The organism is Streptomyces sp. NPDC044719, assembly GCF_056433405.1.
This window is the reverse complement of record NZ_JBWKHE010000006.1, coordinates 395,714-509,654: the sequence shown is the minus strand read 5'-3', so window position 1 is coordinate 509,654 and position 113,941 is coordinate 395,714. Positions and strand designations below refer to the sequence as shown.

100 protein-coding genes, 1 tRNA gene and 3 pseudogenes (1 of these 104 only partly in view) are annotated in these 113,941 nt (G+C 71.1%); 52 read left to right on the top strand and 52 right to left on the bottom strand.

Translation table 11 applies throughout. From position 1 onward, the window contains the following. A protein-coding gene (locus AC07DF_RS25875) for a carboxylate--amine ligase (RefSeq protein WP_478975850.1) crosses the window boundary here: on the bottom strand, nt 1-17 show its beginning. 1,252 nt of this gene lie to the left of the window's left edge; 17 of the gene's 1,269 nt are visible here — the first part of the coding sequence; the start codon lies at nt 15-17; its stop codon lies beyond the left edge, outside the window. 169 nt (nt 18-186) lie between these two features. On the opposite strand from AC07DF_RS25875, the gene AC07DF_RS25870 reads away from it, so the two are divergent. After that, nucleotides 187-1,449 carry a glycoside hydrolase family 26 protein gene (locus AC07DF_RS25870; RefSeq protein ID WP_478975847.1) on the top strand — a complete coding sequence of 421 codons (1,263 nt, stop codon included), beginning with the start codon at nt 187-189 and terminating at the stop codon, nt 1,447-1,449. 29 nt (nt 1,450-1,478) lie between these two features. Here the strand turns inward: AC07DF_RS25870 and AC07DF_RS25865 are convergent, their stop codons facing one another. From AC07DF_RS25865 to AC07DF_RS25830, 8 genes are read right to left on the bottom strand one after another with little or no spacing between them, the layout of a single operon-like run. Continuing rightward, on the bottom strand, nt 1,479-2,135 hold the full coding sequence (locus AC07DF_RS25865) for a YveK family protein (protein ID WP_478975844.1): 657 nt from the start codon (nt 2,133-2,135) through the stop codon (nt 1,479-1,481). Next, a complete protein-coding gene (locus AC07DF_RS25860) occupies nt 2,132-3,283 on the bottom strand; it encodes a glycosyltransferase (RefSeq protein WP_478975841.1) in 1,152 nt (383 codons plus the stop codon). Before AC07DF_RS25860 ends, AC07DF_RS25865 begins: the two co-directional genes overlap by 4 nt. A gap of 1 nt (nt 3,284) precedes the next feature. Next, nucleotides 3,285-4,049: a polysaccharide deacetylase family protein gene (locus AC07DF_RS25855; RefSeq protein WP_382494076.1), complete on the bottom strand. Its 765-nt coding sequence runs from the start codon at nt 4,047-4,049 to the stop codon at nt 3,285-3,287. Continuing rightward, on the bottom strand, nt 4,033-5,736 hold the full coding sequence (gene murJ, locus AC07DF_RS25850) for a murein biosynthesis integral membrane protein MurJ (RefSeq protein ID WP_478975837.1): 1,704 nt from the start codon (nt 5,734-5,736) through the stop codon (nt 4,033-4,035). Before murJ ends, AC07DF_RS25855 begins: the two co-directional genes overlap by 17 nt. Then, on the bottom strand, nt 5,733-7,073 hold the full coding sequence (locus tag AC07DF_RS25845) for an O-antigen ligase family protein (protein ID WP_478975834.1): 1,341 nt from the start codon (nt 7,071-7,073) through the stop codon (nt 5,733-5,735). The genes murJ and AC07DF_RS25845 overlap by 4 nt, the downstream gene beginning before the upstream one ends. Nucleotides 7,074-7,076: 3 nt before the next feature. After that, the gene (locus AC07DF_RS25840) at nt 7,077-8,504 is read right to left on the bottom strand and encodes an exopolysaccharide biosynthesis polyprenyl glycosylphosphotransferase (protein ID WP_478975831.1); all 1,428 of its coding nucleotides are present in this window, start codon (nt 8,502-8,504) and stop codon (nt 7,077-7,079) included. Then, entirely contained in the window at nt 8,501-9,751 is a 1,251-nt protein-coding gene (locus AC07DF_RS25835) for a glycosyltransferase (protein ID WP_478975828.1), read from the bottom strand. Before AC07DF_RS25835 ends, AC07DF_RS25840 begins: the two co-directional genes overlap by 4 nt. 50 nt (nt 9,752-9,801) lie before the next feature. Further along, nucleotides 9,802-10,887, bottom strand: a complete 1,086-nt coding sequence (locus AC07DF_RS25830; protein ID WP_478975825.1) for a DUF3344 domain-containing protein — start codon at nt 10,885-10,887, stop codon at nt 9,802-9,804. A 401-nt stretch (nt 10,888-11,288) separates the two neighbouring features. On the opposite strand from AC07DF_RS25830, the gene AC07DF_RS25825 reads away from it, so the two are divergent. The 4 genes from AC07DF_RS25825 to AC07DF_RS25810 all read left to right on the top strand — a co-directional run bounded on the left by AC07DF_RS25825 (nt 11,289) and on the right by AC07DF_RS25810 (nt 14,293). Next, nucleotides 11,289-11,987, top strand: a complete 699-nt coding sequence (locus AC07DF_RS25825) for a hypothetical protein (protein ID WP_478975822.1) — start codon at nt 11,289-11,291, stop codon at nt 11,985-11,987. A gap of 212 nt (nt 11,988-12,199) precedes the next feature. Continuing rightward, entirely contained in the window at nt 12,200-12,793 is a 594-nt protein-coding gene (locus AC07DF_RS25820; protein WP_478976259.1) for a hypothetical protein, read from the top strand. 170 nt (nt 12,794-12,963) lie between these two features. Beyond that, nucleotides 12,964-13,443, top strand: coding sequence for a tyrosinase family oxidase copper chaperone (locus tag AC07DF_RS25815; protein WP_478975819.1), 480 nt, complete (start codon nt 12,964-12,966; stop codon nt 13,441-13,443). Next, nucleotides 13,427-14,293 carry a tyrosinase family protein gene (locus AC07DF_RS25810; RefSeq protein ID WP_478975816.1) on the top strand — a complete coding sequence of 289 codons (867 nt, stop codon included), beginning with the start codon at nt 13,427-13,429 and terminating at the stop codon, nt 14,291-14,293. Before AC07DF_RS25815 ends, AC07DF_RS25810 begins: the two co-directional genes overlap by 17 nt. Before the next feature lie 112 nt (nt 14,294-14,405). On the opposite strand, the gene AC07DF_RS25805 is transcribed toward AC07DF_RS25810, so the two are convergent. Continuing rightward, nucleotides 14,406-14,699 carry a chaplin family protein gene (locus tag AC07DF_RS25805; RefSeq protein ID WP_478975813.1) on the bottom strand — a complete coding sequence of 98 codons (294 nt, stop codon included), beginning with the start codon at nt 14,697-14,699 and terminating at the stop codon, nt 14,406-14,408. 453 nt (nt 14,700-15,152) lie between these two features. On the opposite strand from AC07DF_RS25805, the gene AC07DF_RS25800 reads away from it, so the two are divergent. The 4 genes from AC07DF_RS25800 (at nt 15,153) to AC07DF_RS25785 (ending at nt 16,703) form a co-directional block, all read left to right on the top strand. Then, nucleotides 15,153-15,431: a hypothetical protein gene (locus AC07DF_RS25800; RefSeq protein ID WP_399026996.1), complete on the top strand. Its 279-nt coding sequence runs from the start codon at nt 15,153-15,155 to the stop codon at nt 15,429-15,431. An 83-nt stretch (nt 15,432-15,514) separates the two neighbouring features. Then, nucleotides 15,515-15,793: a hypothetical protein gene (locus tag AC07DF_RS25795; RefSeq protein WP_478975809.1), complete on the top strand. Its 279-nt coding sequence runs from the start codon at nt 15,515-15,517 to the stop codon at nt 15,791-15,793. A gap of 197 nt (nt 15,794-15,990) precedes the next feature. Further along, nucleotides 15,991-16,260 (top strand): hypothetical protein, encoded by a 270-nt coding sequence (locus AC07DF_RS25790; RefSeq protein ID WP_382494047.1) that lies wholly within the window; start codon nt 15,991-15,993, stop codon nt 16,258-16,260. 164 nt (nt 16,261-16,424) lie between these two features. Further along, entirely contained in the window at nt 16,425-16,703 is a 279-nt protein-coding gene (locus AC07DF_RS25785) for a hypothetical protein (protein WP_478975806.1), read from the top strand. A gap of 341 nt (nt 16,704-17,044) precedes the next feature. Here AC07DF_RS25785 and AC07DF_RS25780 read toward each other — a convergent pair whose 3' ends face one another. The 3 genes from AC07DF_RS25780 to AC07DF_RS25770 all read right to left on the bottom strand — a co-directional run bounded on the left by AC07DF_RS25780 (nt 17,045) and on the right by AC07DF_RS25770 (nt 20,551). Further along, nucleotides 17,045-18,004 carry a D-2-hydroxyacid dehydrogenase family protein gene (locus AC07DF_RS25780; RefSeq protein WP_478975803.1) on the bottom strand — a complete coding sequence of 320 codons (960 nt, stop codon included), beginning with the start codon at nt 18,002-18,004 and terminating at the stop codon, nt 17,045-17,047. A 143-nt stretch (nt 18,005-18,147) separates the two neighbouring features. Continuing rightward, nucleotides 18,148-20,091 (bottom strand): FtsX-like permease family protein, encoded by a 1,944-nt coding sequence (locus AC07DF_RS25775; protein ID WP_478975800.1) that lies wholly within the window; start codon nt 20,089-20,091, stop codon nt 18,148-18,150. 31 nt (nt 20,092-20,122) lie between these two features. Then, a complete protein-coding gene (locus AC07DF_RS25770) occupies nt 20,123-20,551 on the bottom strand; it encodes a VOC family protein (RefSeq protein WP_478975797.1) in 429 nt (142 codons plus the stop codon). A gap of 221 nt (nt 20,552-20,772) precedes the next feature. On the opposite strand from AC07DF_RS25770, the gene AC07DF_RS25765 reads away from it, so the two are divergent. From AC07DF_RS25765 to AC07DF_RS25745, 5 genes are all read left to right on the top strand, one after another. Continuing rightward, entirely contained in the window at nt 20,773-21,567 is a 795-nt protein-coding gene (locus AC07DF_RS25765; protein WP_478975794.1) for a bestrophin-like domain, read from the top strand. A 384-nt stretch (nt 21,568-21,951) separates the two neighbouring features. Further along, complete coding sequence (locus AC07DF_RS25760; RefSeq protein ID WP_478975791.1) at nt 21,952-22,101, top strand: hypothetical protein; 150 nt, start codon at nt 21,952-21,954, stop codon at nt 22,099-22,101. A 191-nt stretch (nt 22,102-22,292) separates the two neighbouring features. Next, on the top strand, nt 22,293-22,937 hold the full coding sequence (locus tag AC07DF_RS25755) for a sigma-70 family RNA polymerase sigma factor (protein ID WP_478975788.1): 645 nt from the start codon (nt 22,293-22,295) through the stop codon (nt 22,935-22,937). 869 nt (nt 22,938-23,806) lie between these two features. Continuing rightward, entirely contained in the window at nt 23,807-24,532 is a 726-nt protein-coding gene (locus AC07DF_RS25750; RefSeq protein ID WP_478975785.1) for a class I SAM-dependent methyltransferase, read from the top strand. 113 nt (nt 24,533-24,645) lie between these two features. Next, the gene (locus tag AC07DF_RS25745; protein ID WP_478975782.1) at nt 24,646-24,789 is read left to right on the top strand and encodes a hypothetical protein; all 144 of its coding nucleotides are present in this window, start codon (nt 24,646-24,648) and stop codon (nt 24,787-24,789) included. Nucleotides 24,790-24,916: 127 nt separating this feature from the next. Here the strand turns inward: AC07DF_RS25745 and AC07DF_RS25740 are convergent, their stop codons facing one another. The 4 genes and pseudogenes from AC07DF_RS25740 to AC07DF_RS25725 all read right to left on the bottom strand — a co-directional run. Continuing rightward, nucleotides 24,917-26,035, bottom strand: coding sequence for a GTPase (locus AC07DF_RS25740; protein ID WP_478975779.1), 1,119 nt, complete (start codon nt 26,033-26,035; stop codon nt 24,917-24,919). A gap of 62 nt (nt 26,036-26,097) precedes the next feature. Continuing rightward, nucleotides 26,098-26,469, bottom strand: a complete 372-nt coding sequence (locus tag AC07DF_RS25735) for a hypothetical protein (RefSeq protein ID WP_478975776.1) — start codon at nt 26,467-26,469, stop codon at nt 26,098-26,100. 16 nt (nt 26,470-26,485) lie between these two features. After that, nucleotides 26,486-26,686 (bottom strand): hypothetical protein, encoded by a 201-nt coding sequence (locus tag AC07DF_RS25730; protein WP_478975773.1) that lies wholly within the window; start codon nt 26,684-26,686, stop codon nt 26,486-26,488. 401 nt (nt 26,687-27,087) lie between these two features. After that, a pseudogene (locus tag AC07DF_RS25725) lies at nt 27,088-27,245 on the bottom strand (GntR family transcriptional regulator); the annotation flags it as partial. Nucleotides 27,246-27,308: 63 nt separating this feature from the next. On the opposite strand from AC07DF_RS25725, the pseudogene AC07DF_RS25720 reads away from it, so the two are divergent. The 4 genes and pseudogenes from AC07DF_RS25720 to AC07DF_RS25705 all read left to right on the top strand — a co-directional run. After that, nucleotides 27,309-27,755 (top strand): annotated as a pseudogene (locus tag AC07DF_RS25720) (plasmid transfer protein); the annotation flags it as partial. 258 nt (nt 27,756-28,013) lie between these two features. Next, nucleotides 28,014-29,311, top strand: a pseudogene (gene repSA, locus AC07DF_RS25715) (replication initiator protein RepSA); the annotation flags it as partial. Next, a complete protein-coding gene (locus AC07DF_RS25710; protein WP_189723723.1) occupies nt 29,308-29,505 on the top strand; it encodes a helix-turn-helix transcriptional regulator in 198 nt (65 codons plus the stop codon). The pseudogene repSA and the gene AC07DF_RS25710, both read left to right, overlap by 4 nt. Then, on the top strand, nt 29,505-30,899 hold the full coding sequence (locus tag AC07DF_RS25705; protein ID WP_478975768.1) for a tyrosine-type recombinase/integrase: 1,395 nt from the start codon (nt 29,505-29,507) through the stop codon (nt 30,897-30,899). The genes AC07DF_RS25710 and AC07DF_RS25705 overlap by 1 nt, the downstream gene beginning before the upstream one ends. Nucleotides 30,900-31,080: 181 nt before the next feature. Here AC07DF_RS25705 and AC07DF_RS25700 read toward each other — a convergent pair. After that, a tRNA-Arg gene (locus AC07DF_RS25700) sits at nt 31,081-31,153 on the bottom strand. Between the two features lie 321 nt (nt 31,154-31,474). On the opposite strand from AC07DF_RS25700, the gene AC07DF_RS25695 reads away from it, so the two are divergent. The 13 genes from AC07DF_RS25695 (at nt 31,475) to AC07DF_RS25635 (ending at nt 49,386) form a co-directional block, all read left to right on the top strand. Further along, on the top strand, nt 31,475-33,082 hold the full coding sequence (locus AC07DF_RS25695; protein ID WP_478975765.1) for a dynamin family protein: 1,608 nt from the start codon (nt 31,475-31,477) through the stop codon (nt 33,080-33,082). 3 nt (nt 33,083-33,085) lie between these two features. Further along, nucleotides 33,086-34,960 (top strand): YfjP family GTPase, encoded by a 1,875-nt coding sequence (locus AC07DF_RS25690; protein ID WP_478975762.1) that lies wholly within the window; start codon nt 33,086-33,088, stop codon nt 34,958-34,960. Next, nucleotides 34,947-35,177, top strand: coding sequence for a hypothetical protein (locus AC07DF_RS25685; protein ID WP_478975759.1), 231 nt, complete (start codon nt 34,947-34,949; stop codon nt 35,175-35,177). Before AC07DF_RS25690 ends, AC07DF_RS25685 begins: the two co-directional genes overlap by 14 nt. 281 nt (nt 35,178-35,458) lie before the next feature. Further along, complete coding sequence (locus AC07DF_RS25680) at nt 35,459-35,935, top strand: single-stranded DNA-binding protein (RefSeq protein ID WP_478975756.1); 477 nt, start codon at nt 35,459-35,461, stop codon at nt 35,933-35,935. A 280-nt stretch (nt 35,936-36,215) separates the two neighbouring features. Then, a complete protein-coding gene (locus tag AC07DF_RS25675) occupies nt 36,216-37,625 on the top strand; it encodes a Cys-Gln thioester bond-forming surface protein (protein ID WP_478975753.1) in 1,410 nt (469 codons plus the stop codon). 76 nt (nt 37,626-37,701) lie between these two features. Further along, nucleotides 37,702-38,142 carry an N-acetyltransferase family protein gene (locus AC07DF_RS25670; RefSeq protein ID WP_478975750.1) on the top strand — a complete coding sequence of 147 codons (441 nt, stop codon included), beginning with the start codon at nt 37,702-37,704 and terminating at the stop codon, nt 38,140-38,142. 162 nt (nt 38,143-38,304) lie between these two features. Beyond that, entirely contained in the window at nt 38,305-39,753 is a 1,449-nt protein-coding gene (locus AC07DF_RS25665; protein ID WP_478975747.1) for a hypothetical protein, read from the top strand. Between the two features lie 44 nt (nt 39,754-39,797). Further along, the gene (locus AC07DF_RS25660) at nt 39,798-40,835 is read left to right on the top strand and encodes a glutamate ABC transporter substrate-binding protein (RefSeq protein ID WP_478975745.1); all 1,038 of its coding nucleotides are present in this window, start codon (nt 39,798-39,800) and stop codon (nt 40,833-40,835) included. Nucleotides 40,836-41,018: 183 nt separating this feature from the next. Further along, nucleotides 41,019-42,353, top strand: a complete 1,335-nt coding sequence (locus AC07DF_RS25655) for a hypothetical protein (RefSeq protein WP_478975742.1) — start codon at nt 41,019-41,021, stop codon at nt 42,351-42,353. Between the two features lie 17 nt (nt 42,354-42,370). After that, nucleotides 42,371-44,977 (top strand): serine/threonine-protein kinase, encoded by a 2,607-nt coding sequence (locus AC07DF_RS25650; protein WP_478976244.1) that lies wholly within the window; start codon nt 42,371-42,373, stop codon nt 44,975-44,977. A 3-nt stretch (nt 44,978-44,980) separates the two neighbouring features. Further along, nucleotides 44,981-46,357: a PP2C family protein-serine/threonine phosphatase gene (locus AC07DF_RS25645; protein WP_478975739.1), complete on the top strand. Its 1,377-nt coding sequence runs from the start codon at nt 44,981-44,983 to the stop codon at nt 46,355-46,357. Between the two features lie 99 nt (nt 46,358-46,456). Continuing rightward, nucleotides 46,457-47,803: a vWA domain-containing protein gene (locus AC07DF_RS25640; protein WP_478975736.1), complete on the top strand. Its 1,347-nt coding sequence runs from the start codon at nt 46,457-46,459 to the stop codon at nt 47,801-47,803. Between the two features lie 32 nt (nt 47,804-47,835). Then, nucleotides 47,836-49,386 carry an FHA domain-containing protein gene (locus AC07DF_RS25635; protein ID WP_478975733.1) on the top strand — a complete coding sequence of 517 codons (1,551 nt, stop codon included), beginning with the start codon at nt 47,836-47,838 and terminating at the stop codon, nt 49,384-49,386. A gap of 38 nt (nt 49,387-49,424) precedes the next feature. Here AC07DF_RS25635 and AC07DF_RS25630 read toward each other — a convergent pair whose 3' ends face one another. Continuing rightward, nucleotides 49,425-50,417 (bottom strand): methyltransferase domain-containing protein, encoded by a 993-nt coding sequence (locus tag AC07DF_RS25630; protein WP_478975730.1) that lies wholly within the window; start codon nt 50,415-50,417, stop codon nt 49,425-49,427. Nucleotides 50,418-50,495: 78 nt separating this feature from the next. Here AC07DF_RS25630 and AC07DF_RS25625 point away from each other — a divergent pair, with 78 nt between their 5' ends. Beyond that, a complete protein-coding gene (locus tag AC07DF_RS25625) occupies nt 50,496-50,909 on the top strand; it encodes a globin (RefSeq protein ID WP_215121340.1) in 414 nt (137 codons plus the stop codon). 19 nt (nt 50,910-50,928) lie between these two features. On the opposite strand, the gene AC07DF_RS25620 is transcribed toward AC07DF_RS25625, so the two are convergent. From AC07DF_RS25620 to ettA, 3 genes are read right to left on the bottom strand one after another with little or no spacing between them, the layout of a single operon-like run. After that, entirely contained in the window at nt 50,929-51,597 is a 669-nt protein-coding gene (locus tag AC07DF_RS25620) for a DUF8185 domain-containing protein (RefSeq protein WP_478975725.1), read from the bottom strand. Then, nucleotides 51,594-52,007, bottom strand: coding sequence for an acyl-CoA thioesterase (locus tag AC07DF_RS25615; RefSeq protein WP_328338823.1), 414 nt, complete (start codon nt 52,005-52,007; stop codon nt 51,594-51,596). Before AC07DF_RS25615 ends, AC07DF_RS25620 begins: the two co-directional genes overlap by 4 nt. 6 nt (nt 52,008-52,013) lie before the next feature. Then, the gene (gene ettA, locus AC07DF_RS25610) at nt 52,014-53,678 is read right to left on the bottom strand and encodes an energy-dependent translational throttle protein EttA (RefSeq protein WP_478975721.1); all 1,665 of its coding nucleotides are present in this window, start codon (nt 53,676-53,678) and stop codon (nt 52,014-52,016) included. A gap of 293 nt (nt 53,679-53,971) precedes the next feature. On the opposite strand from ettA, the gene AC07DF_RS25605 reads away from it, so the two are divergent. After that, on the top strand, nt 53,972-54,490 hold the full coding sequence (locus AC07DF_RS25605) for a GNAT family N-acetyltransferase (RefSeq protein ID WP_478975718.1): 519 nt from the start codon (nt 53,972-53,974) through the stop codon (nt 54,488-54,490). Nucleotides 54,491-54,796: 306 nt separating this feature from the next. Here AC07DF_RS25605 and AC07DF_RS25600 read toward each other — a convergent pair whose 3' ends face one another. The 8 genes from AC07DF_RS25600 to AC07DF_RS25565 form a co-directional block, all read right to left on the bottom strand. Continuing rightward, on the bottom strand, nt 54,797-55,018 hold the full coding sequence (locus AC07DF_RS25600; protein ID WP_184592772.1) for a hypothetical protein: 222 nt from the start codon (nt 55,016-55,018) through the stop codon (nt 54,797-54,799). 93 nt (nt 55,019-55,111) lie between these two features. Then, nucleotides 55,112-56,083 (bottom strand): N-acetylglucosamine kinase, encoded by a 972-nt coding sequence (locus AC07DF_RS25595; RefSeq protein WP_478975715.1) that lies wholly within the window; start codon nt 56,081-56,083, stop codon nt 55,112-55,114. Beyond that, nucleotides 56,074-57,339, bottom strand: a complete 1,266-nt coding sequence (locus tag AC07DF_RS25590; protein WP_478975712.1) for a 6-phospho-beta-glucosidase — start codon at nt 57,337-57,339, stop codon at nt 56,074-56,076. Before AC07DF_RS25590 ends, AC07DF_RS25595 begins: the two co-directional genes overlap by 10 nt. A 6-nt stretch (nt 57,340-57,345) precedes the next feature. Then, nucleotides 57,346-58,242: a carbohydrate ABC transporter permease gene (locus tag AC07DF_RS25585; RefSeq protein ID WP_478975708.1), complete on the bottom strand. Its 897-nt coding sequence runs from the start codon at nt 58,240-58,242 to the stop codon at nt 57,346-57,348. Continuing rightward, nucleotides 58,239-59,183: a carbohydrate ABC transporter permease gene (locus AC07DF_RS25580; protein ID WP_478975705.1), complete on the bottom strand. Its 945-nt coding sequence runs from the start codon at nt 59,181-59,183 to the stop codon at nt 58,239-58,241. The genes AC07DF_RS25585 and AC07DF_RS25580 overlap by 4 nt, the downstream gene beginning before the upstream one ends. Nucleotides 59,184-59,195: 12 nt before the next feature. Then, complete coding sequence (locus AC07DF_RS25575) at nt 59,196-60,533, bottom strand: ABC transporter substrate-binding protein (protein WP_478975702.1); 1,338 nt, start codon at nt 60,531-60,533, stop codon at nt 59,196-59,198. Nucleotides 60,534-60,594: 61 nt separating this feature from the next. After that, a complete protein-coding gene (locus tag AC07DF_RS25570; RefSeq protein ID WP_478975699.1) occupies nt 60,595-61,833 on the bottom strand; it encodes an ROK family transcriptional regulator in 1,239 nt (412 codons plus the stop codon). Nucleotides 61,834-62,047: 214 nt separating this feature from the next. Next, on the bottom strand, nt 62,048-63,151 hold the full coding sequence (locus AC07DF_RS25565; RefSeq protein ID WP_478976241.1) for a mechanosensitive ion channel family protein: 1,104 nt from the start codon (nt 63,149-63,151) through the stop codon (nt 62,048-62,050). A 328-nt stretch (nt 63,152-63,479) separates the two neighbouring features. Here AC07DF_RS25565 and AC07DF_RS25560 point away from each other — a divergent pair, with 328 nt between their 5' ends. After that, a complete protein-coding gene (locus AC07DF_RS25560) occupies nt 63,480-64,016 on the top strand; it encodes an HNH endonuclease (RefSeq protein ID WP_399027056.1) in 537 nt (178 codons plus the stop codon). Nucleotides 64,017-64,107: 91 nt separating this feature from the next. Here the strand turns inward: AC07DF_RS25560 and AC07DF_RS25555 are convergent, their stop codons facing one another. The 4 genes from AC07DF_RS25555 to AC07DF_RS25540 form a co-directional block, all read right to left on the bottom strand. Next, entirely contained in the window at nt 64,108-65,490 is a 1,383-nt protein-coding gene (locus AC07DF_RS25555) for an FtsX-like permease family protein (RefSeq protein WP_478975695.1), read from the bottom strand. Then, nucleotides 65,487-66,173 (bottom strand): ABC transporter ATP-binding protein, encoded by a 687-nt coding sequence (locus tag AC07DF_RS25550; RefSeq protein ID WP_478975692.1) that lies wholly within the window; start codon nt 66,171-66,173, stop codon nt 65,487-65,489. The genes AC07DF_RS25555 and AC07DF_RS25550 overlap by 4 nt, the downstream gene beginning before the upstream one ends. Beyond that, a complete protein-coding gene (locus tag AC07DF_RS25545; RefSeq protein WP_478975689.1) occupies nt 66,170-66,703 on the bottom strand; it encodes a PadR family transcriptional regulator in 534 nt (177 codons plus the stop codon). The genes AC07DF_RS25550 and AC07DF_RS25545 overlap by 4 nt, the downstream gene beginning before the upstream one ends. 79 nt (nt 66,704-66,782) lie before the next feature. Further along, a complete protein-coding gene (locus AC07DF_RS25540) occupies nt 66,783-69,629 on the bottom strand; it encodes a beta-N-acetylglucosaminidase domain-containing protein (protein ID WP_478975686.1) in 2,847 nt (948 codons plus the stop codon). 222 nt (nt 69,630-69,851) lie between these two features. Here AC07DF_RS25540 and AC07DF_RS25535 point away from each other — a divergent pair, with 222 nt between their 5' ends. From AC07DF_RS25535 to AC07DF_RS25525, 3 genes are read left to right on the top strand one after another with little or no spacing between them, the layout of a single operon-like run. Continuing rightward, nucleotides 69,852-70,121 (top strand): hypothetical protein, encoded by a 270-nt coding sequence (locus AC07DF_RS25535; RefSeq protein WP_478975683.1) that lies wholly within the window; start codon nt 69,852-69,854, stop codon nt 70,119-70,121. A 9-nt stretch (nt 70,122-70,130) separates the two neighbouring features. After that, nucleotides 70,131-72,227 carry a 4-alpha-glucanotransferase gene (malQ, locus tag AC07DF_RS25530; RefSeq protein WP_478975680.1) on the top strand — a complete coding sequence of 699 codons (2,097 nt, stop codon included), beginning with the start codon at nt 70,131-70,133 and terminating at the stop codon, nt 72,225-72,227. A 60-nt stretch (nt 72,228-72,287) separates the two neighbouring features. Further along, nucleotides 72,288-72,581 (top strand): hypothetical protein, encoded by a 294-nt coding sequence (locus AC07DF_RS25525; protein WP_478975677.1) that lies wholly within the window; start codon nt 72,288-72,290, stop codon nt 72,579-72,581. 23 nt (nt 72,582-72,604) lie between these two features. On the opposite strand, the gene AC07DF_RS25520 is transcribed toward AC07DF_RS25525, so the two are convergent. Next, on the bottom strand, nt 72,605-73,126 hold the full coding sequence (locus AC07DF_RS25520) for a MarR family winged helix-turn-helix transcriptional regulator (protein WP_478975674.1): 522 nt from the start codon (nt 73,124-73,126) through the stop codon (nt 72,605-72,607). Between the two features lie 106 nt (nt 73,127-73,232). On the opposite strand from AC07DF_RS25520, the gene AC07DF_RS25515 reads away from it, so the two are divergent. After that, entirely contained in the window at nt 73,233-74,177 is a 945-nt protein-coding gene (locus AC07DF_RS25515; protein WP_478975671.1) for an EamA family transporter, read from the top strand. Between the two features lie 86 nt (nt 74,178-74,263). On the opposite strand, the gene pepN (AC07DF_RS25510) is transcribed toward AC07DF_RS25515, so the two are convergent. Beyond that, entirely contained in the window at nt 74,264-76,843 is a 2,580-nt protein-coding gene (gene pepN, locus AC07DF_RS25510) for an aminopeptidase N (RefSeq protein WP_478975668.1), read from the bottom strand. Nucleotides 76,844-77,014: 171 nt separating this feature from the next. Here pepN (AC07DF_RS25510) and AC07DF_RS25505 point away from each other — a divergent pair, with 171 nt between their 5' ends. Beyond that, nucleotides 77,015-77,491: a DUF1203 domain-containing protein gene (locus tag AC07DF_RS25505; RefSeq protein WP_478975665.1), complete on the top strand. Its 477-nt coding sequence runs from the start codon at nt 77,015-77,017 to the stop codon at nt 77,489-77,491. On the opposite strand, the gene AC07DF_RS25500 is transcribed toward AC07DF_RS25505, so the two are convergent. Further along, on the bottom strand, nt 77,488-78,504 hold the full coding sequence (locus AC07DF_RS25500; RefSeq protein ID WP_382493856.1) for an aspartate-semialdehyde dehydrogenase: 1,017 nt from the start codon (nt 78,502-78,504) through the stop codon (nt 77,488-77,490). The two genes, AC07DF_RS25505 and AC07DF_RS25500, sit on opposite strands and share 4 nt — an antisense overlap. Nucleotides 78,505-78,852: 348 nt before the next feature. Here AC07DF_RS25500 and AC07DF_RS25495 point away from each other — a divergent pair, with 348 nt between their 5' ends. Further along, the gene (locus AC07DF_RS25495; RefSeq protein WP_478976238.1) at nt 78,853-79,410 is read left to right on the top strand and encodes a sigma-70 family RNA polymerase sigma factor; all 558 of its coding nucleotides are present in this window, start codon (nt 78,853-78,855) and stop codon (nt 79,408-79,410) included. Between the two features lies 1 nt (nt 79,411). Beyond that, nucleotides 79,412-80,350 (top strand): hypothetical protein, encoded by a 939-nt coding sequence (locus tag AC07DF_RS25490; protein WP_478975660.1) that lies wholly within the window; start codon nt 79,412-79,414, stop codon nt 80,348-80,350. Between the two features lie 62 nt (nt 80,351-80,412). Here the strand turns inward: AC07DF_RS25490 and AC07DF_RS25485 are convergent, their stop codons facing one another. Further along, entirely contained in the window at nt 80,413-83,703 is a 3,291-nt protein-coding gene (locus tag AC07DF_RS25485; protein ID WP_478975657.1) for a S8 family serine peptidase, read from the bottom strand. Nucleotides 83,704-83,921: 218 nt separating this feature from the next. On the opposite strand from AC07DF_RS25485, the gene AC07DF_RS25480 reads away from it, so the two are divergent. The 10 genes from AC07DF_RS25480 (at nt 83,922) to AC07DF_RS25435 (ending at nt 97,847) form a co-directional block, all read left to right on the top strand. Beyond that, complete coding sequence (locus AC07DF_RS25480; RefSeq protein WP_478975654.1) at nt 83,922-84,380, top strand: NUDIX hydrolase; 459 nt, start codon at nt 83,922-83,924, stop codon at nt 84,378-84,380. A 231-nt stretch (nt 84,381-84,611) separates the two neighbouring features. Beyond that, complete coding sequence (locus AC07DF_RS25475; protein WP_478975651.1) at nt 84,612-86,369, top strand: TIGR03767 family metallophosphoesterase; 1,758 nt, start codon at nt 84,612-84,614, stop codon at nt 86,367-86,369. A gap of 94 nt (nt 86,370-86,463) precedes the next feature. After that, nucleotides 86,464-87,615, top strand: a complete 1,152-nt coding sequence (locus AC07DF_RS25470) for a serine hydrolase domain-containing protein (protein ID WP_478975648.1) — start codon at nt 86,464-86,466, stop codon at nt 87,613-87,615. 73 nt (nt 87,616-87,688) lie between these two features. Further along, a complete protein-coding gene (locus tag AC07DF_RS25465) occupies nt 87,689-88,837 on the top strand; it encodes a serine hydrolase domain-containing protein (RefSeq protein WP_478975645.1) in 1,149 nt (382 codons plus the stop codon). 136 nt (nt 88,838-88,973) lie between these two features. Next, on the top strand, nt 88,974-91,472 hold the full coding sequence (locus AC07DF_RS25460; protein ID WP_478975642.1) for a Pls/PosA family non-ribosomal peptide synthetase: 2,499 nt from the start codon (nt 88,974-88,976) through the stop codon (nt 91,470-91,472). Beyond that, complete coding sequence (locus AC07DF_RS25455) at nt 91,472-93,934, top strand: non-ribosomal peptide synthetase (RefSeq protein WP_478975639.1); 2,463 nt, start codon at nt 91,472-91,474, stop codon at nt 93,932-93,934. Before AC07DF_RS25460 ends, AC07DF_RS25455 begins: the two co-directional genes overlap by 1 nt. A 29-nt stretch (nt 93,935-93,963) precedes the next feature. Then, the gene (locus AC07DF_RS25450; RefSeq protein WP_478975635.1) at nt 93,964-94,965 is read left to right on the top strand and encodes a TauD/TfdA family dioxygenase; all 1,002 of its coding nucleotides are present in this window, start codon (nt 93,964-93,966) and stop codon (nt 94,963-94,965) included. Continuing rightward, on the top strand, nt 94,962-96,053 hold the full coding sequence (gene sbnB, locus AC07DF_RS25445) for a 2,3-diaminopropionate biosynthesis protein SbnB (protein ID WP_478975632.1): 1,092 nt from the start codon (nt 94,962-94,964) through the stop codon (nt 96,051-96,053). The genes AC07DF_RS25450 and sbnB overlap by 4 nt, the downstream gene beginning before the upstream one ends. A gap of 43 nt (nt 96,054-96,096) precedes the next feature. After that, nucleotides 96,097-97,080: a 2,3-diaminopropionate biosynthesis protein SbnA gene (sbnA, locus tag AC07DF_RS25440; protein WP_478975629.1), complete on the top strand. Its 984-nt coding sequence runs from the start codon at nt 96,097-96,099 to the stop codon at nt 97,078-97,080. Nucleotides 97,081-97,112: 32 nt separating this feature from the next. Further along, nucleotides 97,113-97,847, top strand: a complete 735-nt coding sequence (locus tag AC07DF_RS25435) for a 4'-phosphopantetheinyl transferase family protein (protein WP_478975626.1) — start codon at nt 97,113-97,115, stop codon at nt 97,845-97,847. A gap of 3 nt (nt 97,848-97,850) precedes the next feature. Here the strand turns inward: AC07DF_RS25435 and AC07DF_RS25430 are convergent, their stop codons facing one another. From AC07DF_RS25430 to pepN (AC07DF_RS25415), 4 genes are all read right to left on the bottom strand, one after another. Then, nucleotides 97,851-98,594: an anti-sigma factor gene (locus AC07DF_RS25430; protein ID WP_478975623.1), complete on the bottom strand. Its 744-nt coding sequence runs from the start codon at nt 98,592-98,594 to the stop codon at nt 97,851-97,853. Further along, the gene (gene sigK, locus AC07DF_RS25425) at nt 98,591-99,202 is read right to left on the bottom strand and encodes an ECF RNA polymerase sigma factor SigK (RefSeq protein ID WP_478975620.1); all 612 of its coding nucleotides are present in this window, start codon (nt 99,200-99,202) and stop codon (nt 98,591-98,593) included. The genes AC07DF_RS25430 and sigK overlap by 4 nt, the downstream gene beginning before the upstream one ends. Before the next feature lie 210 nt (nt 99,203-99,412). Then, entirely contained in the window at nt 99,413-100,453 is a 1,041-nt protein-coding gene (locus tag AC07DF_RS25420) for a hypothetical protein (protein WP_478975617.1), read from the bottom strand. A gap of 210 nt (nt 100,454-100,663) precedes the next feature. Then, nucleotides 100,664-103,240 (bottom strand): aminopeptidase N, encoded by a 2,577-nt coding sequence (pepN, locus tag AC07DF_RS25415; protein WP_478975614.1) that lies wholly within the window; start codon nt 103,238-103,240, stop codon nt 100,664-100,666. A 137-nt stretch (nt 103,241-103,377) separates the two neighbouring features. Here pepN (AC07DF_RS25415) and AC07DF_RS25410 point away from each other — a divergent pair, with 137 nt between their 5' ends. Next, nucleotides 103,378-104,016: a mycothiol-dependent nitroreductase Rv2466c family protein gene (locus tag AC07DF_RS25410; RefSeq protein ID WP_478975611.1), complete on the top strand. Its 639-nt coding sequence runs from the start codon at nt 103,378-103,380 to the stop codon at nt 104,014-104,016. A gap of 3 nt (nt 104,017-104,019) precedes the next feature. On the opposite strand, the gene AC07DF_RS25405 is transcribed toward AC07DF_RS25410, so the two are convergent. Genes AC07DF_RS25405 through AC07DF_RS25360 form a run of 10 tightly spaced genes read right to left on the bottom strand, consistent with a single transcriptional unit; the run spans nt 104,020 to nt 113,870 of the window. After that, nucleotides 104,020-104,241: a hypothetical protein gene (locus AC07DF_RS25405; protein ID WP_478975608.1), complete on the bottom strand. Its 222-nt coding sequence runs from the start codon at nt 104,239-104,241 to the stop codon at nt 104,020-104,022. Then, the gene (locus tag AC07DF_RS25400; RefSeq protein WP_478975605.1) at nt 104,241-105,269 is read right to left on the bottom strand and encodes a glycerophosphodiester phosphodiesterase family protein; all 1,029 of its coding nucleotides are present in this window, start codon (nt 105,267-105,269) and stop codon (nt 104,241-104,243) included. The genes AC07DF_RS25405 and AC07DF_RS25400 overlap by 1 nt, the downstream gene beginning before the upstream one ends. 26 nt (nt 105,270-105,295) lie before the next feature. Further along, nucleotides 105,296-106,720, bottom strand: coding sequence for an FGGY family carbohydrate kinase (locus AC07DF_RS25395; RefSeq protein WP_478975603.1), 1,425 nt, complete (start codon nt 106,718-106,720; stop codon nt 105,296-105,298). 19 nt (nt 106,721-106,739) lie between these two features. Further along, nucleotides 106,740-107,771, bottom strand: a complete 1,032-nt coding sequence (locus AC07DF_RS25390) for a 2-hydroxyacid dehydrogenase (protein WP_478975600.1) — start codon at nt 107,769-107,771, stop codon at nt 106,740-106,742. Further along, entirely contained in the window at nt 107,768-108,862 is a 1,095-nt protein-coding gene (locus AC07DF_RS25385) for an ABC transporter ATP-binding protein (protein ID WP_478975597.1), read from the bottom strand. The genes AC07DF_RS25390 and AC07DF_RS25385 overlap by 4 nt, the downstream gene beginning before the upstream one ends. Next, nucleotides 108,834-109,664 carry a DeoR/GlpR family DNA-binding transcription regulator gene (locus AC07DF_RS25380; protein ID WP_478975594.1) on the bottom strand — a complete coding sequence of 277 codons (831 nt, stop codon included), beginning with the start codon at nt 109,662-109,664 and terminating at the stop codon, nt 108,834-108,836. The genes AC07DF_RS25385 and AC07DF_RS25380 overlap by 29 nt, the downstream gene beginning before the upstream one ends. Beyond that, the gene (locus AC07DF_RS25375) at nt 109,661-110,749 is read right to left on the bottom strand and encodes an ABC transporter ATP-binding protein (protein WP_478975591.1); all 1,089 of its coding nucleotides are present in this window, start codon (nt 110,747-110,749) and stop codon (nt 109,661-109,663) included. The genes AC07DF_RS25380 and AC07DF_RS25375 overlap by 4 nt, the downstream gene beginning before the upstream one ends. Further along, nucleotides 110,746-111,570, bottom strand: coding sequence for a carbohydrate ABC transporter permease (locus tag AC07DF_RS25370; protein ID WP_382493786.1), 825 nt, complete (start codon nt 111,568-111,570; stop codon nt 110,746-110,748). The genes AC07DF_RS25375 and AC07DF_RS25370 overlap by 4 nt, the downstream gene beginning before the upstream one ends. Then, nucleotides 111,567-112,445 carry a carbohydrate ABC transporter permease gene (locus AC07DF_RS25365; RefSeq protein WP_478975587.1) on the bottom strand — a complete coding sequence of 293 codons (879 nt, stop codon included), beginning with the start codon at nt 112,443-112,445 and terminating at the stop codon, nt 111,567-111,569. The genes AC07DF_RS25370 and AC07DF_RS25365 overlap by 4 nt, the downstream gene beginning before the upstream one ends. A 3-nt stretch (nt 112,446-112,448) precedes the next feature. Further along, entirely contained in the window at nt 112,449-113,870 is a 1,422-nt protein-coding gene (locus tag AC07DF_RS25360; RefSeq protein ID WP_478975584.1) for an ABC transporter substrate-binding protein, read from the bottom strand. Nucleotides 113,871-113,941: the final 71 nt, after the last annotated feature.

Below are 113,941 nucleotides of genomic sequence, written 5' to 3'. Positions count from 1 at the left end.
GTGTCGAGCAGCGACACGAATTCTCTCTTTCTTTTCCGGTCGGCTCACCCGCTCGGGCGAGCCCGGCACTCGAAAGCCGCAACGGCAGTGGCGCCATTGCCTTTTCTGTGACTGACTTCATATGACTGCCCGTCAATAACAAAAGCCAAGGCAGTAGTCCGGACGAGAGCGAAGAATGGAGCAGGCATGGCCCCACAGCACAAGCGGGCCGGGGTCCGCCGGCTGGCCTTGGGGGCGGCGGCGGTCGCCGCGTCGGCCGCCCTGGCGTCCGGCCCCGTGGCCGGGGCGGGGGTGGCGCGAGCCGCCGAACCCAGGGCTCCGGCGCCGACCCCACCCCCGCCGCCCGTGCCCACGCCCTCGGCCGTCACGCCACCGGCCGTCCCCCAGCCGTCGACACCGGCCCCGGCCGCCACCACCCCGGCGGCGGTCGAGGAGGCCCCGGCCTTCGGTGTCTTCCTCAAGTCCGATGCCCGGGGCGTGGCCCGGATGCCGCTGTTCAGCCACTGGCTGGGCGGTACGGAGCTGCGCGCCGGCCACACCTATCTGCCGGGCCACCGCTGGCGCGACATCGAGGGCGCTCCCGGGTTCCTGGACGTGTGGGCGCACTGGCGCAACAAGAAGGCCGACCGGATGCTCGTCCTCAACGTCCCCATGCAGGAGCGCAACGAGGAGGGCGTCTCCGACAGCGAGGTCCGGCGGCTGCTGCAACGGGGCGCGGCCGGGGAGTTCGATCACCACTTCCGTGTCCTCGCCGAGCGGCTGGTGGAGTTGAAGGTGCCGGACACGGTCCTCGTGCTCGGCTGGGAGATGAACGGCACCACGTACACCCATCGCTGTGGGCCGGACCCGGAGGCCTGGAAGAAGTACTGGAACAGGATCGTCACCACCATGCGTTCCGTGCCAGGTCAGGAATTTCGGTTCGATTTCACGCCGAGCCGTGGCCGTGACGCCGTTCCCTGGACGAAATGCTATCCGGGGGACGACACGGTCGACATCATTGGCATGGATTCTTATGACCAGCCTGCCGGGATGTCGTTCGAACAACAGGTGAAAGAGCCCTACGGGTTGCAGGACCATGTGGATTTCGCCAAGGCTCACGGCAAACCCATTTCCTATCCGGAATGGGGGCTCTTCCGCAACGGTGACAATGCCGATTACATGCGGAGCATGCTCGCCTGGATGGAGGAGCACAAGCCGCTCTACAACACGCTGACCGACTACTGCCCGCACGGTGTGTGGCAGTGCGGGGCCAACCCGAAGTCGGCCCAGCTCTACCGGTCCGCCCTGTTCGGCCGTACCGACCAGGCGAACCCGCCCCTCACGCCCACACCGAAGCCGACCCCGCCCGGCACACCGCCGCCCCCGGCGGACTGCACGCCGCTGGACCTGGGCAGCTGGGTGGAGGAGTGGCTCGGCGGGAAGCTCTGTCTGCGCTTCGACTGGTGGTAGTCCGGCTGATCCGACGCGGCCCGCCGTCGTCACCGTTGTCCGCGGACATCGGCGGCGGCGGCCGGGCTCGGCACCGACGGGGCCGGGGCCGGATCGTCCTCCTGGCCGTTCTTCCTCGGCCGCGCCAGCAGGGCCAGGCCGCCCAGCAGACCGCCCGCGCTCGCGCCGACCAGACCGGTCACCGCCGTTGATGTGGAGGTCGGCTCGCTCGGCTCCACCGCCCGCGAGAACTGCACGAGCCGCACATGGGTGTTGCCCCGGCTGTCGTCCGCGTGCCGGGTCAGCGAGCGGGTGACCGCGTTGGCCATGTCGACGGCGAGCTCGGGGCGCGAGGAGGTGGCCGAAACGGCGACCATCGGCGCGTCCGGCGAGGTCGCCGTGCGCACACTGCGCTGCAGGGTGCGCACCGGCACGCCCGCGTACACCTGCGCGTCCCCGAGCACCGCGAGCTGCGTGGCGACCCGGCCGTACGCCTGGGCGAACCCGAGGGCGGCGTCCGGCGAGGACTTCCCCGCGGGCACGGCGATGACGTAGCTGGTGGCCGTGTACGTCGAGGGGGTGAGCAGGCCGTACGAACCGCCGAGCAGGCCCCCGACGAGGGTGCCTGCCGCGACCACGGACCACAGGGGAAGCTCCCTGAGGCGAGCCAGGGACAGGCGGTGCTGACGGATCGGAGTGTCGGTCATGAGGAGTTGGCTCCCGGTGAAGAGGGGGACGTCGAACTGGAGACCGCTGCCGCGTACACGTCCGTGAGACGGGCCGCGCAGTGGGTGATGCTGTAGTGGTGCGCGACCTCCGAGGCCGTGCGCGGCCGGGCACCGGCCGCCCGGACCTCGGCGATCGCACGGGCATACGCCTCGGGGCCGCCGCTCACCCGCCGGACACCGGCGGAGGCGGGCGGCCGTACGTCCTCGATGGCCGGGCAGGAGGCGTAGAGCACGGGCAGGCCGGCGGCCAGTGCCTCCACGGCCGCCAGGCCGAAGGCCTCCTCGGTGGACGGGGAGGCGAGCAGGTCCATGGCCGAGGTGAGCGAGGGCAGGTCGGGGCCCGGCGAACCGTCGGGCACGTAGGGACGTTCCCCGGTGAACACGACCCGGCCGGCCACACCGGCCTCCTGGGCCGTGCGGCGCAGGACCGGCTCCTCGGGGCCGCCGCCGACGAGCAGCAGCCAGTGGTCCTTCGGGAGCAGCGTGAGCGCGCGCACCAGGACGTCGAACCGCTTCCCCCGGCTGAGCCGGCCGACGCCGCCGACGACCCACGCGCCCTCCGGCAGGCCGAGGTACCGGCGGGTACGCTCGCGCCGCTCGGCGTCGAAGCGGAACCGCTCCAGGTCGATGCCGTTCGGGACGACCTCGATGCGCGGCGCCGGCACGCCCCAGCGCTCCAGGCGGCCGGCCACCGTCGGGGAGACGGCGACCGTCGCCGAACCCAGCCGCTCGCTGGCGAGGTACAGCCGGCGCACCCCCGCCGTCAGCCTGCGGCCCTCCATCTGCGAGTCGCCCAGGGAGTGCTCGGTGGCGACGACCGCCCGCACCCCGGCGAGGCGTGCGGCGAACCGCCCATAGACACAGGCCCGGTACAGGTGCGTGTGCACCAGGTCGTAGCCGCCGGAGCGGATCAGCCGGACCAGCCGGGGCAGCGCGCCCAGGTCGCGGTTGCCGCCCATGCCGAGGTGGGTGACGCGCACACCGTCGGCGGTGAGGCCCTCGGCGACCGCGCCGGGGTTGGTGAGCGTCACGACGTCGCAGTCGACGGGCAGATGACGCAGCAGCAGACGCAACTGCTGCTCGGCGCCGCCCACGCCGAGCCCGGTGATGATGTGCAGAGCCCTCATCTCACAGGCCCTCCACCGGGCGCCGGCGCAGCCGGTGCAGACGGTGCTTGAGGTGCAGGCGCACGGCCGTGTCGTTCTGGCCGACATGCACACGCGGCAGGGCGTGCGGACCGGTCAGCGGACCCGGGTCGATGGCGCAGGCGTAGGTGTACCCCGCTTCCCGTACGGCCTCGACGGCGCGGGCGTCGACCGTGCCGTACGGATAGCAGAAGCCGTCGACCCAGGCGCCGGTCAGCTCCGTGAGCAGCGCCCGGCTCTCGCCTACCTCCGCCCTGAGGGTGAGGTTGTCCGCCCGGGTGAGGTCGACGTGCGTCAGCCCGTGCGAGCCGATCTCCACGCCCTCGGCGGCCGCGTGCCGGATGCCGTCAGCGGTCAGCAGCGGCTTGCGCGGGCCGAGCGGGTCCCAGGCGTTGTCGCCGCCGAGCCGCCCGGGCAGCACGAAGAGGGTCGCGCGGCAGTCGTAGCGGCGCAGCAGCGGCAGGGCCTCGGTGACGAAGTCGGCGTACCCGTCGTCGAAGGTCAGCCCGACCAGGCCCCGGGCCTCACCCCGGGCGCGGGCGGCGAGCAGCTCGGCCACGGACACGCCCCGCAGCCCCCGGCGGCGCAGCCACGCCAGCTGCCGGTCGAGCCGCTCGGGCGTGACCGTGATGCGGTACGGGTCGTCCGAGCAGTCGCCCACCGAGTGGTACATCGCCACCCAGGGGACGGGGCCCCGGTGCGGGGCCGGGGGTCTGCCGGTGTCGAGGGAATCAACGGAAGCGGCCATGTGCGAGCCTTCGTGTGACGGCGCGTAGGGAGCGCAGAGCGGACGCGGAGCCCTGGGCACCGAGGGCCCAGGTGAGCGGAACGAAGACGAAGGTCACGGTCAGGACGCCGGCCGCGAGGGCCGCCGCCGGGGAGTCCGGCCGGCCCGCGGCGAACGACCCCGCGAGCGTGGCGACGACGGCCGCCCCCACCAGCCTGCTCAGCTCGGCCAGGACCTGCGGGACACGGACCGAGACGCTGTGCGGACTGTTCGGCCGGCCCGAGCGCAGCCCGGCGAGCAGCAGGGCGGCCGTGACGGTGATGCCGAGGGCGTTGGCCGCGGCGATCCCCGCCACGCCCCAGGGGTGCACGGTCGCGGCGCCGACCAAGGACGTCACGACGATGCCCGCCGTCATCGCGCCCAGGGGATACCAACTGGCCCGGCCCGCCGAGAAGTAGGCGCGTACGCAGGCTCCCACCAGGGTCTGGCCCAGCAGCCCCAGGGCGTAGACGCGCATGACGTCCGCCGTCGCCGCGGTGTCGCCCGCGGTGAACGCGCCCCGCTGGAAGAGCAGTTCGATCATCTGCGGGGCGCAGGCGATCACCGCGCACATGCCCAGCAGCACCAGGCAGGCGGCGAGCGCCAGATCCCGCTCCACGCGGCGGCGGGCCCGTGCGGTGTCGCCGTCCGCGAGCGCCCGCGCCACCACCGGGAAGGTGACCGTGCACACCATCAGCGACAGCGTCATCGGGATCTGGGCGACCTTCTGCGCGTAGTTCAGGTGCGAGATGGCACCGGCGGGCAGACCGGAGGCGAGGAAACGTTCAACGAGGACCTGCGACTGGCGGCACAGCGCGAAGAGGAGGACGGCGGCGACCAGGGCGACCTGCATCGGCCGCTCCTCGACATCGGCCCCGGCCTTGGCGAAGGGCTCGGTACGCGAGGCCAGTCGCCGCCACAGCGACGGCACCTGCACCGCCACCATCAGACAGCCGCCCGCGGCCACCCCGACCGCGGCGGAGCGCACGCCCCAGCCCTCGCCGAGGAGGAACATCGCGGCGATGATGCCGGTGTTGTAGGCGACGTAGATCGCCGCGGGCGCGAGGAAGCAACGGTGTGCCCGCAGGGCGGCGCTGCAGTACCCGGCGAGCCCGAAGGCCAGCACACAGGTCGCCGTGATCCGGGTGCAGTCGGCGGCGAGCCGCGGGTCGGGCAGGCCGGGTGCCAGGGCCTGGACCAGGTAGGGAGCGGTGCCGGCGACCAGCGCTGCCACCGCGGTGAGGGCGAGGCAGAGCCGGGGCAGCGTGACGCCGACCAGGGCACGGACAGGGTCGCCCGGGGCGCCCCGGGCACGGCGGGCCAGCGCCATGCTGAACGCCGGGATCAGCGCGATCGCCAGCCCGTCCTCGATGAGCAGCGTGGCGGCGAACTCCGGCACGGTCCAGGCGACCAGGAAGGCGTCCGTGTCGCTCCCGGCACCGAACAGCCGCGCCAGCGACTGGTCGCGCACCAGGCCGAGCAGCGAGCCGGCGATGGACAGCGACGCCGTCACCAGCGCGGCCCTGGCCAGGAAGTTTCCGGAGGCCGACGCCGACGCCGAGGCCGCCGGGTCGGCACCGTCCCCGGCCTTGACGGCGGCACGCGCCGGGGGCACGGTCGCCGTGCCGTCCGTCTCGGGACCGGGGGTCTGCGAAGGCACCACCGTCATCGCGCCATGGCCTCCTCGGCGCGCTCCCGCACCACGGCCCGGGGCTGCTCCGCACGCGCCTCACCGGCCAGCGCCCACCACGCCACGAGCCCCATGGCCACGGCGATCAGCACGGTCGAGGGACCGCCGATGTCTCCGTACATGAAGTCGGTCAGCAGCCAGACCAGCAGCCCGCAGGCGACGAGCCCGCAGTCGAGTCCCGGGCCGCGGTCGCGGACGCGCAGCAGCCGCCGCACCCCGCACACCAGCAGCGCCAGCCAGCTCCCGGCGAGCGCGAGCAGCCCGATCAGGCCCTGCTCGCTCAGCACCAGCAGGTACATGTTGTGCGGCGACAGCAGCGGCTGCCGCTGGTACGCCACTCCCGCGCCGTCGGTCTCGCTGCCCGACGACAGTGCCAGCGTGGCGTGCCCGTCCCGGTACTCGGGAAAGCCCTTCAGCCCGACGCCGGTCAGCGGGTGCCCGCGCCAGATGTCCGTGGCGGACGCCCACAGGGTGTACCGGTCGACGACGGACTGGTCGGGGGCGTCGGCGACCTGGGCGATGCTGTCGATCCGCTGCTGCAGAAGCGCCGAGCCCACGCCGAACCCGCCCACCAGGATCACCCCCGAGGCGACGGCGGCCGCGGCCACCTTCAGCGCGCGCCGCCATCCGGTCAGCACCAGCTGCACGGTGCAGGTCAGAACGGTCGCGATCCAGGCTCCCCGGCTGAAGGAGAGCGCGAGCGGCAGCATCAGCACCAGCGCGCACCCGGCGGCGGCGAGCCGCTGCCGTGCGGAGACCCGGCCCAGCGCGATCCCGACCGCGCACACCAGGCCGAGCGAGACCGCCGTCGCCATGCCCATCACGTCGTGCGGCCCGAAGGTGCCCACCGCCCGGATGTCCGCGCCCTGGTAGGAGGCACCGGTCCGGGTCACGAACTGGTGGACGCCGACGGCCCCCTGGCACAGGCCGAGTCCCACGAAGGACCAGGCCGCCAGCCGGAAGCCGGTCCGTTCGCGCAGCAGCAGCAGGACGGCCGCCGGGACGAGGACGAAGGTCTGCAGATAGCGTCCGAGGCCGGTGAGCCCGGCCTGGGTCGAGAACGCCCCCATGGCGGCGAGCGCGAGCCCCACGACCGGAAGTCCCAGCACCACGGCCGCGGCGGGCGACAGCGGGCGCCGCCGTTCGCGCAGGAGACGGATGACGCAGTACACGACAACGAGCCCGGAGAGCACGTCGGCGGGCCCCGCGCCGTCCGTCGTCCGGGGCAGGGCCAGCAGGGCGGGTACGGCCACTACGGGCAGGGCCGGCGTCAGCGCGACGAGGCGGCGCGGGAGCGGTGTCAGAGCGAGGCTCACCTCTCAGCTCCCCGTCGGACGGACCACCGTGGCCGCGGTGCGCAGCAGGATGCACACGTCCTGCCACAGGGACCAGTCGTCGATGTAGGCGTTGTCGAACCGGCAGCGGTCCTCGATCGAGGTGTCGCCGCGCAGTCCGTGGATCTGGGCGAGGCCGGTGATGCCGGTCCGCATGCGGTGGCGGACCGAGTAGCCGGGGTAGGTCTGGCCGAACTGCGCGACGAAGTAGGGGCGTTCGGGCCGCGGCCCGACCAGGCTCATGTCGCCCCGGAGCACGTTCCACAGCTGGAGCAGCTCGTCGAGCGAGGTGCGCCGCAGCATCCGGCAGAACCAGCGCATCTCGTTCTCGTTCGCCACGCTCCACCGGGTTGCCGACTCGTGCTCGTCGACCGGGCGGTGCGTACGGAACTTCAGCAGCGTGAACGGCTCCCCGTCCTTGCCGATGCGCTCCTGCCGGAACACCACGCCCGGCCCGTCGATGAGACGCAGCGCCACGGCGAAGGTCAGCAGCAGCGGACCGGCCAGCAACAACAGCGCCCCCGACACCAGGATGTCGAGGGCCCGCTTGCCCGCGCTGCCGTGCCGGGCCGGGGAGAGGTCCAGACGCCGGCAGGAGAACCCGGCCAGCCGTTCCCGCGTCGCGTACGACGGGGAGTCGGCGTCGACCTCCCAGACCACGCAGCCCGACTCGGCCAGCGCCCGCAGCAGCGGCCCTTGTTCGGCGCGTACCGAGGGGTGCACGGCCAGCACGGCCCGCACCCCGTTCTGGATGACCGCCCGCTCGACCTCCTCGGCGGTCGTCAGCACCGGCAGGGTCTCGGTGCCGTCCGGCTGCTCGGCGACGATGCCCACCGGCCGTACCCCGCACCGCGGCTGACGCAGGACGGCGGCGGCCACGCGCTGCGCGGTCGCGACCGGGCCGAGGACGAGTGCGGTGTGCGGGTGGCGCAGCAGCGCCGAGCGCCGCCGCGCGTGCACGGCTCCGCGCAGCACACAGCCGGCCGTCGCCTGCAGCGCGAGGCCCGCCAGCACGGTACCCACGGACAGCGCGTGCTCCGGCCGGTACGCCGCGAGGAGCGCCGCGAGCGCCAGCCAGGCCACCGCGACACGGCCGCACACGGCGGGCAGTTCCTCCAGCAGCCCCGGTACCGGCGGCCGCCCGTCGCGGCGGCGCAGCAGCAGCGAGAGGACGATCAGCAGGGTGACGAGCAGTGGCTGGCGCGGGACCTCGGCGAGCACCGGCGCGCCCGCCAGGGCGGCGACGCCGTCCGCGGCGAGCAGCGGCACGGGCGAGACAGGCCGGGCCGGGCGCCGTGGGGTGGACAGCCGGAAGCCGGGGGCGGTGCCGCGCGGCGGCATGACCGAGACTGGTGAGGATCCGTGCTCCCGTGGCGGTACGCCGGGGGAGGGCACGGTACGTTCGGCGGTCACGAGTGGATGGACTCCCTGTACTCGGTGGGCTCGACGCGCTGTGTCGTCCGGTTCGGCTCGGCGCCACGTCCGGGGTCGAGCCGCTGACCGTGCTCAGCGCCGGTGTTGGCGGCGGTCCATGGGCCGAGCAGATCGCGATAGACGTCCGAGACGGCCTCGGCGGTGTGCCGCACGTCGTGGGTCGACAGCACGTGCCGGCGGCCCTGCTCGCCGAGCGACTCGCGCAGCAGCGGGTCGATCAGCAGCTCAATGACGGCCCCGGCCAGGGCCGCCGGGTCCTCCGGCGGGACCAGGCACCGGGCGGAGAAGGCGGGCGGCAGGCTCTCGCGGGCGCCGTCGACGTCCGTGACCACCACGGGCCGCCCGCAGGCCATCGCCTCCAGCGGCGCCAGGGCCATGCCCTCCCAGCGGGACGGCAGGACGACGAGGTCGGCGACCTGGTACCAGGGGGAGGCGTCGGCGACGGCGCCCGCGAACACCACGGATTCCGGGGCGTCCTCGCGCAGCCGGTCGTGGTCCGGCCCGTCGCCGACCAGGACGAGGCGGGCGTCGGGCACCCTGCGCACGATGTCGTGCCACGCCCGCAGCAGGACGTCCTGCCCCTTCTGCCGGCACAGCCGCCCCACGCACACCACGAGCGGTGCCGCCGGGTGGATGCCGGTGAGGGGTGCGAGGCCGGAGCGCACGAGGCCGGCGGTGGCCGGGTGGAAGCGCTCGGGGTCGATGCCGTTGGGGACGACGGTCCACCGGCCGGTGATCCTGGCGTCCATGCCGGTCGCGCGCTCCGCCTCGCTCACACACACCGTGCGTGAGGCCCAACGCGCGCCCCAGCGCTCCCACATGAGCGCCAGGGCCGCGGTGGGGCCGCCGACCGCCTCGAACGACCAGGCGTGCGGCTGGAAGACCGTCGGGATCCGCCCGCGTACCGCGAGCCGTCCGACGAGCCCGGCCTTCGCGCTGTGCGCGTGCACCAGATCGGGACGCACCTCGTCGATGACCCGGGCCAGATGCCGCACCTCCCGGACGAGCGACGTACCCGGCGACCGCGTCGCGTGCCAGTGCCGTACGCGCGCGCCGAGCGTCCGGAGTCTCGTGGTGAGCACGCTGTCGGGGCAGGCCACGGTGACGTCCAGGCCGTCCGACAGTTGCGCCGCGACCAGGTCCGTCACGACGCGCGCCACGCCCCCGTCCACCGGTTGGGTGAGATGCAGGACTCTGGGGTGGGGAGCGGTGGATGACAGATGCATGTGCGCGGATTCCTCGCTCGCGAAGGCGTTCGGGGCGGGTGGCGACGTACTCACCGCCGTGCGTCGACGGCGACGAAGAGCACGCCGGCCCATGCCGCGTCCTGCTGGGACTGGATCCGGAAGGTCGCCTGGTCGCCGCCCTGCTGCAGACCGTCTCCGAGGTCGAACACATCAGAGTCGTAGCCGAGGGTGTTGGCGTGGGCGGGCACCCGCGACACATCCGCCCCGGGCTCGCTGATGGTGGAGTTGAGGACGTCGTCCCGGGGGTTGGCGCCGTTGGTGAGAGCGACCTCGGACTGGCCGGTCGCCACGGTGAGCGAGTCGCCGCCGGTGCCGCGGTCGCCGTTGTACGTCACCAGGCCCGCACGGCCCCACGCGCCCGCGGCGAAGCCCAGGCCGGTCACGCGGATCTCCTGGGCATTGGACCTGAGCGGGGTGAAGCCGTCCCAGACCGCGAGGTTCCGCAGCGGTTCCGACGGGTTCTCGTAAGCCACCACGAGTGTCCAGCCGCCCCATGCCCCGGCCGTCGACCTGCCCATGGCGATGTTGATCTGCGCCACGGTGTAGAGGCCCGATCCGCCCTCCCGCACCAGCCCCGTCACGTCCGCCGAGGCCTGGAAGGCGTCCATGCCGTCCAGCACGCGGTGGCCGACCAGCGTGTCGGCGAGCAACTGCTTGTACTCCCCGCCGGGTTCGGCGATCAGCACGCGCCCGTTGTCCTCCGCCGGCTTCTGCTCGCCCACCCGCAGGTTGCCGCCCCAGTAGAGGCGCGCGTACGTCACCCGGGAGCCGCTGGGCAGGCGGACCTGCGAGCGGGAGGAGTTGTAGGTGTTGGGGTCGCGGTCGACATCGACGTAGAACATGTCGAAGTCGCCGTTCGCCGCCACACCGCCCGCCTGCGCGTCCGGGCACGAGGGCCGCTGCGCCGCGCGGCAGGTGATCGAGGCGTTGGCAGCGCGTACGATGCCGCCGTGCTGGAGCGCGCGGTACCGCTCGGCGAAGGCGAGGCTCTCGGCCTCCGGCGAGGGCGCCGCGGCCGGTGCGGCGGCCGGGGAACTGCTGGCTGCCCACACGGCGGCAAGGGCGAGGACGCCCACGGTCGCGCGGCGAAACAGCGGGCCCAGGGAATGGCGCATGACCGGTCGTTGCCCTTTCGGAACAGGTGGCCGTGGCAGCAGCGCCACGAGTGCGATGTGTCCGCGCTGAGGAGTGCGTCGGGCGGTTCGCAACTCTAGTCATCAATCGGACATAGTCGATGAAATTCGGTGAAGTCTGACAAGTGTGTCGGAATCGTGAAATCGCAAGTGTTTGCTGGTTCCGGTGACCGCCTCGGCACCGCGCGGCGCCTCCGCCCGGCGGGGGCAGGGCCATTACTCCATCAGGGGGTGACGGCCATGCGGTCTGACAAAGCGTCTGATCAGGCCGGACGCGGCGAAAGGGGGAATTATGTATTCCCTAAAAGCCTATGAATGCTTGCGGAAAGTCCCTGTTTCTTTCACGGTGGGCTCAAGATCCATCGCCGTCGAAAGGAATCCCCATGCGTGCTCTGCCCGCACGGCGCATCGCGTCCAGCGCACTGTGCGCCGCCCTTCTGGTCGGGATCACCGGCCCCGTCGCCATGGCGGCCGACTCGGCCCGCGGGCATGGCCATGTGGCCTCCGATGCCCGGCTTCCCGGCGCTGACGCGCGCCTCGTACAGATCGGGAGAATCAACTGGGGCACGCTCACCCCCGTCGCCGACCTGCTGAACGCCGTACTCCGGGACAACGGCCGGCTGACCGCGGCCGAGGCCATCAAGCTGGGAGACGCCGCGAAGGCCGCCCTGGCCGAGGCCGCCGCCGAGGACGACGCGCAGCCCCCGTCCCCCGTGGCGCCCCTGACCCCCGCGCCGGTCATCCTGCCGGCTCCCGTCCTGCCCGCCCTGCCCGCCATGGTGCCCGAGCGGCGCGCCGCCGACCCGGTGACCGACCTGCTGGACCTCGTGCTGGGGGCTGTCGACGGCCTCCTGGATGCGGTCACCGGTGGTGTCGGAGGCGTCCTTCCCCTGGTCGACGACCTGCTGGGCGGGGTGGACGAGCTCCTCGCCGAACTGACCTCGGGCGACCCGGCACTCCAGGACGAGGACGCCTTGACGTCGGTGACGTCCAGCACCTCGACGACCCCGGCGGCGGAGCCCGATGAATTCTTCTCGCCCCAGATCTCGGTGCTGACGCCGCTGCTGCCGCCGGCCCCGTGAACTCGTCCAGTCGTGGTGCCGGCCTCAGGGAGCGGCGCCACGACTGCTGTTCTTTCACAGCCTGAAGTACCGCCCGAAGTCCGGTCTTTTAATAGATCTCGTATGAGGTATCGGCAATCTTCGGCAGTTCCGGTTTCCGCCCAGGCCAGGGCTCGTTAGGCACGGCGACAGAAACCACTCCGGCGACGTGCGTTGCCGAAGAAAGGAACACGATGAAGTCTCTGAAGGCTGCCGCCGTCTTTGCCGGGTCCTTGATCGCCGCCGGTTCCGCCACCCCGGCGTTCGCCCATGACGCCATGGTCGCCCCGAGCGCCCCCGCCGCTCAGAGCGCTCCGGACGTGCAGAGTGCCCCGGTTGCCCAGAGTGCTCCGGCCGCCCAGGCCGCTCCCGTTGCCCAGGCCGCCCCGGCCGCCCCGGTCGCCCAGGCCGCCCCGGCGCAGAGTGCTCCCGTCGCTCAGAGCGCTCCGGCTGTGCAGAGTGCTCCGGTCGCCCAGGCTGCTCCGCAGCCCGCCCCGGTCGCTCAGCCCGCTCCGGCTCCCCAGCCTGCTCCGGTCGCTCAGCCCGCTCCGGCTCCCCAGCCTGCCCCGGTCGCTCCGCCTGCTCCGCAGCCCGCCCCGGCCGCTCAGCCTGCCCCGGCCGCCGAGAACTCCCGCGACTTGGCGTCCACCGACCTCACCGGCGGCGTGAGCACCAAGGTCCCCCTGGACGTGACCGCCGAAGGCAAGGAGTCGCTGGTCCACACGGTGAAGAACGCCGCGTCCACGGTCAACGACGCCAAGCCGGCGCACGGCAACCTGTGGTTCTAGGGCTGGCATCACGCCCTGCGGAGGGCCGGTCCTCGGAAAGTCCGAGGACCGGCCCTCCGTATGTGTCCGGGTATGTGCACCGGTGATCACTTGTCTGGCCGTGCGGCGGTGACCGCGCGGCACGTCCGGCGGTTACGGCTACGACACCGCAACCGGACGAGGAGTGGGCCATGGCCGTCAGCATCGGCGGAGGACCGGCGAGGGACGGGGCGCCGGCCCCCCTGCCCGCAGGCAGTACACGGCGGGAGGTGACGCGCGGCCTGCGCGCCTGCGCCCTCGCCGCGGCACTGGCGGCCCCGGTGGGCGCGGCCTTGTGGCCACAGCTGTTCGGCAGGGGTGCCCCGGACGGCACCGCCGTCGCCGAGACCTACCGCGGCCGTCGCATCGGCGTGGCGTGGACCCCGCCGCACGGCCCGGCCGGGCAGGGCCGTTGGCACGTCACCGTGGACGGCCGCCCGCTCCATCTGATGCGCCGGGCCGACGGCACCTGGCTGAGCATGGTCGACCACTACTGCTCCTACCGGACACCGCTCGAGGCCGCCCGCGCCGCCGTCGACGCACTCGGCCCCGGCCGGCGACTGCGCGCTCCGGGACCGCAGAGCGCGGGGCACGTCCACCACACGGAGGACCGGCGTGGCGTACGTACGTAGGGACGCCGCCACGCTCACCAGGGCCGAGCAGCGCCGGTTCGTCAAGGCGCTGCTGGAGGTCAAACGGCGGGGCGAGTACGACGAGTTCGTCCGGATGCACGTCGAGTACTTCTCGTCGGACGGCGAGCACGGGCTGCGCGCCGCGCACATGGGACCCTCCTTCCTGCCCTGGCACCGCCGGTTCCTGCTCGAGCTGGAGCGCGCGCTGCGCCGGGTGGACTCCTCGGTGACGGTGCCGTACTGGGACTGGACACGCGATCGCACGACCACGTCCGTGCCCTGGACGGACCGTCTACTCGGGGGCGACGGGCGCCGTTCCGACCACCAGGTGATGACCGGTCCGTTCGCCTACCGGCACGGCAACTGGACCATCAAGGTGAACGTGACCGACAGGGAGTTCCTCACCCGGGAGCTCGGACGCCCCCGGGGACCGATGGAATTGCCCACGAAGAGCGAGCTGGCCTGGGCGCTGAAGGACCCCGTCTACGACGTGGCGCCCTGGGACTCGACGGTCACACGGGGCTTCCGCAACAAACTGGAGGGCTGGGGCACCGGCCGGGGCAACACGTCCTGGCGCAACCACAACCGGGTGCACGGCTGGGTCGGCGGGGACATGCTCGGCGGCGCCTCCGTCAACGATCCCGTGTTCTGGCTGCACCACGCCTTCATCGACCTGCAGTGGTACCGCTGGCAACGCCGGCACCGCGGTGCCCGCTACCTCCCCGCGACGCCGCCCGGCCGGGGCGACCGGCAGCACGGCCGGATCGTGGCACGGCGCCAGAGCATGCCGCCGTGGGACGTGACGCCGCAGGAACTGGAGGACGTCGGCCGGATCTACCGCTACGCGTGAGGGGGGAGGGCAGGGGGCCCGTACGGGGGTCCGTACAAGGTCTGTACAAGGTCCGTACACATGGGGAGAGCCCCGGCATTCGGGGGGCCGGGGCTCTCGGGTCAAGCGGACGTCAGTGGCGGTGGCCGCTCTTCTTGCCGTGCTTCTTGTCGTCCTTCTTGTGACCGTCGTCGTTCTTGCACTCGTTGCCGACGGCCGGGTTGAGCGCGCCGATGATGTTCACGGTGTTGCCGCACACGTTGACCGGAACGTGGACCGGCACCTGAACCACGTTGCCGGACAGCACACCGGGCGAGCCGATGGCCGCGCCCTTGGCGCCGGCGTCCGCCGCGGCGAGACCGGCCCCACTGAGCACCACGGCGCTCGTGCCGAGAGCAACAGCGCCAACCTTCGCGATGCGAGACATCACGTTCTCCCTTACTGACTAGGTAAGTGCGGCAGCAGTACGTGCTACCGCACTGCCCGTTCAACGCGGCGGCCCCGGACCGGTCACGAGAAATCTTCTGCGGATCACCCATCTTGAACAGGGGCTCGGCCAAACGGGTGCTCATCGGCGGCCGACCGCGTAGTTTCCGGCGGTCTCCCCGTTTACCGGGCCGGGACCGCTCTGCCGCTCTGTACGCGCTGCTGGGCAGGTCCCGCGGGTCGTGAGCAGCGGCTGCCGAAGGGGAGTTGGTTCGAGGTGGCGTCCCGGAATGGACCACCCGGAGGAACCGCCGCAGCCCTGTGACGTGCACTTTCACAAGAAACCCACGCAACAAGGCGTTTCGCGTGGCAAAAGTCGCAAACGCCGCTTATCTTAGCGACTGTCAGTGACCGGACCATAACGGTCTGTGTCGACTCGAGAATCGGAGAAGTAATGCGCAAGTACCAGAAGGCCGCGGTCGTCGTGGCCATGCTCGGCAGCGTCAGCTTCCTCGGCGCTGGCGTTGGTCACGCTGCGGGCGGGGACGGCAAGTTCAAGCTCGAGAACGAGCAGGCCCAGTCCTGCGAGCAGAACGACAGCACCCAGGGTCTGGTCAACGTCGACGACGTGAACGTCAACGTTGCCGCTCTGCTCGGCCTGGCGAACCAGGACAACAGCGAGCGCGAGTCGCTGACCTGCTCGCAGTCCTTCTCGCTGCGTGGCGGCCACTGATCAGGTTGATTCAGGCAGGCCCCGGGGTTCGAACCATGTGTCCGAGCCCCGGGGCCTGCCGCCCTGCTGAAGGAAAAAGGTAGATGTTCAACTCGAAGAAGATCGCGGCGGCAGCGGGAATCCTGGGGAGTTTCGCCCTGATCGGCGCCGGTGCCGTCCAGGCCTCGGCGCAGGGTGGTCCCGGCACGTGTGTCCAGGACAGCAAGGGCCACATCCGCTGCGTGCAGATGAGTGAGTATCAGGTCCTCAGGGACAAGAGCGGCAACGTCACCGTCTACAACGACTCGACGCAGACCTGTCCCACCGCGCACAGCCAGGTCAGCTGCGTCGACAGCGTCACCGCTCCCGTCAAGAGGGGCTGACGGGCGGGGCTGGCGAGAAGGGCTGACGAGAGGGGCTGGCCGCTCCGTCGGCAGCGCGGTCGTACAACAGGTTTTATCCAGAAAATTACGTGATTGGGCGTTTCGCCCCAGCAAGAGGCGCACACGCCACCTAAGGTTGGCGACTGTCGGTGACCAGCCCATAACGGTCTGTGTCAAATCGAGAAATCGGAGAAGTAATGCGCAAGTACCAGAAGGCCGCAGTCGTCGTGGCCATGCTCGGCAGCGTCAGCTTCCTCGGCGCTGGCGTTGGTCACGCTGCGGACGGCGACGAGCAGTTCAAGCTCGAGAACAAGCAGGCCCAGTCGTGCGAGCAGAACGACTCGCGTGAGGGTCTCATCAACATCGACGACGTGAACGTCAACCTCGCCATCCTGGGTCTCGCCAACCAGGACAACAGCGAGCGCGAGTCCGTGACCTGCTCGCAGGCCTTCTCCCTGGGCAAGTAATCACCGACCAGGTGATGCGGGCAGGCCCCGGGGCTCGAACCAGGTGTCCGAGCCCCGGGGCCTGCCTCTTGGTTTCTCAGCCGGTATTGGCCTCTCGGCCGGTAGATGCGTCCGGAACGACCCCTCGCCCAGCGGCGGGGAGTCGACCGCAAAGGAAAAGGTAAATGCTCAATTCGAAGAAGATCGCGGCGGCAGCGGGAATCCTGGGGAGCTTCGCCCTGATCGGTGTCGGTGCCGCCCAGGCCTCCGCCCTCGGCGACGCCGGCAAGTGCGTCGACGACGGCAACGGCCAGGTTCGCTGCGTGGAACTGAGCCAGTACACGTACACCACCGACAAGGGCGGCAAGGTCACCGTCGTCAACAACTCGACGCAGGACTGCCCGACGTCGCACAGCCAGGTCTCCTGCACCAGCAGTGCCGTCGTCCCCGGCAAGAGGGCCTGACTCCCGCCGAGTCCGAGGCGCCGTCCTGTCCACGTCGGCGCCCCTCGTGAGAGTCCACCCGCGCAGCGGAGGATGGCCGGGACCCGATCCGGGTCCCGGCCATTGGTGTGTCTTGCTGTCGTGGCTGGTGCCTCGTGCCTCGTGCCTCGTGCCTCGTGCCCCGTGGCCGGTGCCTCGTGCCTCGTGCCTCGTGGCCGGTGCCCCGTGCCCCGTGCCCCGTGGCCGGTGCCCCGTGCCTCGTGCCCGGTGGCCGGCGGCCGGTGGCCGGTGGCCCGTGGCCCGTGGCCGGTGGCCCGTGGCCCTTGCCCGTGGCCCGTGGCCCTTTCCCGTGCCCGACGGCCTCAGGGCAGCCGTCGTACGGGCTCGCCCGCGAGGAACGCGCGGATGTCCTCCACCGCCTGGCCGTAGTACGTCGTGTAGTTGGCCTCGGAGACGTAGCCCAGGTGCGGGGTGGCGAGGAGGCGGGGGGCGGTGCGCATCGGGTGGTCGGCGGGCAGGGGCTCGGTGTCGAAGACGTCGATGCCGGCACCGGCGATCCGGCCCTCACGCAGGGCGGTGAGGAGCGCCTCCTGGTCGACGATGGCCGCGCGCGAGGTGTTGATCAGATACGCGGTCGGCTTGAGGAGCGCGAGTTCGGCGGGCCCGACCAGTCCGCGGGTGCGGTCGCTCAGCGCGAGATGGACCGAGACGAAGTCGCTGCTCGCGAGAAGCTCCTCGCGGGAGGGAGCGAGTTCGACGCCGATCTCGTCGGCACGCTCCTTGGTGAGGTTCTGACTCCACGCACTGACGCGCATGCCGAAGGCAAGGCCGACCCGGGCCACTCGGCCGCCGATCTTCCCGAGGCCGAGGAGCCCGAGCCGGCGGCCGTGCAGATCGGCGCCGACGGTGGACTGCCAGGGGCCGCCGGAGCGCAGGGCGTTGCTCTCCTCGACCAGACCGCGGGCGAGGCCGAGCAGCAGGGCCCAGGTCAGCTCCACGGGCGGGGTGGAGGAACTGGCCGTCCCGCACACCGTGACGCCGTGCTCCTCGGCGGCCGCATAGTCGATCACCGAGTTGCGCATGCCGGAGGCGACGATCAGTTTCAGCCGGGGCAGCCGGGCGATCAACGACCCGGGGAACGACACGCGCTCGCGCAGCGTCACCACGATGTCGAACCCGGCCAGCGCGGCGGCCAGGGCGTCCTCGCCGTCCAGATGGGTGTCGAAGGAGACGACCTCCACCTCGCCAGCGACCGCCGACCAGTCGACGATCTCGGTCGCCACCCTCTGAAAGTCGTCCAGCACAGCACAGCGCAGCCGCACGTCGCACCCCTTCCTCGGCCCGGGTCAGGTTTCAGGACCATGATCAGGCCTGGGAGGGGGAAGCGGGAAGCCCCCTCCTGAGGCGGCACGGTTTCCACATGAGGCAGCGGCCGGCTGAGGAGCGGGGTGGGCGGCGAGGGAAATCAGGAAAGGGCCCTCGCCAGGCCCCCTGGCGAGGCCGCGGCGCTCCGCATGGCCAGCCGGCCCGCGATCGTGACCGTGGCGACGGCGACCCCCGCCGCGCCGAAGCCCAGCGCGGCCAACGGCCCGCCGGCCAGGGCCGGGACCGCGGAACCGGTGACCGCGACGCTGAGCGGCACCAGCACCGACGCACAGACCACAGCGGCCAGCAGCAGCGCGACCACGCAGGTGAGCATGGCCTCCCAGGCCAGCATGCGCAGGGCCTGCGCGGACTGTGCGCCCGCCGGGCGCCACAGGGCGAACTCCCGCCGGCGGCCCGCCGTCGCCATGCCCAGTGTGTTGACGACGGCGATGGCCGTGAACACGTTGATCATGGTCAGCAACAGGAGGACGAACAGGTTGGCCGCCGCACCGGACTCCGCTCGGCTCTCCGTCGCTCCGTCACCGATCCGCGCGCCGGGGAAATCCGCCGCCAGGGCCTTCAGCTCTCGCTCGACATCGCCCCGATCGGCTCCGGGGGCGGTCCGTACGAGAACGGTGTCGTCCAGCGGGGTGTCCGCGTGCCGGGCCGCCGAGACGCGGCGCAGCAACGCGTCGGCGAAGTCCCGCTCACGGGAGTAGACGGCCGCGACGCGGTACGTGTCCCGGCCGCCGTCGTCCCAGTTCACCCTGACGCGGTCGCCCACCGTGACGCCCAGGCTGCGGGCCGCACGGTCGCCGAGTGCCATGGACGAGTCACCGAGGCGGGCGAGCGAGCCCGCGCGGACACCGAGGTCAAGGAGGTCGGGGACCGCTTCGGCCCGCATCGCGACGAGGCTGCCGCCGATGACGGACGGTTCGTCGTCCTGGCTCGCGTCCGCGCGGCTCAGTTCGCCGTCCACGGCCAACCGCCCGGAGGCCGCCGCCACGCCGGGGAGCCGGGCGGCCCGCTCCGCGTACCCCGGTGCGATGCCCGGTCCGGCAGAGGACACGACGTGATCGGCGAGCAGCCGTTCCTGCTCCGCCTGCCACGCGCCCCGCGACGTGATCAGCGGCACGCAGAGCAGGGTCCCCGTGAGGGAGAGGGCGAGCACGAGCGGTGTCACGGTGGCGGCCAGCCGTGCGTTCTGCCTGAGGAGGTTACGGACCGCCAGCGCGCCGTCCCTGGGAAGGAACCATGTCACCGGCGCCAGGAACAGGGCGCCGGCGACCCGGCAGATCAACGGCGCCAGCAGCGCCACACCGATCATCAGGACGAGCACCATGCTCTCGGCCGTCCCGCCGCCACCGTCCAGCCGACCGCTCGCCACCGCGCCCAGACAGCCGCCCGCCCCGGCGAGCACGCCCACCCCGAGCAGCACCCGTTGCCATCCAAGTCTCGGCGCCGGAGCGGCCGACTCGCCAAGCACCTCCACCGGCCGCACCCGCGACGCGCGCCGCGCGGCGGCGAACGCCGCGAGCTGCGCCACCACAGCGGCCGTCCCGACGGTCGCCCAGGGCGCGACCGGCCCCACGGACAGGGCGAACGACGGAGGCAGCACCTCTCCGTCCACCAGCACGCGGTGGAGGAGCATGGCCACACCGATCCCGCCCGGTACGCCGAGGAGCGCGGCCGCCACCGTCACCAGCAGGACCTCCACCGCGATCATCCGGCGGATCTGCCCCTTGGTGGCCGCGACGGCCCGCAGCAGTCCGATCTCGGTCAGCCGTCCGGCGACCGCGAGTGTCAGAGTGCCGGAGACGACGAAACCCGCCACGAACAGCGACAGCACACCGAACGTCCCGACGAGCGACGAGAGAGCGCCCGCCGGGGACGGCACGTCCCAGAACTCCGCGTCCGCCCGCTCGGCGCCGGAGGCGACCACGAGCGACCCGGCATCGTCGCCGTACAGTGCCGTGACGGCCTTCTCCACCTGCCGCCGGAGCGCCGCCGAGTCCGCGCCCCTGGTGCCGTCGCCCTGGCTCATGGGGGCAGCGCGAAGGCACGTTCGGGGCCTCTCAGTCGATGCAGAACTCGTTGCCCTCGATGTCCAGCATCGGAATGCACGAATCATTGCCGTCATACAGAGTGCGCACGTGCACCGCACCGAGTGGGACCAGTCGTGCGCGTTCCGCCTCGAGTGCGGCGAGGCGCTCTTCACCCACGAGTCCGGTGCCGACCCGCACATCAAGATGCACGCGGTTCTTGACGGCCTTCCCTTCGGGGACGCGCTGGAAGTACAGCCGCGGGCCCACACCTGAGGGATCGACGCAGGCGAACCAGGAATCCCGCTGCTCAGGTGGCTGCGCGCGCTTGAAATCGTCCCAAGTGGCAAACCCCGCCGGTGGCGGCGGTATGACGTACCCCAGCACCTCGCACCAGAAACGAGCGAGCCGCTCAGGTTCTGCGCAGTCGAAGGTGACTTGGAACTTCTTGATCGGCGTCATCGGGTAACTGTATGGGCGCGTGCCGGCACCGAGGCTCCGGGCGCCATCTCCGTTGAAGTCGTCGGGGTCGGTGGTGAAGAGGGGGAGTCCCACATTCGGCTGTTTGGCCAACGAAACAAGATGCCGTGCCGGGCGTCGAGAGCGGCAAAGGACTTCGACCTGTGATCATGAGGCGTTCATTGAAGTGATCGACGAGGCGGGAACACGCAGTAGGTGATCTGATGAACTGGTTGACCTCGCTGCCGGCGGTGGTGCTGGTTGTGGGCGGGCTTTTACTCGCCCTGCTGGTCGCGGCTGCGGCGCGCATCGGCGTCCGGATGCTCGTACCCGTCGGGGAACGGGATCGGGTACCGCAGATCGCCACCCCTCTGATGCCGACACTCGGTGCTGCCTTCGCGATCTTTGCGGCACTCTCACTGGCCAGCGAGGCCGGCTACCTGCGTGCAGCCGAGGGGTTGGTGAGTGACGAGGCGGCCGCGGCCTCCCGCCTGGCATGGGCGGCGACAAGCCCGCGAGTCCAGTCGGAGCCGATCCATGCGGCACTTCTGGACTACCTGCAGACCACGCGTGCCAGGGAGTGGAGTGGCACAGCAGCGGCGTCCGGTGATGACCCGGCCACCGCTCGCGCGATCGCACGGATGGAGCGGAGCGTTCGCGCCGAGGCGGCCCGGCCCGAGGCGGGAAGCGCGGCAGGGACGGAGTTGCTGTCTTCCCTGGACGGTGTCACCAGTAGTCGTCGCGCCCGCGTCGCGGCCGCCTCGCGTGATGTTCCGTCGCTCTACGTTGTCACGCTTGTGGTCAGCGGACTGGCCTTGATCGTGAACTCCGGCGCCCTGGTCTTCCGCAGCAGCCTGCGAACGTCGCTGCTCATCGTAGGCGTTGCGAGTGTGGTCGGGCTGAGCCTGGCGTTGCTCTTCGCGCTCAGCGCGCCATGGAGTGGACCGTTCATCGTCAGTGGGCATCCGATCAACGCCGTCATCGGGGACCTGAGGTCCGGCTTCTTCGAGGGGCAATAGGCGGCGGGCGCGATCGTCCGCCGACAACGCACCCATCGACCCCAAAAAACCCGACCTGGTATTCACTGCCGGGGTGGCGGGATTGAACCCACGACCGGGCTGCCCTGGACAAGCTGGGAGGCCTGCTGGCCGGGTGAAAACGAGATCGCCGTCACTACCGCGCATTCACCGGAAGGCTCCATTCCGGTGCATAGCGACCAGCACTCCATGGATGATCGAACACGTTTCTGACGGTGCGGTGGGTGCGGTGCGCGGCGTGACAATGGCCACAGCAAGGAATGTGCCCTGGGGCCCTGGCCAGACGGCTTCTTCTTGTGAACCGGCAAGTAGCCGGCCGCATCAAGACCGCCCCACTGTCGGTCTGTCGCCATGGGAGTGCGTCGCATGGATCCCGTCCAGCAGTTCTATCGCATCTTGCTGATCTTGATCATTGCGGGGTTGGTCACCTACGTGGCCTTCCTTAACCCGCTGCTCGGGGTTGCGCTCCTCGTGGGGGTCGGTGTCGCGATGTTCATCCATCAGATCTTCGGCTGACAAGTACACCAAGGGCACATCCGCTTCTTGAGCCGCGTCAAGCACGTCGACGAGGCTCGCCCCAGGGCTTCACTCAAAGTTACAGAGTTCAAATGCACCACAGGCACCCATTCTTACGGCATAGCGGGTGAGAGTCGCGAACTACGACGTCTCACTGTTGAGTTGTCGAGTTACGGGAAGGATTGGTCCAGATGCGCAACGCCCCCGAGGTTCGAGGGCCGACGGATCCGCACGACCTACCGAGTACGCCGCAGCATCTGCTTCCTGGGGCTCGTACCTCCTCTGAATCCAAGCGCCGCCGTCGCCTGACGGAGGAGCAGGTTGGGGAACTGCAGCGGCTGAAGCCCCTGCTCGAGGGCATGGTGCGCCAGGCGTGTATGGGGTACCTGATGGAGGACTTAGTGCAGACCTGCGTGTACCAGTTGGTGCGCGCATGGTCGAAAAGGGACTTCGTCCTGGACCGACAAGACGGCGGGCGGGCCTTCGCACGCAAGGTGATGCAGAACGTCATCGCTGACGCAGCGCGGAACAAGGATCGCGACTTGTCGACCCCGGTGGACGCTCTTCCCGAGGTTTTGGTAGCGCCCGACGAGGGTGCGCACGTCCATGCTGATCGTCTCCAGTCCATCGAAAAGTTTCTCGCGGAAAAGCTCCCAGAGAGGCTGTATCACGTCGGCCGCCTCGCGATCGTTGAGGGACTCAATCAGGGGCAGATCGCCAACGTTCTCGCCATCGACCGGCACACTGTGGCGCGTCGCCTCCAAAAGGTGCGCGAGGCGCTGGAGCCCTACAAGGACACGATCCACGACGAGGTGCTGGGCGACGTGACGAGCTAGTGCCGCTACTCGGGCTCACGGGAGGGGCCAGCAAGTCGCCTCCCGTGAGCCCAGGTTGGGTCCTAGCGACCCTGACAACGACAAGGAAGTGCGCTTAAAGGATGGCAACCGATAAGCGTCCACACGCACACGTGCAGGAGGCACACCGGATGTTCAACACTTACGAGTTACTCCGCGATTGGGCGGAGGAAAGCCGAGAGGCTGTCCGGCGACGATGTGCTGGAATTGATCCCGCCTACTGGGAAGCATTGCTTGACCGTGTGGAGGACAAGCTAGACGAGGACGACCGCGATGATGTCGGCGTCTCGGAGACCAATGACTCGGCTTCGCTGCAATCCTGCACGTGTGCGGTACCTTCACTACCGCTCCTCGCGAGTGGAGCGCTGGGTGCTGCCTTAGTGCAACCCACGCTCAGCGCGGCCAACGGTGGAAGCCAAATCGTTCAATGCTTTGCAGCCTGGGCTGCATTGGCTGGATTAGGCTTCGCAGCCTTGCCGGAGCGGAGTGAGAATTCATCTCGGTCCAAGGGGGTGGGGTTATCTCTGTAACGGGGAGTTGAACCGAGGCCTTGTCACTCCCATAGAGCATCGCTTGGGAGAGTGCACAGAGGAAGTTCGAATGCCAGATCCTCGCGGGGGATGGATTGGCAATCGGACTTCAACCGCCTGAGAGCGCGCGCGAGTTCCGGACGATACATGCTGCCCCCTCAATCAATGGCTTTGAGGGGGCAGCGTCCTCGCCCGGAAGTCGGGTATAGGTGCGACACGGTTGCCTAAACGCTGCATCGGACGTTGTCAGAGCGTTCCCGTAGCTTGAGGCCATGGTCGGTACGGGCGAGAACTTCAACTCACTCCGGCGAGTCGTCGGCGGTGGGCCGCCCCGCTGCGGGCGGCCAGCCCTACTACGCTCAGAACGCCGGATCCCTTGGGCAGCGGTATGGGAGCGTCACCTTTGAGGAGGTGCATAGCGGGGTGTTGGATCTGTTGCCGTCAGCCCCGGCGAGGGTGCTGGACGTCGGGGCTGGCACTGGGCGGGATGCTGCGGCACTGGCGCAGCGCGGCTACCAGGTGGTGGCGGCGGTGTCGGTGCGCGAGCTACGGGAAGCCGCACAGAGCCTGGACCCGAGCGAAAGCATCCGCTGGGTAGAAGAATCGCTGCCTGAGTTGTCCCGCCTGGGAGGGCCCTATGAGCTGGCGCTGTTGTCATCGGTGTGGATGCACCTGCCGACGACGGCACGTGGCCAAGCGATGGAGCGCCTGGCCGCACTGCTGGCTCCGCCGGGGCTTCTCGTCGTTTCGCTACGACGCGGCGCCCTGCCGATGGACCGCGTCATGTTCGACGTGCCCGCCGAGGAGGTCGTGCGGGGGTGGGGGGGGCGGGAGTTCTACGCTCAGGATGCTTTGGCCCGCGCGTCGTGGCGGTTGGCAGTGCGATGGGGGCCAAGTCGCGCAGAGCAGGAATGCGCCGCGACGTTGGATGCCAACCGCCCCCACGGAACGCCTACTGGCAGCCGCGGTGCGCTCCATGCCCATGACGGTGATGCAGAAGTTCCACAACCTGCGCGGCGACACTACCGTGCCTCACACCTTCTATGAGCTGGCTCGGACGGGACAGCAGCACGTCGTGCGGCTGCCCCCCGACCTGCTTCGCCTAACACAGTCGGAGCAGGCAGAGAGCCTGGTCGTCGAGTTGGGTGCGCTGGAGCATCGTGGAAGGTTCCTTCGCCGCCGGCATCGGTCGCAGCCTGGTCGAGGAGGGCGTCATGGTCGACTGGAGCACGCTCAAGATCACCGACAAACGTCGCCGCCGCTCAGTGACCGGCATCGTTGAGGCCACACCTGATGATCTTTGAAGACGGGCCCTAGCCTCGCGCCTACATGATGCAGGCTGTCCGACGGGTGGTCAGCTGCTGGTCGCCTCCGGCCCGACGATCTCCCGCCTGACCGACGTCAGGTGGGCCGCGCGATACGGTCACCGTATTATTGAGCCTTTTTCCACTCTCTGATCAGCGCACCCACCACATCGTTCTGATCGATTTCTCCTCCGGCAATTTGCAGTCGCACCAACCCCTCAAGTGCCCTGATGTAGGCGTTTCCCATCGCGTAGGTCATCGAACTGGCCACAGCGGCATTGACGAGAGTTCCCACGATAGGAAATGCAAGCCGCAACATGCCGGCTGCCGTCCTGGCTGCCGTCCCTACTCCGACAACGGTCGTGAGCGCCGCTGCCACAGACTTCGGCTCCACGTTGAAGCCCATTACTCGCGTAATGCGCGCGAACATGTCAATCTGCATCGAACTCAGTGGGCCGATGTCATAGACTGAAAGAGGAATTGCAGCGATACCGGCCGCCTTGAGAGCCGTTACTGCAACAACGTCCTTCGCTTCGCTTATTTTCAGCTCCAGGTCCACCCGCTGACGGCTGGCCAAAGTCCTTTTCTGGGCCTCCGGGAGGATCTGAAGCAATGCTCCAAGGAGCTCGCCGAGGCCGTGCGGGGGAACCAACATGCTTTGACTGCCGGCGGTGATGCGCTTCTCTTGGGCAAGAACAGGAAACGCGCGAGAATCCACAATGGGGAGCCGCATCGCGTCGACAGTCGTCCGGAGGTGCACTGCTTCTGCCGAATCCTTGTCGAGACACCTGGTCAGAACAAAAGCCGTGTGCACTTCTTGAGCCAGAGCCCGGACAAGGTCGGCCTCGAAGTCTTCGACACGGCCGTTGTCGACGAGGTTACAGAAGAGAGCGAAGTGAATTTCAGACTCTTCGGCAATTACTTCCTTCTTGATCTGACTCAGGAAGTAATGAGCTACGTCTGTGCCACTCTTGCCCAGCTCGATGCCAGGCGTGTCATACACCGACACCGGAAGATGAGGCCTACGGTATCGCTTGATCTCTCGGGTCACGGGCTTTCCGACCCCCACCGGAGCGATCACCTCGCCAAAGATCGCGTTGACGAGGGTGCTCTTTCCTGACCCAGGCCGACCAGCCAGCATGATGTTCAGCATGGCTTCCTCTTGCTGTGCCTGCGCGAGGCCTTCTTGGAATAGCGCCGCGATGTCGAATTCGTTCTCGCCGTTACCACGGGTGTCAACGGTCATGGTTGGGCCTCTCGGAGAGGAATGGACCTGCCTAATAGGAGGAATGTGAAGAATTGTCGTATTCAAGCGGCTAGGACACCGAAGATGACCACGAAAGCCAGCCCAAGGGTGAAGAAGGTCATCTGTAGGGCGGCTGGCAGCCTGATGTTTGCCGAATAGATCGATCTCAAGTCGCCATCTTCATTTAGTGTGCCTGCCAAAGCCAGAAGCGTCGCAACTCCAGTCAGAACGGAGAGCGTGTGGGCCAACCAGGCCAACTGGAGCCACAAGAGTTCTGACGGAGCCGCCTTGCCGACAATTTCCTTTGCGAAGCTGATGGTGATGGTGATGACAGCGGTCGTCAGCGTCAAAACATGCTTGCTCGTTTCGCCCGCAGCCGTCAGAGCAGCCTTTCTCCGCTCCGCTGCAGCGGCGGCTTCGTCGGCTGCTGCCATATTGGTTTGCTTTCCATCAACAGAACGGCCACATAGGACAGGTGCGATCCTTGATCGCGACGAACAAGGCCAGGGTGACGGCGCCCAGGCCCCGCCGCCGTGTCTCAGCTGCCAGGCTTCCGGTGAATCCTTCGAGGTTGCCCGAGGCCTCAAGAAGTCGTACTTCGGGGTTTCGCTCCGCCATCAGCCTGTAGAGGCCGCCCTCCAAGAACTGCATATACGTAGGCTGAGTCTCACCAGCGATCGGAACCCCGCCCAGCCCACGTGCTGCGGCAGCGTTGAACTCCCGGATCGCCCGGTCTCTTATCGCTCGCCGATTGACAGCCCGATTTCCCGTTCCCCGATTACCGTCGGCATCCCGTCGGCGTTGATTGCCGCTCATGCCTCCCCCGTTGCCACCCTCGACCCGTAACGCACAGCGACGCTATCCATGAGCCTGGCTGATTGTCAGCCGCGTGCTTTAATTCGGGTTCATGCTTCAGGGGTACGCCCCCGGCGCACTTCTCCCGGCATCCGCCCCCTCAGGAGTGCCACATGTCACGGTTCCGTGGAACAAGCATGCCGCCGACGAAGGCGCAAACGAGGTGGTCAGCAGTGCAAACGCTGCTTGATGTGGCACTAGTGGCGGTTGATCGGGATCTCGTAGACGATCTCGCAGTGAGCGGCGGGCACCACAATGTCCGCCGTCTCCCCGGGGCCGCCGTCGTCGCTGTGTACGTCCGACGGATGTGCGTCACGAGTGCGGCCTTCTGGACGCCGAGAAGTGACTCCTCCTCCTGAGCACTAAATCAAGAGGAAGTTTGAGTCGTCTCGTTAGGCCTCGACCCTCCGGAGCTAGCCGGGACCACACCATCACCGACCTGGTCCGCCTCGCCCAGCTCGGCCGTGCGGCCGGCATCTATCTCGAAATCTGCGGGCAGCGCTTCGGCGCCGAACTCGGCAAGGGCATCACCATGCTCCGCGCCCAGCTCACCGGCCGTACCGCCCACCGCGTCGACGACGAGACCTCTGCCAACATGGCCTTCGGCGACATCGCCCCGGACGCCGTCCTCGCCGCTATCCAGATCCCGGCGGAGAAGCGGGGGCTTGCCATCGCGGGCGACTCGTCCGGAGGGTGGCACCGCATCCGTGCCCCGCACACCTCGCTGCGGCAGGCCGTGAACATCTGCAACCGGCACGCCGACCGAACTCCGGACATGCCCGAGCTGGCTCCGTACCGGCCCGCACACTCCGCTTTGGCCGACGCTCCCTTGCCGCCTGCCAAGCCTTCCCCGGCCACCGCCTGATCTCTCGGATTCCCACCGGTCGGCGCGACCGCCTTCGCGCCAAGTCCCTACCCCCGTCATGCCCAAAGAAGGGAGAACCCGCCATGTGCCCCGATTGCGAGGACTTCGCCCGGACCGTGCTCCTGCTCGGCCAACTCGCCCTGTATGCGGACGTGGCTGGCGCCGACCTCGACTTCGTGGAAGCCGTCAGCTTGTCCCTCGCCGTCTCGCTGCTCGAGCCGCCGCCCGAGACGTTTTCGGACGGCTACGACTCCGACGACCCGCTGGGAAGACCAGATCCGCCGCACCGGCGGCTGCTCCGACCCCATCCACCTCACCGGCTGGGTCCTCCAGAAGGACAAGACCACCGGCGAGACCCTGCACCACTACTCCACCGCGAACGAGCCGGGCGGACGCCTCCGCCTCGCCTGCGGCAACCGCCGCGCATCCCGTTGCCCGGCCTGTGCCTGGACGTACGCGGGGGACACCTACCACCTCATCCGCGCCGGACTCGCCGGAGACGACCGACGCGACATCCCCGCCATGGTCCGCAACCACCCGCGGGTCTTCGCCACCCTGAGGGCTCCGTCGTTCGGCCCGGTCCATAACCGTCCCGATCACGGCACCTGCCGCTGCGGCACCTCACACGCGTCCGACGCCCCAGAGCTGGGCACTGCCCTCGACCCGGACTCCTACGACTACGCCGGCGCCGTGCTGTTCAACAACCACGCCGGACAGCTCTGGCAGCGCTTCACCACCCGACTCCGCCGCGAACTGGCCGCCCGCGCTGGCCTGCCCCGCCGGGAACTCCCCGACCACCTTCGCGTCTCGTACGGCAAGGTTGCCGAGTTCCAGAAGCGCGGGGCCCTGCACTTCCATGCCGTCGTACGGCTCGACGGCCCGGAGGGGCCCGGGACGCCACCGCCCGCCTGGGCCACGGTCGTCCTTCTCACGGACGCGCTACACGCCGCCGCCGCGCATTCGTACACGTCGGCCTCGGTCCCGGCTGCGGAGGACCAGCCGACTCGGACCTTCCGCTGGGGTCGGCAACTCGACGTCCGGCCCGTCAGGGCCTTCGGTGACGGCTCTGACATCACCGAACAGGCCGTCGCCTCATACGTGGCCAAGTACGCGACCAAAGCCGCCGAGAACACCGGCACCCTCGACCGCCGCATCGGCGAACTCTCCGAACTCGACCGCCACCAGGTTCCCGACCACACCCGGCGGCTCATCGAAGCCTGCAAGCAGCTCGACCCGCTCTACCCGGACCGGCGCCTATGGGCCTGGGCGCACATGCTCGGCTTCCGCGGGCACTTCTCGTCCAAGTCGCGCACCTACTCCACCACCCTCGGCACCCTCCGCCAGGAACGCGCCGACTACCGCGCCGCCCAAGAGCGAGACGCCCTCGGCATCGACGACCGCGAGCCGGACACCGTCCTCGTCCTCACGGACTGGTGTACGCCGGCCACGGCCACACACCAGGCGAAGCCGCCCTCGCCGCGACCATCGCACGCGACCTCCAAACCAACCGTGAGACCGCCCGCGACGCCCTCCTGACCGAAGGGAGCACGGAATGACCACGGCCATCCGGTCACGCACCATGCTCACCCTCACGGAGGTCTGCGAGGAGCTGGCCGTCTCGCGCTCGACCTTCTACGACTGGCGAGCCAAGCGCCGTGCACCGCGCTGCATCAAGCTCCCGAACGGCGACCTCCGGATCCGGCGGAGCGACCTCGATCACTGGCTCGACGACCGCGAGGACGCCGCCTGATGGAGACGACGTACGACGTGAAGGTCTACAAGATCCTCACCTATAAGGGAGCCCGGAAGACCACATACACAGTGCGCTGGGTGGTCGCGGGGAAGCGCTGGCGTGAGCCCTTCGACACCGTCGCGCTCGCTGAAGGCTTCCGCTCCGAACTCATCCGGGCCACTGGAAAGGGCGAGGCGTTCGTCATCGCCACCGGACTCCCGGTGTCTCATCGCTCCAAGTCGGCGGCCATGAGCTGGTACAAGTTCGCCGTCGAGTACGTGGATGCCCGCTGGTCTCAACTCGGCGGCAACAGCCGTAAGAACATGGCCAAGACCCTGACCGCGACCACCATCGCGCTGTTGCGGGCCAGGCCCACCCAGTTCGCACCTGCCGCCGTGCGCACCGCTCTACGTGAGTGGGCGTTCAACACCAACCGACGCCCCGACGCACCCCGAGACGTGGCGGCCATCCTCCGATGGGTCGAGCGGAACTCCCTGCCCGTCTCGGCCTGGGAGGACCCGGAGAAGGTCGACCAGGTCCTGCGCGCCATCGACACCCGCCTCGACGGCAAGCAAGCGGCGGCCTGGTCCCGGAAGCGCAACCGGCGGATCCTCAACGTCGTCATGAAGCACGCGATCCGCCGGCGCATCCTCCGGTCCAACCCCCTCCCCAAGGGAAAGGAGTCGACGGCCACCACCAAGACCACATACGCCGTGGACAAGCGGTCCCTACTGAACCCCGAGCAGGCGGCGGCCATCCTCGACCAAATCCGGCACCGGCCGCGCGGTGGCGAGCGACTTCACGCCTTCTTCTCCACGCTGTACTACTGCGGGCCACGACCCGAGGAAGCCGTAGCCATGCGTGTGGAGGACGTGGCCCTGCCCGAGCCCGACGCCGTCGACCAGTGGTGTGAGCTGCTGTTCCACACGGCGACCCCTGAGGTCGGAAAGCAATGGACAGACACGGGGGAGATCCACGAGCAACGGGACCTCAAGGGCCGCGCAGAGGGCGAGACCCGCACTGTCCCGGGGCATCCCGCCCTGACGCGCATCCTGCGGCAGCACATCGAGGACGAGCAGCTCAAGCCCGGTGACCTGCTGTTCCAAGGCGAGTCGGGCGGCATCCTCGCCGGTTCCGTCATACGTCGAGCCTGGCGCAACGCCCGTAAGGCCGTCCTGCCCCCGCACGTCTTCGAGTCGCCCACCGGACGGCGCGTCTACGACAACCGGAACACGCGCCTGACGAAGTGGCTGAACGACGGGATTCCACCCGCCCAGGTGGCCGAGTGGGCCGGAAACAGTGTTGCCGTGCTCCTGGCGACCTACGCCCGCTGCATCGAGGGCCAGCTGCCCGACCTGAAGAGGCGGCTCGAAGCTGCTGGAGATCTTCCTGAGCGGCCGTCCGCCGACTGACCTCGCGGCCCGCAGAAACTTCGACACGTATTCGACACGGCCACCCGCAAAAACCCGGTAACAGCCGGACAGCCCCGGAGCACGCCCTTGATCATCAAGGGGACGCCCGGGGCTTCGCCGCGCCGCCCCGCACCCACCCTGACCAGCAAAAAGCCCTCCCCAAAGGGAGGGCGGAGACTTGCGCCCCCGGCAGGACTCGAACCTGCGGCCAAGCGCTTAGAAGGCGCCTGCTCTATCCACTGAGCTACGGGGGCCGGGTGTGGTGGCCTCTGTCGTGGTGCCCTGGTGTGGGCTGATCCGTGACGTTGCCGGGGACAAGGATAGGGCTCCCGCGTCCTTGTCCCTGTTGCTTCGCCTCCGTGGCTCGATGTGGAGGTTCGGTGAAGCGGTCCTGATAATCGCAGGCAGGTACGAATCGTGCACCGCTTTTGGCGTCAGAGGCATCGGGTGTTGTGCACTCGTTATGCCTGGAGTGTGCCTGTGTCCCAGTCGCCCCTTCCATCCCTTGTGTCCTGTCGGCGCGCAGACATGCTCATATGCTTCAGAATTCCCCTAAAATTGGGCATTCTTCACATGTGGTGACCTTGGACGTAAGGCCTCAGCTGCTCGACGCACTCTCCGCCCTGCGCGACCGTGTCGCCGCCGCACGCTTCCCGCTGCCCCTGGCGGGGGCCCCACGCGCGCGTGCCAACCGCGACGAACTGCTCGCGCAGCTCGACGACTACTTGGTGCCCCGGTTGCGGGAGCCCGAAGCGCCGCTTCTGGCCGTCGTGGGCGGATCGACCGGAGCCGGGAAGTCGACGCTGGTCAACTCCCTCGTGGGGCGGCGGGTCAGCGAGGCGGGCGTGCTGCGGCCGACCACCCGGACCCCCGTACTGGTCTGCCATCCGGAGGACCACCACTGGTTCGGCGGGATGAGGGTGCTGCCCGATCTCACGCGCGTGTGGGCACCTCAGCAGAACGACACGGACGACCTGCTGCTCCCCGGCGAGGACCCCGCGCGCGTGCTGCGCATCGAGAGCGCCGACACGCTGCCGCCCGGCCTCGCCCTGCTCGACGCGCCCGACATCGACTCCCTGGTCTCCGACAACCGCGTCCTGGCCGCCGAGCTCATCTGCGCGGCCGACATCTGGGTCATGGTCACCACGGCCGCCCGCTACGCCGACGCCGTGCCCTGGCACATGCTGCGCACCGCAAAGGAGTACGACGTCACCCTCGTCACCGTGCTCGACCGGGTGCCCCACCAGGTGGTCGCCGAGGTGTCGCGGCAGTACGGGGCGCTGCTCACCAAGGCCGGTCTCGGACACGTCCCGCGCTTCACCGTGCCCGAGCTGCCCGAGTCGGCCTTCGGCGGTGGCCTCCTGCCGGTCACCGCCGTCGCCCAGCTGCGCACCTGGCTGATCCACCAGGCCCAGGAGCCGCAGGCTCGGCAGCAGGTCCTGGCCCGTACGGCGTACGGCGTCCTCGACTCGCTCAAGTCCCGGATGCCCGAGCTGGCCGGCGCCGCCGCCGCGCAGTACTCGGCCGCGCTGCGGCTCACCAGCGCCGTCGAAGGGGCGTACGACAGCGAGCACAAGCGCGTGCGGGGCCGGTTGCAGGCCGGGGCGGTGCTCGCCGGGGACGCGCTCAAGCGGTGGCGCGCCTTCCCACTGGACTGCACCGCCGGTGAACTCCTCGACGCGCTCGTGGAGAGCCTCAGCGCGCTGCTGCTGTGCGCCGTCACCGCAGCCGACGAGCGTGTCGACGACGCCTGGCGGCGTGAACCGGCCGCGGCCGCGCCGGAGCTCGCGCCGCGCGATTCCGCGGCGGAGAGCGCCGAGCACCGGATCGGGCTGGCCGTACGGCGGTGGCGGCGGGAGCTGGAGGAGTACGCCGAGGACGAGGTGAGCGAACTCGAGCGCAACGTCGCGCCCGACCCCGAGCTGGTCGCCGCCCTGGTCGCCACCGGCCTGCTGGGCGGCCGCCGGGGCCGGATGGCGGGGGAGGGGCTCGCCGAGCGGATCGGCGCCCACGGCGCACTGCGGCTGCGCGACCGGGCCGGCCGGCTGCTCACCCAGCACGTCGACCGCGTCCTGTACGCCGAACGCGAGCGCCGGCTCGCCCCGCTCGACGCGCTCGACGTCCACCCCGAACACCAGGCCGAACTCATCGCCGCGCTGTCCCTACTGCAGAAGGAGAGGTGACCGGTGACCGCCGTCACTGACCAGGACCACACCGAGCACGCCGATCAGCCGGGCGACGGGGACAAGGCAGGATCCACCGGAGGTAGCACCCGGAGTGCCTCCGCACGGGGCTCTCGGGCCGCCCAGCAGGAGCCCGCGGGCAACGACCCCCACGCGCGCGTGCAGGACGCCCGTACGGACTCCACGGGTGCCTGGGACGACGGGCTCATCGCGCGCCGCGTCAACGAGATGCCGGACGGAGGACAGTTCGCCGTCGCGGACAGCAGGTCCGCCGCCCCGCCCGCGATGAGACCACTGGTGTACGACGGGGTGTTGCGCTCGCGCCTCGAAGCGCTGCGCGAACTCGTGGGGCTCTCCCGTACGCGGCTCGACAGCAGGACGCTGTCGGAGGCGGGCCGGGTGCTCGACGAGGCGTCCGCCCGGCGCAGGCTCTCCGGGCAGCACACCGTCGTCGCCATCGCGGGCGCCACCGGCAGTGGCAAGTCACAGCTGTTCAACGCGCTCGCCGGTGTGGCCATCTCGGAGACCGGAGTGCGCCGTCCCACCACCGCGGCGCCCATCGCGTGCAGTTGGAGCGACGGGGCGGCGAGCCTCATCGAACGGCTCGGCATCCCGCCCCGGCTGCGCCGGCGGCCGCTGCCGGCCGGGGACGCGGAGTCCCGGCTGCACGGGCTGGTCCTGATCGACCTGCCCGACCACGACTCGGCGGCCGTACAGCACCGCGAGCACGTGGACCGCATCCTGGCACTCGTCGACGCGGTCATCTGGGTCGTCGACCCGGAGAAGTACGCCGACGCCGTCCTCCACGAGCGCTATCTGCGGCCGATGGCGGCCCACGCGGAGGTCATGTTCGTGGTCCTCAACCAGATCGACCGGCTGCCTGGCGAGGCCGCCGATCAGGTCCTCGACGATCTGCGGCGACTCCTTGACGAGGACGGCATCGCCCTGGGGGAGTACGGCGAACCGGGTACGACCGTGCTCCCGGTGTCCGCGCTCACCGGGGAGGGCATCGGGGACCTGCGCGAGGCGCTCGGCCAGTTCGTAGGGGAGCGCGGGGCGCCGGGCCGCCGTGTCTCGGCCGATGTGGACGTCGCGGCGGCGCGGCTGTGGCCCGTCTACGCCACCCGGCGGCGGACGGGGCTCAGCGAGCAGGCCCGGGAGGAGTTCGCGGACCGGCTCGCCGACGCGGTGGGCGCCACGGCGGCGGGCGAGGCGGCCGAACGGGCGTGGCTGCGCAACGCCAACCGCGCGTGCGGCACACCCTGGCTGCGGTTGTGGCGCTGGTACCAGGACCACGGCGAGGCCACCACGGGCCGGCTGCCCTCGCGCACGCAGGCCGACGAGGAGGCGACCGCGAGACAACGGGTCGAGCAGGCGGTCCGTACGGTGGCCGACCGGGCCTCGGCCGGGCTGCCCGCGCCCTGGGCGCAGGCGGTCCGCGAGGCGGCCGTCCGCGGCTCCCAGGGGCTGCCCGAGGCGCTGGACGAGTTGACCGTGCGCGCGGGAGTGCCGACAGGGCGGCCGCCGCGGCCGGGGTGGTGGCCGGTGGCCGTGCTGTCCCAGGCCTCCATGACGATCCTTCAGTTCCTGGGCGGCCTGTGGCTGCTGGGCCAGATCTTCCAGATCATGTCGCCGAACCTGGGCGTGCCGGTGCTGCTGATGGTGATCGGCATCGTCGGCGGTCCGCTGATCGAGTGGAGCTGCCGGGTGGCGGCCCGCGGCCCGGCCCGTCGCTACGGCCTGGAGGCGGAACGCCGACTACGCAAGGCGGCGGCCGGGTGCGGAAGGGCCCGGGTGCTGGATCCGGTGGCGGCGGAGCTGCTGCGGTATCTGGAGGTGCGGGAGCAGTACGGGAGGGTGGTGGGTGCCGGGCGGTGACGGCGAGGGCGTGGCGGCTGTGACGGGCCGCATGCGCGGGTACGGCGAGGGCGGCGTCCGGTCGGGCGCCGCCCTCGCCGCGTCCGTGTCCGGTTCGGTGCCGGGCGTGTCCGTGTACGTGTCCGGTTCGGTGCCGGGCGGGTCCGTGTCCGTGTTCGGCTCGGTGCAGGGCGGGTCCGTGTCCGTGTCGGGCTCGGTCCCGGGGCTTGGCGTGTAATTCGGCGTCGGCTGGGCGGCGGCTTGGCGTGTGGCCAAGCGTCGGGCTGGGCCGCGGGCTTGGCGTGGGGCTGGGCCGCGGGCTTGGCGTGGGGCTGGGCCGGGCTTGGCCTGGGGCCTGGCGTCACCCGTCGGGGTGGCGGCGTTTTCCACAGGCAGACGGTGATCCACAGCGCTCAGCGGGCTCGGCCCGGGCGCGGCAGTCTGGCGGACACAGCCGTACGGGACGGGCCCGTACGGGGGCAGCCCGGTGCCGGAGTCCGGGCGAGGGAGGGGTTCGCGATGAACGAGACGATGGTCTGCGCGGTCGGCAGGGTGGCGACGCAGCCGGTGTACCGGGAGATGGCGTCCGGCCCGTCGGCGAGGTTCCGGCTGGCGGTGACCGCGCGTTACTGGGACCGAGAGAAGAACACGTGGACGGACGGGCACACCAACTTCTTCACGGTGTGGGCCAACCGCCAGCTCGCCACGAACACGGCGGCATCGCTGACGGTGGGCGAGCCCGTGATCGTGCAGGGCAGGCTGAAGGTGCGGACCGATGTGCGCGAGGGACAGAGCTGGACCTCGGCGGACATCGACGCGGTCGCGATCGGCCATGATCTCGCCTGGGGCACCTCGGCCTTCCGGCGCGGAGGCAAGCCGGAGACGGCCACCTCACCGGCTTCACCGGAGCCCAACTGGGAGACACCGCCGGACGATTCAGCGGTGCGCTCGGACGCGTCCGATCAACGACAGCCGGAGCCAGCTGTCTTGACGTGACGTCAGTCACCGCCGCTCTGTCCGGACTGCGGCTTATCGACGAGTGCGCACCATGCGGCCAGGGGTGGATTTGTCGATAAGCCCTACCCGTAAGGGATCTTGGCGATAACGATTCCGAGTCGGATCACTCATCCGACCGTCTGACCGGCGGGCGAGGTCCGACGCCTCCCTAGGATGCCGGACATGGTTCTCGGGGCTCTCGATGCCCGTGAGGCTTCTGATTTCTGCTGGTGGGACCGTCCCCCCCCACGTCAACGGGTCCTGCTCGAAAGGAAATTTGGTGTTTGCTTCGTTCTCGGCGGTGTTCGTACGCAGGCGAGGGGCGGCCCGCCTCGGCGCCGCGACGCTGATGTCCGGGCTCGTCGCCGCGGGCTTGCTGGCCGGTGTCGGCCAGGCGTCCGCCGACGAGACGACGCAGGGTGAGGGCGGGGCGACCGCGACCATAGCCGGACTCAAGACGTACGGCACCGCGGTGATACACGGCGGCGCCGGGGATCAGCAGGTGTCCGCAGGCCTGTTCGAGATGTCCGTCGAGGGCGGCGGCATGCTGCAGACGTACTGCGTCGACCTCCACAACCCCACGCAGCGGGATGCCAGGTACCACGAGACGCCTTGGGGCGGCACGTCCCTCGGGGCCAACAAGGACGCCGGCCGGATCCGCTGGATCCTGCAGAACTCCTACCCGCAGGTGAACGACCTCGCGGCGCTCGCGCGGAAGGCGGGCGTGCGCGGTGCGCTGACCGAGCAGGACGCGGCGTCCGGCACCCAGGTGGCGATCTGGCGCTACTCGGACGACGTGGCCGTCGACGCGCTCGACCCGCAGGCCGAACAGCTCGCGGACTACCTGGAGAAGAACGCGCGGAACCTGCCTGAGCCCCGGGCCTCGCTCACCCTCGACCCGCCCGCGGTCTCCGGCCGGCCGGGCGAGCGGCTCGGCCCGGTCACGGTGCACACCAACGCGAGCGGCGTGTCGGTGGCGCCGCCCGCGGACGCCGCCACGAGCGGGGTACGGATCGTCGACAAGCAGGGCAGGCCCGTCACGTCCGCGGCCGACGGCGGGCAGGTGTTCTTCGACGTGCCCGAGGACGCGGCGGCCGGCACGGCCGAACTGACCGTGCAGGCCTCGACCACCGTGCCGGTCGGCCGGGCCTTCGCCTCCGAGAGCCGGAGCCAGACGCAGATCCTGGCCGGCTCCAGCGAGTCGACGGTGTCCGCGACGGCCGGGGCGACCTGGGCGAAGCAGGGTGCGATACCGGCACTTTCGGCGGCGAAGAACTGCGACAAGGGTGGCGTGGACATCATCGCGTCCAACAAGGGCGACGAGCCGTTCACCTTCGAACTGGCAGGGCTTGAGCACACCATCGCCGCGGGCGAGACCAGGACGGTGACGGTCCCGCTCCAGGAGGACCAGGCGTACGACTTCACGATCCACGGCCCAGGCGGCTTCACCCAGCGCTTCACGGGCATGCTGGACTGCCAGACCCGGAGCAGCGAGACGGGCACGGCCACGCAGACCCTCAGTGAACCGAGCCCGGCCACGGTGGGCGGCACGGCCTCCGACACCAACCTCGCCGAAACCGGCTCCTCCGGCGTCACCCCGCTCATCGCGGGCATCGCCATCACCTTGCTCGTCATCGGCGGGGCAACCCTGATCGTCCTCCGCCGCAAGTCGGCCCCGATGAGGGACTGACCGGCACAGAGGAGCGACTGATCGGCCTGGACGAGCCTGTGGCGGCTCGGAGTTGTGCTCGCCATAGGCTCAGCCCATGAAGATCACGGTGCGGCCGGCAGCCGACGCGGACCTGTCGGCACTGTTGGCCCTCTACCGAGAATTGAACCCGGAAGACGTGTCGCTGTCCGAGGCGGCTGCGGATGACATCTGGGCGGCCATATCCGGGCAGCACGGGCGGACCGTGCTGGTCGCGGACGCCGATGGCACCGTGGCCGGGACAGCCGACTGTGTCGTCATGCCGAACCTCACGCGCGGGGGCCGGGCCATCCTGTTCGTGGAGAACGTCGTCGTGGCCGGTGGGTTTCAGCGTCGTGGCGTCGGGCGGCAGCTGATGGAGGCGGCCGTACGGCTGGGTGAGGCCGCCGGCTGTTACAAGGTGCAGTTGCTGGCGGCGGACGACGCGTACGTCCACAGCTTTTATGAGGCGTGCGGCTTCAAGGCCCTGGCGCAAGGGTTTCGCCGCTACGTCGAGTAGCCGCGCGCATCCGCGCGGGGAACCGAACCGATCGCCCTGACGTGTTCCAGTGCGGGGGTGGTGGTTCACGCTGCGATCCGATCAAGATCGAGGCAAGGCCGGTGCGGATGTCAGTGCCGGCAGCGATACTTGCGGTGACGGATGACCATGGGGGAGGTCACAGTGACACACCTGCCGAAGAGCAGTTCACCACCAGCGGGCCCCAGCACGCCCATTCTCCCGGCCGTTCCGGCGCAGCCGGCACCACCGGCCCGGCCCCCCGGTAGCGGCCCCGCCGCCTCCCCACCCCCGGCGCCCCGCCGCACCGCCTTCGCGGAGGGGCTCGACCAACTCCGCGCCGCCGCCACCACCGAGCCCGGCCGCCTGCGCATCATCGGCGCCCTCCTGGCCCTCCTCGTCGTCGCCTTCGGCGCGGTCACCGCCTGGCAGATGACCGACCGCGCGGCCGCCGCCGACGACGTCCTCACCAGCAGCCAGCCCCTCAGCTCGGACGCGGCCGACATCTACCGTTCCCTCGCGGACGCCAACACGGCCGCCTCCAGCGGCTTCCTCGCCGGCGGCCAGGAATCGGCCGCCTCCCGCGACCGCTACGAGCAGGACATCCGCACGGCCGCCGACAAACTCGTCAACGCCGCCGCCAACGCCGACCCGGACTCCCCGTCCACCGCGACGATCGCCAAGCTGAACAAGCTCCTGCCGGAGTACAAGGGCCTGGTCGAACGCGCCCGCACGTACAACCGCCAGGGCTTCCCGGTCGGCGGCGCCTACCTCCGCTACGCCAACGAGAAGATGCAGCAGCAGATGCTCCCGGCGGCGGAGGACCTGTACAAGAAGGAGAACCAGCGCCTGCGCGCGGACTACGCGGACGCCACGCCCTACCCCTGGGCGGCCATCGCCCTGGGCGTCGCCGCCCTGGCCGCCCTCGCCTGGGCCCAGCACCGCAGCTACCGGCGTACGAACCGGGTGCTGAACCAGGGTCTGGTCGCCGCCACCGCCACCGCGACGGTGGTCCTGCTCTGGCTGGTTGTCGGCCACAGCATCGCCCGCGCGGGCCTGAACGACTCCTACGACCACGGCGTCCGCTCCCTGAACGTGCTGCATGACGCCCGCATCGCCTCCCTCAAGGCACGCGGCAACGAGAACCTGACCCTGGTGGCCCGCGGCGCCGAGACCAAGAAGGTCGGCGCGCAGACCTACGACGCCTACGACTACGACTTCCGCACGGACATCGCCGACCTCGGCAAGTATCTGGCGGACGCCGCGGAGCTCGCCGACGACACATCGGGCGAACAGCCCGTCACCGCCGCCGTCGGCAACATGACGGAGTGGAAGAAGCGCCACACCGCGGCCCGCGAGCAGGATGAGAACGGCAACTACCAGCAGGCGCTGGACCGGGTCATCGGCACCAAGGGCGCGACCGGCGAGTGCTTCGACAGCGTCGACGCGAACCTGCGCACGGCGCTCGCACACGAGGAGACCGAGTTCGAGCGCGCGGCCGACGACGGCCGGGACGCCCTGACGGGCCTGTCGGCGGGAGCTGCCGTCCTCGCGGTCCTGGGCGCCGCCGGCGCGGTCCTGGGCATCGGCCGCAGGCTGTCGGAGTACCGATGAACGGGGCGCGGGAGACAAGGGGAGACGTGAAAGGGGGCGTGAGCATGCGAGCACGACGTCTGCGGGCCAGCCTGAAGGGCTGGGGCGGGGTGGCCACGATGGCGGTCGCCTGCGCCCTGGTGGCGGTCTTCGCGCTGTGCGTCCCGCTGTCCGGACCGGGCATCGGTGACGGCCGGGCCGTCACCCAAGCCTCCCAGGCCACGGTCGAGAAGGCCGAAGAGGACTGCGAGGCCCCCGAGAAGCAGACGCTGTCCCCCTCCTCCGCCGACGGCGACACCATCAAGGCGATCAAGGACCGCGACGGCGAGAAGCGCAAGCTGATCGTCGGCGTCGACCAGAACAGCTACCGCTGGGGCTACCGCAACCCCAACAGCGGCAAGACCGCGGAGCTCGAGGGCTTCGACATCGACCTGGTCCACCGCATCGCCGAGGACATACTCGGCGACCCGGACGCCGTCCAGTTCAAGGCGATCCCCACCGACCAGCGCATCCCGGCGATCCAGGACGGCCGCGTGGACATGGTCGTCCGCACGATGACGATCAACTGCGACCGCATCGCGGACGTCGCCTTCTCCGCGCCCTACTTCAAGACGGGACAGCAGGTCCTCGCCCCGAAGTCCTCGCCCGTCAAGGGCTACGACGACACGCTCGCGGACCGCAAGGTCTGCACGGCGGCCGGCTCGACGGCGTACTCCACGCTGGAGGCTGACCAGAAGGACGGCAAACTCCCCGCCAGCACCGACATCTCCACGACCGTCCCCAATCAACTCGACTGCCTGGTAAGGCTTCAGCTCGGCGAGGTCGACGCCGTGGTCACCGACGGTGCGCTCGCCGCGAGCCAGGCGGCACAGGATCCGACGGTCCAGCTCAAGGGCGACGCCTTCACTGCCGAGTACTACGGCGTGGCGATGAAGAAGGACGCCGACGATCTGGTACGCCGGGTCAACCAGATCCTGGTGGACTACCGCAAGGACACCGCGAACGGCTGGCAGGCGTCGTACGACAAATGGCTGGCGGCGACACTGGGCAAGGATGCGAAGAAGTCGGAACCTCCGGCTCCGCAGTACCTCCGCAGCACCTGACCACCCGACCGTCCACCCCCGACTGAACCCGACCGTCCACCCCCGACTGAACCCGACCGCCAACCCCGACCGGCAAGCCGACCGAAACCCAACCACCACCCCAACCACCACCCCAACCAACAACCCCAACCAACAACCCCAACCAACAACCCCGACCGGCACTACCGCAGCGAGAGGTGATCGATGGGCGTCACGGGATCCACCGGGCCGGTGATGGACCGGGACGAGGTGGACCGTGCGCTGGCGCGGCTCGGCTCGGAGCACGAGGCGATCGAGACCTCGCTCCTCGCCCTGCAGGACCACGCGGGCCGCAGACTCCTGGAGGGCGCGGAGCTCACCGGTGTCACCCAGGAGCGCTGGACGTCCACCGAGGCGTCGATCACGCTGCTGTGGACGTACTTCGACGCGTACACGGACGCCCTGCGCACCGCCCGCGACATCCGCTCGCGCCGCCGCTGGTCCAGCCGCGAGGACCTGGTGGAGCTGACGGAACTGCTGAACGGAGAGTCCGTCACCGTCGCGGGCAGCGCCACCGCCACGGCGAACGCCCCCACCCTGCACGGCGCCGCGAACAAACTCAGCGAGAGCTACTCGCTCACCACCCTCGTCGACCGGATGAACGAGCTGTACGCGACGAGCCTGGACATGGTCGTCGCCGCCGACGCGGTCTGGTCGGCACTGCCCGCCCGTATCGACCTGCTGGCTGCCGAACTCCAGCGCACCCGCCGACTCGCGCACTCCGTGGGCGTGCGCCCCGGCGAGCACCCGGCGGGCGACGATCTGGAGCGCATCACGCGCACGCTGACGAAGCTGCGTGAGCAGGTCGTCTCGGACCCGCTGGATTTCTGGCTGGCGGCTGAGGGCAGTTCGGCACCGGGCGGCGGACGGCCGGACACGACGGTGTACGACCGCGAGGCACGTGCCCTGGAGGACGTCCGCCGGGAGATCGACGCGGTCCTGACGGTCCGGCAGGACGCCGAGAAGCGGATCGTCCGGCTCCGGGACATTCTCAGCCGCGCCGACCGCACACTGGCCGAGGCGCGCACGGCCCGCGGCGAGGTCCTCGCGAAGATCGCGGCGACGGAGGTGCCGGTCGTCAGCGGACCGCCGACGGTGTTGCAGGAGCAGGTGGCGGCGGCCGCCGAGTACCGCAGGCAGGGGCAGTGGCACCGGCTGTCCCCGCTGCTGGAGTCGCTGGAGCAGAAGGCCGAGGACGAACTGCTGCGTGCCCGCGAGTCGTTGACCGCGGTCACCGCGCCCCTGGCGGTCCGGGCCGAGCTGCGCGGCCGGCTCGACGCCTACAAGGCGAAGGTCGCGCGGCACGGCTTCGCGGAGGACGCGCTGCTGGTGGAGCGGTACGAGAAGGCGCGCCGCATGCTGTGGAGCGCCCCCTGCGATCTGCGCGCCGCCGAAGGGGCCGTGCTGCGCTACCAGCACGCGGCCGCCGAACTGCTCGGCGGCCCGCGGGTGCCGGACCAGGGCGCAGTCGAGGACGACCGGAGGGGGCCGGGCGCATGAGCGACGAGGGGGAGTCCATGACCGAGGCACGCACCTGTCAACGCCCCACCTGCACGGGCACCTACGAAGACGTGGGCGGCGGCGAGCTGTACTGCGACACCTGCGGCCTCGCGCCGGTCGTCGCACCGAACGGCATGGTCGCCTCGCCCCCCACCGGCATCACCGCCGGCGGCAAGGGCGGCTCGCGCGGCTCGGGCGCCAGTAACAGCTCCCGCTCCAGCAGCCGCAGTTCGCGTACGTCGTCCCAGTCGTCGAAGTCCCGCCGCTCGGTGTCGGGGCGCCTCTCGCGCTCCCTGTCGGGCAAGTCGACGAGCCGCTCGGTGTCGGTGCGCAGCTCCGGTTCCGGCGCCGGTTCCTCCTCCCGGGGGCGGCTGGGCGCAGGACTGGTGCAGGTGCCGCCGATCCCGCGGCCCGACCCGCGTGAGATGGTCCTGGACAACCCCGAGGTGCCCGAGCGGAAGCGGTTCTGCTCGCGCTCGGACTGCGGGGCTCAGGTGGGCCGGGCGCGCGGTGACCGGCAGGGGCGCACGGAGGGGTTCTGCACCAAGTGCGGCCACCCGTACTCGTTCGTGCCGAAGCTCAAGTCCGGTGACGTCGTGCACGGCCAGTACGAGGTGGTCGGCTGCCTCGCGCACGGCGGCCTGGGCTGGATCTACCTCGCCGTCGACCGGGCGGTCTCGGACCGCTGGGTGGTCCTCAAGGGCCTGCTGGACACCGGCGACCAGGACGCTATGGCCGCGGCGATCTCCGAGCGGCGCTTCCTCGCGGAGATCGAGCACGCCAACATCGTGCGGATCTACAACTTCGTGGAGCATCTGGACCAGCGCACGGGCTCCCTCGACGGCTACATCGTCATGGAGTACGTCGGCGGCAAATCGCTGAAGGAGATCGCCAACGGCCGTCGCACAGCGCAGGGCAGACGCGATCCGCTGCCGGTGGAGCAGGCCTGCGCGTACGGCATCGAGGCGCTGGAGGCGCTCGGCCATCTGCACAGCCGCAACCTGCTGTACTGCGACTTCAAGGTCGACAACGCGATCCAGACCGAGGACCAGCTCAAGCTGATCGACATGGGCGCGGTGCGCAGGATGGACGACGAGGAGTCGGCCATCTACGGCACGGTGGGCTACCAGGCGCCGGAGGTGGCCGAGGCCGGCCCGTCGGTGGCGAGCGACCTCTTCACCGTCGCCCGCACGCTCGCCGTCCTGACCTTCGACTTCCAGGGCTACACGAACGTCTATGCCGACTCCCTGCCGGACCCGGACCACATCGAGGTCTTCCGGCAGTACGAGTCCTTCTACCGCCTCCTGGTCCGCGCCACCGACCCCGATCCGGCCCGCCGGTTCGCCTCCGCGCAGGAGATGACCGAGCAGCTGACCGGCGTCCTGCGGGAGGTCGTCTCCCTCCAGACGGGCCGCGCCCGGCCCGCCCTGTCCACCCTGTTCGGGCCCGAACTGCGGGTCACGGACACGGAGCTGTTCCCGAGGCTGGACGGTGAGGTGTCCCGGCTGGGGGCGCGGGAGGTGCGGACCCGGCGCGGTTCCCAGCCCGCCGCCGCGCTGCCCGCCGCCGCGCCGACCGCTGCGGCGCCGACCGCTGGGGCGCTGCCCGCCGCTCCCGCCTCGGCCGCGGCTCAGCTTCACACTGGCGGGCAGCACCCCCACGCCCCGCTTCCCACCGGCCTGGTCAGAGCCGTCGACGCCCCCGCCGCCACCCTCGCCCTGCCCGTTCCCCGGGTCGATCCGTCCGACCCCAACGCCGGTTTCCTGGCGGGCCTGATGACCTCCGCTCCGGCCGAGCTGCTCGGCGCCCTCGCGGCCGCCCCGGCCCCGTCGACCGAGACACGGCTGCGGCAGATCCGGGCCTGGCTGGAGACCGGTGAACCGGCCGCCGCGCTGGAGGCCCTGGTCGCGCTGGAAGGCGAGCGGCCCGACGACTGGCGGGTGGTCTGGTACCGGGGCGTGGCCGCGCTGGTGACCGGAGACGACGAGGGCGCCGCGCTCGCCTTCGACGCGATCTACGACGCCTTCCCCGGCGAGATCGCGCCCAAGCTGGCGCTGGCTCTGTGCGCGGAGGTTCTGGGCCAGCTCGACAACGCCGCCGAGTACTACCGGCTGGTGTGGTCGACCGACCCGAGCTATGTGAGCGCCGCGTTCGGGCTGGCCCGCGTACAGCTGGCCACGGGTGATCGGCACAGCGCCGTACGGACGCTGGAGTCGGTCCCGGAGTCCTCCATCCACTACACGGCCGCGCGCGTGGCGGCCGTACGGGCGCGGCTGAGGCAGCGCACGGCGGCGGCTTCCGACGTACCGTTCCTGGAGGATCTCACGGCCGCCGCGGCGCAGGTCGAGGCGCTGGAGGCGTACGGTCTGGACCCGGCGCGGCGGGAGCAGTTGTCGGCCGAAGTCCTCGGCAGTGCGCTGGACTGGGTACTCTCCGGGGGCCAGGGTTCCGTCCCTCCCGCCGCCGGGGGACGGACGCTGCTCGGCAGCGGCCTGGACGAGCGGGGCCTGCGTTTCGGTCTGGAACGCTCGTACCGCACGCTGGCCCGGCTGGCGCGGGGCGGCGAGGAGAGGATCGACCTGGTGGAACGTGCCAATCGTTACCGCCCCCGGACGTGGGTGTAGTTGATGTCGCAGATGCCCCAGTTGTCCGCCTGCCCGAGTTGCGAGGAACCCCTCGAATCGGGTGACCGTTTCTGCGGCGCGTGCGGATATGACCTGTCCGCCGTGCCCGAGCGGCCGCAGGACAACCCGACCATCACCATGAACGGCTCGGTGCCCGCCCAGGGCGCTCCGGCCGGTGAGTATCCCGAGCGCCCGCCGGCGCCACCCGCCGGCGTGCCCTGGCCGGCGCCAGGGTCGGCGGCCCCTCAGGCCCCGGCCCCGGTCGGGCCCATGCCACCGGAGGCGCCCCCGGCCGCCGGCGTACGGTTCGACCGGCGGCCCGACGGACATGCCGCGCCGCCGGAGACGTATCAGACCCAGCCCGGTCAGACCCACCCCGATCAGATGCAGCCCGACGAGTACCTCCTCCAGGCACCGGACCCACGGGTGTCCGCCGAGCCGCCGGCCCCGGCCGCCGGCGCCGGCGGCAAGGTCTGCGTGGCCTGCCGTGCCGGCCGTGTGGACGATGACGGCTACTGCGAGAACTGCGGCCACGCCCAGCCGCGTGAACGGGACCACATGGAGCAGGAGTCCGGCCCGGTGGCCGCGGTCAGCGACCGCGGTCTGCGCCACCACCGCAACGAGGACGCGTTCGCCATCGGCACCACCGCGCTGCCCGACGGCACTCCCGCCTCCGTGGCGATCGTCTGCGACGGCGTCTCCTCGGCGACCCGCCCCGACGACGCCTCCCAGGCGGCGTCGAGGGCCGCGAGCGAGGCGGTGCTGGCCACCCTGCCGCGCGGCGCGCACCCGCAGCAGGCGATGCACGACGCGATCGTCGCCGCCTCACGCGCCGTCAACTCGCTCGCCGAGGAGCCCGCCACGGCCCGCGAGCAGGCCCCGCACCAGAACGCCCCGGCGTGCACCATCGTCGGCGCCGTGGTGACGTCCGGACTGCTGATCGTCGGCTGGGTCGGCGACAGCCGCGCCTACTGGGTCCCGGTCGACCGGAGCGCTCCCCCCGCCCGGCTCACCGAGGACGACTCGTGGGCCGCGCAGATGGTCGCAGCGGGCCTGATGAACGAGGCCGAGGCCTACGCCGACGAGCGCGCCCACGCGATCACCGGCTGGCTCGGCGCGGACGCCTACGAGCTGGAACCGCACACCGCCGCGTTCAAGCCGGACCGGCCGGGCGTGGTGGTCGTCTGCACGGACGGGCTGTGGAACTACGCGGAGGCGGCCGAGGAGATGGCCCGTGTCCTCCCGCTCGACGCCGCCGCGCATCCGCTGCACAGCGCCCGGGTGCTCGTCGGCCACGCCCTGGACGGCGGGGGCCACGACAACGTAACAGTGGCCCTCGTGCCGTTCCCCGCCGTGCCTCAGGGGGCAGGATCGGCCTGAGGCCACGTACGGGGACGCCTCGGCGGACCGGAGGGGACCGGTCCGCCTACCGTCATCACCCCGCTCCGGTGGGGGCTTTCGAGGGGGATCGAAGCAGGCATGGCCATTTTCTCGAAGTCGAACGTGCCGCAGTTCTCGGTGGACGTGTACCAGAACGAGTACCTGCCGGAGGGCGCCGTCGAGGTCAACGCCATCGTCACGGTGACGGCGACCGGCGGCGGCACGATCGGCAGCGCGGTCGCGGCTCCCCACCTCTACTCGCCCGGCCAGGGCCCGTCCGCGGCGGTGGCGGTCATGGTCGACTGCTCGGGGTCGATGGACTACCCCCCGACCAAGATGCGCAACGCCCGGGACGCCACGGCCGCCGCGATCGACACCCTGCGCGACGGCGTGCACTTCGCGGTGATCGGCGGGACGCACGTGGCCAAGGAGGTCTATCCGGGCGGCGGTCGCGTCGCGGTCGCCGACTCCACCACCCGCGCGCAGGCCAAGCAGGCGCTGCGCTCGCTCAGCGCGGGCGGCGGCACGGCCATCGGCACCTGGCTGAAACTCGCTGACCGCCTGCTCTCCTCCGCGGACGTCGCCATCCGGCACGGCATCCTGCTCACAGACGGCCGCAATGAGCACGAATCGCCCGAGGACCTGAAGGCCGCGCTCGACGCGTGCGCGGGGCGATTCACCTGTGACGCGCGCGGCGTGGGCACCGACTGGGAAGTGAAAGAAGTCACAGGGATCGCCTCGGCCCTGCTCGGCACCGCCGATATCGTCGCCGATCCGGCCGGGCTCGCCGCCGACTTCACACACATGATGGAGACGGCGATGGGCAAGGAGGTCGCGGACGTCTCCCTGCGGCTGTGGACCCCGGTCGACACCACGGTGAAGTTCGTCAAGCAGGTCGCTCCGACGGTCGAGGAACTGACCGGCCGGCGCACCGAGGCGGGCCCCCGTGCGGGCGACTACCCCCTTGGTTCCTGGGGAGACGAGTCCCGTGACTACCACGTCTGTGTCGAGGTCCCGGCCGCGCACCTCGGGCAGGAGATGCTGGCGGCGCGGATCTCGCTGGTCATTCCGCAGCCCGACGGCAGCGTCCAGAACCTCGGCGCGCAGGGCCTGGTGCGGGCCGTGTGGACCGACGACATGGTCGCCTCGACGTCGATCAACCCTCAGGTGGCCCACTACACCGGCCAGGCCGAACTGGCACAGGTCATCCAGCAAGGGCTGGACCTTCGCAAATCCGGGGATATGGATGGAGCAACGGCCAAACTGGGCCGGGCCGTTCAGCTCGCGAGTGCCTCCGGGAACGCCGATACTGCGAAACTGCTTGCGAAGGTGGTGGACGTGGTCGATGCCGCGACCGGTACTGTGCGACTGAAGGCGAAGGTTCAGGAGGCCGACGAGATGACGCTCGAGACCCGGTCCACCAAGACCGTTCGTGTAAAGAAGTGACCTAGAAGAGATCGAAGGAGGGACGGGCCGACATGCCGACCTGCCCGAACGGACACCAGTCGGGTTCCGACGACTGGTGCGAGGTCTGCGGTCACCGCATGGCGGGTGCCGTGCCTCCGCCCCCTCCACCGCCCCCGCCCGGCGGCTACGGCTTCCCGCCGCCGCCCGGCCCCGGCGGTCCCGGTGGTCCGGGTGGCCCCGGAGGCCCGCCCGGCGGTCCCGGTGGGCGCCCTCCGCACCTGTCCGCCGTGCCGAACGCCGAGCCGGAGCTCTGCCCGCAGTGCCGTACGCCGCGTGAGGGCGGCGCACCGTTCTGCGAGGAGTGCCGGTGGAACTTCCTGACGAACACGGCGACCTCGTACACCCCCGCGGCCCCGCCCCCGCAGGCGCCCGGCCCGGGCGTGCGTTTCCAGCCTCCGGGCCAGCCCGGCCCCGGCCCGTCGGGTCCGTCCTACGGCGGCGGTGACTCGTACGAGTACCAGGGCTCCCGCCCGTCGCAGATGAATCGTCCGGCCGAGCCGATCCCGCCGTTCGGCAGCGATCCCTCGGGCCCTCCGCCTCCTCCCGGCGGCGGTTTCCCCGGACCGGGCGGTGCGCCCGGCCCCGGTGGTTACCCCGGTCCCGGCGGCCCTCCGGGGCCTGGTGGGTCTCCCGGCCCCGGCGGTCCCTCCGGTCCTGGTGGTCCTTCCGGCCCGCCCGGATTCGGTGCCGACCCCTCGCGGCCGGTCCCGCCGCCGCCCGGCCCCGGCGGACCTGGTGGCCCCGGCGGCCCCGGTGCGCCCGGTGCGCCCGGTGCGCCGCAGGGTTTCCAGCAGTCCGGCCCGCCGGCTCCGCCCGGATTCCCGCAGGAGACCCAGCGGCCGCCGCAGCAGGGCGGTCCGTTCGGCGGCGGTGACGAGGACTGGGTGATCTCCCCGCCGACCACCGGCCCGGGCGGCCCTGGTGGCCCCGGCGGTCCCGGTGCCGGTCAGGGCGGCGGCTACGGCTTCCCTCCGCCCGGTGCGACGCAGGCCCCGCCCGCTCCCGGCCAGGGCGGTGGCTACGGCTTCCCCCAGCCCGGCGCCACCCAGGCCCCTCCCGGTCAGGGCGGTGGCTACGGCTACCCGCAGCCCGGCGCGACCCAGGCACCTCCGGGCCCCGGCGGCTTCCCGCAGCAGCCCCAGGCGCCGCAGGGACCCGCGACCTGGACCGCGACCATCGGCCCGGACCGCGACTACTTCATGGCGATGATGCAGCGCTCCGGCCCCGAGGCCGCAGGCCTGAACCTGCCCGCGTACTCGCCCGAGCAGCAGCGCACGCTCACCGGCAACCAGATCACGATCGGCCGCCGCCGGCACTCCACCGGCGACACCCCCGACGTCGACCTGGCGGTGCCGCCGGAGGACCCGGGCGTCTCGCACCAGCACGCGGTGCTGGTCCAGCAGCCGGACGGCAGCTGGGCGGTCGTCGACCAGAACTCGACGAACGGCACGACGGTCAACGGCTCGGACGAGCCCATCCAGCCGTTCGTCCCCGTTCCGCTGCAGGACGGTGACCGGGTGCACGTCGGCGCCTGGACGACGATCACGATCCGCCGGGGCTGAGTCCCACCGGGCTCACCACGGCGGCCGGGCATCCGTGCTCAGGACGGGAGGGGCCAGGCGTACGGCCCCTCCGGGTCGTCCAGCCAGGCCCACTCGTGGTCGCCGCTGACCGTGATGCCGTAGCGCTCCCGCTGCGGCATGCCCTCCTGCTCCCACAGCGCGTGCGCCTCCTGCGGATCGAGGCTGCCGCGGGTCAGCGTCAGCAGGAAGCGGAACAGGTCGTCCTCCCTGGCCCGGCGCGGCACCCCGCCCAGTTGGGCGGGTTCGCCCCAGGACCGGCTCCCGCCGCGCAGCGGCACGAAGTAGGCGGGCGTGTGCAGGAACCGTCCCTCGGCATGCCCGGCGTCGCGCACCGTCAGCACGATCAGGCCGGTGCCGAGTGGCATGAGGATCCGGCCGCCGGGACGGCTCTGCGCGAGCCAGGCGCGCGGCACGGTGCTCAGGGCGCAGGTGGCGATGATCCGGTCGAACGGCGCACGCTCGGGCACGCCCCGGGCACCGTCGCCGGTGACGACCACCGGCTGGTACCCGGCCGCGGCCAGGTGCCGGCGGGCCGACTCGGTGATCTCCGGGTCGAGGTCGACGGTGGTGACCTTGTCGTCGCCCAGCCGGTGGGCGAGCAGCGCCGCGTTGTAGCCGGTACCGGCGCCGATCTCCAGGACCGCGTTCCCGTCCCTCACGCACAACGCGGCCAGCATGTCCGCCATCAGGGAGGGCTGGCTGCTGGAGGAGAGCAGTTCGCCGTCGCGCAGCCGCGTCGCCAGCGGGGTGTCCTCGTAGGCACCACGCACCCACCGCTCACGCGCCCGGGGGTCGGGGCTCTCGCCCCAGCGTCGTTCGTAGCCGCCGGCGACGCCGACGTAGTAGTACGGCACGAAGAGATGGCGCGGGACCGCCGCGAACGCCTCGCGCCAACCCGGGTCGGCGGCCCAGGCCCCGCTCGCCTCGATCCGGCGCACCAGCGCCGCCCGCGCGGAGGCGGCGAGCCCGTCCGGCCCGTCCGGTTCCCTGTCGGGTGCATGCCCGCCCATACCCCCACAGTAAGGGCAGCGGTGCCGGGTAGTGGGCGGGTCCTAGGCCTTGAGTCCTATGTCCCCGCGTCTGAGAGCATGGAGGGCGTGAATGAGATTCGGCGCGGCACGCTTCAGGAGCAGACCTTCTACGAGCAGGTCGGCGGGGAGGAGACCTTCCGTCGGCTCGTTCACCGTTTCTACGAGGGAGTCGCCGAGGACCCGCTGCTGCGGCCCATGTATCCCGAGGAGGACCTGGGCCCGGCCGAAGAGCGCCTGGTGCTGTTCCTCATCCAGTACTGGGGCGGCCCGACGACGTACAGCGACAACCGCGGCCATCCCCGCCTGCGGATGCGGCACGCGCCCTTCACGGTCGACCGTGCGGCGCATGACGCCTGGCTGAAGCACATGCGGGTCGCCGTCGACGAACTCGGGCTGTCCGAGGAGCACGAGCACACGCTGTGGAGCTACCTGACGTACGCGGCGGCCTCGATGGTGAACGCGCCGGGCTGACCGCCCTGCGGGGCGCGGCTCAGCGGACGCTGACGTCCAGCGCCCCGAGCCCGGCACGCCGTACGGCGACGGATCCGTACGGCGTGCGCAGCCGGAGCCACGCGCCCGAGGAGAACAGCCCCAGCGGCACCCCCGGCCGCAGGAAGCCGAGCGACTGCGCGGCGTGCACGACCCGCACGGGGAGGCCGGTGTCGCCGACCGTACGGGACCAGATGTCCCGCCCGATCCGGTCCAGCTCGGCCCTGGTGCGCCGCTCGGACGGCAACTCCTGCGTACGGGACCGGAACTCGGCGACCACGGCCGCTACCAGGGACCGCAGGGCGTCCGGCGCGGGCAGCCCCGGCTCGGGCCGCCAGCCGCCGCGCGGCGGCAGCACACCGGCCCACGGCGGCCCGGTCACCGCACCCGGCACCACGGCCGTGGCGGCCTTCTCGTCCACCGACTCCAGCAGTTCACCGGCGGACACGGTCACGTCGAGCGTGACGTCCAGCCCGTTCTCGTACGGCTTCGCAAGACGCACCGCGCGCACGGCCAGCACCTCGAAGGACGGCGGCCGCCCGAAGACGGCGAGTGCGGTGCCAGCCGCTTGCAGGCGCACCGCGGCTCCACGGTCGTAGTGGAGCAGCCGGGAGAGGAAGGCCGCGAGATCCGCCGCCTCCCCCTCGTCGACGAGGTGCAGGACCGTCATGCGGCGACGGCCTCCTCCTCGGCGTCGTCCGTGTACTCCTGGAGGAACTCCCGCTCCTCCGCGGTGATCCGGCGCGGCCGCTGTGCCTCGAAGTCGAACGGCACGACCACCGTCGAGGCCCGGACGTAGACCACGTCGTCGTCCTTCACCTCGTAGGTGATGGTGAAGGACGCGGCCCGGATCTGGGTGATCCACAGCTCGATGTCCACCGGGTGGTGCCGGTGGACGAGCTGCCGCTTGTAGTCGATCTCATGGCGTGCCACCACGGACCCCTGCTGGAAATCCTTCTCCGGCCGGAAGAGGAAGTCGATGCGGGCTTCCTCCAGGTAGCGCACGAAGACCGCGTTGTTGACATGGCCGTACGCGTCCATGTCCGACCAGCGCAGCGGGCAGCGGTAGATGTGCCGCAAGATCGATCAGCCCCGGGTCAGCTTCTTGTAGGTGGCGCGGTGCGGACGGGTGGCGTCCGGGCCGAGCCGCTCGATCTTGTGCTTCTCGTACGACTCGAAGTTGCCCTCGAACCAGAACCACTTGGACTCGCCCTCGTAGGCGAGGATGTGGGTGGCGACGCGGTCCAGGAACCACCGGTCGTGGGAGACGACCACGGCGCAGCCGGGGAACTCGAGCAGCGCGTTCTCCAGGCTGCTCAGGGTCTCGACGTCGAGGTCGTTGGTCGGCTCGTCGAGGAGCAGCAGGTTGCCGCCCTGCTTGAGGGTGAGCGCGAGGTTCAGCCGGTTGCGCTCACCGCCGGAGAGCACCCCGGCCGGCTTCTGCTGGTCCGGGCCCTTGAAGCCGAAGGCGGAGACGTAGGCGCGGCTGGGCATCTCGACCTGGCCGACGTTGATGTAGTCGAGCTCGTCGGAGACCACGGCCCACAGGGTCTTCTTCGGGTCGATGTTCTCGCGGCTCTGGTCGACGTACGAGATCCTGACGGTCTCGCCGACCTTGATGGAACCGGAGTCCGGCTCCTCCAGGCCCTGGATCATCTTGAACAGGGTCGTCTTACCGGCGCCGTTCGGGCCGATGATGCCGACGATGCCGTTGCGGGGCAGCGTGAAGCTGAGGTCGTCGATGAGGACCTTCTCGCCGAAGGCCTTGCTGAGGTTGTTGATCTCGACGACGACACTGCCCAGACGCGGGCCCGGCGGGATCTGGATCTCCTCGAAGTCCAGCTTCCGCATCTTCTCGGCCTCGGCGGCCATCTCCTCGTAGCGGGCCAGACGCGCCTTGGACTTGACCTGACGTCCCTTGGCGTTGGACCGCACCCACTCGAGCTCTTCCTTCAGACGCTTCTGCCGCTTGGCGTCCTTCTGGCCCTCGACCTTGAGGCGGGCGGCCTTGGTCTCCAGGTACTTCGAGTAGTTGCCCTCGTAGGGGTAGAGGCGGCCGCGGTCGACCTCGCAGATCCACTGGGCGACGTTGTCGAGGAAGTACCGGTCGTGGGTGACCGCCACGACGGTGCCCGGGTACTTGGCCAGGTGCTGCTCCAGCCAGTTCACCGACTCGGCGTCGAGGTGGTTGGTGGGCTCGTCGAGCAGCAGCAGGTCGGGCTGCTCGAGCAGCAGCTTGCACAGCGCGACGCGGCGGCGCTCACCACCGGACAGGTTGGTGACGGGCCAGTCGCCGGGCGGGCAGCCCAGCGCGTCCATGGCCTGCTCCAGCTGCGCCTCGAGGTCCCACGCGTTGGCGTGGTCGAGGTCCTCCTGGAGCTTGCCCATCTCGTTCATGAGCTCGTCGGTGTAGTCGGTCGCCATCTGCTCGGCGATCTCGTTGAACCGGTCGAGCTTGCCCTTGACCCCGGCGACACCCTCCTGGACGTTCTCCAGGACGGTCTTGTCCTCGGTCAGCGGCGGCTCCTGCTGCAGGATGCCGACGGTGTAACCGGGCGTGAGGAAGGCGTCACCGTTGGACGGCTGCTCCAGACCCGCCATGATCTTCAGGATCGTCGACTTGCCGGCGCCGTTCGGGCCGACGACGCCGATCTTCGCTCCCGGGTAGAAGCTCGTCGTCACGTCGTCGAGGATCACCTTGTCGCCGTGCGCTTTGCGCGCCTTGCGCATGGTGTAAATGAACTCAGCCAAGAGAAACCGTCCGGCAGCTTGAAACTGGCAGTGGGCAGATACACCCCATCTTGCCGCAACGCCACGTCTTGGTGGTAACTCGTTTGCGCGGGGGGCGCTGACCTGGAGGTTTGTGGGTGAGTGGCTGAGATCTTGTCCCTCCTGCGGGTCCGGCGGGGCCTGGATCTCCTTCTCGCGCAGCGCCTGTGCCGGCTCGCGGTCTCGTCAGATCGGGCCGTGGATGTTCGACTTGCCGGTATGCAGGCTGTTCTTGTTGCGGGCATGCAGGCTGTTCTTGTCGCGGCGATCGCCGCATGAGTGGCATCGCGGCCCAGGCCGTCCGAACCGCGCGGCTGGATCTGCTGCCGCTGCTCGTCGAGCACGCCGAGGAGATGGCCGCGGTGCTGTCCGATCCGGCGCTGCACACCTTCATCGGCGGCACCCCGGACACCCCGCAAGCCCTGCGCTCGCGCTACCAGCGCATGGCCGCGGGCTCTCCCGATCCGGCCGTCTCCTGGCTGAACTGGGTGATCCGGCTGCGTGACGAGGCCTGCCTGACGGGCACGGTCCAGGCGACGATCACCTCCTCCAGCCACAGCCACGTCGCCGAAATCGCCTGGGTGGTGGGGGCCGCGTGGCAGGGAAGAGGCATCGCCACCGAAGCAGCCCGAGGGCTCGTCGACTGGCTCAGCCGGCATTCGGTGCGGACCGTCATCGCCCACATCCACCCCGAACATCAGGCCTCCGCTGCCGTCGCAGCTGCCGCCGGGCTCAGGCCCACCGGCGAACGGCTCGAAGGTGAGATCCGCTGGTGCCGGAATGTCAGGCAGTAGCCTCGCCGATCCACAGGTCCCGAGGCTCGGCCGGTCTGAATCGTCGGCCGAACTCGGCCTCGTGGCAGGCCGTGGCCCGTCGGCCTCCTACTCCCCTTGGGGCGTCTGGCCCGGGGCTACAAAGGGCTCGTCCTCTCCGAAGTCCGGGGCCTGGAAGGGGTTCGTGGCCGGCGGGGGCGATGCTGTGGCAGGGCGGCGGGGCGGTCCGTCCGGGGTGGAGAACGGCGAGGTCAGGTCGATGAGAGGTCTCCCTTTGAAGCCAGGGCGCCCGTGGGGGCCTGGCGTGTGGTGAGGGGTGCTGCGGGACTAGAGCTTGGTCATCTTCGCGTACGGGCTCAGGATCCGCTGTTCCACCGAGCCGCCGAAGTTCACGAGCGCCGCGATTCCCTCCTCGATACCGATCACCCGGCCGAGGCCGTAGATGTCGTGGGTGACCTGGTCGCCGACGGCGAAGTGCTTGGGAGCCGGCACGACCGGGGGTTTGAAGGGGCTGGTGGGCAGGTGACGCTTCGCGGAAGGCTTTGTCATTGCCTCAGTATGCGCCTGTGCGTACCCCAGTCACAGCGGCTGTCCATGGACGCTGTCCGAACGCACGCCCACCGAGCCCCCGTCTCACGCCCCTCACACCCCGAAATGCGCCCTCAACCGCCCCTGCGCCCCCTCCCTCGCCCCCACCCTGTCCAGCCCCAGCAGAGCCGCGCCGAGGACCGGGCCGGCCGTGACCGTCTGCGGGATCGCCTTCGGGGCCCGGTCCGACAGCAAGTCCTTGATCCGGCCGTTCAGCTGGGGGTGCTCGGCCGCCAGGACGCTCCCGCCCAGCAGGACCGGCGTCGGTTCGTTGACAAGGTCGAGGCGGGTGAGGGCCACCACGGCCATGGAGACCACCTCCTCGGCCTGGCGGTCGACAATGGTGAGGGAGATCGGGTCTCCTGTCGCCGCGGTCGCGAAGAGGACCGGAGTCAGCTCATGGCGTCGGGACGCCGCGATCCGGTCCAGGTGCAGTGCCTCGATCAGGGCGTACATGGACGCCAGGCCGAAGTGAGCGGGGAGGGTCCGGGACAGGGCCGTGGCGGGGCCGCGGCCGTCCTCCGCGCGGGACGCGTGCCACATCGCCTCCTCCGAGAGGCCCCAGCCGCCTCCCCAGTCGCCCGAGACCCTGCCCAGGGCCGGGAAGCGGGCCGTGCGGCCGTCGGGGCGCATGCCCACGCAGTTGATGCCGGCGCCGCAGACGACCGCGACGCCCCGGGGTTCCGTCACCCCCGCCCGCAGGATCGCGAACGTGTCGTTGCGGACCGTCACCGTCGTGCCCCACGCGCGTGCGTGCAGCGCCGCCGCCAACTGCTCCTCCTCGACGGGGAAGTCGGCGTTGGCCAGGCACGCCGAGACGTGATCCACGGAGGCGAGTCCGGCGGTGGTGAGGGCCTGGCGGACGGGGGCGGCGAGCGCGTCCATCGCCCTGTCCAGGCCGACCGACGGCGGGCGGAAGCCGGCCCCACGCGCCGTGGCCAGGACCTCTCCGTCCGCCGTCACGATCGCTACGTCCGTCTTGCTGTTGCCGGCGTCGATGGCGAGGACGGTTGCGGTCAGGCCCACGCGAGGTGCTCCCGGTTGTGTGCGATCAATCGATCCGTGAGTGTCTCGGCGTACTCGTACTGGGCGATGAGGGGGTGAGAGAGGAGAGCCTGGAAGACGCGCCTTCGGCCGCCGTGCAGGGCCGCCTCCAGGGCCAGGTGCTCGTACGCCGTCACGTTCGCCATCAGGCCCGCGTAGAGGGGGTTCACGGGGGCGACGGGGAGGGGGGACGCGCCCTTGGCGCCCACCGCCGCCTGTACCTCGATCACCGCGTCGTCGGGGAGGAACGGGAGCGTGCCCCGGTTGTAGGTGTTCACCACCTGGTACGGCGTACCGCCACCGCCCAGCAGCGCCGCCGCCAGGTCCACCGCCGCCTCCGAGTAGTACGCTCCGCCCCGCTTGGCGAGCAGCTCCGGCTTCTCGTCCAACGCCGGGTCCGCGTACATCGTCAGCAGTTCCGTCTCCATTGCCGCGACTTCGGCCGCCCTCGACGGCTTCGTCCGCAGTTCTCGTACGACCTCGTCGTGCGCGTAGTAGTACCGCAGGTAGTACGACGGGATCACGCCCAGGGTGTTCAGCAGAGTGCGGGGGAGGCGCAGGTCGCCGGCGATCCTCTCGCCGTGGTCCGCCAGCAGCTTGGGCAGGACGTCGTCGGCCTCCGGGCCGCCCAGGCGTACTCCCGTCTCCCAGGTGAGGTGGTTGAGGCCCACGTGGTCCAGGTGGACCTCGGGGGGTGCCACGCCGAGGAGCGCCGCGAACTTGCGCTGGAGGCCGATCGCCACGTTGCACAGGCCGACCGCCTTGTGGCCCGCCTCGAGCAGGGCGCGGGTCACGATGCCGACCGGATTGGTGAAGTCGATGATCCAGGCGTCGGGGCTGGTGCGGCGTACGCGGTCCGCGATGTCCAGGACGACCGGGACCGTGCGCAGGGCCTTGGCGAGGCCGCCGGCGCCCGTGGTCTCCTGGCCCACGCAGCCGCAGTCGAGGGGCCAGGTCTCGTCCTGCTCGCGGGCCGCCTGGCCGCCCACGCGGAGTTGGAGGAGGACCGCGTCCGCGCCGTCGACCGCCTGGTCGAGGTCGGTCGTGGTGGTGATGCGGCCGGGGTGGTCCTGGCGGGCGAAGATCCGGCGGGACAGGCCGCCGACCAGGGCCAGGCGGTCTTCCGCCGGGTCCATCAGGACCAGTTCCTCGATGGGCAGGGTGTCCCTGAGGCGGGCGAAGCCGTCCACGAGTTCGGGGGTGTAGGTCGAGCCTCCGCCGACCACGGTGAGTTTCATGTACGTCTAACCCTTTACTCCGGTGAGCGTGACACCCTCGACAAACGCCTTCTGGGCGAAGAAGAACACGAGGATCACGGGGGCCATGACCAGAACGGTCGCCGCCATGGTGAGGTTCCAGTCGGTGTGGTGGGCGCCCTTGAACGACTCCAGGCCGTAGGAGAGCGTCCAGGCGCCCGGGTTCTCCGAGGCGTAGATCTGCGGGCCGAAGTAGTCGTTCCACGCGTAGAAGAACTGGAAGAGCGCCACTGCCGCTATGCCCGGTTTGGCCATCGGGAGGACGACCTTGAGCAGGGTGCGCAGGTCGCCGCAGCCGTCGACCCTCGCCGCGTCCAAATATTCGTCGGGGATAGTCGTGAGGAACTGGCGCAGCAGGAAGATCGAGAACGCGTCGCCGAACGCCATGGGGATGATCAGCGGCCAGAGCGTGCCGGACAGGTCCAGCTGCTTCGCCCAGAACAGGTACATCGGGATGATGATGACCTGCGGCGGCAGCATCATCATCGAGATGACCAGCATCAACGCCAGATTGCGGCCCCGGAAGCGGAACTTGGCCAGGGCGTAGGCCACCGGGATCGAGGAGATCACCGTGAGGGCCGTGCCCAGGAACGCGTAGAAGAGGGTGTTCCGCCACCAGGTGAGGAAGCCGGGGGTGTCGAAGACCCTGCGGTAGTTGTCCCACTCCCAGGTGTGCGGGATCAGGTCGCGGCTGAGTGCCTGGCTGTCGCTCATGAGCGAGGTGAGGAGGACGAAGACGAAGGGGAGGGTGAAGAAGAGGGCCGCCGCGATGCCCAGGGAGTGGATCGCGATCCATTCCAGGAGCGCTCTGCGGTGGGCCGTGCGTTCCGCCGGGGTGGGCGGCGCCGTTCTCAGCCCCACCGGCTTTTCCAGTACTTGCGTCATCGGTCACCTGCGTTGATCAGGCCGCCCTTGCGGCGCATCAGGAGTGCGGTGAAGGCCATGGAGAGGGCGAAGAGCACCAGGGCCACCACACAGGCGGAGCCGTAGTCGAAGCGCTGGAAGCCCAGGTTGTAGACGAGTTGGGGGAGGGTGAGCGTGGACTTGTCCGGGTAGCCGGGCTCGAAGAGCGTGCCCGCGCCCTGGATCACACCCGAGGCGACCTTTCCGGCGATCAGCGGCTGTGTGTAGTACTGCATCGTCTGGATGACGCCGGTGACGACCGCGAACATGACGATCGGCGAGATGTTGGGGAGCGTGACGTAGCGGAAGCGCTGCCAGGGCGTCGCGCCGTCCAGTTCGGCCGCCTCGTACTGCTCCTTCGGTACGTCGAGCAGGGCCGCCATGAAGATGACCATCAGGTCGCCGATGCCCCACAGGGCCAGGAGGGTGAGGGCCGGCTTCGACCAGGCGGGGTCGTTGAACCAGCCGGGGGCGGGGAGCCCGATCCTCTCCAGTATGGAGTTGACGGGACCCGTGCCGGGGTTGAGCAGGAAGGCGAAGGCCATGGTCGCCGCCACGGGCGGGGCCAGGTAGGGCAGGTAGAAGAGGGTGCGGAAGACGCCTGTCGCTGTCTTGATCTTGGTGATCAGCAGGCCCACGCCCAGGCCGAAGGCGACCCGGAGCGTGACCATGATGACGACCAGCCACAGGGTGTTGCGCAGGGCGGGCCAGAACATGGGGTAGTGCTCGAAGACGTACGTCCAGTTCTTCGTGCCCGTCCAGGACGGCGGCTTGAAGCCGTCGTACTGCATGAAGGAGAAGTAGACGGTGGAGAGCAGGGGGTAGGCGAAGAAGACCGTGAAGCCGATCAGCCAGGGGGAGAGGAAGGCGAGGGTGCGCAGCGTCGAGCGGCGGTGTTTCGCCCGCAGTGTGTAGGTGCTCATCGTGCTCGTCGCCTACTTCGCCTGCGCGATGTCCGTGTCGATCTGCGCGGCCGTCTTCTTCAGGCCGGCCTTGAGGTCGGTCGCCTTGCCGCTTTCGTAGGCGTAGCCGAACTCCTGGACCGTGGTGAGGTAGACACCGCCGTTGACGGAGGCGGGAGCGGTGGTGGAGTGCGGGTTCGCGGCGATCTCCAGGAACGTCTTGAAACGCGGGTCGTACTTCAGCTTCGGGGACTTCAGGGCCGCGAGCGTCGACGGGACGTTGTGGATGGCGTTGGAGAAGTTCACCACCGCGTCCGTGTTCGTGGTCATGTACTTCACCAGCTCCCAGGCCGCGTTCTGCTTCTTGCTGGTCGCCGCGATACCGGCGATGGTGCCGGTGATGTAGCCCTTGCCGTACTGGTCGGCCTGGTCGTCGGGGACGGGCAGCGGGGCCACGCCGATGTCGAACTTCGGCTTGGTGTCCAGGGCCATGCCCAGGCGCCACTCGCCGTCGAGCTGCATGGCGACCTGGCCGGTGTGGAAGGGGTGCTTGGGGCCCCACTCGTCACCGAGCTTGGAGCGGTAGGTCTCCAGCTTGCGGTAGCCGCCGAGTTCGTCGACCAGCTTCTTCTGGACCGTGAACGCGGCCTCGAAAGCCGGGTCCTTGCCGACGTTCGACTTGCCGTCCTTGTCGAAGTACGTGGGGGAGAACTGGCCGAGGTAGTGCTCGGTGGTGGTCTCCCAGCCGTGGTAGTTCGGCATGAAGCCGAGCTGCTTGTAGGTGTCCCCCTGGGTGATCGTCAGCTTCTTGGCGACCCGCTCGAACTCGGACCAGGTCTTCGGCGGGCCGGCGATGCCGGCCTTCTCGAAGGCCGTCTTGTTGTAGTAGAGGCCGTACGCGTCGCCGAGGAGGGGGACCGCGCAGCGGTTCCCGTCGAACTGGGTGTACTCGTTCATCGCCTTCGGGAAGGTCTTCTCCGGGGCGATGCCGGACTTCTCGAAGAACGGGTTCAGGTCCACCAGGGCGCCGGAGGAGCAGAACTTTCCGACGCTGTTCGTGGTGAAGGACGAGATCACGTCCGGGGCCTTGGCGCCGCCGGTGCGCAGGGCCTGGTTCATCTTGTCGTCGGTCATGTTGCCGACGACGTTGACGTGGATGTTGGGGTGCGCCTTCTCGAAGCCGGCGACCAGGGACCGGACGGCCTTCACCTCGCCCGGCGCGCTCCAGGCGTGCCAGAAGTTGATGGTCGTCTCCTGCGAGGCGTCGTCGCTCGCGTCGGCGTCCGACTGGCCGGTGCACGCGGTGGTGAGGAGGGCGAGGGAAGCGGAGGCGGCGAGTGCGATGGCTGCTTTTCTGGATATTCCGGGCATGGCAGAGCTCCCTGAGGCACGGGGGAAGGGGAAGAAGGGAAAAGCGGGGAGGGGGGCGGGGTCAGCGGGAGGTGTCGAAGACCTCGTCGCGCGTCGTCGCGAGCGCGCTCTCCAGCGCGCCGCGCAGCACGGGGTGTTCACGGACGTCGCCCACGACCAGGCGGGGGCGTGACGCGGCCAGTTCCTCCAGTTCGGCCTGGACGAGGGCGCGCAGGGGCTCGCCGCCCGAGGTGAGGGACGCGCCGCTCAGCACGACGAGCTCGGGGTCGAGGACCGAGACCAGGGAGGCCAGGCCGGTGGCCAGCCGGGTCGCGTAGGTCTGCAGGAGGAGGCGGTGGGGTTCGTTGTCGCCCACCGGGTGCGCGGTGGCCTCGGTTCGCGCCGCCGCCCGGGCCACCAGTTCCGCCGCGGCCTCGGCGTACGGCCCCTGCGGGACGTCCTCGATGCCGAGTTCACGGGCCAGCCTGGGGACGGCCTGGGAACCGGCCAGCTCCTGGTATCCGCCGCTGTTGGCCTTGGTGACCTGGCGGACCAGGGGGGTGCCCGGCACCGGCAGGAAGCCGACCTCGCCGGCGCCGCCGCTCCAGCCGCGGTGCAGCCGGCCGCCGAGGACCAGGGCGGCTCCCAGGCCCTCCTGGTTCCACAGCAGCACGAAGTCCGCGTGACCCCGGGCCGCGCCGAGCCGCTGTTCGGCCAGGGCGACCAGGTTGACGTCGTTCTCGTACTCGAACGGCATCGGCAGGGCGGCGGCGAGCTCGTCCAGGAGGGTGGGGGAGTGCCAGCCGGGGAGGTGGGAGGCGTAGCGCAGGCGGCCGGTGGTGGGGTCGAAGGCGCCGGGGGTGCCGATCACGAGGCGGTGGATGTCGTCCCGGGCGAGGCCCGCCGCCTTCACCGCGCCGTCCAGGGCGTCGGTGACCTGCTGGACGACCGGGGTGCCGGTGCGCCTGCCGGGGGTGGGCAGTTCGTGCCGGCCGACCGTGCGGCCGGTGATGTCGGCGACCGCGGCGAGGATCCGCCGCGGGGTGACGTCGAGCCCGGCGGCGTGACCGGCGGCCGGGTTGACCTCGTAGAGCTGGGCGTTCGGGCCCGGCCGGCCTTCGGTGGTGCCGGTGGCCAGGACGAGGCCCGCCGCCTCCAGGCGGGCCAGGAGCTGCGAGGCGGTCGGCTTGGACAGGCCGGTGAGCTTGCCGATCCGCGTACGGGACAGCTGTCCGTGTTCCAGCAGCAGGTCGAGGGCGGCCCGGTCGTTCATGGCGCGCAGGACGCGTGGGGTGCCCGGCGTACCGGCGGTTCCTGCCATGCGTGTCCACACCTGCCCTTCGACTGCTCAGCTTCTCAATGATCAGGCGGGGAAGTCCATCAAGACCTGCCCGCCCACTGTTAGGAAACTTTCCTATCGATGGAGAGGAAGCTAAACCCGGCACCTTCGGGAGTCAAGAGGGCATGAGGAAAGGGCGGCACCCGGCCGAGCCGGATGCCGCCCTTTCGGGAGGCCGCTACTTCGTGGTGCTCGTCTACTTGGTGGTGCTCGTCGGAGCCGCGGGCGCGAGCGGGGACGCCGCCGCCGACTGCGGAGACGTGGCGTTCGCGTACACCGAGGGGGCCGCCATCCCCGCCGTCGGGTCGACGAGCTGCTCCTCCGCCGGGGCCGTGGCGCCGCCGACGATCCGGATGCCCGCCGCGTCGAAGGCCCGCTTGATGCGCCAGCGCAGCTCGCGCTCCACGGTCAGGGACTTGCCGGGCATCGTCTTGGCCGAGACGCGCACGACCATGGAGTCCAGCAGGACGCTGTCCAGGCCGAGGACCTCGATCGGGCCCCACAGCAGCTCGTTCCAGGGCTCCTCGGCGCCCATCTTCTCGGCGACCTCGTCCAGCGTGGCCTTGACCTTGTCCAGGTCCTCACCGGAGTGGACCGTGACGTCGACATTGGCGGTGGCCCAGCCCTGGGAGAGGTTGCCGATGCGCTTGACCTCGCCGTTGCGGACGTACCAGATCTCGCCGCCGTCGCCGCGCAGCTTGGTCACGCGCAGGCCCACCTCGATCACCTCGCCGGAGGCGACGCCCGCGTCGATGGTGTCGCCGACGCCGTACTGGTCCTCCAGGATCATGAAGACGCCGGACAGGAAGTCCGTGACGAGGTTGCGGGCGCCGAAACCGATCGCCACACCGGCGACACCGGCCGAGGCCAGCAGCGGGGCGAGGTTGATCTGGAAGGTGCCCAGGACCATCAGCGCGGCCGTGCCGATGATCAGGAACGACGCCACCGAGCGCAGCACCGAGCCGATGGCCTGCGAGCGCTGGCGCCGGCGCTCGACATTGACCAGCAGTCCGCCGATCGCGCCGCCGTCCAGGGACGGGACGTTCCGGTTCATGCGGTCTATCAGCTTGGTGATCGCCCGTCGCACGACGACCCTCAGCACCACCGCTATGACCACGATGAGCAGCACCCGCAGGCCGATCGCGAGCCATGTCGACCAGTTCTGCTCGATCCAGCCGGCGGCGTTCGTCGCGCTCTCGTGGGCGTCCTCCAGTGAGGGCACTCTCGGGCTCTGCGTATCCGAGGGGGTCGGCGACGGCGTGGGGTCGGCGGCCATCAGAACGGCGTCCGCGGGGGACATGGACACGGCGGGTACCTCCAGGTGCAGCGGTCTGCCCCGGTGGGGTGGTTCGGGGGTCTACGGAGAGTCAAGGTCACGACTGGGTCACCGAAGGGGCAGAACCACCACACTAACGGGGCATTGTGTGTGTTCCCTCGGAATGTGTGAAGGAGAGACCGTGCTCACCTGGGCTTGAACAGGCCATGATCTGGGGGATGAATCAGATGTGGTCGAAAACACTCCCAGCCCGTTACCGGGACATGGTGGCGCTTCCACCAGGCATGAGGAGAGACTGACTACGAATCGTCCCGGCGCGAGCCACGCGCCGCCGGCGTCCAAGGAGGCATCCGTGCCGCATGTCCTGGTCCTCAACGCGTCGTACGAGCCACTAGGTGTCGTACCGCTCCGCCGCGCGCTCGTCCTCGTCCTCGAGAACAAGGCCGTATGCCTCGAGGAGTCCGGCGCCTTTCTGCACAGCGCGACCGTCACAGTCCCCGCACCCAGCGTGGTCCGGCTCAAGCGATTCGTCCGGGTTCCCTATCGGGGGCCCGTTCCACTGACCCGCCGGGCGCTGTTCGCCCGCGACGGGGGCCGGTGCATGTACTGCGGTGGTGTCGCAACCAGCGTCGACCACGTCATCCCGCGCAGCCGCGGGGGCAAACACGTCTGGGACAACGTGGTGGCGTCCTGCCGCCGCTGCAACCACGTGAAGGCCGACCGGCATCTCTTCGAGATCGGCTGGCGGCTGCGCCACAAACCCGCTCCGCCCTCCGGTCTGGCCTGGCGCATCATCGGGACCGGACACAGGGACCCGCGCTGGCTGCCGTACTTGCAGCCGTACGGCGCGGACGACGCCATGGCCCGGATCGACGGCATTCCCGCCTGACGACGATCCGGGCCTTCGTATTGCCGCGTGCGGCACGGACCGCCCCGGGGAACCCCCGTTCCCCCGGGTCGGCCTGTCGTGAGCCGCGCCCTTAGGCGTACCGCAGCTCCCCCGGGCGCGCCGTGCGGCGCAGCAGGGGCAGTGAGGTGGCCGCGGCCAGCAGGCAGGCGGCGTAGACGGCGAGGGGCACCAAGGCGATCGCCCAGGGCACCGGCCGGCCGGAGAGCAGGGCGTACCAGGTGCCGATGGCCAGGCCGCCCAGCCCGGCGAGCAGCACCGCGGGGGCCAGCGGCAGCGCGGTCTCCAGCAGCAGGGCCCGGCCCAGCACCGTGCGGGGCACTCCGGCGGCAACCTGTGCGGCCAGGCCGCGGCGGCGGGTGGCCAGGGACTCGGCGGTGCCGACGGCGAGGCCGGACAGGGTGATCGCGAAGGCGACCGCGAGGGCGGCGCCGGTGAGGTCGAGGCCGGTGGTGTAGTAGGACGCGGGCTCGGCGAAATTGCGCGAGGTGTGGACCACATCGCTCAGCACCTGCCGGATGCCCATGAAGCCCGTCCCGACGACCGTCACCAGCAGCACCGCCGCGTGGGTGCGGGCAGCCGACCACGGGTCGTCGCGCAGCCGTTCCGCCGCGATCAGCGTCGCCGCCGACCGGGCCCGGACCGCGAGGAGCCGCCCGGTCGCCTTCGCGACCGCCCCGGAGAGCGACACCGCGCCCGCGCCGACCGCGAGGACCACGCCCATCATCTGCAGCGGCAGCCCGCCGATCGGCCGGTTGGAGGCGCTCGTGGACGTCGTGGTCACGGCCGCCAGCGCCATCACCCCGACGATCAGCACCCCCGCCAGGAACAGCAGCCCGGGCCCCCGGCCGCCGCGCGGTCCGGCCCGGCGCACCCAGCCGAGCGGCGAGGCCACCACCCGGCGCAGCGCCAGCGCGCCCGCCGTCGCGCCCAGCAGCGGTACGGCGACGGCCACCAGGGCGATCCCCGCCCAGGCCAGGGCGGCCGGCCGGTCCCACAGGCGCAGCAGGAGCAGCACCGAGAAGACGGTGGCGACCGCCGAGCCCAGCAGACAGGCGAGCCCGGTCTCCAGCGCGGCGATCCGCCGCACCTGCCAGGGCGTCGCCCCGGCCAGCCGCAGCCCGGCCAGCCGCCGGTCGCGGTGCACCGCCCCGATCCGGGCGCACTGCCCGAGGAACCCGAGCACCGGCACGAGCAGGAGCAGCAGGCTGACGATCACACCGGACCGGGTGCCAGGCTCGTCCAGCAGGCCGGCGGCGTAAGGCACGTCGTAGGAGCCCCGCAGCGAGGCCAGGGCTACGGCGGCCAGGGAGAAGCCCGTCGCGAGCGCCGCGCCCATCGCCGTCAGGGTGACCCGCCACCACTCCCCGCGGCCGGAACCGCGGGTGAGTTCCCAGGCGAGGCGCAGATCGGCCCGCAGGAGGTGCAGGGAGTGCAGGGAGCGCGCGGGGTTCATGCCGTCACCCCCGTCGTGGCCACGCTGCCGTCCCGCAGCTGCGCCTCCCGATCCGCGTACGCCGCCACCTGGGCGTCGTGGGTGATCAGCAGGACCGCGGTGCCCGACTCGCGGGCCGTGTGCACCAGGGCCGTCATGACCTGCTCGCCCGCGAGGGAGTCCAGCGCGCCCGTCGGCTCGTCGGCGAACACCACCTTCGGGCCGGTGACCAGAGCCCGGGCCAGCGCGGCCCGCTGGGCCTGGCCGCCGCTCAGCTCGCCCGGCCGCAGCTCCTGCTGACCGCGCACCCCGAACCGCTCCAGCCACTCACCGGCCCTGGCCCGCGCACGGGCGCGGCCGGTGCCGGCCAGCAGCAGCGGCAGGGCGACGTTGTCCAGGGCCGTCAGCTCGGGGATGAGCTGCCCGAACTGGAACACCACGCCGAACTCGGTACGGCGCAGCTCGCTCAGCCGCCTCTCGGGCAGGTCCTCCAGACGCCGGCCGTCGTACGTCACCGAGCCCTCGTCCGGCCGGACGATTCCGGCGAGGCAGTGCAGCAGCGTCGACTTCCCGCTGCCGCTCGCGCCGGTCACGGCGAGGATCTCGCCGGCGTGCAGTTCGACCGACGCGCCGCGCAGGGCGGGTGTCCTGCCGTGCGCCTTGGTGAGGCCACGGGCCGTGAGAAGAGGCACGGGTCTGCTCATGCTGCGTCGACCTCCGCGGTCAGGGTGGTGAGCCGGGCCGCCGTGGTGGTCATCCAGCGGAGGTCGGCGTCGAGGTGGGTGACGGCGTAGTCCGCCGAGAGCACGGTCGCCAGGTCGGCGCCCTGGGCGGCCTTGAGCGCCGTGAGCTCCCGCATCCGCTCCATGTGGGCGGCCCGCTGGGCGCTCAGGTACCCGGCCGGGTCGCCGCCCGAGAGGATCGCGACGACGACCTTGGCGAAGATCTCGTTCGCCACGAAGGGGGCGGGCGGCGCGATCTCCCCGGCCCAGCGGGACAGCTCACGCGTACCGTCCTCGGTCGCGCGGTACATCGTCCGCTCCGGGCCGCCGTCCGAGTCGGTCCCCTCGACCTCGGCCAGGCCGTCCCGGACGAGGCGCTGGAGGGTCGTGTAGACCTGCCCGTAGGCCAGTGGGCGGGCCTGGGGGAAGCGGTCGTCGTGGCGTCGCTTGAGGTCGTAGCCATGGCTCGGACCCGAGGCGAGCAGGCCCAGCAGGATGTGGCGGGTGCTCATGCGGATCATTATGTACTGAGTACATGTACTGAGTGAATAGCCAACGGTGATTCGGTTCCGGACCGGGGGCCCGAGGAGTTCACTCGGTGATGGCGTACGCCTCCGCCGACCACAGCGAATACCCGAACCGCGTGGCCCGCTTGTCGCCCTGCACCCGCACGAAACGCACGTCCCGCTCGTCGACGCGGACGCTCTCCCGGCCACCCCGGCCGTCCCGTACCGTCGCCGCCGTGCGCCAGCGGCGGCCGTCCGCCGACACCTGGACGCGGTACGCCGAGGGGTGGGCGTCCTGCCAGCGCAGCACGACCAGCCCGAGGCGCGCCGGGCGGGGAAGCTCGACCTGCCACCAGGCGCCGTCGTCGACCGGGGACGACCAGCGCGTCTCCGGGTCGCCGTCGTTCGCCGCCGACGCGGGGAAGTCGGGCGTCTCGTCGCCCGAGGAACGCGCCGTGCCGGTGCGGGCCAGGTCGGGGCCGCCGGTGGGCGGGACGGCGCGGACGGTGAGCGTGCGGGTCGCACCCGCGAAGCCCAGCCGGATGTCGTACGACCGCATCGGCGTGCCGCGCTCGACGGTCACCTCGACGGGAACCTCCACCCGCGTGCCCCGCTCCACGGTCAGTTCGCCCTTCGGCACCCGGACCCGTACGCCCTCGGGTGCCTCGACGGTGAGCCTGCCGCGGGCGTCGGCGGGCCGCAGCGAGGCCAGCCCGGCCGTCAGCCGCAGGACCCGGCCGGTCTCGGCGTCCACCTCGTCGCGCTCCAGCTCCAGGGAGGTGGCGGGGGAGTCCTCGAACCAGGGGACGAGGTGGCGCACCCGGGACGGGGCGGGCCCGGCCACCCGCACGGCGTCCACCGGCGAGTCGACCCGCGCCTCGGTCGCGCCCGACCCCGACAGCCGGCCGACGGGCTGCCAGCCCCGGCCCGGTACGTGTGCCTCGACCGAGCCCTCGGTGCCGGGGTCGGTGAGGACCGTCACGGCGGTCAGCGGGCGGGGGCGGGGGAAGCGCAGGGTGCGGTCGTCCGAGGGGCCGCCGGGGTTGCGGGGCGGCTCGTGGTCGATGCCCGCCCAGGACGCGTAGGCCTTCTGCGCCCGCCGCAGGAAGGGGTCCAGGACGTCCGTGCCGACCTCGGCCCGCGCCGACTCGAGACCGGCCCGCAGGGTGCCCAGCCTGCGGTACGCCGTCCAGGCCGCCGCCGTGTCCCCGGCGCGCTGCGCGTCCAGCATGTCGAGCGCGGCCGTGCCCGCCTCGCCGTAGCCGGCCAGCTGCTCCGACCAGGGGGCGACCTCGGAGGCGAGGGCGGTGTCCGAGAGCCGCCGGGGCAGTTCGCGCAGCACGGTGAAGGCCTCGCGCAGCCGCCGCGCGGCGTCGCCGCCCGCCGCGGGGTCCCGCCAGTACGCCTCGGTCAGCGGGCGCAGATACGCCGACTCCTCGTCGTTCAGCACCGACGACGCGTCGTTCCCGGCGAGCGCCGCCAGGGCCTGCTCGCGGCGCCGGTCCCCGCCCGCCAGGTCGGCGATCGCGGCCCGCCAGGACTCCCCGGGGCTGTAGGCACGGGGGTTCCACGCGTAGTCGGCGGCGGTGAACAGCGGGATGCGGGACGCCTCCGGCTGCTGCATCGCGTTGGCGAGCAGGGCGGCGGAGCCGGTCGCCACGGCGGGCTCACGGCCCTGGTAGGGGCCGAGGAAGATACGGCCCGGGTCGTAGTCGTTGACCGGATAGTTGTCCATCGTGACCAGCGGGTGCCCGAGCGCCTCCCGCGCGTCGGCCAGCTCACCGCCCGTGATCGTGCGGGGCACCACCCCGACGCCCGTCCACGCCACCTCGACACCCTCGTCCAGCTCGCTCGCCAGCGCCCGCCGGTAGTCGGTCGTGCCGTCCTCGTAGTACTCGGTCGGCATCAGCGACAGACCGGCGGCGCCGGGGTGCCGTTCCGCCAGGTGCCGGGCCACCGCGTTCGCCACCCGGGACTGCGCCCGCGCGGCCGCCTCGGGGCCGGAGCCGAACCGGTCGGCGTCCGCCTCGCAGTGCCACTCGCTGTAGCTGACGTCCTGGAACTGGAGCTGGAAGGCCCGGAAGCCCAGCGCCCACATCGCGTCGAGCTTGCGGGTCAGCGCCCGCACATCGGCGTCCGACGCGAAGCACATCGCCTGACCCGGGGCCACCGCCCAGCCGAGCTGGACGTGGTTGGCGCGTGCCCGCTCGGCCAGCTCCCGGAACTCGGCCCGCTGCTTCGCCGGGTACGGCTCACGCCAGCGCGCCTGCCGGTAGAGATCGTCACCCGGGGCGTACAGGTAGCGGTTCTGCTTGGTGCGCCCCATGAAGCCGACCTGCGCCATCCGCTGCCGGTGCGTCCAGGCGGTGCCGTAGAAACCCTCGGTGATGCCGCGTACGGCGGTGCCGGGCCAGTCGCGTACGACGGCCGCCGCGATGGTGCCGTCGGGACGCAGCAGCTGCCGCAGCGTCTGCACGGCGTGGAACAGCCCGTCCTCGCCGGTTCCGGTGAGGGCGACGCCGCCCCGGCCGACGGCCAGCTCGTACCCCCCGGAGGGGAGGGCGCGGCGGTCGCCGCGGCGGGCCGGCTCGCTCACCGCCCGCACGACCAGGGCGCCGGGCCGGGCGGAGTCCGTGACACGGCGGGCACCGGCCTGCCGCAGCAGCGCGCGCAGGGCGTCGACGGCGTGGGGATCCGCCGAGGGGGCCGTGAGCAGCGCGACCTCGTCGGTGACCGCCACCGGGGCGCCGTTCGCGCGCAGCGACTGCGGGCGCGGCCAGACGGAGAGGCCGGGTCCGGCCGTGTCGGGGGCCGGTGTCGCGCTCGGGCCGGGGGCGGGCGGATCCGCCACCGCGACGGGCGGGGCGCCGAGGCTTCCGGCGACGACGGCGACCGCGAGGGCCACTGCCCGCTTTCCACGCCGCAGTCCCACAGGCCCCCTCCAGATGTGTCCGACCGGGACCACGAGCCCACCACCCGCCCGGTGAAGGTGTCAACGAGAGTGGCCGTTGTGACCGATTTACCGGAATCTTGACAGAGTGGAGGGGAGTGGAATGTGAGCAGGAGCACGATGTTCGGCCTGGGACGTCTGCCATCGCGTCGACTGGGTAGGGCTTCGAAAGTTGAACCCGACAAGCTCGACTAGGAGGCCCCCGTGGCTGCGATGACTTTCCTTCCGCTCCCGGCCCCGTCCAAACCCGTGGCGGACACGTCCGCCGACCTCGACCCCCACTATGACGACCCCCGCTACGAAGATCCGCACTACTGCGTCTTCAGCTCCGAGAGCACCTGCGCCGAGCCCCCGCTGACCAGCGAGCCGCCGCTGCCCGACGCCGGGCCCCTCACCAGCGAGCCGCCGCTCGCCGAATCCGTTCCGCTGACCAGCGAGCCCTCCGCCTTCATCCCGGACTTCCCGCTGAACTAGAGGACCTAGATGACCGCACCGAGGCCGGCCGAACCGCCTTCCGAGGACCTGTCCCGCCTCGCCGATCTGCACGGCGTCGCGACCTCGTACAGCCCGTCCCCGGACCGTACGGTGGCGGCCTCGGCCACCGCGGTCACCCTGACCCTGGCCGCTCTCGGTGTGGACGCGAGCACGCCCGGCGCCGTCCGCGCCGCGCTCGCCGCCCGGGAGCGGGAACAGGGCGCACGACTGCTGCCGCCCACGGTGGTCGGCTGGGGCGCGGACCCCCCGGCCGCCCTGGCCGCCCTCCCCGAGGGCACCCGGCTGCGCATCGAGACCGAGCAGGGCGAGACCCGCGCCTTGGCCGGGCAGCTCCCGCCCGGCGTCCACCGGCTGACCGCCACGGCCCCCGACGGCCGCGCCGCCGACGCCCACCTGATCATCGCCCCGGCCCGCCTGCCCACGCCGCCCGGACGCTCGTACGGACTGCTCGTCCAGCTCTACTCCCTCCTCTCCCGCCGCTCCTGGGGCATGGGCGACCTCGGTGACCTCGCCGAACTGGCCGGCTGGGCCGGGCGGTCGCTCGGCGCCGGGTTCGTCCAGGTCAACCCGCTGCACGCGGCCGTGCCCGGCGCCCCCACCGACCCCTCCCCGTACCGCCCCTCCTCGCGCCGCTTCCCCGACCCCGTGCACCTGAGGATCGAGGACGTCCCCGAGGCCGCCCACGTCGAGGACCCGCAGCGGCTGCGCGCGCTGCTGGAGAGATCCGGCCGGCTGCGCGAAGCGGTGCTGGAGCAGGGCGCGCTGATCGACCGGGACGCCGTGTGGGAACTCAAGAGGGAGGCGCTCGAGCTGCTGGGCGAGGTGCCGCTCGGCCCCGGCAGACGCGCCGCCTACTGCGACTTCCTCGCCGAACAGGGCCAGGCCCTGGAGGACCACGCCACCTGGTGCGCCCTCGCCGAGGTGCACGGCCCGGACTGGCACCGCTGGCCGACCGGCCTGCGCGACCCCCGCTCGGCCGACACCGTCCGCGCCCGGGGCGGCCTCATGGACCGGGTGGACTTCTGGTCCCGGCTCGCCTGGCTCACCGACACCCAGCTGACCGCGGCGCAGCGCGCCGGCCGCGAGGCCGGGATGCCGGTCGGGATCGTGCACGACCTCGCCGTCGGCGTCCACCCCGGCGGCGCCGACGCCTGGGCGCAGCAGGAGTATTTCGCCGCCGGCATGTCGGTGGGCGCGCCCCCGGACGCCTTCAACGCGCGCGGCCAGGACTGGGGTCTGCCGCCCTGGCGCCCCGACCGCCTCGCCGACTCGGGCTACGCCCCGTTCCGCGAGCTGCTGCGCGCCCTGTTCCGCTACGCCGGAGCGCTGCGCATCGACCACGTCATGGGCCTGTTCCGCCTCTGGTGGGTCCCGCAGGGCCATCCGCCCACCGAGGGCACCTACGTCCGCTACGACGCCGAGGCCATGCTCGCCGTGCTCGTCCTGGAGGCCTCCCGGGCCGGAGCGCCGGTGATCGGCGAGGACCTGGGCACCGTGGAGCCCGGCGTCCGCGAGGCGCTGCGCGAGCGCGGGGTGCTCGGCACGTCCGTGCTGTGGTTCGAACGCGACTGGGACGGCGACGGCCACCCCCTGCCCCCCGACCGCTGGCGCGCCGACTGCCTGGCCACCGCCACCACCCACGATCTGCCCTCCACGGCCGCCCGCCTCACCGGCGAGCACGTCGAACTCCGCGACAGCCTCGGCCTGCTCGCCCGCCCGCTCGAGGAGGAACGCGCCGAGGCCGCCGCCGACACCGGCGAGTGGCTGTCCCTGCTCGCCCGCCTCGGCCTGCTGCACGGCACCGGCGGCGGCACCGACACCTCCTCGGAGGAGGCCGAGATCCAGGCCGTCCACCGCTTCCTGCTGCGCACCCCGGCCCGCATGGTCGGCGTCTGGCTCCCGGACGGGGTCGGCGACCGCCGCCCGCAGAACCTCCCGGGCACGTGGGACCAGTACCCGAACTGGAGGCTGCCGATCGCGGACGCGACGGGCCGCCCGGTCACCTTGGAGGAACTTGCGGCGTCGCCCCGACTGCATGCCCTCATCGAGGTGTTGCGCGAACCGGCCGGTCCGTCCGGCGGCTGAAGGTGCTCTTACGGCACCCCGGACGCGCGGCCCTCACCGGCGTTGGATACTTTTGGCACCGTGGACAAGAAGAACGCCCTGCGCGCCGGCGCCCTGGCAGCCGGTACGACGCTCATGATGCTGCTCATGTCGTCCCCCGCCTCCGCGCTCAGCCGCGACGACGGTGACGACCCCGGCCCGGGCCTGAGCGTCATCGAGACGCTGGGCCTCTTCGTCGTGGCCCCCATCGTGCTGTACCTGGTCATCCACGCTCTGGTGGTGATCGGCGACAAGTCGCACAAGAAGAAGGACACGACCAGCTCCAACATCGACACCAAGGCCAAGGCCGAGGTCAAGGCCGACTCCAAGGCCTGATCAGGGGCGTTGTGGAGGGGCGGTCACCGCCCGGCTGTCCCCTCCGTCCCCGCCAGCAGTTCCCTCAGCAGGCCGGCCAGTTGGCCGGCCTGTTTCTCGTCCAGGCCGGACAGGGCCTCCGTCTGGACGGCCAGCCCCGCCACCGCCGCCTCGTCGATGAGGCGCAGTCCCTCCTCGGTGAGCGTCACCTGAAGGCCCCGCCGGTCGTGCGGATCGGGAGAGCGGCGCAGGAACCCGGCCCGCTCCAGCTTGTCCAGGCGGCCGGTCATCCCGCCCGTGGTCAGCATGAGCGTCTCCGACAGCCGGCGCGGTGAGAGCGTGTAGGGCTCGCCGGAGCGGCGCAGGGTGGCCAGGACGTCGAACTCGCCGCGCGAGATCCCGAACCGCCCGTAGGTGCCCTCCAGACGGTCGGCCATCGCGCGTGCGAGCCGGGAGACCCGGCCGAAGACCTCCATCGCCCTGGTGTCGAGCTCGGGCCGGACCGTCCCCCACTGGTCGATGATCGCGTCGACGGGGTCCTTGCGCTGCTCGGGGCGTTCGTTCATGGCACGAGTATCGGCCGCCTCTCGGTCACCCGCAAGAAAGTAGCTTGACGGAAAGTTGCTTAGAGCTAAGCTACTTTCTACCGACCTACTTCGAAGGGTGCCACCCATGGCCTCCTCCCGTCCCGCTCTCATCGCCCTCACCGCCCTCGCCCCCGTCTCCTGGGGCACGACCTACGCGGTCACCACCGAGTTCCTCCCGGCCGACCGCCCCCTGTTCACCGGACTGATGCGCGCCCTGCCCGCCGGACTGCTGCTGCTCGCCCTCGCCCGGGTGCTGCCGCGCGGTGCCTGGTGGTGGAAGGCGGCGGTGCTCGGCGCGCTGAACATCGGCGCCTTCTTCCCGCTGCTGTTCCTCTCGGCGTACCGGCTGCCCGGGGGCATGGCGGCGGTCGTCGGCTCGGCCGGGCCGCTCTTCGTGGCGGGCCTCGCGGCGCTGCTGCTCGGGCAGCGGCCGACCGTGCGCACGCTGCTGACCGGGGCCGTGGCCGCGTTCGGCGTCAGCCTCGTCGTCCTGCGGGCGGCCGGGGCGCTGGACGCGCTGGGCCTGCTGGCGGCCCTCGCCGCCACGGTCTCGATGTCCGCCGGAACCGTCCTCACCCAGCGGTGGGGGCGACCCGCCGGCGTCGGCCCGCTCGCCCTCACCGGCTGGCAGCTGACCGCGGGAGGCCTGCTCATCGCGCCGCTCGCCCTCCTGGTCGAGGGCGCGCCCCCGGCGCTGGACGGCCGTGCGGCCGGCGGCTACCTCTACCTCGCCGTCGCGAACACGGCGGTCGCGTACTGGCTGTGGTTCCGCGGCATCGGCCGCATGACCGCCACCCAGGTCACCTTCCTCGGTCCGCTCTCCCCGCTGACCGCCGCCGTCGTCGGCTGGGCGGCGCTCGGGCAGGCGCTGACGCCGGTGCAGCTGGTGGGTATGGCGCTGGCGTTCGGGGCGACGGTGGCCGGACAGATGGGGGGCCGGGGCGAGGCGGCCCCACGAACGTTCAGCTTCTCCGGAAAGAACGGTCGAAAAGATTGCACGGACCTGACGGACGGGGCGCTGCGACGGTAGATCCACCGGGCTCGCCGACCGGTGCGTGAGGACAGCGAAGGGGCGCCCGGCACAGCGCCGGGCGCCCCCTCAGTCGTGTCCGCTGCCTACTGGCCGGCCGCCGCGTCCGCCCGCTGGGCGCGCAGGGCGCGTTCCACACCGGCGCGCGACTCCGAGACCAGGCGTCGCAGGGCCGCGTTCGGGGCCGCGGCGGACAGCCAGGCGTCCGTCTTGTCCAGGGTCTCCTGGGAGACCTGGACCGTCGGGTAGAGGCCGACGGCGATCTGCTGGGCCATCTCGTGGGAGCGGGACTCCCAGATGTCCTTGACCACCTCGAAGTACCGGTCCGCGTACGGGGCGAGCACCTCACGCTGGTCGGTCTGGACGAAACCGCCGATGACCGCCTCCTGCACGGCGTTCGGCAGCTTGTCGGAGTCGACGACCGACGCCCACGCCTCCGCCTTGGCCTCCTCCGTCGGGCGGGACGCCCGGGCGGTGGCGGCGTGGCGCTCACCGGCGGCCGTGCGGTCACGCTCGTACTCGCTCGCGATCTCCGCCTCGTCGAACCGGCCGACCGCCGCGAGCCGCTGCACGAACGACCACCGCAGCTCCGTGTCGACGACCAGGCCCTCGACGGTCTGCGAACCGTCCAGCAGCGCGTCCAGCACGTCCAGCTGCTCGGGCGTCCGGGCCGTCGCGGCGAACGCACGCGCCCACGCCAGCTGGTGGTCGCTGCCCGGCGCCGCCGCCCGCAGGTGCGCCAGCGTCGCGTCGGTCCAGCGGGCCAGCAGCGCCTCGCGCGCGGCCGGGTCGGCGTACAGGTCGATGGCCAGCTTCACCTGGCGCTGCAGCGACTGCACGACGCCGATGTCCGACTCCTTGCCGATGCCGGACAGCACCAGGGCCAGGTAGTCGCGGGTCGCGAGCTCCGCGTCGCGGGTCATGTCCCAGGCGGACGCCCAGCACAGGGCGCGCGGCAGGGACGACTCGAAGTCGCCGAGGTGCTCCGTGACGACGGCCAGGGACCGCTCGTCCAGCCGGACCTTCGCGTACGACAGGTCGTCGTCGTTGAGCAGGATCACGGCCGGACGGCGCTTGCCCACCAGCTGCGGTACGGCCGTCAGCTCGCCGTCCACGTCCAGCTCGATGCGCTCGTCGCGGACCAACTTGCCGCTCTCGTCGTCCAGCTCGTACAGGCCGACGGCGATGCGGTGCGGCCGCAGCGTGGGCTCGCCCTTCGCGCCCGCGGGCAGGGCCGGGGCCTCCTGGCTGATGGCGAAGGACGTGACGACGCCGTCCGCGTCCGTCTCGACCCGCGGGCGCAACACGTTGATGCCGGCCGTCTCCAGCCAGGCCTTCGACCACGACTTCAGATCACGCCCCGAGGTCTCCTCCAGGGCGCCCAGCAGATCGGACAGGCGCGTGTTGCCGAACGCGTGCGCCTTGAAGTACGCCTGCACGCCCCGGAAGAACTCGTCCTCGCCGACGTACGCGACGAGCTGCTTCAGGACGGAAGCCCCCTTCGCGTAGGTGATGCCGTCGAAGTTGACGAGCACGTCGTCCAGGTCGTTGATCTCGGCCATGATCGGGTGCGTCGACGGCAGCTGGTCCTGGCGGTACGCCCACGTCTTCATGGAGTTGGCGAACGTGGTCCAGGAGTGCGGCCAGCGCGACTCGGGGTGGGCCGCCTGGCAGGCGATCGACGTGTACGTGGCGAACGACTCGTTCAGCCACAGGTCGTTCCACCACTCCATCGTCACGAGGTCGCCGAACCACATGTGGGCCAGCTCGTGCAGGATGGTCTCCGCGCGCACCTCGTATGCCGCGTCCGTCACCTTCGACCGGAACACGTACTGGTCGCGGATCGTCACCGCGCCCGCGTTCTCCATCGCGCCCGCGTTGAACTCCGGCACGAACAGCTGGTCGTACTTCTTGAAGGGGTACGTGTAGTCGAACTTCTCCTGGAACCACTCGAAGCCCTGCCGGGTCACCTCGAAGATGGCGTCCGAGTCGAGGTACTCCGCGAGCGAGGGACGGCAGTAGATGCCGAGCGGGACCGACTGGCCGTCCTTCTCGTACACGCTGTGCACGGAGTGGTACGGGCCGACGATCAGCGCCGTGATGTACGACGAGATGCGCGGCGTCGGCTCGAAGACCCAGACGTTGTCCTGGGGCTCCGGAGTGGGCGAGTTGGAGATGACGGTCCAGCCCTCCGGCGCCCTCACGGTGAACTGGAAGGTCGCCTTGAGGTCCGGCTGCTCGAAGCTCGCGAACACCCGGCGGGCGTCCGGAACCTCGAACTGGGTGTAGAGGTAGGCCTGGTCGTCGACCGGGTCGACGAATCGGTGCAGACCTTCACCGGTGTTGGTGTACGCGCAGTCGGCGACCACCCGGAGGATGTTGCGGCCCTGGAGCAGGCCGGACAGGGCGATCCGGGAGTCCGCGAAGACCTCGGCGGGGTCGAGGGAGTCCCCGTTCAGGGTCACCTCGTGCACGGCCGGGGCGACGAGGTCGATGAACGACTCGGCACCGTTCTCGGCGGTCACATCGAAGCGCACCGTGGTCACGGACCGGTAGGTGCCGCCCTGCTGCGCGCCGGAGAGATCGAGTTCGATCTCGTACGAGTCAACGGCGAGCAGCTGCGCCCGCTGCTGCGCCTCTTCGCGGGTCAGGTTTGTGCCAGGCACGCGGTCATCTCCTCGTTATGGGTGGCTTGCGTCATCTTTCCACGGCAGCCTGGCATCAATCGACGATCTGGGCGTCTCCTAGGGTTACCCCTCGGCAGGCCGCTGCCCGGCGGGAACGCGACGTCCGGAATCCGCCGGTGCCCCGGGCCGCCGCGAGCGAGCCTGAGGAGTATGACGACGACCTACAGCGCTCTGCCCATCGCCCCGCGCGCCCTGAAGGACCTCCGCACGAGGGACGACGCGGGCCGCCCCACCACCCCGTTCACCAGCGCCGAGGGCGGCGCACCGCTCCGCTGCTGTCTGCGCCGCGCCGAGCCGGGCGAACGCCTCGCCCTGGTCTCCTACGCTCCACTGCGCCGCTGGGCGGCCGAGCGGGGCGCCGACCCCGGCGCCTACGACGAACAGGGCCCGGTCTTCATCCACGCCGAGGAGTGCGCGGGGCCGGGGACCGACGCCCTCCCCTTCACCAACAGCCACCGCACGGTCCGCCGCTACTCGGCCGACGGGCACATCCTGGGCGGTCGGCTGGTCGGGGACGGGGCCTTCGAGGAGGCCTTCACGGAAGCATTCGACGACCCGGCCGTGGAGCTCGTCCACGTCCGGGCCGTCGAGTACGGCTGCTTCTACTACGAGGTGCGCAGGGACTAGCCCTTCAGCTCCGCCGCCACCAGCTCCGCGATCTGGATCGCGTTCAGGGCCGCGCCCTTGCGGAGGTTGTCGTTGGAGAGGAAGAGGGCCAGGCCGTTGTCCACCGTCTCGTCACGGCGGATACGGCCGACGTAGGAGGGGTCCTGGCCGGCGGCCTGGAGAGGGGTGGGGATGTCGGTGACGACGACGCCCGGGGCGTCCGCCAGCAGCTCCGTCGCCCGCTCGGGGGAGATCGGCCGGGCGAAGCGGGCGTTGACCTGGAGGGAGTGGCCGGAGAAGACCGGGACGCGCACGCAGGTGCCGGAGACCTTCAGCTCGGGGATCTCCAGGATCTTGCGGGACTCGTTGCGGAGCTTCTGCTCCTCGTCCGTCTCGTTCAGGCCGTCGTCGACGATGTTGCCCGCGAGCGGCAGCACGTTGAAGGCGATGGGGCGCTTGTAGACGCCCGGCTCGGGGAAGTCGACCGCTTCACCGTCGTGGGTGAGCTTGTCGGCGTCGGCGACGACCTTCTGCGTCTGGCCGTGCAGCTCGGCCACGCCCGCGAGACCGGAGCCGGAGACCGCCTGGTACGTGGCGACGACCAGGGCTTCCAGACCCGCCTCGGCGTGCAGCGGACGCAGGACCGGCATGGCGGCCATCGTCGTGCAGTTCGGGTTGGCGATGATGCCCTTGGGGCGGTCCTTGATCGCGTGCGGGTTCACCTCGGAGACGACCAGGGGGACCTCCGGGTGCTTGCGCCACGCGGAGGAGTTGTCGATCACGACGGCGCCCTGGGAGGCGACCTTTTCGGCCAGCGCCTTGGAGGTGGCGCCGCCCGCGGAGAACAGCACGATGTCCAGGCCGGTGTAGTCGGCGGTCGCCGCGTCCTCCACCGTCACACCGTCCAGCTCGGAGCCCGCCGAGCGGGCCGAGGCGAACAGGCGCAGCTCGGTGACCGGGAAGTTCCGCTCCTTGAGGATCCTGCGCATGACCGTGCCCACCTGTCCGGTGGCTCCGACGATTCCGACCCTCACGGTGACTCCCTCTCGTGCGTCTCTTCACATGCTCGTTGCTTGGCCGAGGCTTTTCCATCATGCGGCCGACCACGGCCCACCTGTCCACTTCTTTCCCCGGACCGTCCGGTAAGTGGGACGGGGTGTCCCGCTGTGTGGTTGCGGACCTGCGGTTTCCACCGCTCTGAGCTGGAGAAATTCATTCGGCAGGGGGCGTGCGCCGCAAGCTCACCTGCCCCTCCCGCCCTCCGCCACACGGGAGTGTGACGTATACCTCTGTCGTCCTGGCGGAAATCCGCCGGAGGAGGACCGAACGTTCCGGGCCGGGCCGGCGTCGTAGGAGAAACACGGCGAGGGGGGTGGCTTGTGCTGCTGCGCGGAAGGGCCCGGCGCGGCCGGGAGACGCCGCAGGCCGGTGCCGGCGACGATCCGCAGAGCGCGGCTGATCCGCTGGACGCGGCACAGGAGCGCCGGGTGCGGGCGGTGCTCGCGCTGGGCGGAGTGCCGCAGGCGGACCTGCCGGACGGGGTGCAGCAGGTCCGCCTGCGGCTGCTGGAGCGGGCCGCGAGCGGGCGGGAGGCGCCGCGGGACGTCTCGGCGTGGGCGGCGGTCGTCGCCTCCAACCTGGCCATGGACTGGCACCGGGCCAAGCGCCGCCAGGAGCGGCTCGGGGAGCGGCTGGCCGCCCTGCGCCAGCCGGCGCATCCCTCCGGCGAGGACAGCAGCGTGCTGTCCCTCGCCGTCGCCCAGGGCCTGGACGAGCTGCCCGACGCCCAGCGTCAGGTCGTCGTCCTGCGCTTCTACGCCGATCTGCCGGTCCGCTCCATCGCCGAGCAGCTCGGCGTACCGGAGGGCACCGTCAAGAGCAGGCTGCACACGGCGGTACGGGCCCTGCGCGCCCGCCTGCACGAGGACGAGGTGGTGTGACGTGACCGCCCGGAACGAGAACAACGAGAACGATGCCGCCCGGCGTGACGGCAGTGACCGCAGTGACCGCAGTGACCGCAGTGACGGTAGTGACGTTTGTGGCGGTGGCGAGTACGACGGCATGGACGCGCTGATGGCGGCGATCGTCGGCGACTCCGTACCGGAGGCCGCCCGCCGGGACGCCGACTTCATGGCGGACCACCGCGCGGCTGCGAGTGACGTCGCGCTGCTGCGGGAGCAGCTGACGCTGCTGGGGGACACGCTCGCGCACGGCGACGAGGCCCGGCTGGAGGCTCCGGGGGGAGCGGCAGATCCGGCGGGGCGAACCGTGGCGGCAGGGCCGGCAGCAGGCCCGCGGGCTGCCGCGCACGGCGCCGGGCCGGGGGCGGCCGCCGACCCGGCGGTGAGGGTGCTGCCGGTGAGGTCGCGCCGCAACCGTCCCCGGCCCCTCTCCCTGGCCCTGCGCGGTCTCGCCGCCGCCGCGGCCGCCACTGTCGTCGTGGGCATGGGGTGGCTCGTCGTGCAGGGCGGGGCCGGGGCCGGGGACGACTCGGCGGGGAGCTCGGCCGCCGATTCCGCGGCGAGGCCGCAGGACGGCGGCGCCGACGCCAAGCTCGGCCACGCCGGTTATCTCGCCTGCGCCCGGATCGTCGTCGAGGGCACCGTCGCCGAGGTCGAACCGGTCCCCGGCGCCGGCCAGGACCGCGTCACGCTCGACGTGGAGCGCTCCTACAAGCCCGCCAAGGGCCAGAAGCGGGTCGTCTTCCCGATGGCCGAGGACGTCGACCCCAGGCTGCGGCCGGGCGACCACGTCCTCGTCGGGATCACGGGCGGGCAGGCCGAACCGGACCTGTGGAGTGTCGGGGAGAAGGACATCGCCCGCGAACGGGCGTGGATCACCGCCGCCCTGCCCGAGTCGCGCACGATCCCCTGCCCGTAGAGGCGCATGAAGAAGGGCGGGCGCCCGTACGGACGCCCGCCCACAAAGATCGTCAACCGCTGTTACGGCACGACCTTCTCGATCTTCACACTGCCCAGGCCCGCGACCGTGCCGCGCGCGTTGACCAGCTGGACCTGCCCGAAGAACTCACGCCCCTCGGGAGCGGCCGCCGCGGCGGTGACGCTGCCAGAGACCGTGGCCGACGCGCCCGTGCCGAGCTTCACCGGTGCCGAGCCGTCGACGCCGACGCTGCCGAGGGACGCGGAGAAGAACACGTCCTGGTAGTCGTAGGCGGTCGTGCCGGCCGGCACCGAGTAGCCGACGACCTCGACGGTGTACTTCCCGGCGGCCGGCGAGGGCACGGAGACCGACTCCTCCGAGTCGCCGTCGGCGGAGCTGCCGACCTGCGTGCCGGCGGCGTCGTAGACCGCGAGGTCCAGGTCGGCGGCCGTGTCCGAGACACCGCCGATGGCGACATCCAGGGACTTCGCGCCCGCGGGCACCTCGACCGTCGTGGTCTGCGTCTCGCCCTGCTTGATCGACGGACGGGTCGTCTTCGCCGAGCCGAGCGGGCCGCCCACCAGCTTGCCCTCGAGCGCGGCGAAGCCGTTCGTCACCTTCCAGGAGGCGGCGGCCGGGGTGCCGACCTTCGCCTCGGGCACGGTCACGGTCTCCGGGTCGAAGGCCGCGCCGAGCACGGCGACGTCCAGCTTGTACGGGTTGTCGAGCAGCGGCGACGTACGGCGCGACTCGACCTCGATCTCCCACACGCCCGGCTGCGGGTTCGCGTACGAACGCAGGTCGGGGCGGCAGGTGTTGGCCGGGTTGGCGTAGTTCGGGTAGCAGTTGATCGTCGACGTCGGGTCGGACGGGACGCCGTAGGGGTGGATGGAGATGAACCGGGTCTGGCTCTTGTCCTTCAGCCCGCTCATCGCGACCTCGAGCGTCTTCGCGCCCTCGGGCACGGTGACGTAGTAGTGCCGCGAGCTGTTGCGCTGCACCGAATCGGAGGCGGAGAAGGTGTACTTCAGCGGGGCCGAGACGACGGCCGTGCTCAGGACCTGCTTGTCGATGCCCTCGGTCTTGGGGTCGTCGACCTCGAGGATCGCGCTCTTGATACCGGCCGACTTCGGCGCGGCCTGGACCTTGACGGTCACCGGCTGGTTCAGCGGCAGCTTCACCTCGTCGGAGCCGACGATGCGGAAGGTGCCGCCCGCGTTGTTCTCGAAGTGCAGCTCGTGCCGGATCGCCTTGTCGGCACCGGACGTACGGGTGACGGTGACCTCGTAGGTCTTCTTCTGACCGGCCTTCAGGCCGCCCTCACGGTCGTAGAGACCGGTGCCGAAGCCCGGGGTCTTGAGGAACTGGTCGATCGCGGTGTCGACCGGCGCCTTCACCGTGTAGGAGTGCGAGGTGGCGTCGTCGCGGATCGAGTCCCAGGCGTCCTCGATGTTCATGAGGCCCGCGCCCTCCTCGTACGCCTGCACACCCTTGATGTGGTCGGCGGTGGAGGTGAGGGCCGTGCGCAGGGTCGCCGGCGTGAGGTCGATCTTCTTCTGCTTCGCGGCGGACAGCAGCAGCGCGGCGGCGCCGGCGGCCTGCGGGGAGGCCATCGAGGTGCCCTGGAGCATGCCGTAGCCGGCCGGCAGGGTGTAGCCCGCCTCGGCGACCGGGGCTCCCGGCATCCAGGTCTGGATGGTGTTGATCGCGGCACCCGGTGCGACCAGGGTCGGGGTGAAGCCGCCGTCCTCACGCGGGCCGCGCGAGGAGAACGGCATCAGCGCGTACTTCTTCTCCACGACCGAGCCGTAGTTGGCGGCCCAGGTCTCCTTGGAGACGGACGCGCCGACCGAGATGACCTTCTCGGCCAGGGCCGGGTCGCCGATGGTGTTGGTGCCGGGGCCGGAGTTGCCCGCGGAGATCACCAGCTGGACGCCGTACTCGTCGATCAGGCGCGTGTACAGCTCGGCGCGCGCGTTGTTGCCGTCGTTCAGCGCCGGCAGGCCGCCGATGGACATGTTGACGATGTCGACGCCGCGCTTGGTGACGAGGTCGATCATGCCCTCGGTGAGGGCGACGTTGGTGCAGCCGCCGGACCAGGTGCAGGCGCGCGAGGAGACCAGCTTGGCGCCCGGAGCGGCACCGTCCATCTTGCCGCCGAACAGGCCGTTGGCTGCGGTGATGCCGGCGACGTGCGTGCCGTGCTCGGACTCGATGACGCCGATGTTGACGAAGTCGGCCTTCGCGCCCGAGGCGGTGACGACGTCCTTGCGGATCTCGACGACGAACGGCTGCCGCTCGGCGATGTCGGTGGCCGGGTTGTCGGTGCCGAAGTACCCGATCTGGAAGCCGTCCTTGTACGGCTTCATCGCGGTGTCGTCACCGAAGTCGTTGTTGTTGTTCAGGTCGACGCGGACCGTGCCGGACGCCGCGTCGTACAGCACGCCCCAGGCGTCGGTGGTGTCGCCGTCCCGGTTGGCGTCGCCCGCCGCGTCGCCGCCGGTGGTGTACGACTCCAGGAAGGTGCTGACCTTGTAGGAGCCCGCCGGGGCCGTCCAGGTCTTCCCGCCGTAGGTGAAGGTGGGCCCGGACACGGAGGCGGTCATCGGGCGCCAGGTGCGGTCGCCGTCGACGACCGGGTCGGTCGCGGTGACCCAGTCGACGATCTTCCGCTCGCCGGTGGTGGTCTTCTGCAGCGCCGGGTGGCCGAGGTCCACACCGGAGTCCAGGATGCCGATGGTGATGCCGCGGCCGTCCGCCTTCGGGTGGTCCTCGACGAAGTCGACCGCGCCCGTCTCGAAGGACGGGTTGTACGGGTTCTCGGCCGGGGTCTTCTTCCCGGGAGCGGGGTAAGTCCCGGTGGCCTTGGCGCCCTTGGCGGCGTCCGCGCTCGGCGTCGGGTCGTCCAGCGGGATCTCCTCGCGCAGGTCGATGCCGTGCACGGAGGAGAGCTTGGCGGCGGCGGCGATGGCCGAGTCCGCCCGGGACGTCGGGACCGTGGCGCGGACGTAGCCCAGCTTGTCGTCGGCCCGGCCCACCGTGCCGCCCTCGACCGCGTCCAGCTGCCCGGCGACCTGCTCGGTCTTCCCGGGCGCGGTGGCGATCATCATGGTGACGGTCTTGTCGCCGTCGGCCTTGGCCTCCGCGAGGAGGTCCGCGTCGTCCGAACCGAGCTTGTCGGGCGCGGACTTGACGTCCGGGTCGGCGGGGGCGGAGGCGCCCGGACCGTCGGCGGCGAAGGCCAGGGGGATCGGCCCGGCCGCGGAGAGCGCGGCGACGAGACCGGCGGCCACGGCTATGCGCGCCACACGTCTCGGGCCCGATATCGGGTCTCGCTGGGGGGTGAGGGTCATCGGCATCCCTTGTTGGTAAAGGAGCGAGCGGGAACGACCAGGACCGATCGGCCCTGGTCGCAACGGTCCGAACGCGAGCCCGGACGATCGCACAGCTTTGCGTAAGGGCACGCTCTTTGGGGACTGTTGACCGAAACGAGATGGATGTATGGGGAAAACCCGCGATGCGTTTTGCGGGCATGAGTCCTGAAGACGGCGAAATCGGTTAACGTCCCCGAGTGCGAGAGAAGTTGAGGGTGGCGGCCTACGCCGTATGCGTCCGTGACGGACAGATCCTGCTCGCCCGCTCACCCGCCCAGGACGGCACCCCCGAGTGGGTCATGCCGGGCGGCGGCATGGAGCACGGCGAGGACCCCTACGACACCGTGCGACGGGAGGTGGAGGAGGAGACCGGGTACCGGATAGAAGTGACCGGGCTGCTCGGAGTGGACTCCTCCCACCGCGTCTTCCGCGACGGCTTCGGACGCTCCGTCGACCATCACGGCGTCCGGTTCGTCTACGAGGGCCGTATCACCGGCGGCGAACTGCGCAACGAGGTCGGTGGCTCCACCGACCTCGCCGCCTGGCAGGACCTGGACGCGGTGCCCGGACTGGTCCGGATCGGGCTGGTCGACACGGCGTTGCGACTGTGGCGGGAGCGCCCGGCCGGCGGACGGCTCAACGGCGGCCCGGAATAGGTGCAGTACCCCGGAAGATGAACGCCGAGTGACCGGCTCCGGGCTGTTCCCGGAGCGGTCGTCGACGCGCAGGGTAGGCCAAGATCCACGTACGGTGATCGGCGCTGCCCGTTGCCGTCTCGTTTACGTACAGGTCATTCCCGGTGCCAACGATCCAGTGTGAGCGGGGTGTTCGTATGACGAACGCCCCGCGACCACTGCCGACGCGTTCGTACTCGGGGAGAGAAGCGCATGTCGCGCACACGCTCAGTCGCAGGATCCGGCCAGGGCATCCACCGTCGTTCCGTCCTCGCCGCCGGCGGCGCGGTCGCCCTGTCCGCGGGCGTCGGCTACGCCCTGCGGCCCAGCGACAGCCAGGCCGCCACGGCCAAGGAGGCGACCGAGGCCGTAGCGGCCTCCTCGCGCCAGGCACCGGCCGCGCCGCTGGCCCCCTACACCAAGGGCACCACCCTCGCCTCCGTCGCCACCCCGCGCGGCGGCTCCGGCTACCGGCGCCTGGGCGACGGAGCCGGCTGGCAGCGCGTCGTGCGCTCCGACCTGGCCGCGCCCAAGTCCGGCCGCGCCGGGCGCCGTACCGCGCTCGCGGCGTTCGTGCAGCTCACCGACCTGCACATCATCGACGCCCAGCACCCGCTGCGCCTGGAGTACCTCCGCTCGGCAGACATCCACGCCTGGCGCCCGCACGAGGCGCTGACCGTGCAGGGCGCCATCTCGCTGGTGGAGCGGATCAACGCGCTGCGCGGCGCTCCCGTCACCGGATCCCCGCTGCACTTCGCCATGACCACCGGCGACAACACGGACAACAACGCCAAATCCGAGCTGGACTGGTTCCTGAAGATCATGAGCGGTGGGCGCATCACGCCCAACACCGGGGACCCGCGCCAGTACGAGGGCGTCCAGAACAGTGGCCTCAAGCAGTACTGGCAGCCCGACGCCGCGGTCCGCGACAGCGACAAGCAGGTCGGCTTCCCGCAGCTCGACGGCTTCCTGAAGGCCGCCGTCCGGGAGGTCCGCAGCCCCGGCCTCAACCTGCCCTGGTACTCCACGGTCGGCAACCACGACTCCCTGCCGATGGGCTGCTACGCCTCGCACAGCGACCCCTACCTCACCGAACTCGCCGTCGGCGGCAAGAAGCTGATGAACGTGTCCGCGGCGGAAGCGCAGCAGCTCCAGGCGCAGATCAAGAAGGCCCGGGACCCCCAGGGCGTCCGCTACCACGACTTCCTCAAGTCCCACGCCCGCTCCATGCGCTCGGTCACCCCGGACGAGAGCCGCGCCCCCTTCACCACCGCCGAGTACCTCCAGGCGCACCTGGACCCGGCCTACCGCGGTATCGGCCCGGCCGGCCACGGCTACTCCTCCGCCAACCTGGACACGGGCACCCAGTACTACGCCTTCCGCGTCTCCGACGACGTCATCGGCATCAGCCTGGACACCACCGACGCGGGCGGCCACTACGAGGGCTCCCTCGGCACGGCCCAGATGAAGTGGCTCGAGAAGACCCTGCGGGAGAACAAGGACTCCCACGCGGTGATCTTCAGCCACCACACCAGCAAGACGATGACGAACCTCCGCAACGACCCGTCCCGGCCGGGCGAGCGCCGGCACAGCGGCCAGGAGGTCCTCGCCCTCCTCGGCAACCACCGCAACGTGCTCGCCTGGGTGAACGGCCACATCCACAAGAACGTCATCACCCCGCACTCGATGTCCGGCGGCGGCACCTTCTGGGAGATCTCCACCGCCTCCCACGTCGACTTCCCCCAGCTGGCCCGGGTCATCGAGCTGACCGACAACAAGGACGGCACGATCTCGCTGTTCACCACGCTGGTGGAGTCCTCGGCCCCGCACCGCACGGACTTCTCCGACCTCTCCCAGACCGGCCTGGCCGCCCTCTACCGCGAGCTGTCCCTCAACGCCCCCGGCGCGAACGCGAACCTCGGCGGCGACCCGGAGGACCGCAACACCGAGCTGGTGCTGAAGAAGGGCTGATTCCCGCTCAACCGTCCGGGCCCGGTCAACCCGGGCGCCGCGGGCCGGGTCCCACCCCCCGACACAGTTCGACGTGCCAGGGGGAAGCGGGGACATGAGGAGACACCTACGTACGGCCCTGACAGCGGCGACGGCCGTGGCCCTGACGGCGGCCCTGGCCGCTCCGGCGCTCGCGGCCGCTCCCGGCAAGGCGCCCGGCGGCCACGACGCGACCCGGCAGGCGGTGCGGGCCGCGGTCGCCGAGGGCGTCCCCGGGGTGACCGTGACGGTGACGCAGGGGCACCGCGGCACCTGGGCGACCACCGCCGGTGCGGGCGACCTGAGGACGGGCGAGCCGCGTTCGACGCGGGACCACTACCGCATCGGCAGCGCGAGCAAGACGTTCATCGCCACCGTCATCCTGCAACTGGAGGCGGAGGGAGAACTCTCGCTCGACGACACGGTCGAGAAGTGGCTGCCGGGTGTGGTGCACGGCAACGGCCACGACGGCAGCCGCATCACGATCCGCCAGTTGCTGAACCTCACCAGCGGCGTCCACGACCTGCTGGCCGACAAGACCTTCCAGCAGACCTACATGCTCAAGGAGGGCTTCTTCCGGCACCGGTTCGACAGGACGACACCACGGGAACTGGTCGCGATGGCCCTGGCCAACCAGCGGGACTTCAAGCCCGGAACGTCGTGGAAGTACTCCAACACCAACTACATCCTGGCCGCGATGGTGATCGAGAAGATCACGGGCCACCCGTACGGCGACGCGGTCGAGCGGCGCATCATCGAGCCGCTGAACCTGACGGCCACGTCCGTCCCGCGCGACCGGATCACCGTCCCCCGGCCCAGCAGCCGCGCCTACGGCAAGCTCGCACGGACGACGAGCGGCCCGACCTACGACGTCACGGAGTTCCGGCCCTCCTTCGCCTACTCGGGCGAGATCATCTCCGACTCCGCCGACCTGAACACCTTCTTCTCGGCGCTCCTGCGCGGCGAGGTGCTCCAGCCGCGGCAGTTGAAGGAGATGAAGACCACGGTCCCCACCACGAAGGAGAAGGAGGGCTACGGCCTCGGTCTCCGTTCGTACGAGCTGACCTGCGGCACGACCGTCTGGGGCCACGGCGGGGACATCCACGGCTCCTCCTCCATGGCCGTCACCACCGGCGACGGCAGCCACTCGCTGGCCGTCAACTTCAACGGGGACTGGGCGGGGGAGACCAAGGCGGTCGTGGAGGCGGAGTTCTGCGGCGACCGCTGACGTCCGGCTCGGCAGGACGACTCGGCATGACAGCTCGACAGGACGACTCGATATGACATGGGGGAACGGGGATATGAAGAGACACCTGCGTACGGCCCTGACGGCGGCGACGGCCGTGGCACTGACGGCGGCGCTGGCCGCTCCGGCGCTCGCGGCCGCTCCCGGCAGGGTGCCCGGCGGCCATGACGCGACCCGGCAGGCGGTGCGGGCCGCGGTCGCCGACGGCGTCCCGGGCGTGACCGTGACCGTGCGGCGGGGGCACGGTACGTGGGCGGCCACCGCCGGAGTCGGCAACCTCAAGACGGGCAAGCCACGTTCGACGGCGGACCACTACCGCGTCGCCAGCATCTCGAAGACGTTCGTCGCGACTGTCGTCCTGCAACTGGAGGCGGAGGGGAAGCTCTCGCTCGACGACACGGTGGAGAAGTGGCTGCCGGGCCTGGTCCGGGGCAACGGCCACGACGGCCGGAAGATCACCCTGCGCCAGCTCCTGAACCACACCAGCGGCATCTTCGACTACCTGGAGGATCCCGGGTTCCAGCAGACGTACATGACCGCCGACGGTTTCCTGAAACACCGCTTCGACCAGGCGTCCCCCGAGGAGCTGCTCGCCGTCGCCATGGCGAACGAGCCGTACTTCACGCCGGGCACGTCGTTCGCGTACTCCAACACCAACTACATCCTGGCCGCGCGGGTGATCGAGAAGGCCACGGGCAGCGACGACTACGGCGACGAGATCGACCGCCGGATCATCGCCCCGCTGAAGCTGGCCTCCACATCGGTCCCCACCCGGGTCACCCTGCCCCGGCCCAGCAGCCGCGCCTACTCCAAGCTGGCCAGGACGGCCGAGGGCCCGACGTACGACGTCACGGAGCTGAACCCGCGCCTGGCCTACGGCTCCGGCCAGATGGTCTCCGGCTCGGCCGACCTGAACCGCTTCTACTCGGCCCTGCTCCGGGGCAGGCTGCTCCCGCCCGAGCAGCTGAAGGAGATGAAGACCACGGTCCCCTCCAGCCGCGACACCAGCCGCTACGGTCTGGGGCTCGTCGACCGCAAACTCAGCTGCGGCGTCCACGTCTGGGGCCACGACGGCGGCATCACCGGCTCGAATTCCAGCGCGGTGACGACCGAGGACGGCCGGCACTCCCTGGCCGTCAACCTCAACGGGGACTGGTCGGGGAGCACCGACACGATCATCGAGGCGGAGTTCTGCGGCAAGTAGGGCGGTCCCGTCCGCCCAGCTGGTGAGACATCCGCTCACGTTTCGAGAAGAAGGCCCGACCCTCCATACCTCGGCCGCGCGGCTCCGAACCACTGGTGAGGCAGAGCAGAGAACCGGCAGCCGAGGGGGTTTTCTCATGGCGGGACAGCAGCTCCAGGAAATGGTCAGGGGCTCCGTTGTCGCCGAGCGGTTCGCCGCGCTGCTGGCCGAGGTCGCGCATGTGGACGAGGTGGGTGTCGACAGCGACTTCTTCGATGATCTCGGTGCCGACTCCCTGGTGATGGCGCACTTCTGCGCGCAGGTGAGGAAGCGGCCGGACCTGCCGGCGGTGTCGATGCGCGATGTCTACCGGCATCCCACCGCCGGCGGACTGGCGGCCGCACTGGTCGACAGCGCCCCGGCGCCACCACCCGGATCCGAGGCGCCCAGCCCATCGGAACTGCCCAGGGCGCCGGTGCCCGCCACGGCACCGGCGCCGCCCACGGGCCGCCCGCACCGCGTGCTGTGCGGGGCACTGCAGCTTCTGGCCTTCCTCGGCTACGCCTTCCTCCTCGCGGCCGTCGCCGCCCGGGGCTATGAATGGATCTCCGCGCAGACGCACCTGCTCGACGCCTATCTGCGCAGCGTCGTCTTCGGCGCCGCGCTGTTCGTCGTGCTCTGCGCCCTGCCCTTGATCGCCAAATGGCTGCTGATCGGCCGGTTCACACCACGGCGGTTCCACGTCTGGAGCCTCACCTACTTCCGGTTCTGGCTGGTCAAGACACTGATCCGGTCGAGCCCACTGGTCCTGTTCGTGGGATCGCCGCTCTACCCGCTCTTCCTGAGGGCACTGGGCGCGAGGATCGGCAAGGGGGTGACGATCCTGTCGCGCAGCGCCCCCGTCTGCACTGATCTGCTGACCGTCGGTGACGGTGCTCTCGTCCGCAAGGACGCGCTGATCAGCGGCTACCACGCGGTCGACGGTGTGATCGAGACAGGGCCGGTCACCCTGGGCCGGGGCGCGGTCGTCAGCGAGGTGACGGTGCTGGACATCGGGACCCGGCTCGGCGACGGATCCCGGCTCGGGCACGCGTCCTCCCTGCAGACGGGCCAGGCGGTCCCCGACGGCGAGTACTGGCACGGCTCTCCGGCCCAGCCGGCGGACGGCGCCTTCCCGGAGGTGGAGCCCGCCCGGTGCGGTGCCGCACGGCGAGCGGTGCACGGTTCCCTGATGCTGCTCATGGCGCTGCTGGTGTACCTGCCGCTGGCGGTGGGCTGTCTGGACGTGCTGCTCTCCCGGATGCTGGAGGGATCCGCCGTACTGAAGGGCGGGGCGACGGTGCTCTGGGTCGACCTGCTGGTCGTCACGGTCGTCCTCTTCTTCGGCGGGTTGCTCGCCGCTCTGGTGGTCCTGGCCACCGTCCCCCGGCTGCTGGGCAGGCTCGTCCCGCCCGGCCGGACGTACCCGCTCTTCGGCTTCCGCCACACCGTGCACCGGACGATCGTCCTGATGACCAACAGGAAGTCCCTGACCCGACTGTTCGGCGACAGCAGCTGCATCGTGCACTACCTGCGCTGGATCGGCTATCGCCTCTCCCCGGTGGAGCAGACCGGCTCCAACTTCGGCACCGGGATCAAGCACGAGAGCCCCTTCCTGAGCAGGGTCGGCACCGGGACCATGGTCGCGGACGGGCTGTCCCTGATGAACGCCGAGTACTCCAGCACCTCCTTCCGGCTGTCGCAGACCGCGATCGGGGCGCACAACTTCCTCGGAAACCGCATCGCCTACCCGGTCGGCGGCCGGACCGGCGACAACTGCCTGCTCGGTACCAAGGTGGCGGTCCCCGTCAGCGGGCCGCTCCGGCACGATGTGGGACTTCTCGGCTCGCCCTGCTTCGAGATCCCGCGGTCGGTGGCGCGGGACAGCACCTTCGACGAGCTCAAGGACGGGCACGCTTTCGGCCGCCGCCTCGCGGCCAAGAACCGGCACAACGCCGTCACCATGGCATGGCACCTGCTCACGGGATGGCTGTTCTTCTTCTGCGTCGTCCTGCTCTTCGCACTCGCCGCGAGCCAGTACCCGGTGTGGGGCACGGCGGTCCTGGCACTGGCCAACGCCGTCGTGCTGCCGTTCACCCTGGTCTACTACGTCCTCCTCGAACGGGCCGTCAGGGCCGCGCACCCACCGGGGCCGCTGTTCTGCTCGATCTACGACCGCCGCTTCTGGCGTCGTGAGCGGTACTGGAAGGTCCCCTCCGAGACATATCTGCACATCCTCGACGGCACGCCGTTCAAGAGCGTCGTATGGCGCCTGCTCGGCGTCCGGATCGGGGCACGGGTCTTCGACGACGGCTGCGCCGTGACCGAGCGTCCGATGGCCCGCATCGGGGACGACTGCACCCTCAACTCGGGCAGCGTCCTGCAGTGCCACTCGCAGGAGGACGGCACGTTCAAATCGGACCGCAGCGCGCTCGGCGCCGGCTGCACCCTCGGCGTCGGAGCGTTCGTGCACTACGGCGTGACGGTCGGGGACGGCGCCGTGCTGGCGGCGGACTCCTTCCTCATGAAGGGCGAGACCGTCCCCGAACACACCCGCTGGGCGGGAAACCCGGCCCGCCCGGTCCTCGACGAAAGGGACAGGGGAGGTGCGCGGTGATGGCGGCGACAGCGGCCGAGGCCCGCGTCCCCGGAAGCGACCTGCGTGCCGAGAGCGGCTTCACGGCTGTGCCCCGGTGGGCGAAGGATCCGACGCCCGGGACCGGGGAGTACGTCAGCCGTGTCCCCGGCGAGGTGACGGCGGCCCTGCGGGCGCGGGCCCGTGAACTCGGGGTGCCGCTCACGACGATCCTCCTCGCGGCCCACGCGAAGGTGCTCGCCCTGCTCTCCGGCGACCCCGAGGTGCGCAGCGGCTACCTCTCCCCGGGCCGCACGGGACTCTTTGAGCTGACGGTCGCACCCGGCACCTGGCGCCGACTGGTGCTGGACGCCCGGCGGGCCGAGACGGCCGCGCTGTCGCCCGGGACCGGCTCACCGTCCCCGTCCGGCGGCCCCGAGGCGGTGTTCGGCCCCATCGGGTGCGACGTCGACGTCCCGCCGGAGGGCGGGGTGCTGCTCGGCATCTCGGCGGGTGAGGAGCGCGGCCGGCTCGTGCTGCGGCTGCGGCACCGGACGGACCTGCTGGACGCGGACTGTGCCGCCCGGATCGGGGGGTACCACCGTGCCGCGCTGGAGGCGATCGCCGCCGACCCCGACGCCCGCCACGACCGGGGCAGCCTGCTGTCCGCGGACGAACTCCGGTTCCAGCTCGACGGGCTGGCGGCGGGGCCGCGCCGCACGCTGCCGGACCGCCGGTTCCACGAACTGTTCGAGGAGCGGGTGCGCCGGCACCCGGACACCGTCGCCCTGGTCCACCAGGGCCGCTGCCGGACCTACGCGGACCTCAACACCCGGGCCAACCGGGTGGCCCGGGCCCTGCTGGCCGAAGGGCTCGGCCCCGAGGACACGGTCGCCGTGGTGACCGAACGCGACCTCCACTGGGCGGCCGGCGTGCTCGGCGTCCTCAAGGCCGGCGGCGTGTACCTGCCCGTCGACCCGCAGCACCCGCCCGGCCGCATCAGCGCGATGCTCACCCGCGCCGACTGCTCGTACGTCCTCACCGCACCGGGCAGCACCACCCGGCTGGACCGGGCGCTCGCGACGCTCCCCGGAACCCGGCGGCTGCTCGTCCCGGACCTCACCGAACGGGCCGCCGACGGAACGGATCCCGGCCTGGACATCCCGGCGGACCGGCTCGCGTACGTCTTCTTCACCTCCGGCTCCACCGGAGAGCCCAAGGGCGCGCTGTGCGAGCACGCCGGTCTGCTCAACCATCTGTACGCCAAGATCCACGATCTGGGCATCGGTGAGGGCACCGTGGTGGCGCAGACGGCCTCGCAGTGCTTCGACATCTCGCTGTGGCAGTTGCTCGCCGGGCTGCTGACAGGCGGGCGGACCCTGCTGGTCGAGCAGGACGCCATCCTCGACGCGGACCGGTTCCTGGACCGGATCGCGAAGGAACGCGTCAACATCCTGCAAGTGGTGCCGTCCTACCTCGACGTCATCCTGTCCGCGCTGGAACGCGGCCCCCGGGAGCTGCCGGACCTGCGGTGCGTGTCCGTCACCGGCGAGGCGCTGCGCGGGGAGCTGGTCCAGCGGTGGTTCACCACCGGGCCCGCCGTGCGCCTGGTCAACGCCTACGGGCTGACCGAGACGTCCGACGACACCCACCACGAGGTGATGGACCGGGCGCCCGCCACCGGCCGGATCCCGATCGGGCGGCCCATCGCCAACGTGCGCCAGTACGTCGTCGACGACAACCTGCTTCCGGTGCCGCTCGGCGCGCCCGGCGCCATCGTCTTCTCCGGGGTGTGCGTCGGACGCGGCTACGTCAACGACGCCGAACGCACCCGGCTCGCCTACGGGGCCGACCCTCACCGCCCGGGCGAACGGCTGTACAAGGGAGGCGACTTCGGCCGCTGGCGGCCCGACGGGAAACTGGAGTTCCTCGGCCGCCGGGACGCGCAGGTCAAGATCCGGGGGTTCCGGGTCGAGATCGGCGAGGTCGAGAACACGCTGCTGCGGGTGCCCGGCGTCACGGACTGCGCGGTCGTGGTGACCGGCGCCAAGGGCCACGGCCGCCAACTGGCCGCCTTCTGCGTGAGCGAGGGCGCGGTGACCGCCGAGGACCTGCGCGAGCGGCTCGCGGACCTGCTCCCCGCGTACATGGTTCCGGCGTCCTTCCACCGGCTGGACCGCCTGCCGCTCACCGCCAACGGCAAGACCGACCGCAAGGCGCTCACGGCGCTCGCCGAGGACCTCGGTCCGGCCCGGGACTCCGGCGGCACCCCGCGGACACCGGCCGAACGGCGGCTCGCGGAGCGCTGGGAGGCGGAACTCGGCCTGCCGCCCGGGCGGGTCCGCCGGGGCGACGACTTCTTCGATCTGGGCGGCACGTCCCTGTCGGCGGTAAGGCTCGCGGTCTCGCTGGACCGGGTGATCTCCCCGCGCGACCTCGCCCGCCGCCCGGTACTGGCCGAGCTGGCCCAGCTGATCGACACCCGCACCGGCGGAGAACCGTGACGGACAGGAGTGAGAGAGGAGAGAGCGACATGCTGTCGGCACTCTTCCGCAAGAACAAGGCCACCACGACAGAGACGACAGCGGCCCCGGAGGGCCTTCCGGTACTCGACGCGGAAGACATTCCGGACGGGGACGTCCGGGCCGCGCTGCGCGAACTCGTCACCGAGCACGGGGCGGTCACCGTCCGGGGCCTCGGCCTGCGCACCCCGGCCGACGTCGAGTCGGTCCTCCGCCGGGTGGCCGAGCACCCCGTGACCGAACGCGAGGCCTTCGCCGCCCGCGAGCGCCACGCGGACGGCGTCTACTCGTCGTCGGCCTGGCCGCCCACCCAGCCCATGTGCATGCACCACGAGCTCAGCTACGCCGTCGAGTGTCCCGGCCTGATGCTGTTCGCGTGCCTGGAGCCGCCCGTCGAAGGCGGCGCCACCGCGGTGGCCGACGCGACCGCCGTGCTGCGGGCGCTGCCCGCCGACCTCGTCGAGCGCTTCGACCGTGAGGGCTGGCTGCTCACCAGGGCCTACAACGAGGGGATCGGCGCGACGCTCGCCCAGTCCTTCGGCACCGACGACCGCGGCGCCGTCGAGGCCTACTGCCGTGCCCACGCGATCGACTGGTCCTGGCAGCCGGACGGTTCGCTGCGGACACGCCAGCACCGGCACGCCGTCGTACGGCACCCGGTCTCCGGCCAAAGCTGCTGGTTCAACCAGATCGCGTTCCTGAACGAGTGGACGATGGCACCCGAGGTCAGGGAGTTCCTGACCGACGAGTACGGCCCCGACGGCCTGCCCTTCAACACCCGTTACGGCAACGGCGATCCGGTGCCCCCGGACGTCGTCGAGCAGATCAACAAGACCTACGAGGCCCACACCGTTCGCCGGTCCTGGCAGCGCGGGGACCTGATGCTCGTGGACAACATCCGCACCGCGCACAGCCGGGAGGCCTACCAGGGGCCGCGGGACATCGTGGTGGCGATGGCCGACCCCGTGCGTCCCGGCCTCCCAGGACCGCGGCCGGGGAGGGAAGCGGCATGACCACCCTGCACACCGTCCCGCGGACCGCCCTGACGGACACGGACACCCCGGTGGTGCCGCCCTTCGCCGTCATCCCCGGAAGCCAGGTCATGGAGGTGCTCCAGGGCCGTGAGAAGACCGTGGTGGAGGTCGTCGAGGCGACGTACCGCCTGCACGGCGCCGGACGTACGGTCAATCCGCCGTCCTCCTTCCTGCGCTTCCCCGAGCGGCCGACGGCACGGATCATCGCCCTGCCCGCGTCCCTCGGCGGCGAGGACGGCGAGGACGGCGAGGACGGGGTGGACGGCCTGAAATGGATCTCCAGCTTCCCCGCCAACGTCGCCTCGGGCATCCCGCGGGCGTCCGCCGTCCTGATCCTCAACGACCCCGTCACGGGCTACCCCTTCGCCTGCATGGAGAGTTCGATCATCAGCGCCGCCAGAACGGCCGCCTCCGCCGTGTCGGCCGCCGACCGGCTCAGCAGGGGACGGTCGCGCCCGGCCCGGCTGGGGTTCGTCGGGGCGGGCCTGATCGCTCGTTACATCCACACCTATCTGGAGGGCACCGGCTGGTCCTTCGACGCCATCGGCGTGCACGACCTGTCCGCCGACAGCGCCGCCGGCTTCCGGACCTACCTGGAGCAGTCCGGGGCCGTCGGACGCGTCACCGTGCACGGCAGCGCCGAGGAACTGATCCGCCTCAGCGACCTGATCGTCTTCGCCACGGTCGCCGACCGGCCGCACATCATTGAGCCGTCGTGGTTCCGGCACAACCCGGTGGTGCTGCACGTGTCGCTGCGCGACCTCGCACCCGAGGTGCTGCTCGGCGCCACCAACGTCGTCGACGACATCGACCACTGCCTGCGGGCCGCCACCTCACCGCACCTCACCGAACGCCTCACCGGCAACCGCGACTTCCTGCTCGGCACGCTCGACGACGTGATGGCCGGCCGGGTGACGGTCCCGGCCGGCCGGCCGGTGGTCTTCTCACCGTTCGGCCTGGGCGTGCTCGATCTCGCGGTCGGCTCCTACGTCTACGACGAAGTGGCCCGCTCCGGCGAACTGCGGGTCATCGAGAACTTCTTTCACGAACTGAGCCGGCACGGCTGAGGGCGAAACCCGTCCACCGTCCGGTGTGTACGAGGAGAACATCGTGCCTGTCATATCCGTACCCCACGCCTTCAACGAGGAGGACCTGTACGTCGACCTCGAGCCGATGACGGGACACCGGCTCTTCCTCAAGTGCGAGGGCTTCAACTTCGCCGGTTCGATCAAGATGAAGGCCGCGACCGAGATGGTGGAGTCCGCGGAGCGCGGCGGAACCCTCAGGCGGGACTCGATCCTGGTCGAGTCCTCCTCCGGCAACCTCGGCGTGGCACTGAGCATGATCGCCGCGAGCAAGGGCTACCGCTTCGTCTGTGTGACGGACTCCCGGTGCAACCTCGCCACCCGGCTGATGATGGAGGCCCTGGGCAGCCAGGTCCACGTCGTCTCCGACGAGAGCGCCACGGGCGGTCTGCTGGGCGCGCGGCTGGCGCACGTGCGCGCGCTGTGCGCCGCCGACGACCGCTATGTGTGGCTGAGCCAGTACACCAACCCCGACAACTGGAAGGCGCACTACTTCCGGACGGCCCCGGCCATCGCCCGCTGGTTCCCGCTCCTGGACGTCCTGTTCATCGGCGTCGGCACGACCGGCACCCTGATGGGCTGCGCCCGCTGGTTCCGCTCCTGGCACCGGCCGGTGCGGATCGTCGCGGTGGACAGCGTCGGCTCCGCCATCTTCGGCGACCCGCCCGGACGGCGGATGATCCCCGGCCTCGGCATGAGCGTCCGGCCGCCGCTGCTCGACGAGAGCTACGTCGACGAGGCGGTGCGCGTCGAGGAGGCCGATGCCATCCGCACCTGCCGGAGCATGGCGCGGCAGGGCTTCCTGTTCGGCGGCTCGACCGGCACGGTCGTCAGCGGGGCGACGAACTGGCTCGACCGGCACGGCGCACCGGGCCTCACGCCCGTCGCGATAGCCCCGGACCTCGGTGAGCGCTATCTCGACACCATCTACCAGAGCAACTGGGTACAGGCCCTGTACGGGAACGATTCCGTCGCGGACCCCCGCGCGGTGCGAGCGTCCTCCGACTGACCCGGGACGGCCGCGCCATGTGCCTTCTCCCCGTGAGACCCGCGAGACCCGCGAGACCGGCCCTGCGTCCCGAGCGGCTGACGTCCGCCGCCTGGGCCCGGCCTCCGGTGCCGCCGAGCGCCGGCCGGCCCCGAGTGTGGCTGGCCCGGGTGGAGGACCTCCGCGGCGCCGTGGCCCCGCTCGCCGGCACGCTGCTGGACAGCGGGGAACGGGCACGCGCCGCGGCACTGCACCGGGCGGCGGACCGGGACGGCTACCGGGTCGCCCATGTGTGCCTCCGGCTGCTCCTCGGCGCCTACTTGGGGGTCGAGCCGTCGGACGTGACGTTCGTACGGCGACCCTGCCCGGTGTGCCAGGGCCCGCACGGCCGTCCCGACGTGCCCGGCGTGCCCGGCGTGCCCCTGAGCTTCTCCCTCTCCCGCACCGACGGGCTCTGCCTGCTCGCGTTCGCGGACACGGCGGTCGGCGCGGACATCGAGCGGCTGCCCGACCTGGACGTCGTCGCCTCCCTCACGGCGACGCTGCACCCCCGGGAGGCCGCCGAGCTCGCCGCGTACCCGCCGCGTGCCCGGCCGGCCGCCTTCGCCCGGGTGTGGACACGCAAGGAGGCCTATCTGAAAGGGCTCGGCACCGGCCTCGGACGTGACCTCGGCGCCGACCACCTCGGCGCCTCCGCGCGCGGGCCCCGCCGGATGCCGGGCTGGACGGTCGACGACGTGGCGGTGGGCCCGGGGCACGCGGCCGCCGTCGCGGTGGCCGAGCGCTGACCCTCAGGCGGGGACGGAGATCACGCCGACGGGGCGGGTGGTGGGCTGCCGGGAGCCGCCGGCCGGTTCCACCGTGACACACACGGCGGTGGCCCCGCCGAGGCGTCCGTCCAGGACATCGGCGTGACCCCCGCCCTCGGTGGACAGCAGTCCGGCCGGCCGGAACTGCCCCGACTGGGCGTACCAGAGCTGGTAGACCCGGCCGTCGGTGAGCGGCGGCAACCCCGCGGAGAACACCGCGGCCCGGCTCTCCGCCCGCGAGGCGACCACGCTCGCGGTCCCTCCGCGCGCGAGACCCTGGGTGCTGATCGTGGCATCAGGGGCGGTCAGGACGTCGGCGAGCTGCCGGTACTCGGCGCGCTCCTCGGCGGACTGCTCTCGCTCGCTGTCGGCTTCCGAGCTCTGCCACCAGGCGATGCCTCCGAGAGCCGCGGCCGCCGCCAGGGACGCCGCGAGCGCCAGCCGAAGACCCCGTTCCCGGCGGCGCCGGCGCCGGGACTCCGCCGCGACGGACCGGTCCTGAGGTACGGCCGCGATCCGCTCCAGCACCCGGCGCCGCAGGTCCGCCGAGGGCGTGTTCGTCTCGGCCGCCCCCATCCCGACGGCGGCCCCGGACAGCTGGTCGAACTCCGCGCGGCAGGGGGCGCAACCCGCCAGGTGCTCCTCGAAGGCGGCCTCCTCGTCGGCCGGCAGCGCGTGCAGCACATACGCGCCGACATCGAGGTGGGGGTCGCCGGTGAGGTTCACGAGCCGGCCTCCATACAGTCGTGCAGGCGCCGCAAGCCCTGACGCATCCGCGACTTGACGGTGCCGGCCGGCATCGAGAGCGCCTCGGCGACCTCCGTGTACGTCAACCCCTCGTAGTAGGCCAGCACCAGGGGCAGCCTCAGCTCGCGGGCCAGCTCGGCCAGGCAGCGGAAGACCACCCGCTGCTCCTCCCGCGTCTCCACCTCCTCGGCGACGGTGTCGAAGGACCGCTCCTGCTCCCGGACCGCGGCGCGCAGCTCGCGGGCACGGCCGGCGGCGACGGACCGGACCCGGTCCACCGCGCGGCGGTGCGCGAGGGTGAGCACCCAGTTCCGGGCGGCTCCGCGCGCGGGCCGGAACCGGCCGGCGGTCCGCCACACCTCCACCATCACGTCCTGGGTCACCTCCTCCGCCTGGGCCTTGTCCCTGACCACGCGGCAGGTCAGTCCCAGCACCGTGTGCGCCAGGGCGTCGTACAGTGCGGCGAAGGCCTCTTCGTCGCCGTCGGCGGCGCGGACGAGCAGCTGGTTCAGCGCGGGGTCGTCCCCGGCCCCCGTTGGTCCCCCTTGCGTGTCACCTTCCCTCTGGGCTCCGGCTCCTCGGTCCATCGCGCCTCCTCGGCTCAGCACGACACTGGCCCTGTTCTCCGCGGGTCGCATCCGGTCCAAAGCCGTCCGTCTGACAGATTCACCTGTCTGCCGCAGCAGTCGGCCGGCCGGACTCACGCGCGGCGAGGCGGTGCGTTTCCCCCCACTGCTGGTTCGTAGCCGCCGGCCCGGCAGATCAAGATCAGGCGGGCCCGCCTCCGGGTCCTGTCCCTACCGGGGCAGCACCACGACATACGCGGCCGGTTCGCGGTCGGCCGCCGCCATCAGGGCCGTACGGACCACCGTCGCCTGCTGCTCCACCGAGTCGCGGAGCTTCCTGGGCGTGATGTGGACGACCGTGATGCCGAGCCGCTCCAGGTGCTCGCGCTTGCGGGCGTACTCCGACCACTGCGCCTCGTCGTTCTGCCGGGGCGCCCGGGTGTCCAGCTCCAGCGCCACCGCCTGGTCCGGCCAGTACGCGTCCAGACCGCCGAGGTAGGGGCCGCCGGGCAGGCGCAGGTCCACGTTCCACACCGGGTCGGGCAGGCCGTACTCGCGCACCATCCGGTACAGGCGGTCCTCCGCGATCGCCCGGCCCTCGGCGAGCAGGGAATCCACCGCGTCCACCACGTGCGGGCGGCTCAGCAGCCGGGCCTGGTTCAGCTCCCGCACCACCGCGGCCGGCTCGCAGTACCCGCCGCGCACCGCCTCCGTCATCAGCCGGCGCACGATGGCGGCGTCCGCGAGGCCCGCCACCGCGTCGGCCAGCGCACGGGCGACCGGCGCGACGGGCAGGCCGGTGACCTGCTCGGGGACCGGCAGTGCGACACCCCGGACGATGCGCGCACAGCCCGTCGAGCGCAGCCGGCGCATCCGCGGGACCAGGACGTCGATCGTGTCCAGGGACGGCAGCGGGGGAGTGGAGGAGAAGCCGTGCAGCGTCAGCGCGGCCAGGCCCGTGATCATCGCCTCGGGGTGGGCGGGGGCGCCGGAGCCGTCCGCGCCGGGCTGGGCGGGAACACCCGTGCCGCGCTCCCGCGCCGCGTACATCAGCACCGCGTGCAGCCGCTCCTCGCTGGTCGGCGGACCCGGGTGGAGCAGGACGACGCCGGGGAGGAGCTGCTGCCAGGGGCCGCCGGGGGAGCACTGCTCGTTCACCTGGGCCGTCGAGACACCGTGGGCGCGGAGCTGCGCGACGGTCAGCACCCGGAGCCGGCCACGGCCGGACAGGTCGTGCAGGGGGCGGGGGGAGAGCGGGGTGTTGTGCGTCATGACCGGCAATTTCCCGTGTCGGCCCCGCCTTTTAACCCCTGTTACAGGCCCGTCGACACATACGGACAATCCGGCACTAAAGGACGGATGTTCGGATGCCGAAACCCCCTGGTCCGTTCGGGTGCGGACCAGAGGTTACGGCTGTGATTGCCTGTATTCCGTAACGGTGACGGAACCCGAAATCTCAGGCCAAAGGTGTCAGGTCCCCGCCTACTCGGCCGCCGCGTCGCACGCCTGCCCCCGCAGGGCCCGCGCCAGATCGTCCCGGGCCTCCAGGACCAGCCGGCGCAGGGCCGGGGCCGCCTGGCGGTGGGCCTCCAGCCAGGCGTCCGTGGCGTCGAGGGTCTCCTGGGACTGCTGGAGCGACGGGAACAGGCCCTGCACCACGTGCATCGCGATCTGGATCGACCGCTCGGCCCACACCCGCTCGATCGCCGCGAAGTACTTCGCCGCGTACGGCGCGAGCAGGTCCCGCTGCGAGCCCTGGGAGAAACCGGAGATGCTCGCCTCGACCATGGCGTTGGACAGCGCGTCCGACTCCACGACCTGCGCCCACGCCTGCGCCTTGACCGCCTGAGACGGGCGGGCGGCCAGACAGCGCACCTGGTGCCGCTTGCCGGAGGCGGTGTCGTCCCGCGCCAGCTCCTCGGCCAGCACCTTCTCGTCCACCACCCCGTGCGCGGCCAGCGGCTCCAGGAAGACCCACCGCAGCTCCTGGTCCAGGTCGAGGCCCTCGACCGTCAGCGCCCCCGTCAGCAGGTCCCGCAGCAGCTCGAAGTCGGCGTCGGCCGCGGCCGCCCGGGCGAAGAACCGCGCCCACGCGAGCTGGTGCTCGCTGCCCGGCCCGGCCGCGTACAGCTCGCGCCGCGCGCCCTCGGCGAGCAGCTTGCCGGCCTCCTCCCGGCGGCCGGGCGCCGCGTAGTGCGTGACCGCCGACTCGGCCCAGGCGTGCAGCATCTGGAGCACGCCGATCCCGGACTCGCGCCCCGCGAACCGCAGCACCAGGTCCACGAAGTCCCGCGCCGGGAGCAGCGCGTCCCGCGTCATGTTCCACAGCGCCGACCAGCACAGGGCGCGCGCCAGCGGATCGGTCACCGCACCCAGGTGCTCGCGCAGCGTCGCCAGCGAGGTCGCGTCGAAGCGGATCTTGCAGTACGTGAGGTCGTCGTCGTTGACCAGCACCAGGTCGGGGGCGTCGGCACCCGCCAGGTCCGCCACGACCGTCCGCGCGCCGTCGACGTCGGTCTCGGCGCGCGCGTACCGCTCGAGGGTGCCGCCGTCCGTCACCCGGTACAGGCCCACCGCCACCCGGTGCGGCCGCAGTTCGGGGTGCGACTCGGCGGCCTCCTGCACCACCGCAAGCTCTTCGACGCGGCCCTCCGGGCTCAACAGCACCTGCGGGGTCAGCGAGTTCACCCCGGCCGTCTGCAGCCAGGACCGCGCCCACGCGCTCATGTCCCGGCCGCTGGTCTCCTCCAGCACCGACAGCAGATCACCCAGGCGCGTGTTGCCGTACGCGTGCCGCTTGAAGTAGCGCCGGGCGCCCTCCAGGAACGCGTCCTGCCCGACGTACGCCACGAGCTGCTTCAGCACCGACGCGCCCTTGGCGTACGTGATGCCGTCGAAGTTCAGCTTGGCGTCCTGGAGGTCGCGGATGTCCGCCGTGATCGGGTGCGTGGAGGGCAACTGGTCGGCGCGGTAGGCCCAGGCCTTGCGCCGGTTGGCGAAGGTGACCCAGCCGTTCTCGAAGCGGGTGGCGCCGACCAGCGAGAACGTGCCCATGAAGTCGGCGAAGGATTCCTTCAGCCACAGGTCGTCCCACCACTCCATGGTGACCAGGTCGCCGAACCACATGTGCGCCATCTCGTGCAGGAGGACGTTGGCCCGGCCCTCGTAGGACGCCTGCGTCACCTTCCCGCGGAAGATGAACTCCTCCCGGAACGTCACCAGACCCGGGTTCTCCATCGCGCCCAGGTTGTACTCGGGCACGAACGCCTGGTCGTACTTCCCGAACGGGTACGGGTAGTCGAAGTGGTCGTGGAAGAAGTCCAGGCCCTGCTTGGTGACCAGGAAGACGTCGCCGGAGTCGAAGTGAGGTGCCAGCCCCTTGCGGCACAGGGCGCCGAGGGGGATCTCCAGCGTCGTGCCGTCCGCGAACGTACGGGAGTAACTGTCCGTCACGTAGTGGTAGGGGCCCGCCACCACGCACGTGATGTACGTCGAGATCGGCTTGGTCTCGGCGAACCGCCAGACCCCGTCGCCGAGTTCGCCGACGCCGTTGCTCCACACCGTCCAGCCCTCCGGCGCCCGCACCTCGAAGCGGAACGGGGCCTTCAGGTCGGGCTGCTCGAAGTTCGCGAAGACCCGGCGGGAGTCGGCCGGCTCGTACTGCGTGTACAGGTACACCTCGCCGTCCTCGGGGTCGACGAAGCGGTGCAGGCCCTCGCCGGTGCGGGAGTAGGCGCACTGGGCGTCGACGACCAGCTCGTTGTCGGCGGCCAGGTCCTCCAGGGTGATCCGGGAGCCGTCGAAGACCTCACCGGGGTCCAGATCACGGCCGTTGAGTGAGACGGCCGTCACACTCGGCGCGATCAGGTCGGCGAAGCTGCTCGCCCCGGGCTCGTTGCAGCGGAAGCGGAGGGTGGTCACCGAGCGGAAGGTGCGGGGCCCCGTGCCTTCGTCCTCACCGACCGCGGACCGCAGGTCGAGGGACACCTCGTACCCGTCGACGCTCAGCAGGGCGGCCCGCTCCCGGGCCTCGTCGCGGGACAGATTCTCACCGGGCACGGGCGGCACTCCTCAGATGTCGTGGGGCAGGGCTGAACAGCACCGATCCTGCCACGTGCCCCTGACACCGGGGGCCGGGAATGACCGGAGCGAGCACCGGCGTTCCCGGAGGAAACAGTTTCCTCATGAGGAGAGACATGTCGGACAAGACCCCCGTCGACTTCTGGTTCGACCCGCTGTGCCCCTGGGCATGGATGACCTCCCGCTGGGTGCTGGAGGTGGAGAAGGTCAGGGACATCAAGGTCCGCTGGCACCTCATGAGCCTCGCCGTCCTCAACGAGCCCAAGCTGGACGAGCTGCCCGAGGAGTACCGCGAGCTGCTGGAGACCAAGGCGTGGGGCCCCGTCCGGGTCGTCATAGCCGCGCAGCAGGAGCACGGCCCCGAGGTGCTCGGCGACCTCTACACCGCGCTCGGCACCCGCATCCACAACCGGGAGGAGGGCCCCGGCAAGGAGACCGTCGCCGCCGCCCTCAAGGACGTGGGCCTGCCCGAGTCCCTCCTGGAGCACTGGGACTCCACCCCGTACGAGGCCGAGCTGCGAGCCTCCCACAAGGAGGGCATCGACAAGGTCGGCCAGGACGTCGGCACCCCGGTGATCGCCGTGCCCGGCGCCGACGGCGAGCAGATCGCCTTCTTCGGCCCGGTCGTCACCCCGGCCCCGCAGGGCGAGGAGGCCGGCCGCCTGTGGGACGGCACCCTCGCCGTGGCCTCGGTCCCCGGCTTCTACGAGATCAAGCGCACCCGCACCAAGGGCCCGGACTTCTCCAACCTCTAGGACTCACACCGAGGCGTCGGCTCCCGGGTTCTGCAACTCCTCCGGGAGCCGGCCCCCGCCGGCCTGATGGCCCCAGGGCTGGTACCACCGGCAGCCCGGAGCAGTGCAGCGCCACAGGTCCGTGCGGCCCGTCCCGAGCGCCTTTCTCTCCTCGGGCTTGAGCGGCGTGAACACCTGAGTGCCGCTGCCGCCACAGGTCGGGCAGTGCTTGTCCTTGAAGAACATCAACCCCTCCTAGCCATCACCGCCAGGTCAGGGAAGTCGGTCACCACCGCATCGACTCCCATGCGGTAGTACAGCGCGTATTCGGCGAACGCGTCCCCGAAATCGTTCGCTCCGCTCCCGCGCCGGAACTGTGCCGGCAGGAACTGGTTCTCCGCGCGGAAGGTGTACGGGCCCACGCGCAGCCCCGCGGCATGGGCGTCCGCGAGGAGAGACGTGCCGACGAGCGACGACTTGTCCGGCCCGATCCAGTCCGCGTACTCCGCGATCTCCGCCAGGCCCGCGGGCGTCATCATCTCCTTGTAGGTCCTGCCGGGCAGGTCGTACGGCCCGCCCGTCGTCCCCAGCGCCTGCCACAGCGGCACACCCAGGCCCGTCATGCGCTTCAGGCTCGTCGGCTCGAAGGACTGCACGACGCACTCGCGCCGGCCGAGCCGGTTGCGGCGGATCGCGGCCGCCAGCTTCGGCTCCAGCGGCAGGCCGACGGACCGGAAGTACGTCGGGTGCTTGGTCTCAGGGAAGACGGCGATCGTCCGGCCGTGGGTCTGCGACAGCCGCCGCGCCAGCTCCACGACCTCCTGGAAGGTCATCACCTCCTCACGTCCGTCGAAGACCGTGTTGCGGTTGCGGACCTGCGGCAGCCGCTCCACCGCCCGCAGCGTCTTCAGCTCGGCGAGGGTGAAGTCCTCCGTGAACCACCCGGTCACGGCCCGGCCGTCGACCGTCTTCGTCGTACGGCGGTCCGAGAACTCGGGGCGCAGGGCCACGTCGGTCGTCTGGGAGATCTCGTTCTCGTGCCGGACGACGAGCACATGGTCCTTCGTCGGCACCAGGTCCGGTTCGATCCAGTCCGCGCCCGTCTGCACGGCGTACGTGTACGAGGCGGCCGTGTGCTCGGGGCGCCAGCCGGCCGCGCCGCGATGGCCGATGACCACGGGGCGCCTCTCGGCGGGGGCCGCGTGTGCGGGTACGGCGGCTACGGCCGGTGTGGCGGCCGCCGCGAGCAGGAGAGATCGGCGTCTCAGGTGCATCCAAGTCCCTCTCGTCATCCGGGTGTTCAGGTCCTCGCGCGGGTCCGTGCCTCGGCGAGCCGGTCCAGGTGCTCCTCATAGCCCTTCGTGTAGTACGCGGCCCGCGCCGGATCCGGCTCGACGACCTCCGTCGGCCGCGTCCACACCTCCGCCTCCAGCGGCACCCCGTACCGCTCCGCCGCCGCCAGGACCGCGCCCCGCGCGCCCACCTCGCCCTCGACGACCCGCAACGGCCGGCCGAGCACATCGGCGAGCAGCCGCATCCAGGCGGGGCTGCGGGTGCCGCCGCCGCAGACGGCCAGGTTCCCGTCGAGGCCCGCCGCCTGAAGGCAGTGCCGGGCCGCGTACCCGATGCCCTCGCAGGTCGCGCGGACCAGATCGCCGCGGGTCGACTCCAGGGAGACGCCGAGGAGTTCGGCCCGCAGGCGTGGCTCCACGAAGGGGGCGCGTTCACCGGAGGGCGCGAAGTACGGCAGCACCCGGACGCCGTTCGCGCCCGGCGGGGTCTCGGCCAGCAGGCCGTCCACCTCGTCGTGCCCCACCCCGGTCGTCGACAGGACCCAGTCCAGCGCCGCCGTGCCCACCATCGCGGGCATGGCGCGCAGCCAGTGACCGGGCCGGTCCGTGGAGATGTACAGACCCGCCGGCTCGCCGGTCAGATCCAGCTCGGTCGTCGCGACCAGGCTGGCCAGACAGGTGCCGACGATCAGCAGACCGTCGCCCGGGGACGTCACCCCGGCGCCCAGCGCACAGGCCGGCAGATCGTAGGGGCCGTTCGTGATCCGGGTGCCGGACGGCAGGCCCTCGCCGAGCGCCTCGGCCGTCGCGACCGGGTCGCTCACCGGGGCGAGCAGACCCCGGCGGTGGGTCAGCCCCAGCAGTTCGACGACCCGGTTGTCGTAGGTCCGGGTGCGCGGGTCCAGGAAGGGCATCGAGGCGTCCGAGACATCGGTTGTCGGGCCGGCCCCCGTCAGCCGCTGGAAGACCATGTCCTTGCAGTACAGGGCGGCCTTCGCGGCATCCAGCGTCTTCGGTTCGCTGCTGTCCAGCCAGGCCAGCAGCGGCCCCGGGCACCCGGGGAACATCGCGCTGCCCGTCCGCCGGAACACCGTCTCGAACGTGCCGTCAGCCAGCCACCGGTCGACCAGTTCGTGCGCCCGGCCGTCCATCCAGGAGGCCGCCGGCCGCACGGGCCGCCCCTCACCGTCGACCAGCCACACCCCGTCGCCCTGCCCGGTGAGCCCGGCCAGCTCGACCGGCTCCGGGACCCGCTCGGTGACCTCGTCGAGGACGGCCACGACCGCCCCGTACACCTCCTCCATGTCCTGCTCGACGACCCCGCCCCGCAGCGACAGGGCCACCGACTTGGACGCCACGGCCAGTTGCCGGCCCGCGGAGTCGAAGGCCGCCGCCTTGACCATGGACGTGCCCACATCGATACCGACGTACATGCGGCTCTCCTCCCGGTCCTCAGGTCAGGCAGTGCGCGAGCGGCTCACCGCGCACCCAGCGGCCCACCTCTTCGGCGGCGATCCGCGCGGCCTTCTCCGCCACCGCGCGCGACGCCCCGCCCAGGTGCGGGGTCAGCACCACGCGGTCACCCAGCCCCAGCAGCCGGGACTGAGCCGGCAGCGGCTCCCGCTCGTAGGTGTCGAGCGCCGCCGCCGACAGCGGCCCGCTCTCCAGGGCGTCGCACAGCGCGCCCTCGTCCAGCAGCGGGCCCCGGGCCACGTTCACCACCACCGCGCCGGGCGGCAGCAGCCCCAGCTCCCGGGCGCCGATCAGCCCCCGGGTCTCGGGGGTGAGCCGGGCGTGCAGGGTGATGACCCGGGAGTCGCGCAGGAGTTCGTCGAGCGATGCCACGCGCAGGCCGTGGATCTCCCCGTGCACATACGGGTCGTAGACCATCACCCGCGCCCCGAACGCGCACAGCACCCGGGCGACCCGGCTGCCGACGGCCCCGTATCCGACCAGACCGACGGGCAGGTCCTCCAGCTCCAGACCGCTTTGCTCGTACGTGTAGTACGTCGCGCCCTCCCAGCTGCCCTGCCGGGCCAGCGGCTCATGGGCCTGCGGGATGCGGCGCAGGGCGGACAGCATCAGGCCGACGGTGAACTCGGCGGTGGCGGCGGCGTTGCGGCCCGGCGCGAAGCACACCCGCACGTCACGGTTCTTGGCCGCGTCCAGGTTGACGTTGACCGGCCCGCCCCGGCACACCACGACCAGCCTCAGATCCGGGCAGGCGGCGAGCACCCGCTCGGTGACCGGCCCCATCTGCGTGACCAGGACCTCCGCCCCGGCCAGCGCCTCGATCATCTCGTCCTCGGCGTCACTGGCCTCCTGCACCTCGGCGACTGGCCCGAACGGCTCCAGCGGCCAGCCGAGCCGCAACTCGCCGACGTCGGCCCGCTCCACCTCGTGCAGTACCGCCCGCCTGATCAGCGACGGCAGCACGAAGTGGTCGCCGGCGGCCACGACACGCACGTTCTCTTCGGAGGTCATCGCAGTGAGGCTCCCGTCTCGGCGTCGAAGACATGGGTGTGCTGGGGATCGGCGGCGACCCGGACCCGCTCGTCGTGGGCGAGCCGTACCTCGGGGTCGGTGAGGACGACCAGATGCCGTTCGACACCCTCGAGGGCGAGGGTCGCAAGGCCCGCCTCCAGGAGCGGTTCGTGCGCGACGACCCGGGCGGGCAGGCCGCCTTCGGCCGTGAGCGACACGTCCTCGGGGCGGATCCCGACCACCACCTCCCGCCCCTGCTCCACCGGCACGGGCAGCGCGATCCGCACGGAGCCGGAAAGGAGGGCATCGCCGTCGCCGCCGGCGATGCCGGGCAGCAGGGTGATCGCGGGCTCGCCGACGAAGTCCGCGACGAACACGTTGGCCGGGCTGTCGTAGATCTCGTACGGCGTGCCGAGCTGCTGGATCACGCCGTCCTTCATCACGGCGATCCGGTCGGCGAGGGAGAGGGCCTCCTCCTGGTCGTGGGTGACCAGGATCGTGGTGTGGCCCAGGTCCTGCTGGATGCGCTTGAGTTCACGGCGGGTGGTGTCCCGCTGGGCCGCGTCCAGATGGGACAGCGGCTCGTCGAGGAGCAGCACGTCGGGTTCGCGGATCAGGGCCCGGGCCAGGGAGACGCGCTGCTTCTGGCCGCTGGACAGCCCGGCCGGGCGGGCACCGAGGAGGTCGGTCAGGCCCACCCGCTCGGCGATCTCCTTCACCTTGCGGTCGACGTCTCCCCTGGAACCTCGGGCGGCCTTCTTGCGCGCCTTGAGCCCGAACGCCAGGTTCTCCGCGACCGACAGCGGCGGATACAGCGCGTAGTTCTCGAACGCGACCCCGATGTTCCGCCGCTGAGCCGGCCGTTCCACGACCGAGTCGCCGCCGACCAGGATGTCCCCGCCGGTCACGGACTCAAGCCCGGCGATCATCCGCAGCGTGGTCGACTTGCCGCAGCCCGAAGGCCCGAGCAGCCCGAGCAACTCCCCGGACCCGAGGTTCAGATCGATCCCGCGAACGGCGTCCACCGAAGGCCGCCCCCGCGACTGATACGTCTTACGCAGCTCACGAAGCTCCAGTCCCGTTCCCGTCATGGCCGCCCTTCGTCGCGCAAACCTCGTAACGGACCTTGTGCTCGTCCAGATCCCGCAGTGCCTCCGGCGACGCCCCGTCGTCCACCAGGAGCGTGTCGAAGCGGGACAGCGGGACGACCCGGTGCAGGGCGACCCGGCCGAGCTTGGTGTGGTCGATCAGCAGGACGTTGCGGGCCGCCGCGTCGAGCATCGCCCGCTTCACGGACACGATGTGCTGCTCCTGGTGGTAGGCGTAACCCCCGTGCACGGCCGACGTCGACGCGAAGCACACGTCCACGCGCAGCTGCTCGACCGCCTCCACGCAGGACACCCCCAGGAAGGAGGAGTGCAGCGGGTCGTAGTCGCCGCCGAGCGCCATCAGGTGGATGCCCCGCTGGTCGGACAGCAGGTTGATCGCCTCGAGGAAATTGGTGACGACCGTCAGCGGCGTGACCTCACCCGTGCGCAGCCGCCTGGCTATCTCCAGCGTGGACGTGGAGTCGTCCAGCAGGATCGCCATGCCGGGCTCCACCATCCGCAGCGCGTGCTCGGCGACGGCGGCCTTCGCGGCCCGCATGGTCTTCAGCCGGTACTGCACGTTCGACTCGAAGACCCCCGACGGCTGCGCGGTCACACCGCCCCGGGACTTCCGTACGATGCCTTGCCGTTCGAGCTCGTCGAGGTCGCGGTGGATGGTCATCAGGCTCACCTTGAACCGCTCGGCCAGCTCCGCCGCCGTCGCCGAGCCGTCGGCCAGCACCTGCTCGGCCATGGCGGCCTGCCGCGCTGCGGGCCCCTGCTGTCCACCACTGCTGCTGCTCATGACTGTGTCTCTATCCGTCGTCCCGGGCGCTCCGGCCGGTCGGCCTCGAACAGCAGCAGGTTCTCAGGCCGGACCGCGAGCCGTACGGGATCGTCCGCACGAAGGCGTGCCGCGTCCGCCCGGGGGGCCACCAGCGACACCCGCTGTTCCCCGGTCCCGAGCCGGACGGTGACCTCGACGGACCGCCCGAGGACCTCGGTGACGTACACGGTCCCGGTGAGTTCGTGACCCTCGCCGTGCAGGGCGATGTCCCGGGGCCGCAGGCCGACGAGGACGTCCGTGCCGGGCGCGGCCGACGCCCGGACCGGCAGCTCCACCCCGCCGTCCGCCCGCACCCCGTTCTCCGTGACCACCCCGGGCAGCAGATTGATCCGGGGCCGCCCGAAGGCCCGCGCGACCTCCGTGTCGTACGGCGTGTACCAGATCTCCTCCCGGGTGCCCGTCTGCACGATCCGCCCCTGACGGATGACCCCGATCCGGTCGCCGAGCGCCAGTGCCTCGACGGAGTCGTGCGTGACGTACAGCGTGGTGGTGTGCTGCACGGCCCCGATCGCCTTCAGTTCGGCCCGCATCTGCTGGCGCAGCTTGGCGTCCAGGTGGGACAGCGGCTCGTCGAGCAGGAAGGCCCGGGCGGGCCGCACCAGCACCCGCCCGAGGGCGACCCGCTGCCGCTGGCCGTTGGACAACTGGCCCACCGGTCGGTCCAGCAGCCCGGAGATGCCCAGTAGTTCGGCGACCGCGCCGATCCGCTGCCGGGCCTCGTCGGCGGGCAGCCGGTGCCGGGGGGAGCGCAGCGGCGAGGCCAGGTTGTCGTAGGCCGAGCGGTGCGGGTAGAGCGCGTAGCTCTCGAAGCACATGGCCACGCCCCGGTCGTAGGGCTCCACGCCCCGCATGTCCTTGCCGCCGAGCACGACCGTGCCGGAGTCGGGCTGTTCGAGCCCGGCGATCGTCTTGAGGGTCGTCGTCTTGCCGGCCCCGGACGGGCCCAGCAGACAGAAGAACTCGCCCTCCCTGACCTCCAGTTCGAGCTCGTCGAGCGCGACGGTCTTCCCGTACGCCTTCCGTATCCCGCTCAGCGTGATCACGATTTCACCGCCCCGAACGACAGGCCCCGCACCAGATACCGCTGGATCGTCAGCGCCAGCAGCAGCGGCGGTACGACGGACACCAGCGCGGCGGCGGCCGTCAGGTTGTACTTGGGCCGGTCCCCGCCGAGGAAGGACAGCGCGCCCACGGTCACCGTCTGGGCCTCGTTGGAGGTGAGGATCAGCGGGAAGACGAAGTTGTTCCAGGCGAAGATGAAGGCCAGCAGCGACACGGCCGCGATGCCCGGCTTGACCAGCGGCAGGGCGACGCGGAAGAAGGCCTGCTTGCGGGTGTAGCCGTCCAGCAGCGCCGCCTGCTCCAGCTCCGGTGTCAGATCGGCGAAGTAGGACCGCATGATCCACACGATCAGCGGCAGGGTGACCAGTTGCAGCACCCACACCATGCCGACGTACGTGTCGAACAGACCGAGCTTCTGGTACAGCACGAACAGCGGGATGATCACGGTCAGTTCGGGCGCGAAGCGGAACGACAGCAGTGTGAACATCAGGTTCTCGGAGCCCTTGAACCGCCACCGCGCCGAGGCGTACGCCGCCGGCAGGCCGACGACGAGCGACAGCGCGACCGCCCCGACCGACACCACCAGGCTGTTGACGAAGAACCGCACGAACGGGATGCCCTCGCTGTCGCCGAGGACCGTCCGGTAGCCGTCGAGGGTGGGGGAGAAGGAGAAGTAGGTGGAGAAGAGCTGGTCGGTCGGCTTCAGCGACAGGATCACCATCCAGGCGATCGGGAACAGCGCGAAGACGAAGTAGAGGACGAGGGCGGTGTCGCACAGCCACCCCACCAGGCGTTTCCTCATGTGGACACCTCCGCGGCCTTCCGCTGGATCTTCCCGAGATGCTTCACCAGCACCATCGCGGCCAGATACACCACGGCCCACAGCACGATCGTGTAGCTGATCCCGAAGGAGTACCGCTGGAAGCGGATGGCTTCGAGGTACGCCCGGATCTGGAGCACCACCGTCGAGTCACCCGGCCCGCCCTCCGTCAGGGCGTAGATGATGTCGAACACCTTCAGCGAGTCCATGAACCGGAAGATCACCGCGACCAGCACATACGGCCACAGCATCGGCAGCGTCAGCCGCCGGAAGGTGTACCACCACCCCGCGCCGTCCACGGCCGCCGCCTCGAACGGGGAGGCGGGCAGCGACCGCAGACCGGCGAGGGCGAGGATCGCCACGAACGGGGTGTACACCCACACGTCCACGGCGATCGACGACAGCAGCGCGCCCGTCGGGGTGTCGGTCCACTGCACCCCGCCGAGGCCGAAGGGCCTCAGCAGGTAGTTGACCACCCCGACCGACGGCTGGAGCATCAGCTTCCAGATGATCGCCGCGATCACCGGGGCGATCATCAGCGGCAGGATCAGGATCTTCTCCAGGACCCGGCCCAGCAGGGTCGAGCGGTGCAGCAGCAGGGCGACGGCCACCCCGAGCACGGTCTCGACGAGGGCCGCCCCGACCGCGTACAGCACCGTCACCCACGCCGAGTTCCAGAACGCCTCCTGCGTGAAGACGGTCGAGTAGTTCTCGAACCGCACCATGTCCGGCTGCGGTTTGCTCGCCGAGAAGTCGAACAGCGTGTAGTACAGCCCGAGCCCGAACGGGTAGAGGATCCCGCAGGTCAGCAGCAGGGCCGGGACGATCAGGAAGTACGGGCGCAGGGCCAGGCGCATGCGCTAGCCCACCTTGTCGGCGAGGTCGTCCGCCAGCCCGTCCAGGACCGGCTTCGCGCCCTTGCCGCCGTAGATCTCCTGGAGGGCCGCCGCCCAGCTGGTCGTCGCGTCGAAGAACTGCGCCTGCGGGGTGAACTGGATCTTCGTCTGGTCGACGACCGTCTCGAAGGTCTCCAGGAAGCCCGGCAGATGCCGCATCTTGTCCTTGTACGCGGCGTCGTCGGCCACCGACTTGCGCACCGGGTCGATGTGGTTGTGCCTGATCGCGCTCTTGCGCAGGTGCTCCTTGCCGGTCGCCCACTGCAGGAACAGCCAACTGGCGCTCTTCTTCTTGCTCTTGGCGTTCATGCCGAGCGACCAGATCCACATGTTGGTGGCCAGCGACCCGTCCGGCCCCTGCGGACCCGGGTGGAAGGCGATCTTCCCGGAGGCGGGGCTGGCACCCTTCACCGCCTGGAAGTAGGCGGCCGTGTCGGCGTCGAACAGCATCCCGGCCTTCTTGGCGCCCAGGTCGCTGGAGCACTGGTACCAGGTGTACGACGTCCAGGACGGCGGCCCGCCCCGCTTGACCATCCGCGCCCAGTCCTCGGTGAAGGCGACGGCCTCGGGGCTGTTCATGGCGGGTGTGAGCTTCCCGCCGTCGACCGTGAAGTCCTTCAGCCCGTTGCGCGCGTACATCGTCATGAAGCCGGGATGGATGGTGGCCCAGCTGCGGGAGCCGCGTACGGCGATCCCGTACATCCCGTCGAAACCGGCGCCCGGCGCCTTCTGCTTGATGGTCCCGGCGAGTTCGGTCAGCTCGTCGAAGGACTCGGCGGGTTTCACGCCGAGCTTCTTGAACACCTCGGTGTTGTAGGCGACGACGTTCGTCTCCCAGCCCCACGGCAGTGCGTACTGCCCGCCCTGGCCGAGCGGCGCGCCCGCCTTCAGTGACCACTGGTCGGCCTGGAGCAGGTTCGGGAAGAAGTCAGCCTGGTCCCACTCGGCCCCGGTCGCCGAGGAGTTGCGCATCCAGGGACCGAGGTCCTCCAGCCAGTTCGGCGGCCCGTACTGCCACACCATGTACGCGCCGAGCATGAACACGTCGTAGGAGGCACGTCCGCTGGACAGGTCCACGGTGAGCTTGTCGAAGTAGTTGTCCTCGGGGAAGACGTCGTACTCGACCTTGATGCCGGTCTTCGCGGTGAACGACTTCAGGTCGGCTATCAGGGCGTCCGTGTACGGGTGCTTGTTGAGCAGCGCCTTGACGGTGGTGCCCTTCTCCCGCTTCCAGTCGAAGGAACCGGTGATGTCGTCCGCGGCTGACCCGTCGCTCTTGCTGTCGTTCCCGCCGAAACCGGAGCCGCAGGCCGTGAGCAGCGGGGCGGCGGCGGCCCCGGCGGCGAGGGCGAGGAAGCGCCGGCGGTCGTGCACGTGCGTGTCCATCCGTACCTCCACGTGGAGCCTGGTTAACACGTCGAGTCGACTCGTTAACAGAGGGTGGAACGGCTGAAGTT

Bases quoted from the DNA above. Each gene is read 5' to 3' on its own strand.
- AC07DF_RS25545 (WP_478975689.1), bottom strand. From the start codon at position 66,703: ATGAGCACCCGCCACATCCTGCTGGGCCTGCTCGCCTCGGGTCCGAGC.
- AC07DF_RS25475 (WP_478975651.1), top strand. From the start codon at position 84,612: ATGTCGCGCACACGCTCAGTCGCAGGATCCGGCCAGGGCATCCACCGT.
- AC07DF_RS25390 (WP_478975600.1), bottom strand. From the start codon at position 107,771: ATGACCTCCGAAGAGAACGTGCGTGTCGTGGCCGCCGGCGACCACTTC.
- AC07DF_RS25680 (WP_478975756.1), top strand. From the start codon at position 35,459: ATGAACGAGACGATGGTCTGCGCGGTCGGCAGGGTGGCGACGCAGCCG.
- AC07DF_RS25795 (WP_478975809.1), top strand. From the start codon at position 15,515: ATGTTCAACTCGAAGAAGATCGCGGCGGCAGCGGGAATCCTGGGGAGT.
- AC07DF_RS25455 (WP_478975639.1), top strand. From the start codon at position 91,472: ATGGCGGCGACAGCGGCCGAGGCCCGCGTCCCCGGAAGCGACCTGCGT.
- AC07DF_RS25705 (WP_478975768.1), top strand. From the start codon at position 29,505: ATGGAGACGACGTACGACGTGAAGGTCTACAAGATCCTCACCTATAAG.
- AC07DF_RS25790 (WP_382494047.1), top strand. From the start codon at position 15,991: ATGCGCAAGTACCAGAAGGCCGCAGTCGTCGTGGCCATGCTCGGCAGC.
- AC07DF_RS25640 (WP_478975736.1), top strand. From the start codon at position 46,457: ATGGCCATTTTCTCGAAGTCGAACGTGCCGCAGTTCTCGGTGGACGTG.
- AC07DF_RS25570 (WP_478975699.1), bottom strand. From the start codon at position 61,833: ATGGCAGGAACCGCCGGTACGCCGGGCACCCCACGCGTCCTGCGCGCC.
- AC07DF_RS25515 (WP_478975671.1), top strand. From the start codon at position 73,233: ATGGCCTCCTCCCGTCCCGCTCTCATCGCCCTCACCGCCCTCGCCCCC.
- AC07DF_RS25770 (WP_478975797.1), bottom strand. From the start codon at position 20,551: ATGACGCCGATCAAGAAGTTCCAAGTCACCTTCGACTGCGCAGAACCT.
- AC07DF_RS25370 (WP_382493786.1), bottom strand. From the start codon at position 111,570: ATGAGGAAACGCCTGGTGGGGTGGCTGTGCGACACCGCCCTCGTCCTC.
- AC07DF_RS25660 (WP_478975745.1), top strand. From the start codon at position 39,798: ATGCGAGCACGACGTCTGCGGGCCAGCCTGAAGGGCTGGGGCGGGGTG.
- AC07DF_RS25550 (WP_478975692.1), bottom strand. From the start codon at position 66,173: ATGAGCAGACCCGTGCCTCTTCTCACGGCCCGTGGCCTCACCAAGGCG.
- AC07DF_RS25865 (WP_478975844.1), bottom strand. From the start codon at position 2,135: ATGACCGACACTCCGATCCGTCAGCACCGCCTGTCCCTGGCTCGCCTC.
- AC07DF_RS25805 (WP_478975813.1), bottom strand. From the start codon at position 14,699: ATGTCTCGCATCGCGAAGGTTGGCGCTGTTGCTCTCGGCACGAGCGCC.
- AC07DF_RS25465 (WP_478975645.1), top strand. From the start codon at position 87,689: ATGAAGAGACACCTGCGTACGGCCCTGACGGCGGCGACGGCCGTGGCA.
- AC07DF_RS25395 (WP_478975603.1), bottom strand. From the start codon at position 106,720: ATGTACGTCGGTATCGATGTGGGCACGTCCATGGTCAAGGCGGCGGCC.
- AC07DF_RS25575 (WP_478975702.1), bottom strand. From the start codon at position 60,533: ATGCCCGGAATATCCAGAAAAGCAGCCATCGCACTCGCCGCCTCCGCT.
- AC07DF_RS25410 (WP_478975611.1), top strand. From the start codon at position 103,378: ATGTCGGACAAGACCCCCGTCGACTTCTGGTTCGACCCGCTGTGCCCC.
- AC07DF_RS25555 (WP_478975695.1), bottom strand. From the start codon at position 65,490: ATGAACCCCGCGCGCTCCCTGCACTCCCTGCACCTCCTGCGGGCCGAT.
- AC07DF_RS25860 (WP_478975841.1), bottom strand. From the start codon at position 3,283: ATGAGGGCTCTGCACATCATCACCGGGCTCGGCGTGGGCGGCGCCGAG.
- AC07DF_RS25405 (WP_478975608.1), bottom strand. From the start codon at position 104,241: ATGTTCTTCAAGGACAAGCACTGCCCGACCTGTGGCGGCAGCGGCACT.
- AC07DF_RS25385 (WP_478975597.1), bottom strand. From the start codon at position 108,862: ATGACGGGAACGGGACTGGAGCTTCGTGAGCTGCGTAAGACGTATCAG.
- AC07DF_RS25625 (WP_215121340.1), top strand. From the start codon at position 50,496: ATGGAGGGCGTGAATGAGATTCGGCGCGGCACGCTTCAGGAGCAGACC.
- AC07DF_RS25580 (WP_478975705.1), bottom strand. From the start codon at position 59,183: ATGAGCACCTACACACTGCGGGCGAAACACCGCCGCTCGACGCTGCGC.
- AC07DF_RS25460 (WP_478975642.1), top strand. From the start codon at position 88,974: ATGGCGGGACAGCAGCTCCAGGAAATGGTCAGGGGCTCCGTTGTCGCC.
- AC07DF_RS25755 (WP_478975788.1), top strand. From the start codon at position 22,293: ATGCGCAACGCCCCCGAGGTTCGAGGGCCGACGGATCCGCACGACCTA.
- AC07DF_RS25655 (WP_478975742.1), top strand. From the start codon at position 41,019: ATGGGCGTCACGGGATCCACCGGGCCGGTGATGGACCGGGACGAGGTG.
- AC07DF_RS25740 (WP_478975779.1), bottom strand. From the start codon at position 26,035: ATGACCGTTGACACCCGTGGTAACGGCGAGAACGAATTCGACATCGCG.
- AC07DF_RS25710 (WP_189723723.1), top strand. From the start codon at position 29,308: ATGACCACGGCCATCCGGTCACGCACCATGCTCACCCTCACGGAGGTC.
- sigK (WP_478975620.1), bottom strand. From the start codon at position 99,202: ATGGACCGAGGAGCCGGAGCCCAGAGGGAAGGTGACACGCAAGGGGGA.
- AC07DF_RS25820 (WP_478976259.1), top strand. From the start codon at position 12,200: ATGAAGTCTCTGAAGGCTGCCGCCGTCTTTGCCGGGTCCTTGATCGCC.
- AC07DF_RS25645 (WP_478975739.1), top strand. From the start codon at position 44,981: ATGTCGCAGATGCCCCAGTTGTCCGCCTGCCCGAGTTGCGAGGAACCC.
- AC07DF_RS25670 (WP_478975750.1), top strand. From the start codon at position 37,702: ATGAAGATCACGGTGCGGCCGGCAGCCGACGCGGACCTGTCGGCACTG.
- AC07DF_RS25600 (WP_184592772.1), bottom strand. From the start codon at position 55,018: ATGACAAAGCCTTCCGCGAAGCGTCACCTGCCCACCAGCCCCTTCAAA.
- AC07DF_RS25590 (WP_478975712.1), bottom strand. From the start codon at position 57,339: ATGAAACTCACCGTGGTCGGCGGAGGCTCGACCTACACCCCCGAACTC.
- AC07DF_RS25785 (WP_478975806.1), top strand. From the start codon at position 16,425: ATGCTCAATTCGAAGAAGATCGCGGCGGCAGCGGGAATCCTGGGGAGC.
- AC07DF_RS25765 (WP_478975794.1), top strand. From the start codon at position 20,773: ATGAACTGGTTGACCTCGCTGCCGGCGGTGGTGCTGGTTGTGGGCGGG.
- AC07DF_RS25815 (WP_478975819.1), top strand. From the start codon at position 12,964: ATGGCCGTCAGCATCGGCGGAGGACCGGCGAGGGACGGGGCGCCGGCC.
- AC07DF_RS25420 (WP_478975617.1), bottom strand. From the start codon at position 100,453: ATGACGCACAACACCCCGCTCTCCCCCCGCCCCCTGCACGACCTGTCC.
- AC07DF_RS25520 (WP_478975674.1), bottom strand. From the start codon at position 73,126: ATGAACGAACGCCCCGAGCAGCGCAAGGACCCCGTCGACGCGATCATC.
- AC07DF_RS25760 (WP_478975791.1), top strand. From the start codon at position 21,952: ATGGATCCCGTCCAGCAGTTCTATCGCATCTTGCTGATCTTGATCATT.
- malQ (WP_478975680.1), top strand. From the start codon at position 70,131: ATGACCGCACCGAGGCCGGCCGAACCGCCTTCCGAGGACCTGTCCCGC.
- AC07DF_RS25870 (WP_478975847.1), top strand. From the start codon at position 187: ATGGCCCCACAGCACAAGCGGGCCGGGGTCCGCCGGCTGGCCTTGGGG.
- murJ (WP_478975837.1), bottom strand. From the start codon at position 5,736: ATGACGGTGGTGCCTTCGCAGACCCCCGGTCCCGAGACGGACGGCACG.
- AC07DF_RS25585 (WP_478975708.1), bottom strand. From the start codon at position 58,242: ATGACGCAAGTACTGGAAAAGCCGGTGGGGCTGAGAACGGCGCCGCCC.
- AC07DF_RS25400 (WP_478975605.1), bottom strand. From the start codon at position 105,269: ATGCACCTGAGACGCCGATCTCTCCTGCTCGCGGCGGCCGCCACACCG.
- AC07DF_RS25800 (WP_399026996.1), top strand. From the start codon at position 15,153: ATGCGCAAGTACCAGAAGGCCGCGGTCGTCGTGGCCATGCTCGGCAGC.
- AC07DF_RS25620 (WP_478975725.1), bottom strand. From the start codon at position 51,597: ATGACGGTCCTGCACCTCGTCGACGAGGGGGAGGCGGCGGATCTCGCG.
- AC07DF_RS25830 (WP_478975825.1), bottom strand. From the start codon at position 10,887: ATGCGCCATTCCCTGGGCCCGCTGTTTCGCCGCGCGACCGTGGGCGTC.
- AC07DF_RS25730 (WP_478975773.1), bottom strand. From the start codon at position 26,686: ATGCAGTTCTTGGAGGGCGGCCTCTACAGGCTGATGGCGGAGCGAAAC.
- AC07DF_RS25450 (WP_478975635.1), top strand. From the start codon at position 93,964: ATGCTGTCGGCACTCTTCCGCAAGAACAAGGCCACCACGACAGAGACG.
- AC07DF_RS25380 (WP_478975594.1), bottom strand. From the start codon at position 109,664: ATGAGCAGCAGCAGTGGTGGACAGCAGGGGCCCGCAGCGCGGCAGGCC.
- AC07DF_RS25505 (WP_478975665.1), top strand. From the start codon at position 77,015: ATGACGACGACCTACAGCGCTCTGCCCATCGCCCCGCGCGCCCTGAAG.
- AC07DF_RS25605 (WP_478975718.1), top strand. From the start codon at position 53,972: ATGAGTGGCATCGCGGCCCAGGCCGTCCGAACCGCGCGGCTGGATCTG.
- AC07DF_RS25360 (WP_478975584.1), bottom strand. From the start codon at position 113,870: ATGGACACGCACGTGCACGACCGCCGGCGCTTCCTCGCCCTCGCCGCC.
- AC07DF_RS25855 (WP_382494076.1), bottom strand. From the start codon at position 4,049: ATGGCCGCTTCCGTTGATTCCCTCGACACCGGCAGACCCCCGGCCCCG.
- AC07DF_RS25485 (WP_478975657.1), bottom strand. From the start codon at position 83,703: ATGACCCTCACCCCCCAGCGAGACCCGATATCGGGCCCGAGACGTGTG.
- AC07DF_RS25565 (WP_478976241.1), bottom strand. From the start codon at position 63,151: ATGTCCCCCGCGGACGCCGTTCTGATGGCCGCCGACCCCACGCCGTCG.
- AC07DF_RS25825 (WP_478975822.1), top strand. From the start codon at position 11,289: ATGCGTGCTCTGCCCGCACGGCGCATCGCGTCCAGCGCACTGTGCGCC.
- sbnB (WP_478975632.1), top strand. From the start codon at position 94,962: ATGACCACCCTGCACACCGTCCCGCGGACCGCCCTGACGGACACGGAC.
- AC07DF_RS25735 (WP_478975776.1), bottom strand. From the start codon at position 26,469: ATGGCAGCAGCCGACGAAGCCGCCGCTGCAGCGGAGCGGAGAAAGGCT.
- AC07DF_RS25470 (WP_478975648.1), top strand. From the start codon at position 86,464: ATGAGGAGACACCTACGTACGGCCCTGACAGCGGCGACGGCCGTGGCC.
- AC07DF_RS25365 (WP_478975587.1), bottom strand. From the start codon at position 112,445: ATGCGCCTGGCCCTGCGCCCGTACTTCCTGATCGTCCCGGCCCTGCTG.
- AC07DF_RS25635 (WP_478975733.1), top strand. From the start codon at position 47,836: ATGCCGACCTGCCCGAACGGACACCAGTCGGGTTCCGACGACTGGTGC.
- AC07DF_RS25835 (WP_478975828.1), bottom strand. From the start codon at position 9,751: ATGCATCTGTCATCCACCGCTCCCCACCCCAGAGTCCTGCATCTCACC.
- AC07DF_RS25775 (WP_478975800.1), bottom strand. From the start codon at position 20,091: ATGAGCCAGGGCGACGGCACCAGGGGCGCGGACTCGGCGGCGCTCCGG.
- AC07DF_RS25650 (WP_478976244.1), top strand. From the start codon at position 42,371: ATGACCGAGGCACGCACCTGTCAACGCCCCACCTGCACGGGCACCTAC.
- AC07DF_RS25630 (WP_478975730.1), bottom strand. From the start codon at position 50,417: ATGGGCGGGCATGCACCCGACAGGGAACCGGACGGGCCGGACGGGCTC.